Below are 115343 nucleotides of genomic sequence, written 5' to 3' on the forward strand. Positions count from 1 at the left end.
AAAGGACTGAGTCCAGTTCAATACCGAACTCAGTCTTTACCTAACTAATTTAAACTGTCCAATAAATTGGGGTCAGTTCATTATGCTGGGTGTTTTTGTCTCAGCTAAATATCTTTAAGCATAATTACAGCCATTTAGATGAATAAAACTACTGAAGGATCGTAAAACCATTGATTAACTATGCAATCTAATTTTAACTAGAAACTAAAACTTAAATAAAACCAAGTAATTAACGTAAAAATATTTTGGAAAAGCGTTGATTTAAATAATTCGGCATGATAGAAATATCATGTAACATTTAACCATCTTATATGAGGGTTCGGAGTATATCGTGCGGATGGTCTGTGCGATGAAAGAATAAATAATCATGACTAGCGCCAAAAGCGTCAAAGTTAAACGTTCTACCTATAAGTTATTCCTTTCTGCTATTTTATCCAGCGAACACTACTGGTGTGGCGCATTATAGAAACCTCTCATCTTAATTCCTGAGTTATCAGGAAACGACGTTGCCTTAACGTTCGGCTACTATTGCCGCCAGAAAGACTATCTACATATTCTCTATCTTCTGCGCAAGAAACGTTTTGGCGTATTTCGAATGTGTATGAGAGATGAAAAAATGATTTATTGGATATTTTTAGCATTAGCTATTGTTTGTGAAGTTATCGGTACTTTATCGATGAAGTACGCCAGTGTAAGCGGTGGTTACACCGGTATGATAGTGATGTGGTTAATGATTGCCACTTCCTATATCTTTTTAGCTATAGCCGTTAAAAAAGTGGCATTAGGTGTAGCATATGCACTGTGGGAAGGTATTGGAATTGTCATTATTACGACATTCAGCGTTCTGTGGTTTGGTGAATCACTCTCACCATTAAAATTGGGTGGTCTAGCGATGTTAATTGCAGGGATCACACTTATCAAATCAGGTACTAAAAAATCGGCTGTTGCTAAGAAAACAACCGATTCCGTAAAAAGTATTGCCGGTAAAGCCAAGCACGTTGCCAGTGCCGTAAAAGGAGCGAATAAGCCAATTCCTACCAATATCAAGGAGGCTTAATTATGTTAGCTCAATTTGAATGGTGGCATGGTGCGTTTCTAATACTTGCCGTAGTGCTTGAAATAGTCGCGAATATATTCTTAAAAATGTCTAATGGTTTTAGCCGAATGGGATTAGGAATATTATCACTATTTTGCGTATTAGGTGCCTTTAGTGCACTTGCAATGGCCGTCAAAGGGATAGAGCTTTCTGTTGCTTATGCACTTTGGGGAGCATTCGGAATTATTGCAACTATCGCCGCCGGTTGGATTTTATTTAATCAAAGACTTAATTATAAAGGATGGGGTGGAATTATATTATTACTGGTTGGTATGGTAATGATTAAATTTGCCTAAATCTTATTAACTTAATGAGTAATAAATTGATAAAGATAAAAATCTGATTATCACAGCAAAAGTAAGTTATATTAAAAAGCTGAGTTCTTTTGAATTCAGCTTTTTTTGTTTTTATACTATTCTCTTAAAGCTTAAATAAGGAGAGTACATGAAACGGATATTAGTCGCTGGCGCAACAGGTTATTTGGGACGATTTCTTGTACAAGCATTAAAAACACAAGGCTATTGGGTGCGTGTTTTAGTCAGAAACCACCCACAAGCAACACAGTTTACTGATGTTGATGATGTTTTTATTGGTGAAATAACAAAGCCTGAGCAATTAAAAAATAGCACAAAAGATATTGATTGCGTTATTTCTACAGTAGGGATCACTCGCCAAAAAGAGGGATTAACCTATATAGATGTTGATTATCAAGCCAATAAAAATCTTCTTGAAGAAGCAATAAAGTCACAAGTTAAACAGTTTATTTATATCTCTGCTATTGATGGTGATAAATATCGACAATTAAAAATTTTTGAAGCTAAAGAGCGTTTTGTTGATAAATTAAAACAATCTAATTTGTCGTACTGTGTTATTCGACCCAATGGTTACTTTAGTGATATGGGCGATTTTTTACAAATGGCGTCGTCTGGAAAAGTATATTTATTTGGCTCAGGAAAACAGCAAATAAACCCTATTTCTGGTAATGATCTAGCCCATTTTGTGGTGAAAATGATCGGAAATAATACAACAGAGATTTCTATTGGGGGACCTGATATTTTATCATTAAATCAGATAGCTGAACTTGCAGGTATTGCATTAAATAAAAAAATAAAGATTATTCACTTACCTGACGCATTAAGAAAAATAACCATTTTTACATTACGCCATTTTACTTCTCAAAAATTTTATGGACCTTTGGAGTTTTTCTTAACCTTTATGGGTGCGAGCCATATTGGTGAGGTTTATGGTGAGGAGCATTTATCAGACTACTATCTTGATTTAGCCAATAAACGAGATTCCAAAAATAAGCACCCATAAAATTGGGTGCTCAGTCTAGTGTCGTTATAGGGCTGCAATAATTTTAATTTCAACTTTATATTCTGGGTGCATTAATTGTGCTTGCACAGTACAACGCACTGGTGCGCTACCTTTGGCAACCCATGCATCCCATGCTTTATTCATACCTTCAAAATCGGCTTTATCAGCTAAAAAAATTGTTGCATCAAGAATTTTAGTTTTATCAGAACCTACACGTTGTAACAAAACGTCAATTGCCGCTAATGTGTCTGCTGTTTGTTCAATGATATCGCCTGCTAAATTTTCTGGCACTGCAGTGTAATAAATGGTGTCGTTATGAATTACGGCTTCAGACCAGCGATCTTCAGGGTCGATACGTTTAATTGTCATTATGAGTTCTCCTTTGTATTAACGGCATAGGTGGTACTTTGGGTTATCCACTGGCATAATTTACGTCTTATTTTATAAAAAGAGTATGCCTGTGTCAGACGATTTTGCAGAAAACGGGATTTTAACCCGAACGATCCCAGGATTTCATCCCCGTGAAGCTCAACGACAAATGGCGAAATCAATAGCGGAAGTTATTGATAAGCAGGGTGTGCTTATCGCTGAAGCGGGTACAGGTACAGGAAAAACCTATGCTTATCTTGTACCCGCGTTGCGTTCAGGTAAAAAGACTATTATCTCAACAGGCTCTAAAGCCTTGCAAGATCAGTTATATAGTCGAGATTTACCTACGATCATTGAAGCGATTAATTATGATGGTAATACGGCGCTATTAAAAGGGCGTTCTAACTATCTCTGTTTAGAACGACTCGATCAGCAAATGCTCAGTGGGGGTGATCTTGAAGCTGAAGTGTTGTCTGATGTCATGTATGTACGCCAATGGTCAACACAGACTGAAGATGGTGATGTTAGCCGTTGTCATAGTGTTGCGGAAGATAGCCGCGTTTGGCCTTTAGTGACAAGCACTAACGATAACTGTTTAGGAAGTGATTGCCCTCGCTATAAAGAGTGTTATGTCCTAAGTGCACGTAAAAAAGCCATGGATGCGGATATTGTGGTGGTTAATCACCATTTATTTATGGCGGATACTGTCGTTAAAGATACCGGTTTTGGTGAGCTAATTCCGGAAGCTGAAATTATGATCTTTGATGAAGCCCATCAAATTCCAGATATCGCTAGCCACTATTTTGGTCAACAACTTACTAGTAGACAGCTTTTTGATCTCGCTAGAGATATGACCGTGGCTTATCGCACAGAAGTCCGTGATCAAATTCAGTTGCAAAAAAGTGCTGATAGATTAACGCAAATGGTGATGGATTTTCGCTTAGCATTAGGTGAAACGGGGTATCGAGGAAATTTACGGGAGCTATTGCAAGGGGGGGAAACAAAACGGTTTCTGACCTTACTGGATGATGCTCTAGAGCTGAGTTATGACGTAATGAAACTTTCGTTAGGGCGAAGCCAATTACTTGATAGTGCTTTTGAGCGAGCCACCGTTTATCGCAATCGCTTAAAACGCCTGATCGACACCACAATTCCGGGTTATAGCTACTGGTTTGAAAGTTATGGTCGCCATTTCTTATTAGCGATTACGCCACTCTCCGTTGCGGATAAATTTCGCGAATTAATCAAATCACATAAAAGCAGTTGGGTGTTTACCTCGGCAACCCTTTCTGTGAATGAGCAGATGTCTTATTACACAGACCGTTTGGGGTTAGAAAATGCGACCACATTGATTTTAAACAGTCCGTTTGATTATCAACATCAGACGTTACTCTGTGTACCACGTTATTTGCCCCCATTAAATCAACCTTATACGGCAAAACGTTTAGCCACTATGCTCACGCCTGTTATTTTAAAAAACCAAGGTCGCTGTTTTTTCCTCTGTACTTCACATGCCATGATGCGGGGGCTTGCTGAAGAGTTTAAAGCCAGTTTGCCATTACCCGTATTGATGCAAGGTGAAATGAGTAAAACACAATTACTGCAAAAGTTTGTCTCATCAGGCAACGCGCTTTTAGTGGCGACCCAAAGTTTTTGGGAAGGTGTTGATGTACGTGGCGATACACTGTCTTGTGTGATTATTGATAAATTACCTTTTACAGCACCTGATGATCCTCTATTAAGGGCTCGTATTGAAGATTGTGAGTTGCGGGGCGGAGATGCCTTTAGAGATGTTCAAATTCCTGATGCTGTGATTAGCTTAAAACAAGGCGTTGGGCGATTAATTCGTGATGTGCATGATTATGGCGCTATTATAGTTTGTGATGATAGGTTGGTTTCTCGTGCATATGGCGAGGTTTTTTTGAGTAGTTTGCCACCCTCACCACGGACACGTTCACTCGAAAAAACAATGAAATTTTTGAGCCAACGCGCGCAGCAGAATGAAATACAAGAAATATCGGATTCATAATAGCGATCGCACAGAATGTGTGTTTATTCTGTTGAACACTATTATGATATTATTCTTCCTCTTTTAATTATCGAATTTGCCGGAGTTATGGCGTGTCACTGCGAATTTTAGCAATTGATACTGCAACAGAATCTTGTTCAGTTGCAGTTTGGAATGAAGGCGTTGTTGCTTCACGTTTTGAAATCTCACCTCGTGAACATACACAAAAGATTTTACCTATGGTGAAAAGCGCCTTAGAAGAAGCGAACATGACATTGCAATCATTAGATGCACTTGCTTTTGGACGAGGCCCTGGAAGTTTTACAGGCGTTCGCATTGGTGTGGGGGTTGCACAAGGTATTGCGTTAGGTGCCGAGTTACCCATGGTAGGTATTTCCTCACTTGCCACAATGGCTGAAGGTGTTTTTAGAACCACGGGTATTAAACAAGTTCTCGTGGCAATCGATGCGCGGATGGGTGAAATTTATTGCGCTCAATATCAGCGTAATGATGCAGGTGCTTGGGTGGGGGAAGACACTGAAGCGGTGATGAAACCTGAGCAATTTATTGAAGCATTACAGTCAACAACGGGAACATGGGCAATAGCGGGCACAGGCTGGCAAGCTTACCCTGATTTAAAAGAGGCGCTTCCTTTCACGGTTGTTGAAACGGAGATTACGCTTCCTGCTGCACAAGATATGTTACCTCTCGCTGTAACGGCTTGGCATGAAGGCAAAGCAACTCAAGTTGAAGACGCTGAGCCGGTGTATTTACGTAATGAAGTGACGTGGAAAAAACTGCCCGGTCGTGAATAAATTTATGAGTATCTATTAGAAGCCTAAGTGTAAAGCTAAGCTATAATATTATTATAGAGTAACGTTAATATTGACTTGCAATGAGGTGGTTTATGAACAGACAATTAAACTACCGTTTGGTAAGCAAAGCGCTATTTCTATCTGGCGCTTTGTTTCTGGCGGGATGCGTCTCTATACCTGATTCAATAAAAGGTACATCAGCAACGCCGGTGACTGATTTAAATGGCGTTTTTGTTGCTCCTGAGCTTTATATTGGCCAAGAAGGGCGTTTTGGTGGACGTGTGATTGATGTGAAAAATCTTCAATCATCAACACAGCTAGAAATTGCTGTTATGCCGCTTTCTCAATACGATGCCGCACCCGAATTGCGACAGCCTTCTATTGGGCGTCTCTATGCTAATGTTATGCATTTCTTAGATCCTATTGATTACAAAAATCAGTATGTCACCGTTGTTGGTACTATCAAAGGCGTTGAATTTGGCAAAGTGGGAGAAGCCACTTATCCATTTTTACGTATCGATGTGACAGGTATGAAACGTTGGACACTGACACAGCAAGTCATTATGCCAGCACCTGTTATGACATGGGGATATTATGGCGATGGTCCCTATTGGGGTTATCACCATGGATATGGCGGTTATGGTGGGTACCCGTATGGAACTGGTCAGGTTGTGCCCGTTTTAGAGTAAAAAATGGGTATTGGATTGCATGACGATATAATATTTTATCTCCATTCATGTGAAACGGTGTATAATCAATATCTATAATATATTAGGTAACTATCTAATAGAGTTATTAAAGTTGCATAAAAATAAAAGAGAGGGCGGTTTTGACCGCCTTCTTTTTTGTTAATCTAAAAATAAAATATTTAGTGACGCACTTCGCATCTTCACAATAGAAAATTGTTTGTGCTGGTAGGATGAGTTAATACTTTGTTAAAAATGAAACATAATATTAACCCGAGAAGTGCGATTAATCAGGAGTACTACTTTGGAAAAAGTCTGGCTTAAACGTTATCCGGCAGATGTTCCGGCTGAAATTGACCCGGACCGTTTTGCTTCTCTTGCTGAGATGCTTGAAAACGCTGTCGCAAATTACGCAGATCAACCCGCCTTTATCAATATGGGCGAGGTCATGACTTATCGCAAACTTGAAGAGCGTAGCCGTGCTTTTGCAGCATACCTGCAAAATGGCTTAGGGTTAAAAAAAGGTGACCGTGTTGCCTTAATGATGCCTAATTTATTGCAATATCCTATCGCGCTTTTCGGTATTCTTCGTGCAGGCATGGTTGTCGTAAACGTAAACCCACTTTACACACCAAGAGAACTTGAACATCAATTAAATGACAGTGGTGCAAGTGCCATTGTAATCGTCTCTAACTTTGCGCATACGCTCGAAAAAATCGTGTTTAATACCAGCATTAAACACGTTATTTTAACCCGAATGGGTGATCAACTATCTCGTCCTAAAGCAACATTAGTTGACTTTGTTGTTAAATATATCAAACGATTAGTGCCTAAATACAACTTGCCTGATGCAATTTCATTTCGTAGAGCAATGCATTTTGGCTATCGTATGCAATATATTAAGCCTGAAATTACGGGAAAAGATTTAGCCTTCCTACAATACACCGGGGGAACAACGGGAATTGCGAAAGGTGCGATGTTAACGCATCGCAATATGTTGGCAAATCTTGAGCAAGCCAAAGCCGCTTATGTACCGGCACTAAATGTAGGTAAAGAGCTGGTGGTTACCGCGTTACCGCTCTATCACGTTTTTGCTTTAACTGTAAATTGCCTGCTCTTTATTGAAATTGGTGGTAAAAATTTACTTATTACCAATCCGCGTGATGTGAAAGGGACAGTTAAAGAACTAGGACGTTACCCTGTCACTGCAATTACTGGCGTAAATACTTTATTTAATGCTTGGTTACACAATCCAGAATTCCGTCAGCTTGATTTCTCCAAACTAAACCTCTCTGTTGGCGGTGGTATGCCTGTACAAAGTAGTGTAGCTAAAGAGTGGGAAGCGTTAACCGGTAAGCATTTGTTAGAAGGTTATGGCTTAACTGAATGCTCTCCGTTAGTCACGGGTAACCCTTATAATCTGAAAAAATACAGTGGTAGCATTGGATTACCGGTGCCTTCAACCGACGTTAAGTTTATTGATGATGAAGGTAACGAAGTTGACCGCACGGTAGGCGGTGAAATGTGGGTTCGTGGTCCTCAGGTTATGAAAGGTTATTGGAACCGCCCTGATGCAACGGATGAAGTCTTACACGATGGTTGGGTTGCAACCGGTGATATTGCCACAATGGATGATGAAGGCTTTATTCGTATCATTGATCGCAAAAAAGATATGATCTTAGTTTCCGGTTTCAATGTATACCCTAATGAAGTGGAAGAGGTTGTCTCGGCGCATCCTAAGGTTTTAGAATCAGCGGCCATTGGTGTACCTAGCAAAAATTCGGGCGAAACGGTTAAAGTTTTCATTGTGAAGAAAGATCCATCATTAACAGAAGATGAGATAAAAACACACTGTCGTCGTTACCTAACAGGTTACAAGGTACCTAAAATTATTGAGTTTCGTGATGAATTACCAAAATCAAATGTTGGTAAAATTTTACGCAGAGAGTTAAGAAATGAAGAAAAAGAGTTGAAAACCTCAACTGAATCTTGATACAACACTCAATAACCTTTTTCAATTTCGCCGGTTTATACCGGCGTTTTTGTGATTACATAAAAAGTCATTAGACATAAAAACAAGAGAAACCTGTTTTGAATTATCATTTGATTACGACAGACACTGCACTAGATATCGCCTGTAAAGCCGCCTCAGAGGCTTCACAAATTGCTTTAGATACAGAGTTTGTCCGCATACGTACCTATTACCCACATCTTGGTTTGATCCAGATGTATGACGGTAAACAGATCTCTCTTATTGATCCGTTAGCAATTAAGGATTGGGCTCCTTTCGTTGAGCTATTAACAAACCCAGGCATTATGAAGTTTCTCCATGCTGGAAGTGAAGATCTCGAAGTCTTTTCTCACCAGTTTGGTTGTGTTCCAACACCGATGATTGACACTCAAGTGGTGGCTGCATTCCTAGGTCATCCCATCTCTTGTGGCTTTGCAACATTAGTTGAAAAATATGAAAATGTTGTGCTAGATAAAAGTGAATCTCGAACAGATTGGTTAGCGCGTCCTTTAACTGAAAAACAGTGCCAATATGCCAGCGGTGATGTTTTCTATTTGTTGCCTTTAGCTGAGAAATTAATTAAAGAAGCTGAAGAAGCCGGTTATATGGATGCTATTGCCGATGAATGTCAAATGATTGCAGAGCGTCGACAAGAAACGGTTGTACCAGCGCTTGCCTATCGTGATATTAGCAATGCATGGCAATTAAAAGGTCAACAGTTAGCATGTTTACAAATGCTTGCTCAGTGGCGTTTAAATCAAGCTAAATCTCGTGATATGGCATTAAACTTTGTTGTAAGAGAAGAACATTTATGGTCTGTTGCGCGTTATCTTCCTTCATCATTAGCAGAGCTCGATGCATTGTCGCTTTCAGGTCAAGAGATCCGTTGCCATGGTCGTCGTTTATTAGATTTTGTTGTTAAAGCTAAAGAAATTAAAGATGAAGATTGTCCAGAGCCTATTGGCAATTTAATCGAACAACCAAACTACAAAAAAGCATTTAAAGCGATTAAAGCGGTTATTCAAGATATTAGTGAAGATAAACGCTACAACCCTGAGCTGTTAGCGTCGAGAAGACAAATTAACCAATTATTGAGCATTCACTGGAAAATAAAAGAAGGGCAACCTGAATTGATTTCACGCTGGCGTAAAGCATTATTAGAAGAGAAAGTGACAGAAATTCTGGCGCAATATCCATAGCATTACTTATTGTTTATTTTCTCATCGCTAATACCCAAAATAAAATCGGATTTTTAGTTCGATAAATAAACAAAATAAAGAATGATGAATAGGAGTCTCTTTTGAGGCTCTTATTTTTTGCACACAAAAAACACCTAGAAAAGGTGAGGGCAATAAATAGGTGAAAATGTTATTAGTAAATATATCGATGTTATTACGAAATAACATACCCCCTTTGACTTATCACCAATGATTAAAATAGCAACGAGATATAGCGCTATTTGCGCATTCAGGTGTTTTCAATATGTATATAATTAAACACAGAGCCAATCAAATTAATTATAGTTCATGGCTGGCTCTGTGAATAATGGCTTATATAAAGCGTAAAATATGATTTACTTTGTCGGTTCTTCACTCTCAGGTAAAGTCACATTTAGCTCTAATACAGAGATATCATCGCCTTTTTGTTCAAATTGAACAGAAAGCATCTCTGGATCTATCTGCACATATTTACAGATGACACCTAATAAATCTCTTTTCATATCAGGTAAATAAGCTGGCTCGCTATCACCACGGCGACGTTCTGCTACGATAATTTGTAGACGCTCCTTGGCAATATTAGCTGTCGACTTTTTACGCGACAGGAAAAAATCTAGTAAAGCCATCTTTTACCCCCCAAAAAGGCGTTTCAGAAAGCCTTTTTTCTCTTCTTCAATAAAACGGAATGGATGTTCTTCACCTAACAAACGATTTACGGTATCTGAATAGGCCTTACCTGCATCAGATTCGCCATCTAAAATAACAGGTTCACCTTGGTTAGATGAACGTAAAACAGATTGATCTTCTGGAATAACACCCAATAGTGGAATGCATAGAATTTCAAGAACATCTTCCATACTTAACATGTCACCACGGTTAACACGACCAGGATTATAACGAGTTAATAACAGATGTTCTTTAATTGGATCTTCACCACGTTCAGCACGACGTGATTTGGAGGCAAGAATGCCTAAAATACGGTCGGAGTCACGTACAGATGATACTTCAGGGTTTGTTGTGATAATGGCTTCATCTGCGAAGTAAAGGGCCATTAATGCACCACTTTCAATGCCCGCAGGAGAATCACAAATGATAAAATCAAAACCCATCTCATCAAGTTCATCTAATACTTGTTCGACACCATCACGGGTGAGAGCGTCTTTATCTCTTGTTTGTGAAGCAGGGAGAATAAACAGATTTTCTGTACGCTTATCTTTAATCAACGCTTGATTTAAAGATGCATCGCCCTGAATAACATTAACAAAATCATAAACAACTCTACGTTCACAACCCATGATAAGGTCTAAATTACGTAACCCAATATCAAAGTCGATAACAACCGTCTTATGACCTTTTTGAGCGAGGCCGGTAGAAATGGCCGCGCTGGAAGTTGTTTTACCAACCCCACCTTTACCTGACGTAACAACAATAATGCGTGCCATGGAGTGATTCCTTGTCGATGCTCTAAATTAAGTTCTCGATTGTTAATTCATTCTCTTGCAGACTCAGTTGTACTGACTTACCAACAAAGTCTGTAGGAATTTGATCGCTTAGCCAATATTGACCAGCAATAGAAACAAGTTCAGCAGACAGATGTGTACAAAAAATATGGCTCTCTTTATCACCCGATGCGCCTGCCAGCACACGTCCACGTAACACACCGTAGACATGAACATTACCATCAGCAATTAATTCAGCGCCTGCACTCACATTACTAATAACGACTAAATCGCTATTTTGAGCATAAATGCGCTGACCTGAACGAACAGGAGTGTGGATGATTTTTGTTTTTTGACGAACAACTGCCGGTGCTTCATTCGTTTTATCGTTATTTGCCTGAGTGCTTGGCTTAACTATTTTACCTTCATTTAAGATAGGTAACTGTGCGGCAATTATCGCTTCTTTCTGTTGAGCGTTTGAACTACCACTAATTCCCACGACGCGTAAGCCAGCATCTTCTACAATTCGCCTCAGTTTTTTAAAATCAATATTTTCATCTGCTAAAGCAGAAACATTGATAACCACAGGTGCGTTTTTCAGAAATTGAGGCGCTTGTGCAATTTTTTCTGAAATAGCCTGACGAATAACTTTCGGTGTTCCATCGTTTAAATGGAGTACTGAAAGGGTAAAATTACTGCCTTTTAACTCAATGGGCGTGTTTGACATCTATCTGACTCAGTAAATTTTTTATAATCTGGCACAAAAAACCAGAGACGATATTACGAAAGTATATAAGCATGTTATATTTACTAAAATATTCAGGCAAGTCGCTTATTTTAATAATTAGAGTTTAATGAAAATGATTTGTGCAATTTACCGTAGTACCAAACGTGATCAAACTTATTTATACATCGAAAAAAAGGATGATTTCTCTCGAATTCCGGACGAATTATTACAAAGTTTTGGCGAACCGCAGTTTTCAATGTTGCTTAATCTCGCGGATAGACAGCGTTTAGCGCATGCTGACATTGAAAAAGTCAAAAAAGCCTTAGTTGAGCAGGGTTTTTACTTACAAGTTCCACCACCTGTCGAAAGTATGTTAAATACTTATTTAGATGAATTAAAAAAATCAGAAAAAACTGAATAAATCATCGAGATAAAAGGAGCATAAATGTTCAAATATTCATTCATCGCAGTGATTGTTTCCGGTTTAATGTTATCTGCATGTACTAATAGCCAACAAAAATTGGCTGAAAGACAAATTACGTCACCTGAGGTAACGACAGTTGAAGAACCCCAAACACCTCGATGGAAACAAGTGAATGTTGCATCGTTAGAACAAGCGTTTCCTAAAGAAACTCGTACTTCTGCACAATTTCCTGCTTATGTTGAAGCGTTAAAATTGAAAGCGGCTCAATTGGGGTATAAACAAGAAACAATAGATTTTGCTTTTTCAGAAGCACATTTTATTGAACGAGTGATTAAATCAGACCGTAATCAACCGGAAAAGAAAATCACACTCGATGTTTATTTACCACGTATTGTCACCAATGGTCGTTTAAACCAAGGGGCTAAGCTTTACCAAGAAAATCAAGAGACCCTAGAAAAAATCAGCACAAAATATGGTGTGCCTGCAAACTATATTGTTGCGTTATGGGGACTTGAGAGTGGATTTGGGAAGGTGCAAGGTAAAGAAGATGTTGTCTCCGCACTGGCAACGCTCGCGTTTGAAGGGCGTCGAGAGGAGCTCTTTGCTCGTCAATTGATGGCTGCATTAGAGATTATTGAAGCGGGGCATATCCCTCAAGGTCAGCGTCTCAAAGGCTCTTGGGCGGGAGCGATGGGACAAACTCAATTTATGCCATCTTCCTTCCTAACTTATGCTGCCGATGGCAATGGTGATGGAAAAATCGATATTTGGAATACTCAAGAAGACGCATTTGCTTCGGCTGCTAACTATTTAGCCACTGAAGGTTGGAAAAGTGGACTTCCTTGGGGAGAACAGGTTACTTTATCGGTAGATTTTAACCAACAGCTTGAAGGCATTAAGAGTGAACAGAAAAAAACAGTCGCGCAATGGAAAGCATTGGGTGTTCAATTACCCGCAAATAGCCAATTGAACGATGCTATGCCTGTATGGTTAATCATTCCAGATGATGATTTACACAGAAGCTATTTAGTGACACAAAACTTCCGTACGATTATGCATTGGAATAGCTCTTACTTTTTTGCCCTTAGCATTGTCACAATGGCTGATGGCGTTGCTAATAAAATAAACTCACTGCCTAACGCGAGCTAATCGTATTTTTACAGTGAAATAAAACACAGCAATTTACCTAAAAGGAACACATTATGTATCAACATCGTGATTGGGAAGGTGCGTTACTGGATTTTCCTGTCAATAAAGTGATTTGCGTTGGCAGTAACTATGCCAATCACATTAAAGAGATGGGATCTGTTCGCTCAGAAGAGCCTGTGATTTTTATCAAACCAGAAACTGCTATGTGTGATATTCGCCAACCTATTGCTATCCCAAAAGATATGGGTGCGGTTCATCACGAAATCGAATTAGCAGTACTCATCGGTCAGCCACTTAAGCAAGCGAATGAAGATAGAGTTGATCGTGCAATTGCGGGGTTTGGTATTGGTCTTGATCTCACATTACGTGATTTACAAGGTAAATTGAAAAAAGCAGGGCAACCATGGGAAAAAAGTAAAGCGTTCGATGGCTCTGCACCATTATCTGGTTTTATTCCTGTTAATTCATTTGGTGACCCGCAAAATGCGGATTTAGTGTTACGTGTTAATGACGAAATTCGTCAGCAAGGTAACAGTCGTGATATGCTAACGCCTGTTTTACCCCTTATCAGTTATATGTCTCGCTTTTTTACCTTACGTCCTGGTGATGTGATTTTAACGGGGACACCTGAAGGTGTTGGTCCTCTAGAATCCGGTGATATGTTGGTATTAAGCGTTAATGAACATCAGCTGACAACGCGGGTTATTTAATTTGTATTAGATGAGCAATAAGGTAATAACGTAGAGATGACACAGGCTTTTTGGCAGACTAAAACATTAGATGAAATGAGTGATGATGAGTGGGAATCGCTCTGTGACGGGTGTGGACAGTGTTGTTTACACAAGTTAATGGATGATGATACTGACGAGATATACTTTACCAATGTCGCTTGTAATCAGCTAAATATTAAAACCTGCCAATGCAGTAATTACGAAGATCGTTTCCGTTATGAGCCAGATTGTATCAAGCTTACACGGTATAATTTACCCACATTTGAATGGTTGCCGATGACTTGTGCTTACCGCCTTTTAGCTGAAGGCAAAACGTTACAAAGTTGGCATCCTTTAATTGCTGGTAATAAAGCAAGAATGCACCAAGACAATATTTCAGTCAGATATATTGCGGTGCCAGAAACGGAAGTTGAAGATTGGGAAGAGCATATTCTTAATCGACCGAAAGGGCGTGGTTAATTTCTTATTTTCATTAAAAAGCGCCTTTATAGGCGCTTTTTGTTAAGGAACGTAAGTAATGACAATAGATATTGCTGGGCTTATTTCTCAATTAGGGAAGAAATATCAAGATGTTTATGATCAAAATTTAATTCCTTATAAATCCAAACCTAAAAATGGAAGTTTGGCGATGAGAAAAGAAGCTCTTCATTTATATTTTGAGCCGTATGGTGTTGGTTTAAGTGAAATTACACTGACGCTATTTGATGAAAAAACGAATCAATTTCATTTCCCGCATGCACTTCCTTTCGGATTACAGCCACTCATGACACAAGAGTGGTTATATGCTCATTATGGGAAACCCATCCGCTTCACTAAAAAGCACATTGTTATGTCACTTCATTTGGGTGAAACGGAAGTTTTTGAATTACCCAACAATAATCAGGTTGTTTTTATCGTCAGATATCCTTACGTTGGTGAGAATGTGGTCATTTCGCTTACTTTTGAATTACGCGAAAATTTAGAAAAACGATGGGATATCAACTATACAGGTTGACCTGATAGCAATAATAAAAAATTCCTTATTTAACGCTAATAAGAGAATGAATTATTCGTAAAATAATTTTTTTAAGAAAAACTATTGACGAAGTAGGAAATACAGTCCATGATTATTCTCATGGTGGGTAATTTGAATTACACCAACCAAATGAATAAATGCCTCGCTTATGCGGGGCTTTTTGCATTCTGGTGTTGTGAAAACTCCCGCCATATTTCGTAGCAAAATTCTGAGTCATATTCAGTTATTAAAAAGCACATCAATATTAAAATGATGCGTTTTCTTTATCGTTTATTACCAGAATTTACTAACAAAAGAGAATGGATTTTCTCCTATCTAAAACATCAAAACTCGCTTCGGCGAGTTTTTTTGTTTCTTCATTTTATAAAAAGGAATTTTATATGAAACGTATGATCCCAATTGTGTTATCACTTCTTATGATTTCAACTAGCTATGCCAATTCAGAGATGAGGGTAGAGTCTGATCTTGAAACCCAACCATCTGCTGTTGCGCGTGATACTTCAATACGTGCAATGAATGATGAAAACTGTGGAATTGGTTGTCCCTTAGGAGGTAGTGAAACCACTATTCAACGCGATGTTTATACATTAAATAATAATAGCGAAACCAAATTTGCAGATTGGGTTGCTTACTTAGTGACTAAAGACAGTATTGGCAGTGGTAAAGCACGTAACTGGAAAAAAGATCCGGCTTTAGGTAATGATGAAACCTTATCACCAACGGATTACAAAAATGCCAATGCCACATTAAAAGTTGATCGTGGTCACCAAGCGCCTTTAGCTTCATTAGCTGCGTTACCTGGTTGGAATGCACTTAACTATCTTTCTAATATCACACCACAAAAAGCAGATTTAAACCAAGGTGCGTGGGTACGATTAGAAGATCAAGAGCGTAATTTGGCAAAAGCAGGTCATAAAGTCTTTACAGTGACAGGCCCTATCTACGAAAGAGATATGGGTAAACTACCAAGTACAGATAAAGAACACACAATTCCAAGTGCTTATTTTAAAGTGGTTTTTTTAAATGATTCACCAGAAAATTCCTCTTATGCCGCGTTTATTATGGATCAACAAACACCGAAAAAAGCAAATTTCTGTGAATTCCAAGTAACGGCAGCAGAAGTGGAAGCTCGTACAGGTTTAACACTCTGGAGTCAGTTACCTGAAAGTGCTCAAGATGTGAAATCTCAAGCAGGCGAATTAGTCACAAAAATGGGATGTACGGTATTAAAATAAGAATTTAAACCGACGTCTTAGTCAGTAATAAAAAGGTCACTCAATTGGGTGACCTTTTTTAAGCGAGTTACATAGTTATATTGAACGGTTATCAAAATGAATAAGCTGGTGGCGTTGATTAAAAAATTTCTTGTAGGTTAAATAGCAAGCAATAATAGTTGAAATACTGGCTGTTGCCATCAACATAAAAGTGACCATAATTTGATATTTAACGGCTTGTAATGGATCAACACCAGCAAATATAAGCCCTGACATCATGCCCGGTAGACTGACAATACCTACAGTTTTTGCTGCATCAATGGTCGGGATCAATGAAGATTTAATGCTATCTCGAATAATACTCATTGAAGCTAGTTTAGGTGTCGCACCCAAGCTTAGCATTTCTTGCAATTGCTGTTGTTGATTTTGAAAACGTTGACCCAAATTATTATAACAAAGCCCGGTTGCGATCATCGCATTACCGGCAATCATCCCTGTAATAGGAATAATTTGAATTGGTGTAAACGCAATTGAACTGGTGAGTAATAAAATAGCTAAAGTTAATAATGCCCCAGTTGTAATAGCAGTAAAAGAAATTAGAAAAATATCTTTAACGTATTTACTCCGTTTTTTGGCATTATGAGCTGCGTTATAGCAGATAAATAACACCATTAAGAAGGTGAGAATAAAATGGTCAACATGGAAAATATAGGTCAAGACATAACCAACAATTAATAGTTGGATGATGGCTCTCGCTGTACTCCAAATAATATCTTTTTCTAAAGCGAGTTTTTCTTTACGACTAATAAAAATAGCCACAAGAACTAATAAAAGCGAGAAAATCAAAGATTCATTGCTTATCGTATGTTCGTTCATAATATTATGTTCGCTCATAACAAAAGGGTGACTGATAAAAAATCAGGCATCATTGTGAGAAGGTAATAAGATCACATCATCAGCATGCTTTATTTCATTTTGATCGTGAGTTACCCATAACACGGCGAGATTTTGATCTTTAACATAGTGGTGAATAACCTCATTCACTTTTGTTTTGTTATCTTCATCTAATGCACTTGTAATCTCATCAAGTAATAAGATTTTTGGCATAAACTGTAGATTTCTTATCAGTGAAATACGCTGCTTTTCACCGCCAGAAAGTTCATTAATGCCTTTTTTCATAATTGATTCAGGTAAACAAAAATAATCCAAATCATGTGTCAGTTTTTTATCATCAACTGAGCATTTTCGTAAGAAATAAGGAAATTTAAGATTATCGTAAACAGTTTCACCAAATAACATAGGCGTTTGAGTGCAATAAGAAACTTGTTGACGATATTCTTCGGGGGACAACGTTAAATAGTCTTTATTTTCAAAGAAAATGGAACCCTTGGTGGGTGATAGTAGAGATGCGACAATCTTGAGTAAGGTGCTTTTACCACAACCTGAAGGACCTGTGATAAGTTTAAATTCAGAAGGTTGAAGTTCAAAGCTGATGTTATCAAGGATAGTTTTGTCATTGACTCGATAATTTATTTTATCAAGGCGTAAAAGTGCAGTCGTGCTTTCCATTCTTATCCCAAACTTAAAAGAGAGAATAATTATCATTATATAGAATTAACGATATCAAGATCCTGCTTTAAATCAGTTAGTAAGCAAAATTATTACTATTTTAGTATAGGATAATAAGAATGTGACCCAATAAAAAAGAAAATTATTTTTCTCGATTGATTAAAAATACCAAGTAAGAACAATAAACTTAAAATAATAGATAAGCCGTTAAATCACGTTTTGGACTGTTGTTCATATTGAGAGTACCAATGCTGTATATCATTGATTATTTCATTTATTAAACGCTCACCTTGTTCATTATAAAACCCATGATCTAACTTATCGTATTTAATAAATTTCACATTAGGCTGGTTGATATCTTGGCTTAGTTGATAAAATGCATCGACATTGACATTGGTGTCATTAAGTGTCTGAATAATTAATACTGGGGTGTGTTGATTGCTTTTAATGACTTTAAGTAAATCGATAGCAAAAAATTGTTGCCACCATATTTTACTGTGTTCGCTTATAAATTGTTCATCATCTATTTGATTATTTTTTATTGCGTCAGCAAATTGCTGAAAGCCATTCAGCGCGTCTTCAACATGTTCCTTTGGCGTGGTATGACGGATATTATAAAGAACGTCATCAAGAAAAAAACGCCCCCCGCCATTCAGAGCAATAGCCGCTTTAATATCATTGCGCTTAGTTACGACTAAATGCACCATTGTAGCGCCTTCACTTCCACCAATTAAAATAATATTCGGATATCGTGAGGATAGTATATTTAACACAGCCTCATAATCTTCGGTACGTTGTTTGGGATTATCATGACGCTTATAGCTTTTAGGGCAATCAACACGTTCATCATCATATTGTGAATAAGGTAATTGGGCGGTAATACCGTATTTTTCCACCATTAAAACATCACTATTTGGTAACCATTGACCAAAGGTTTCTTGGATAAACATGTTGTTTTTAATGCTGTTACAGTCAGAGCCTTGCATTAATACTAATAGAGTTTGATTTTTTTTAGCTCGTTCATCTAAGTAATAGCTAATTTCACTCCCATCTTTTCGTGGAAGTAGATGTGTCGATATTGCTGCATAACTTGCAAAAGAGGGAAGCAAAAAAGTAGAGAGTAAAAATAGAAGTGAAATACGCATGATTACCTTATTTGTTTTTGTAGGGAGGAAATACGAAATTTTATTTTAATAATAAGTAAACAGCTAATTTAGTGAATAATGGTACAAAAAAAGTGATGAAAAACTTATCGTATAGATAGCCACTATGAAATTAATCTACTCTTAATAAAATAGCCTGAAAATTCAAGCTATTTGAGGATCATTAATGAATAGGAACGAAATAATCAATCTCTAAGGTTTTTGGCAATTCCATTAAATCAGCATCAGTTTCTATACTGACATATCTTTCAATATCAGCCCCTAAACGACGACATAAACCTAATGCGGGTAGGGTATAAAAATAAATTTTCATCGCAAATTGTTTATATTCTTCCAGGGTTCCTTTAAATTGGAATCTGACATAACGTCCTGCCTCAATCACTCTTTTTCTAAAACCGCTGGTTTTTGTAAAATGATCTAAGCTATTTAACCCAATTTCATAATCAATCTGGATTTTATTTTTACGTAATGTGTTTGGTTGATATGAGATAAGCACGGTACTTTCTGTAAAGTTTTTATCTGTATACAGTAAAAAATCATTCCAAAATTGGTGGCGAATATCTTCGTGCAATTTGCCGATATCTTCGATAGAGCAAAAATATTGATATTGCATGCCGTAAACATAACTTTCAGGTAATTCCATAATTTTAGGGATCGGCAAATCAACAACATCAAAATTGATTGGCGGTTGAAAATTATTACCACAAAGATTATCAAGTTTACGGTATTCCGTAGGTGTTACACCAAACGTGGCTTTAAAACGACGTGTAAATGATTGCTGAGAATCAAACTGATAACGCAATGCTACCGTCAGAATAGGCAATTTAGTTAAACGTAATTCTGTCGCTGCTTTTGTTAAGCGTCTTCCTCGAATATACGAAGCAAGTGTTAACCCTGTTGCTTGTTTAAATACACGTTGTAAGTGCCATTTGGTATAACCAGAACGGATCGCAACATCATCAAGTAGCAACGGTTTTTCCAGATTCACCTCAATCCAGAGAAGAAGTTCTTTGATAATTTCTATATTGAAGGTGGATAAGGTATTTGAGGGGGTAAGCCCATTGTACTGAGATGACATGATAATTTCCTGAAAATATTTTGTTCAGTTTACACGAAACTGATACCCATATATTATTACATACTTATGGTATGTTTTAAGGGTTTTATCATGAAAATAAAATCACGGCAACAAGAGAATTCAGAGCAAACGCGCACTGCATTACGTGAAGCGGCGCAAGAACTATTTATAAATCAGAACTATTGTGATGTTTCTGTTGATGAAATATCACGCCACGCAAGAGTAACCAAAGGCGCTTTTTATCACCACTTTAGTAATAAGAAAGCGTTATTAAAAGAGTGCTATCTTTTTCAGGTAGATAAAGTTGTCGAAAAATTAGTTCAAATTCCTACCTATGATGATCAATGGCAAGAGTTAGAGGCTATTTTTAGTTTCTGTGTTGATCATATTTATCAGCACAAAGATAAGCTTATTCCCTTACAAGAAATCATTTCCGTTTTAGGTTGGAAAGAGTGGGACGAAATTGATTCACAAATTCTTATTCCTCGAATTAAAAAATGTGTAGTTACTCTTTATAATAAACAAGAAATTTGTACTTGTTCTCCTGATATTGTCGTGAATTTAATTTATGGATTTGTCACGCATATCGCGATTAATTTAAAGAATGAAACTACATTACCTGAAAATGCCTGTAAGGACTTTAAAACGATATTTTCTGATTTCTTGCTGGGAATAAAACAATCTTCAATAAATGCGAAAGACCCTAAATAGCACAAAATAATGATAGATGTGATGTACACTGGATAAAAGTAAATAGAGTAAAGGATCGGAATATCATGACAATAGAAGTGCCTAAGAGTCATTTCACAGCAACAGGCATTGTATTCAATGAGCAGGGGCAATTCCTTCTCCATTTACATTCTAAAATAGGGTGTTGGTTACCACCGGGCGGTCACATAGAAGAAAATGAAGAGCCACAAGATGCAGTATTAAGAGAAATTGAAGAAGAAACCGGTTTATTGTGTGAGTGTCTTTGCTATCAACCTGAATTTAGTCTTAACCTAAATAACAACGATGTTATTGAGCTTGTAAAACCTCTCGCCATTTTAAAAGAACCCATTCACGATAAAAAACAAGGGTTTCATTATCACATCGATATGATTTATCTTTGCAAGCCATTAAAAAATAGCCAATTAACAAATAAATCTTTCCAATGGCTTTCTTTGGAAGAGATTAAAAAAATAGAAACCCCATTAAATGTGATAAGACTTATTGAACTAACTAAAAAACTATTAATAGAAAAAATTATTTAAATTTCTTAATAAAGCTAAATTACTCATAATAAATAAACAATAAAAGCGGTTTTTAGAAACCGCTTTATTTTTATTGGAAACTAAATGCGTTTAAAATTTACTATAAATTAATCTTACAATTAAATAAATTAATGTTAATAGGTACATATACCTATCAAAACCCAAGGTAAAAATACACAAATAAAATTACAAAAACTAAAAAATAATTAATAAATTATCTTTTTCTGAGTAAAATCACCCTCATTACGGGATATTGTATAGTTAATTTTTATTTGCATGGATAAAACAATCGTTTATTTCATAAATGAAAAATGGTTTTCACTGAACTCTAAAGTTTTTCCTCATTATTACCGACATTATAAACAAAGGCAGATCCTACGCGCCTTTATATTCTAATGAATACATTTTAGCCTTATTTTATTTACACTAGGGAATATGCTCTTTGTCAGTGAAAGAGTGCATTCTGATATCTTACAAATGTACAGATAAAAAATTCTGTATATTTTGATGGAATATATGACCATGTTTAAAAATATCAGTATAGAAAAGACCGTTAAGGTCATGCTGGCCATTTTATTTGTGTTGATTATGAGCATTATTTATTTTAGTTATGATGCTTCCACTCGATCTTATAATAATTTCGTTTCATCAAATAGCCTAAGCCAGCAAATGTTACTAATGGGCAAAGCGCGATATCAAATGGCTGTGATCAGGGCAAATATTAATGGATTAGATGGACAATTACGCGTTAATGAAAAACCTTCAGCCAAATATTTTCACCAAACTGCAGAATATATTGAAATAACCCGTGAAGAGATCCACCGTTGGTCAGACACAGAAAAATTGACCTTAGAAGGGCGGGAATTAGCGGATGATATGACAAAACGTTTTGATGAACTGCTTGATATCTTCACTGGCGCGCTAGATAGACTGCGTAAAGGTGAGCTAACAACACACTCGGCAAGTGTTAAAATGGATGAGCTAAATGATATCACTATGCAATATTATGCTGTTGCTAATGGTATTGAGAATAGCTACATCGATATTGCAAAAACATCTCAAGAACGTTTAATGCTGGTGTCAATTACGACGGGCATTATTGTTATTCTTTTATTTATTATTATATTGCGTTGGTTCTCCCATACTTTTATTGGCAACATCAGAATATTAATCAATATCTTTAGTAAAATGAGCCAAGGCGATTTAAGTATGCGTGTCGAGAATCACGGTACTAATGAATTTGGTAAGTTATTCAATGAAATGAATAATATGAAGAATTCATTAAGTCATATGATATCTTCCGTGAAAAATGCCGTTAATACTATCAGTGTGAGTGCAAGCGAAATTGCGACAGGAAATACCGATTTATCTTCTCGTACTGAAGAGCAGGCGAGTGCATTACAAGAAACTGTTGCGAGTATGGAGCAAATTAAAACAACCGTGGAGAAAAATGCGGATAACTCACGTGAAGCAAGCAAATTAGCACTAACAGCAACGGCATCTGCTCAAAATGGCGAAAATGTGATGGATAGCGTGGTAGAAACCATGTCTTCAATCTCTGAAAGTGCGAAGAAAATCGCAGATATCAATGACATTATTAACAGTATTGCCAATCAAACAAATATTTTGTCATTAAATGCAGCCGTGGAAGCCGCAAGAGCAGGAGAGCAAGGTAGAGGGTTTACTGTCGTTGCATCTGAAGTGCGCAGTTTAGCCAGTCGTAGTGCGGAAGCCGCAAAAGAGATTAATGATTTGATTACGCACTCTGTTAATAAAGTGCATGTTGGTTCTCAGCAAGTTGCTCAAGCTGGACGTTCAATGTCAGAGATCGTTACAACCATTAATCAGGTAAATGACTTTATGCAGCAGATTGCTCTTGCCTCTAATGAACAAAGCATGGGTATTAACCAAATCGCATTGGCTGTCAGTGAAATGGATACCGTTACTCAGCAAAATGCGGCATTGGTTGAAGAATCAGCGGCTATCACAGCGAATATGGATGATGAAGCTCATCAATTAGCTAAATTGGTTTCACAATTTAAAGTCGATGAAGAGAAAGAAACTTTTTCACGCTTTGCTCCAACGCAGTCAACAGAAGCTATTGATACTCAAGAAAAATAAGTATCTGATCAATAATACATAAAATAAGTCCCCTTGGTTCAGTTCATTTATGACGAAGGGGACTTTTTATTTACCTTTATTCTTAACGCACAGAATTAAGCTTTTATCTGATTAGCACACTCGTTACCGGAGGCAACATCTTTAATATTATGCAATGTTGTTTCACTAATACTAATTAATGCTTCCTCTGTTAAGAAAGCTTGGTGTCCTGTGAACAACACGTTATGACAAGAAGAAAGACGACGGAAAATATCATCTTGAATAACGTCATTTGATTTATCTTCAAAGAAAAGATCGCGCTCATTTTCATAAACGTCCATGCCCAGAGCACCAATTTTGCCTTGTTTTAGTGCATTAATGGCAGCCGCAGAATCCACTAAAGCACCGCGACTGGTATTAATAATCATCACACCATCTTTCATTTGTGCAAAAGCCGCTTCATTTAATAGATGATGATTATCTGCAGTTAATGGGCAGTGTAATGAAATGACGTTAGAATTTGCATAGAGTGTCGCCAGATCGACATATTCGGCACCCAAATCAAGTACGGCTTGATTTGGATAAGGATCATAAGCAAGTAATTTCATGCCAAAGCCTTTTAATATGCGTAATGTCGCTAATCCTATTTTACCTGTACCAATGATACCCGCAGTACGATTATGCATATTAAAGCCAGTTAAGCCTTCTAATGAGAAGTTAGCATCACGAGTACGTTGATAGGCTCTGTGTATACGACGATTAAGTGACAGCATCATACCAACAGCATGTTCTGCAATCGCTTCTGGCGAGTAAGCTGGCACACGGACAACAGTTATGCCTAATTCAGCGGCGGCTTCTAAATCGACGTTATTGAATCCTGCACAGCGTAATGCGAGGATACGTATATTCAGGCTAGCAAGCTCTTGTAAAACCGCACGATTTGCATCGTCATTGACGAAAATACAGACAGCATCAGCGCCAACGGCATTTTTTGCTGTTTGTTCTGTCAAATTAAAATCGAAATATTCAATATCATAATGATAACCATTATGTTGATTAACCCATTCCATGTGTTTACGATCATAATGTTTAGTACTATAGGAAACGATTTTCATCCAGTCTTCTCTACTCTCGATTAAATTTTTATTCAGAGGCTGGAAAAACAAGAATTATCCAGCCCCAATATGAAAGAAATTAATACTATCATTATAAACAATTTAACGAGGTAAGTGGATGATTCAGGTTTGTTTAAAAGGAATATGATGTGTTGTTAAGAAAAACAATCAAATGGACAGGGACGATACTACTAGGTACAGGCCTAATAGGCACTGCTTTATGGGTGTCTATTCCTCGGTGGTTGCCTGTTGTTGCTCATTATTACTTACCTGAAGGTGTAACGCTCTCTTTATCACAGCCTAAGTTACAGCGCATGGGCGTTTCAATTGAAAATATCGCATTAAAGACAGGGAACTGCACTTTAGCTAATCTTGATAACTTCGTTTTCTCTTATAAAAAAGAGCAAATTGATAAACTTCAATTTAATAGTCAGCAACTTGCCATTGATGAACAATGTTTTTCAATGATGCCTACAAATAAGCAAGCGGAAACGGCAACTGTTCCGCTTGAGATAAATTCACTACTAACCTCAATACCTCATTTATCTGTCAATATCGACAATGTGCTCTTAAAAGACAATGCCCGCTACCAAGGTGCATTACAACTAAGAACAGAAAACAATGGGCGATTAATCACTTATCAAGGAAAAAATGCTCAGCTAGGTCTTTTGATTAAAGATAATCAGTGGCTTGAGATTAAACAATTTAAAGTGAATTTACCTGATGACAATAATATTGAACTTGCCGCTGAAATAGCGCTTCCTCTGGATATTGCATCATTACCTGAAAAAGGCACCATCGATGCCACATTATTAACTTCTCATTATGCTCATCCTTTAGTTTTTATTCTTGAATGGGTAGGAAAATCTGGCACTATTTCAATTGCTGAACAAGGTGGTGGTCACGCATTAGCTTTATTACCCTGGACAGTTACATCTGAAACTATTGTCATTGAGCAAGGTCGTTGGGAATGGTTTGGATTAGATCAACCTTTGCGAGGCGGTGTAAATATTAATATTGCACAATGGCAAAAAGGATTGACGGATTTAAGATTAACTGCACGATTAAACGTGATGACAGAAGGGAAAGCGGGGAAAGGAAATTTAGTAATATCGATCCCTGAAACGGCAGTAAATTGGTTAGATGCTCAAATACCGATTCAAATCACCGGTGTTGTGAATAAAGAATTAATGCAAGCTAATGCGCAACTACCTGTGAAAGTCACGGGCATGTTGACAGATCCTACTGTTGAATTTCAATCCGGTTCTTTGTTTCGTTTTAAAGGACCTGTCACTGAAACGCTTACTGTCACAGATGCGCGTTTACCTTTAGCCGGAACCACACTTTCATCAAAAGGTTTTAATGGGCGTTTAAATGCAATCGTTGTTGCTCAAGATAGTATCTGGGGAGATTACCGCGTTCATTTTCAAGGTAAAGCGATTGATTTTTTACCTGATAATGGGACTTGGCAATGGCGCTATTGGGGAAATGGGAATTTACTGCCATTAAAAGCGCGTTGGGATATTGCAGGAACAGGTTATTGGGTTGATCACTTAGTGAGTTTTGAAAAACTCAATACAGGTTTTGATGTTTTAAAATATCAACATACTACGATGACGGCACCTCGATTATCGTTAGAAAGTCCTTTTCGTTGGATAAGAGATGAGAAAAATCCAGTTTTTACTGGAAAATTAAAATTAACCAGTCAACGTATTGATTTTCCTGCGGGGGGGTTTTTAGATAAGACCGATTTTATTGCTACTATCCGAGGTGAATCACCGTTTAATTTTAATGTAAAAGGCGAATTAAGTGCTAAACCGAATATCGGGCCTATTGCAATAAATACGCGTTGGGATGGTGCTAGATTAAGAGGGCAAATGCGTTGGCCTTCACAACCTATTAATGTTTTTCAATCGCTCTTGCCAGAAGATTTAGGGATCACTCTTGATAAAGGTGAACTCTACACTCAAGCAGACTTTTCTATTGCACCAGAACAAGGATTAATTGCTGGTGGGCACTTAGTTGTCAAACAAGGTGGAATGTGGCTTAAAGATGGTGTTTTAGAAGGATTAGATTTTATCTTACCTTGGCGTTTAAATGGGGATGAGTGGCAATTAGGGGTTAAACAGCCCGTACAGTTACGGATAAAACGAGTTAATAATCTTTTTGAAATGACCGATATTACTGCAGATCTGCAAGGTTTTTATCCAGCCACTGAAAGTAAGCCATTAGTCTTATCTAACGTTAATGTCGCCATGCTGGATGGAACACTATCGTTAGCAAAATTAGCAATACCACAACATGATGCAGCAATTATTTCTATTGATAACATTCAATTAAGTCATCTATTTACTTTATTAAAAGTGACGCAATTTGCAGCATCAGGTAAGGTTAGTGGTGAATTTCCATTTTTTATTAACAATAATCAATGGATTATTAAAGATGGTTGGTTGGCTAATTCATCTTATTTAACCTTAAGGCTTGATAAAGATTTTGTTGATTCGATTGATGATAATAATATGTCCGCAGGTATTGCTATGGCATGGCTGCGTTATCTAGAGATCAGTCGCTCTTGGACTCGCGTTAATTTAAGTAACTTAGGTGAATTAGTATTAGAGGCCGAAATTCATGGAACGAATCCACTAGAAGATAAACATCGACAAGTTAAATTCAATTATCGACATGAAGAAAATGTCTTCCAATTATGGCGAAGTTTACGATTTGGTTCACAATTGGAAGAGTGGTTAGAAAAAAGCTTATCAGATTTAGGGAGTGAGTCAGAGTGAAACCATTATTTTTTAAAAAACTGTTTTTATTAGCGGCGATGGTAATGGGAATATCAACTTTAACAGGATGTATTCGACTAGAAGTTGCGACACCGGATAAACCGATAAATATTAATATGAATGTAAAAATCGAACATGAGATTAATGTAAAAATAGACAGACAAGTTGAGGATCTCTTAAAAAATAACAGCGCCATTTTTTAAAGGATAAATGATGAATTATAAGAAATATCTCTTAAGTTTTGGGCTAATAATGGCTTTAACCAGCATCAATGCCATGGCATTAACGCTTGATGAAGCGCGATCTCAAGGGCTGGTAGGGGAAACCTTTAGTGGCTACATTGAGCTTGTACAGACTAATAACAAACAGGCACAACAACTTGTTGATGAAATAAATCAAGCTAGAAAAGCAAAATATGCAGAAATTGCTAAAACGAATCAAGTTACACCTGATTCAGTTGCTCGACTGGCAGGTGAAAAATTAGTCGCTAGAGCTAATGAAGGTGAGTTTGTTAAAGGCATTAATGGTAAATGGGTTAAGAAATAACTAATAATAAAAAATAAATAGAGCACATATTTACTTGATTAAATAGATTATGTGCTCTTTTTATTTTAGTTATAACTCAACAATTTCATCATCTATCATTAAGTTAAAGATAATACTAGATTGAATTCGACCTGATTGAGGTGGATTGCTGTCTTTTTTGACATAATTTATATTGAAATAAAACTCAGCTTCACCCTCAATGACTTCTTCAAAAAAATCATTCTCATTATTTAAATTAATAGCTCTCTCATCATCACCTGTAATTAATTGAAAAGCGACATTTTTACTTGCTAAACTCGCATCAATAGTGTTTTTTAAATAGCCATTATTAATATCAATACTACTTTTATCTATAGCTAATTTTATTTTACCATCTGTAATAGAGCATTCTTTTACTGAAATAATGAGTGTTATTGCTACATGATTATCTGCTAATGTGCCAATATTTTGAGAGGGAAAGTCATTAGATGTTATCCTATTAGTATTATTATCTATATATATTGGTTCAATCATGCAACTATGTTTTATATTATGATCACCTCGTTGGGAATACGTGTAGGGTGAAAATAAAAGTATGCTAAACATTGTTAATAGGGCTTTCTTTTTCATTTTTTATTTCTATTTATTTACAGTCAATTTGTTTTTTCACAACTTTATCTCGATTGATTTCACGATTAAGTGAATAATTAAATTGGCATTGTTGATCTTTGTTATTTCCCCATTTTACTTTTACCACTCCTTTTTCAGATAAACCAGATAAATAAATACGATTATTTTCTGCAACAAATCCATGACTAATAATATTTTCATCATTATCTAATACTGTTACATTAGAAAAAGAAGGAATATCAGTGTTGGATTGAAATAGGACTTTATAACCCATTCGTATTGGAAACTTTAATTTTACTATAGCATCTAAGGTAGGTACTGCTGTTTGCATATAAAAAGGTGTTTCAGCATAAGAGGGGAGAGAAGATGCATTTAATATAATATTATTTATACTATACGGGATCATGTTAGGAAGTATTAAATTGCCTTGACTATCAGTAGAGTATAGAGAGTTATTAGTTGTTTTTATTCCAGAAATATTATTAGTATTAATGACGGCAAAGTTTCTACCTAAATATTGAGATAATGTAATACCATCCTGATGAAATACAATAGCACCACTTACACCAACGCGTAGATGATAATCATTGTTTGGTAATGCAACACCATTAATAACATAAGATTGATAATGATTTTTATATTGTGTATTAATAGCAACGCGCTGTTCTTTATTTGAACTTTCTTGATAATTTATCGAGTAATTCAAGCTGTTGTTTTCTAATGAACTTCCGCCATAGGTTACATTATTAGTATAAGATTTTAAATTCTGCTGGTAACTGAAAGAATTATTTATCCAATGGCGTTTTTTATTATAATTACCTAAAGGTATATAAAAAAACAGTGAAAAATGATTATCATTATAAAGCTTACCTTTCTTCAAGCTGTATTTAACGGTATAGTTGATTTTTTTTAATGATGAAGAAAAAGAAGAACTAAAATTAAAATAACTTGGATTATTAACAAATGAAAAATTTTGATAGTTTAAATTTAACGAACCTAAGTTGTAAATGGGTTTAAAAATATCTATTGTGTGTTTTTTTGAAAGGATGTTTTTTGAATGGATATTTTTATTATTTTCTATATGTTGATAATGTGAGGAACTTAAAATCAAACGGGTGTTTGTTGAAAAAAAATGTTTGCTATAGCGAAATTGGTATTTTAAATATGAATTGTTATTATTTAAATAACTAATGTCTGTTGCTACCCCGCCTAAAGAACCTAAATTAAAAGTAACACCAGACAGATATTTTTTTGAGTCTTGTTTTGTCTTAATCGCATTATATGTAGTGATGTTATTATGAATGCCAAATGCAAACTCACCTAAGAAAAACGTTTCTCTATCTTTGTTTTCGCCAAGAATTAAATTATATTGGAAATTATTTTTGTTTAATTGGTTCGGCATGGATGTAAAATAGTGCTTTGTCTTTTTTATTCGACCATCCGCTTCTTTTATTTCTAAAGTTAGTTCACTATTTCCTATTGAAGGAATGGAATCTAAAATAAATGGACCTGAAGGAACTGTTGTTTCATATATGATTTTATTATATTGCTTCACTTTGATCTCAGCTAGTGTTTCAGCAACACCTTCTATTATTGATTTATTAGCATAAAGAGTATTACCTAAAAATAAGTCGCTTGAAATAAGCTGTATGCCCTGTATTTTTTCAGTGGCTAAAATACGAGAGTGTGGAATGAACCTCCCTCCATATAGCGTGGAAGATAGACTATTTAATTGCCGATAAGCATAAAGTGAATTAAGTTGAAAGTTATGGTTATCTTTTCTGTATAAGTAGTGGCTTTGGCTACGTATCCTCCATAAACCAAAATTAATCCCTGAATTTAAATTAACTTTTTGCGCTATAGATGATTTTTTATCATAGCGTGCTGAAAAATCATAATGGCTAAATAACGCAGTAATACCATCATCCCAAAGAGAGCTATCAGCGACACTGTTTTTGGGAATATTTAGTGCTTTTTGTGGAATAGATAAATAAAGTGTTTGAGTTGAAAAAATATACTTAAAATTAATTTTATATTTATCTAATGGAAACGGAATTGTTGATTTTAAATTTATATTATAAAATAAAGGATCAATGCCTAATGATATTAAATCATTAACACTTAACAGTGGTGTTAATTTTCCATTAATATTTTCAAATGTGACTTTTTGTTGTTTTTTTTTCTTATTGTTGAGAAAAATATTAGTTTGATAGTTTCCAGATAATTGTTGCCCACTTGAAAGTAATTGAATTAATTCTGGTTTGATGTCGGGTATAAGATAAGCATAAGATAAATTATCTGCATATATTGAAGAGCAATAGAAAGTTGATATAAATGAAACCATAGTAATGTGAAATAGGGGTAAGTTATTTCTCATGGACGATCTCTTTAGATGGGTAATTAATAATGACATCATGCTCATTTTTAACACTGTAATTTATTAGATCGTTATTATTTACTTCAATTCCTGTGTCATAATGACTAAAAGGTGATAGTGCTTTTTTTTTGTTAATAAATGCAGTGTTATTGCTTTCAACTTGTGTAAGTGTTATATAATAAGGTGTTGGGTTTGATATTCTTAGTTTTCCTTTTTTATCTTTTATAAAAACTATATCTTTATACATCTCATGATGTTTTTTATCTAAAGTGTCAGGTCTGTAAATTAAATTATAAATAAGATTTAATGAAACATGTAAAATGTTATTGTCTCTAATTTCATTGTTGACAATGGGTATGCTTTTTATATTTATCTTATAAAGAGATTCTTTGTCTTTCACTTCAATATCATCAATTTTTATCACATCTAAAAAAAATGTCTCGTTAGCATTAAGTTTAAAAAGTGGGGGTGAAATAATAAATGGAGATTCTTCCTTATTATCATTATTTATTTGTTTGACAGAACTTTTTATAATATATTCTTGATTTGAAGTATTTTTTATTTCTATTTTTCTATTGTTAGCGTTCTCAACATAAATAAACTTATTATTATCAATTTGAATGCCAGCAATAGAAAGAGAGGGGAAGTTTGCTAATAAAATGATAGAAATAGATAATAGATTTTTTTTCATAATAGTTTTCTTCAAATAATAAAGCCGAATGTCGGCTTTATTATTAATTAAATTTTAATCTTCATTGCTTACATTAATATCTAATGTTACAGATGCAGCCACTTTCCCTGGTGTTACAGGCGTTCCAGGGATTGGGTTATAGTAATTCACAGGGATTGTGATGATTGCATTATGGCTATCTTTATTGATAGTTTTAGTTCTATGATCACCATCAGATAAATTACGCATTATATTATTTTCTGAATTAACAACTGCAATAGCGATATTACTTCTATCTTTTTCTGGATATGTATTTTTAAAATAACCATTATCTTGTGGTGGTATTATTACATTTGCTTTATCTATATTTGATGAGCAATCACTAAATTGAATATTAATGTTCTTGGCTGCTATTGTTGGAAGTCCAGTCATATCATTAAATTGTTTAGTAGTTACATTATCTAATGTGATTACACGATCAAGAACAGAGATAGTACAGCTATTATTTGAATCTACCTGACCATTAATTTCAATTTGTTGTGGTGCTAAATCATATTCAGCAGCAATAGTTGAATTTGATAGGGCTATACTTGATAAAGCGAATATTGAAAGTAACGTCTTTTTCATCTTAAGTTCCATTTATAAAAAGAATTAAATAATATTTAAATAACGCTCCTTTCTGAGCGCTAAAAAATGATATTTATTTAATCTTTTTTTATCAATGTCATTTTTTTAATGATTAGCTATTTTTATTATCAATATAAAATATTTTATGTTATTAAATGATTGTTTTAAATTTATATAACATTTAAACCTAAGATTTAAAATCAAAAAGAATAATTCACTGTTTTTGTTTTTTTTATAGGAGGTGAAAAGGTTTGTTTTATATAATTCTTATGGCTGATAATTAGAAATAAAATAATATTTATAATATAAAAAAAGCACCTATATAAGGTGCTTTAACATTTATATGTAGGTTCTATTTCACTGAAATATTTATAGTATTAATAATAGCATCCATTTCTTTTTGTGCTTGCAGGTGGGATTGTTGTGCGTATTCTTCACCCAATGCAGTGCCCTCAGCCATAATAAATTGTACGTCATTTATGCCAATAAAGGCTAAAAACTGAGTTAAAAAAGGAACAACTAAATCAGAAGGTTGATCTTTATGAACACCACCACGGCTGGTAAGTACAATGGCTTGCTTATTTTCAAGTAAACCGACTGCACCTGCTTCGGTATATTTAAATGTTTTACCAGCACGAGCAATAAAATCAATATAGTGTTTTAATTGTGCAGATATTGAAAAATTATACATTGGCGCAGTAATCACAATCACATCATGCGCTTTTAGCTCAGTAATGAGTTCGTCAGATAATGCTCTTGCTGCATTTTGTTCTTCAGAAAGCATTGCTGTCTCTTCGCCAAAAGCAAATAACGTCGCTTGATCTAGAGCAGGTACGGGATCTTTAGCGAGATCGCGCACTGTAATCAAGTCATCTTTATGATTATTTTGCCAATGTTCAATTAAGTAATCGACCATTTTATTACTGTGTGAATAGCTATCTAAAATGCTGGATTTTAATACAAGGATCTTTTTCATTATTTATAACATGCTCTATTTATTTACATTTATTAGTTGATAGTAGTTTACCCTATCTTTAAAAGATCACATCACAATCCTTTGAATATGCTATTCAAAATTATTGATTATATAAAATCATATACTAAGAAATTTAATCAAGCCTTTATGTGCCAATAGTCTGTTGTGATATCATACAACTATTAGTTTTGATTAGAATAACCTCAAAAAGGATAATAAAAGGTGACATTATCATCTGCCACGCTCTATCAAGAAATAGAGCAATTATCGTTGCGGGAGCAGCAGCGATTAAGAAAACGTCTACGTGGCGTCGCTAAAATTAATAATGAAGAGTCTAAACAAGCGGTATTAAGTGCAATTAAAAACGATATTACAACAGCACAACAGATGATAATTCGCCGTCGTGCCAATTGTCCTGAAATTACTTACCCAGAAAACCTTCCTGTTAGTCAAAAGAAAGAGGCAATTTATAACGCAATAAGAGATAACCAAGTGGTTATTATTGCGGGAGAAACGGGTTCTGGTAAAACAACACAGATCCCTAAAATTTGTCTTGAATTAGGACGTGGGATCAAAGGTTTTATCGGTCATACCCAGCCTCGCCGTTTAGCGGCACGTTCAGTGGCTGAACGTATCGCTCATGAATTAAAAAGTACATTAGGCGAATCTGTAGGTTATAAGGTGCGCTTTAGCGATCATGTTGGCGACAATACTCTCGTTAAATTGATGACTGATGGTATTTTATTAGCTGAATTACAGCAAGATAAGCTGTTACTACAATATGACACTATCATTATTGATGAAGCCCATGAACGTAGTTTAAATATCGATTTTATTCTTGGCTATCTAAAGCAGCTATTACCTAAGCGCCCTGATTTAAAAGTCATTATTACTTCTGCAACCATCGATCCTGAACGTTTTTCCAAACATTTCAATCAAGCACCGATTATTGAAGTGTCTGGTCGGACTTATCCTGTTGAAGTGAGATATCGTCCTATTGGGGGTGACGAGCTTGATAGTGATAAGGATATGACCGATGGCATAGTTGATGCTATTGATGAATTAAGCAGAGAAAGTGCAGGTGATATTCTTATTTTTATGAGCGGTGAGCGAGAAATTCGCGATACGGCTGATGCACTGAATAAACGACAACTTCGTCATACTGAAGTATTGCCTTTATTTGCTCGTTTATCTAACAGTGAACAAAATCGAATTTTTCATCCTCATAATGGCAGACGCATTATTTTAGCCACTAACGTTGCTGAAACTTCATTAACTGTACCGGGTATTAAGTACGTTATTGATACTGGTTTTGCACGTGTTAGTCGCTATAGTTATCGTACTAAAGTACAACGACTTCCAATAGAACCTATTTCTCAAGCTTCAGCAAATCAAAGAAAAGGGCGTTGTGGGCGTGTTTCTGATGGTATTTGTATTCGTCTTTATTCAGAAGATGATTTTATTTCTCGTTCTGAATTTACTGATCCTGAAATATTAAGAACGAATCTTGCCTCTGTTATTTTACAAATGACGTCGATAGGGTTAGGTGATATTAGTGCTTTCCCATTTGTACAACCACCTGACAAACGTAATATTCAAGATGGTGTTCGTTTATTAGAAGAGCTAGGCGCGTTACAAGACGAAACCGACCACAATGGTGCTTATCGTTTAACCCCAATGGGAAAACAACTTGCACAACTTCCTATTGATCCTCGTTTGGCGAGAATGGTACTTGAAGCGCGTAAATATGGTGCAGTAAAAGAATTGATGGTTATTACGTCTGCACTTTCAATTCAAGATCCGCGCGAAAGACCGATGGATAAACAGCAAGCATCGGATGAAAAGCATCGACGCTTCCAAGATAAAGACTCTGACTTTTTATCTTTTTTAAATATGTGGGATTATTTAAAAACCCAGCAAAAAGAGTTGAGTCATTCTCAATTTAGAAAATTGTGTCGCCAAGAATTTTTAAACTTTATGCGTGTTCGAGAATGGCAAGATGTTTATACACAGTTGAGACAGGTTGTCAAAGAGCTAGGGTTCCCTATTAACAGTGAGCCAGCTGATTTTAGAAGTGTTCATGTTGCATTATTAAGTGGATTGTTGTCGCATATTGGGCAAAAAGATGCCGACAAACAAGAATTTACTGGTGCAAGAAATGCGCGTTTTTCTATTTACCCTGGTTCAGGTTTATTTAAAAAACCACCAAAATGGACAATGGTGGCGGAGTTAGTCGAGACGTCTCGTTTATGGGGACGAATTGCGGCGCGCGTTGAACCTGAATGGATTGAACCTATTGCGGAACATTTAGTGAAACATCAGTATAGCGAACCTCATTGGTCAAAAGCACAAGGTGCGGTAATGGCTAATGAAAAAGTGACCCTGTATGGTTTACCGATTGTTGTTTCTCGATCTATTAATTACAGTCAAATTGATCCGCTTTTATGTCGTGAACTCTTTATTCGCCATGCATTAGTGGAAGGAGATTGGCAAACTCGTCATGCATTTTTCCGTGACAATTTAAAACTGCGGACAGAAGTTGAAGAGTTAGAGCATAAATCTCGTCGTCGAGATATTCTTGTTGATGATGAAACAATGTTTACTTTTTACGATCAACGAATACCTCAAGATGTCGTTTCGTCTCGTCATTTTGATAAATGGTGGAAAGAGGCACAGAAGGCATCACCTGATCTGCTTAACTTTGAAAAAAGTATGCTTATCAAAGATGACGCAAAGCGTGTTAGTGCACTAGATTATCCAAATTACTGGCATCAAGATAATCTAAAATTACGTTTAACCTATCAATTTGAACCAGGTACTGCAGCTGATGGTGTCACGGTTCATATTCCATTACCTATTTTAAATCAGGTAAAAGACGAAGGTTTTGATTGGCAAATTCCGGGTATCCGTCATGAATTAATAGTGGCATTAATTAAGTCGTTACCAAAACCTATTCGCCGTAATTTTGTACCTGCACCTAACTATGCTTCTGCTTTTTTAGAGCGTGTACCTCAAGTTGAGGGTGATTTACTCGATAGACTTGAAAAAGAGTTGCGCCGTATGACGGGGGTGACCGTTGAGAGAGAGAGTTGGCAACTCGACCAAGTTGCCGATCACTTAAAAATGACATTCCGTGTTGTTGGCGATAAAAATAAAACGCTAGCAGAAAGTAAAAATCTCAATAAATTAAAAGAGAACTTAAAAGAAAAAGTGCAAGAAACATTATCAGCAGTTGCTGATGATGGTATTGAGCAACAAGATTTACATATTTGGAGCTTCGGTGATTTACCTCAGCGTTATGAACAAAAACGAGGTGGTTATTCAGTGAAAGCTTATCCAGCACTCGTTGATGAAAAAAACAGTGTGGGTATAAAGCTTTTTGAAACAGAATCTGAACAGCAAGCCTCAATGTGGGAAGGGGTCAGACGATTATTATTATTAAATATTCCGTCACCGATAAAATACCTACATGAGAAATTACCGAATAAAGCAAAACTTGGTCTTTACTTTAACCCTTATGGCAAAGTGTTAGAGTTGATTGATGATTGTATTGCTTGTGGTGTTGACAAGTTGATGGCGTCTTATGGTGGTTTAATTTGGCAAGAAGATGAGTATAAAAAACTGCAAGAATATGTCAGAGCTGAATTAAATGATGCTGTGGTTGAAATAGCAAAACAAGTTGAAGCGATCCTAACTCAAGTATTTGCTATCAATAAGCGTTTAAAAGGGCGTGTCGATATTAGCGTAGCCTTTGCATTATCTGATATTAAAGCCCAACTGGGGCAGTTAGTTTTTCCTGGTTTTGTTACCTCTCATGGATGGAAACGTCTTGCGGATATTCCTCGCTATTTGAGTGCAATTGAAAAACGAATGGAAAAACTGGCAATTGATCCTAATCGTGATCGCGCTCAAATGAGCCGAGTTGAAAATGTTATTCAACAGTGGCAACAGTGGTTAGGTAAGCTAACAGAGAAACAAAAACAGCAAGAAGAAGTGCAAAATATTCGTTGGATGATAGAGGAGCTTAGAGTAAGTCTATTTGCTCAGCAGATAGGTACACCTTATCCAATATCAGATAAACGTATCTTGCAGGCGATGGAACAAGTCAGTTTTAACTAATTTAAACGTGATATGTTAGACCCACAGGAACTTATGCTTCTTGTGGGTTTTTTATTGCTTTGCTAATGAATAGCCACCTATAAATTAGTTACAACATACTATATGTTTATTGATTTATAAATACCTAACCATTGATGATAAAAATAACAGCTTAGCAGGAAAATTTTTTGACTTAAGTGAAATTGTTTTTGAAGAGAAGCGAGGAAGAGAGTAAAAGAGGTACTGTTTTTCTAGTACCTCTCAGAGTGTCTTTAGTAAATAGTTAAATAGCCTAATGCAGGAATAGCGCCAAATAAGACAAGAGCTAACAGAATTTTTTCACTTAATAATAGGGGCTTTTTGTCCGTATATTGTTTTCGTGTGTATAAAAATATTAGGACACCGGGTGCATACAGCACGACTGAAAGTAATAAGTTAATAACACCTGATGCATAAAGTAGCCATAGACCGTATAGACTTGCAGGTATGGCTATTAATAATAAAGCACGGCTACTGCGTGCAATTGCCACTTTAAATAAAAATGCACCTACAAGAAAGTAAGGAACAAGGATCATCTCTGATGCAATGGTCAGTAATGTATTGTAGTTACTTCCCGTCAACCAAATTAAAACTAAAGAGAATTGGACTGCATAATTGGTAAACCATAATGAAGATGAAGGAGCATCATTTTTATTCTGTTTCCCTAATTGTTTAGGAAAAGAGCGATGCAGTGCGGCAATATATGGCACTTCTGCTGCCATAATTGTCCAACTTAAATAAGCGCCACATACAGAGAGAATAAGACCCGCAGCAATAATTATCTCACCTATATTACCAATAAGCTGAACAAGTAACGGCGCCATTGACGGGTTTTTCATTGCCGCCAATTCTGCTTGGCTCACTAAACCTTGTGATAATAAAGTGACAAGAATATAGATAACTAATGCAATGACAACGGCAAGCACTGTGGCTAGACCCACATCACGGCGATTTTTAGCTCTTGCAGAAACTACAACTGCACCTTCAATACCGATAAATACCCACAGTGTAATCAGCATGGTATTTTTGACTTGATCCCAAACAGGAACCCCCATATTTACACCTTTAAAATCAAGGGTAAATATATCCATATTGAATGCTAATAGGGCGACAATAACAAATAATCCTAAAGGAAGGAGTTTTGCCATTGTTGCCATTAAATTAATGCTGGCTGCCGTTTGAACACCTCGTAAAACAAGAAAATGAACAACCCAAAGTAAGATTGATTCTCCAATTAATGCCTGCCATGTATTTCCATCACCAAAAATAACGTTCTCTGGTGTATCTGTAAAAAAGCTAAAGGCAGCAAAAACGATAACAAGATAAGAAACATTAGCAACAACAGCACAGACCCAATAGCCCCATGCTGAACAAAAACCAATGAACTCACCAAATCCTTCTTTTGCATAGGTAAAAATGCCGCCATCAAGATCAGGTCGAAGGCGAGAGAGAAGTAATAAGGATGTAGCAAGAAAGAGGATACCAATACCTGTTATCACCCAGCCAATAATCAATGCAGCAGGACTGGCTACTTCGGCCATATTTTGAGGCAAACTGAATACACCTGCACCAACCATTGAGCTTAATACTAATGCGGTGAGTGATATTAAGCCAAGTTTCTTATTCAAGGGATAATTACCTACATGATTAAAATTGTAAATAAACAGCGTATTTTCTTGTTTTTTGGTTGGTAAATAGAATAAATATAAATATCTCAAATTTAAATAAAGTTAAAACCACTAAAAAACAGCGAGATTTTACGGAGAGTTGACTTGGTTGTCTATGCATTAAATCATAAAAATTATTCACTTTTATAAAATAATGATTAATTGATTAAATTTTGCATAAAAAAAACCTTGCCAGAGCAAGGTTTTTTTCAGTAAGCGATTTTTTATTACTTGAACAGGTCCGCAGTAATAGTGACTGTGCCACCATCACTTTGCCATTCATTTGTAATATGGTAATACTTAGCACCTTTGGCTGCAGCACGTTTGGCTACTTGATAAGAAATTTCAGGTGAGTTTACAAAGTATCCACTAAATGTAATGGTATCAAATGGCTCCATTAATGCAGCTGCTGCTTTGTTGACTTCTTGAATTTCAGTACCATTTGGTAAAGTGACAGTGTAACGGCCACTAGCACCTGAGCTTTGTGTTTCAGCAAAAGCACCTACACTTCTATCGAAATCAGTGTTTGAAGCAAGACCTGGTTTTTCAACTTTATTGGCAGCGGCTCCGCCTTCTGCAATAAGAGCACGACCTGCATCAGAGTCATAAGGAACGACAGCTTCTGGTGCTTGAATTGCACGTTTAGGTGCATCTTTTTTGTAGATATAAGCTGTAACTTCTTGATTACCACCATCATTCGTTGATACGTTACGAACAATAAAGAATGATGCGGCACCTTTTTTAGCGGCTGCTTTTGCGATTGCATCGTTAATATCAGGAGTTGTAGGGAAGTAACCACGGATAGAAACTGTATCAAATGGCTGTAGCAGAATTGCTTCAGGTTTTGGTAGTTCTTTCACGCCATGAAAAACGCGATAGCTTTCTTGATCTGCTTTGGGTGCATCTTTATGGTATAGATCAGCAGTAACACTCATGTTGCCACTATCACTAATATCATCTAGACCTTGAATATAGAAACTATCAGCACCGACTTTATCCGCACGACGTGAGACCGCATCAGCGGCTTCATAAATAGCGTTAAAACGACCGATAACTGTAATTCTTTCAAATGGTTTTAGTTCTGCAGCTTGTTCGGGTGTTAATTCCTGAGCAGCCTGCGCAACAGTGATATTAGTTAAAGACAACATCGCTGCTGCGATGACTGAGGTTTTCAGCTTCATACAAAATCCTTCCGCCTTGCGCAATTAATATTGGTCATGTGCTGAACGTCGTGGTTTATCACATAGGGATTAATTATTACATGTAATAATAGCATTTGTCGCATTATTTTATTTAGCGAATCACCACAGAGTCAAATGACCAGTATATGTTACCAGATATTTACCTGAATATAGTGAATAATTCATAAATATGCCTTTTCGACTAAAATGATCCAATTAAGTTCAATTTTAGCTTTACACAGATATAGATTATTGGTTTTATTTTCAGTAGGTTATTAGAACTCCGATTAATGACATGTATATTATTATTTTTAACATTTTTTTTGCATGAATGTGAAGTTAGCGGAGAAATTTTAACAGATCTCTATGGATAAGAAGGGAAAATTATGCGAATTGGTATACCCAAAGAGCGACTTTCTAATGAAACAAGAGTTGCAGCTACACCAGCTACAGTGACTCAACTCATAAAATTAGGATTTACAGTCGCAGTTGAAAATGGTGCTGGCATTGCCTCAAGTTTTGAAGATAAAGCTTATCAGGAAGCTGGTGCTGAGATCCTCGCTCTTCAAAATGTTTGGGAATCAGACATTATTTTGAAGGTAAATGCACCTCTGGATAACGAAATTGCGTTGCTACAAGAGGGCGCAACACTAGTCAGTTTTATTTGGCCAGCTCAAAATGCGGCATTGCTCGAAAAGTTATCTGAAAAGAATATTAACGTTATGGCAATGGATAGTGTGCCACGTATTTCTCGTGCACAATCTCTTGATGCGTTAAGTTCCATGGCAAATATTGCGGGTTACCGTGCTGTTGTAGAAGCTGCCCATGAATTCGGACGATTCTTTACTGGACAAATTACTGCTGCAGGTAAAGTACCACCAGCTAAAGTGATGGTTATTGGTGCCGGTGTTGCAGGTCTTGCTGCGATTGGTGCAGCTGGAAGTCTGGGGGCAATTGTTCGTGCATTCGATACTCGCCCTGAAGTGAAAGAGCAAGTTCAAAGCATGGGAGCTGAATTCCTTGAGCTTGATTTTAAAGAAGAAGCTGGCAGTGGCGATGGCTATGCTAAGGTAATGTCAAAAGCATTTATTGATGCTGAAATGGCATTATTTGCAGAACAAGCAAAAGATGTTGATATCATCATTACGACGGCATTAATTCCAGGGAAACCAGCACCTCGTTTAATTACGAAAGCGATGGTTGATTCAATGAAACCGGGAAGTGTTGTCGTTGACCTTGCTGCCCAAAATGGCGGTAACTGTGAATATACCGTGCCTAATGAAGTCTTTACGACAGAACATGGCGTAAAAATCATTGGCTACACTGATTTAGCCGCTCGTTTACCGGCACAGTCATCTCAACTTTATGGTACTAACTTAGTTAATCTATTGAAATTATTGTGTAAAGAAAAAGACGGTAATATCAATATTGATTTTGATGATGTTGTTGTTCGTGGTGTGACGGTCATCCGTGCAGGTGAGGTAACATGGCCCGCGCCACCAATTCAAGTTTCAGCCCAACCTAAAGCTGCTCCCGCTGTAAAACCACAAGAAAAGCCCGTTGCTAAACCGGTTTCACCTTGGAAGAAATACAGTTTATTAGCGATAGCTTTCTTATTGTTTGCATGGCTTGCAAATGTTGCACCGAAAGAGTTTTTATCTCACTTTACGGTATTCGCACTTTCTTGTGTGGTAGGTTATTACGTTGTTTGGAATGTCAGTCATTCATTGCACACACCACTCATGTCAGTAACAAACGCAATTTCAGGCATTATCGTCGTCGGGGCTTTACTCCAAATAGGCAGTGGTGGCTGGGTTAGCTTGTTTTCATTTATCGCAATATTGATTGCGAGTATTAATATTTTTGGTGGATTTACTGTTACTCAACGTATGTTGAAAATGTTCCGTAAAGGATAAGGGAGACTATTATGTCCAGCGGAGTTGTTACAGCGGCATATATTGTCGCCGCGATATTATTTATTTTCAGCCTTGCCGGCTTATCAAAGCATGAAACTTCTAAACAAGGTAACTACTTTGGTATTGCAGGGATGGCAATTGCATTGTTCGCAACTATTTTTGGACCTTATGCGGGTAATGTGGGTTGGATCATTATTGCAATGGTAATCGGTGCCGTTATTGGTATTCGTTTAGCTAAAAAAGTCGAAATGACTCAAATGCCAGAATTGGTCGCAATCTTACACAGTTTTGTCGGTTTAGCCGCAGTTTTAGTGGGTTTTAACAGCTATCTTGACCACAATACAGCAATGGAACCTGTTATGGTGAATATTCACCTAACAGAAGTCTTTTTAGGGATCTTCATTGGTGCTGTTACATTTACTGGGTCAATTGTTGCTTATGGTAAATTAAGCGGAAAAATGTCCTCTAAACCGATGATGTTGCCTAATCGTCATAAGTTAAACCTTGCTGCTTTGATTGTTTCTTTTTTATTGATGGTTTGGTTTGTTAAAACGGACAGTGTTGGCTTACAAGTTTTCTTAATCATCATAATGACTGTAATTGCCTTGGCATTTGGTTGGCATTTAGTTGCATCAATTGGTGGTGCTGATATGCCAGTTGTTGTTTCGATGCTGAACTCTTACTCTGGATGGGCAGCAGCAGCAGCAGGTTTTATGTTGAGCAATGACTTGTTAATTGTAACAGGTGCATTAGTGGGTTCTTCAGGTGCTATCCTTTCTTATATTATGTGTAAGGCGATGAATCGTTCTTTTATTAGCGTAATAGCCGGCGGATTTGGTACTGATGGCTCAGCTTCAACAGAAGAAGGTGAAATGGGTGAGTACCGCGAAACAACTGCTGAAGAAGTGGCTGATATGCTGAAAAACTCAACCTCAGTTATCATCACTCCAGGTTATGGGTTGGCGGTTGCTCAAGCACAATATCCTGTACATGATATTACTGAAAAATTACGTCAGCGAGGTGTAAAAGTACGTTTTGGTATTCACCCAGTAGCAGGGCGTTTACCGGGCCATATGAATGTGTTGTTAGCCGAAGCGAAAGTACCTTATGACGTTGTATTAGAAATGGATGAAATCAATGATGATTTCTCTGACACTGATACGGTCTTGGTGATTGGTGCTAACGATACCGTCAATCCAGCAGCACAAGATGATCCAAATAGCCCAATTGCAGGTATGCCAGTATTAGAAGTGTGGAAAGCACAGAATGTTATTGTGTTTAAACGCTCAATGAATACAGGTTATGCAGGGGTTCAAAATCCACTGTTCTTTAAAGAGAATACACAGATGTTGTTTGGCGATGCTAAAGCCAGTGTGGATGCAATTTTAAAAGCGCTGTAATAGATACAGGTAGTGAATAGCAAAAGCCAGTCAAAACTTTGACTGGCTTTTTAATATACAGAGCAATACGTTTAATCGTGATCACTATCAACAGTAATAGGGCAGGTAAAACCATCGGGTTTAATTGCCAATAAATCACATTTGATATGGTCGATAAGTTGTTCGGCTGTATTTCCTAAGAATGCGGCGGATAGACCCGTTCTTCCTAAAATACCGAGAACGACAATACCCGCATTTAACTCTTCACAAACTTGAGGGATCACTTGCTCTGGTAATCCTTCTTTAACATGTGTTTTCTCTTCTGGGATACAGAATTTCTGGCGTAATTCTTTCATCGCAATAAGATGCTGACCACGAAGTGCATTGTTATAAAGGTTTGGATCAAAATCAGGTAACTCAATCGCAATATTAATCGGCGCAACAGGATAGGCGCTAAGTAAATGGACATCAGGATCTTTTTGTATGCGATGAGATAAATCGGTTGTTAGCTCAATCAGTTTTAGATTAAGCGCATCATGATAAGATTCTTCATTTGATAAATTTGCGGCGACAACGATAGTACCGTATTCGGGCCACTCTTTATCTTTGACCATCCAAACAGGGCAAGGGCATTTTCTAAGTAGTTGCCAGTCAAGAGGGGTAAAAATAAGTGAGCCTAATTTATCATGTTGGTGAGCCATTTTAATTAGCAAGTCATGTTGATGTGCAACAACTTCTTCAATAATGGCTTCATAAGGGCGATTATGCCAAATGACTTTTATATCAATCTCTATGCCAGCTTCAAGGTAATAGCGTGCTTGTTGTTTGATCCAAGCCGCCTTTTGGCTGATAACACCTTTACGCATTGCATTACGTTCATCGGGAGATAAAAGGGTTGTCATGTCATAAGAGAGATCATAAACAGGTAGAAAAGCTTTTATCCGCCCACCATTACGCTGAACGATATAGACAGCACGGCGAAGTGCTGGTTGGTCATCTTGGTTAGGATCAATGACAACGAGAAGGTTTTGATATTTTTCCATTGTAATATCCTCTTTAGGGCTGGATTTATCCATCTACAATTTAAAGATAACCCAAGAAGATAAAATGCAATAGCACAAAATAGAAAACGGGACACAAATTTGTGTGCCCCGTTATAAAATTAGCGTGTGAAATGTAACAGATTAAACTTCAACTGATGAAGGAAGTTTGCCTGCAAGTTCACTTAACAGTGTACTATCTTCGATAGTAATGTATTTGCCTTTAACGCTTAACATGCCACTTTTCTGGAAGCGACCAAGTAAACGACTAATTGTTTCAACGGTTAAACCTAAGTAATTACCGATATCACCACGAGTCATGGTCAAACGGAATTCACGAGGAGAAAAACCACGCTGTGCGAAACGACGAGAAAGGTTATAAATAAAAGCAGCCAAACGTTCTTCTGCATTCTTTTTCGATAGCAGTAAGATCATCTCTTGGTCACCTTTGATTTCACCACTCATTAGGCGCATCATTTGTTGACGTAAGTTAGGCATTTTGCCTGACAGGTCATCCAACGTTTCGAATGGAATTTCACAAACCATAGAGGTTTCTAAAGCTTGTGCGAAACTTGGGTGTTCAGTATTAATAATGGCGTCAAAACCAACCAAATCACCAGCAAGATGAAATCCTGTTATTTGCTCGTCGCCTTCTTCCGTAATGGTATAACTTTTAATTGTACCGGAACGTATGGCATAAAGTGATTTCAGCTCATCACCTGCTTTAAACAAGGTTTGACCTTTTTGGATGGGCTTTTTACGCTCGATAATATTATCGAGTTGATCAAGCTCATGCTCGTTTAAAGTAAACGGGATGCAGAGCTGGCTAATACTGCAATCCTGACAATGGATTGCACAACCGCCAGATTGGATTCGGCGAACGACGCGTTTTTCTGGGATCATAAGCTTGCTCATTACAAATAAAAATATTGATATGCGTCAATTTTAACACATATTGAAGTAATTAGTAAGGGGAATAACGGTACGTGTGGAAATAATTCTGAATGTAACAAAACATGTATCTTGATAAAAACAATGTTTTGCTTAAAGGTCTATTTAGAACAATTTGCGCTAACCCTATACTCACTTGGTATATTATTCGATTTTCTGATGAAGTCATAGTGCTATTACTAAATTATCCGTGTCAAAAGCCAAAAATGAAGAGGCGCTTCAAGATTTTCTATCTTTATATTGACATTTTATTTACGGCTTTATCTTATATTTGTGTTTTTTTATGCATAACTCTTTATTTTTATAACAAAAAATCATGAAAAACCAACTTAATGTATTTTTGATACAACTTAATGCTACCTTGAGTTAGCTTTTCTTTATAAAAAAGGGGAGATCTGCAAAGAAGTGCGGAATATTGAAACATTCTATTACCTCTTTAGTGGTATTGATGTGCATCAATGAGGGTTTACCACTATATCCTATCATTTTTACTGATGAGAGTTGTTATGTGAGAATGATAAATCAATGAAAAAAATAGAAAAAAATCAGAATAACAAAGGGATGATGTCGTTAAGCCGTCGCCACTTTGTTCAAGCAAGTGCTGCATTAGTGACAGTGCCATTTTTCGCACGAAATGCACAAGCGAATGCAGATGAAAGTTTGCCAATTGCAAAAATGAATGGAGAACACTCAACGGTTGTTACAACATGCAGCACTTTTGACTGTGGTGGGAAGTGTGATATACGAGCCCATATTAAAGAAGGGATTGTTACTCAGATCACAACAAGACCTGATAATGAATTAGATGAAGCGATGCCTATTATGAGAGCGTGCGTACGTGGCAGAGGTTATCGTAAATTTTCTTATCACGCTGACAGGTTAAAATACCCGATGAAACGCGTGGGCAAACGCGGTGAAGGTAAATTTGAGCGTATTTCATGGGATGAAGCTACAACACTTATTGCAGATAATATTTTACGTTTAACTGAAAAATATGGTGCGGCAAGTCGTTTTTTAACTGTCAATACCGCTGTAACGGGAGGGATCTTCTCTGGTGATACCATGATGAAGAAACTTTTCAATTTAACGGGGGGCTACTTACCTTATTATCATTCTGTTAGTTTAGGGAATACGGTCAAAGTGACCCCTTATACTTACGGCATATCCAAAACAGGCAGTTCACTCGATACACTTGAAGATACACCACTAGTGATTTTATGGGGTCATAACCCTAATGAAACTATTTTTGGTCATACAAACCATTATTTTCAGAAAATGAAAAATAAGGGTACTAAGTTTATTGTGGTCGATCCTCGCTATTCAGATACGGCGCAGTCGCTTGCCGATCAATGGATACCTCTTTTACCAACAACAGATAATGCTTTAATGGATGCAATGATGTATGTCATTGTTACTGAAAACCTTCATGACAAACCTTTTATTGATAAGTATGTCATTGGTTTTGATGAAGAGCATATGCCTGAAGGTGTTCCTGCTAATGAGTCCTTAGTGGCTTATTTAACAGGTCAAAAAGATGGAATAGAAAAAACGCCAGAATGGGCAGAAAAAATCACTCGAGTCCCTGCAAATACTATTCGCCAACTCGCTCGCGAATATGCCATGACAAAACCAGCTGCTCTCATTCAAGGTTGGGGACCTCAACGTCATATTTGTGGTGAGCGTAGTGCTCGAGGTTCGACATTATTAGCCGCAATCACCGGAAATGTAGGTAAAAAAGGGGCATGGGCTGCTGGTTATGGCGGTATTGGTAATCGTCAATCTATGCGTGGTCCGAATATTGGGAAGAACCCAATTAAAGCCCAGATATCCATCATGAACTGGATGCAAGCGGTTGATGATGCAAGTCAAGTCCGTGTTGAAGATGGTCTTTTAGGTGTTGATAAACTCGATACCAATATCAAAATGATCTTTTCTTTAGCGGGTAACTATTTAGTTAACCAAAACCCAGATGTCAATGCGGCAGCTAAATTATTAGCTGATGATTCAAAAGTTGAATTTATTGTTGCTAGTGATTTATATCTCTCTCCATCTGCAAAATATGCTGATCTTGTTTTACCTGAAACCAGTTTTTTAGAGCGTTGGAACATTGGTAATACATGGGGAACGGGTAACTATTTCCTGCTATCTGAAAAAGTTATTGAACCCGCTTTTGAGCGTCGTTCTGATTATGAGTGGATAACAGACGTAGCAGAAAAAATGGGCGTAAAAGAGGCATTTACTGAAGGTCGAAGTGAAAAAGAGTGGATAGCCCATCTTGTTGATACCAATAAAGCGCGTTTCCAAGATAGACCTGACTTCCCTAATTTTGAAGCGCTACTCAAAACACGTCGTTATCTTTTCAAAGATGAACCTTTTATTGCCTTTGAAGAAAACATCAATGATTTTGAGAATAATCCATTTCCAACACCCTCAGGAAAAATTGAGATTTTCTCTAAACGTCTTTATGACATGAATGATCCGGATATTCCGGCATTATCTCATTATGTTCCAGCGATTGAAGGCCCTGAAGATAAGTTAACAGCAACGTATCCATTACAAATGCTAACGTGGAAAGGGAAAAACCGCGCAAACTCAACGCAATATGCGAATCCTTGGTTACAAGAAGTGCAACGTCAAGAAGTGTGGATAAACCCAATTGATGCTGAAAATAGAGGGATCAAAAATGGTGATATGGTGCGTGTCTATAACGACAGAGGAATAACCCAAATCCCTGCATTAGTAACACAACGCATTATTCCAGGTGTGGTTGGATTGCAAGCTGGTGCATGGTGGATGCCTGATGAAAATGGCATTGATCATGGCGGATGCCCTAATGTTTTAACATCAACACGAATGACACCATTAGCACATGGTAACTCGCATTTAACCGTCTTAGTTGAGGTAACCAAAGCATGAGCGACTTTAAAGAATATGCGCCAGTGAGTGATGAACAGCTCGGTTTCTTTATTGATTCCTCTCGTTGCTCGGGTTGTAAAGCTTGCCAAGTGGCATGCAAAGATAAAAATAATTTAGAAGTAGGACGCCGTTTTCGCCGTATTTATGAAGTCAAAGGTGGCGGTTTTGCACCAACAGGACAAGGTGGTCTGGTTAATAATGTTTTTGCTTATACATTGACGATTTCTTGTAATCACTGTACCGATCCTGTTTGTGTGAAAAACTGCCCGACTACTGCCATGCATAAGCGTGAAGGTGATGGCATTGTCCGTGTCGATACCTCTAAATGTGTAGGTTGTGGTTACTGCGCTTGGTCATGTCCTTATGGTGCACCACAAATGAATGAAGAAACCGGGCAGATGTCAAAATGCGATTTTTGTATCGACCTGTTAGCAGAAGGCAAAAACCCAATTTGTGTTGATACCTGTCCACTCAATGCGATTAAGTTTGGCAAGATTAAAGAGTTAAGGGCGAAATACGGGCATTTAAACCAAGTTCAAGGATTACCCGATTTTACGCTGACAAACCCGAATTTAGTGATCAAACCTCATACAGGGGCGACGAAAAAGGGAGGAGTTCAAGCATGAGTGAATGGCCATTAGTTACCTTTACTTTATTCGTCCAAAGTTCTGTGGGTGTGACTATTTTCACCGCCCTTTATTTTTGCTGGCTAGAAACGGAAATTGGTCATCAAAGAGCAACCGTTGCTATGCGTCCTGTGTTATTAACGGGGGCTATTTTAGGTTGCTTAGGATTATTAGCCTCAACTTTACACATGGGATATCCATGGAATGCTTTTCATGCATTACGCCATATATCTTCATCATGGCTAAGTCGTGAAATCATATTTGCTGCAGTTTATCTTGGTGCGTTGTGTCTATATACCTTAATTGTTTTGATAAAAGGGCATATGAATAAAACCATACTGGCAATTATTGGTTTGCTTGGCATCATCGATATATTCTGTATGGCATCACTGTATTACAACACATCAATGCTGACCTGGCAGCACGCAAATACCTATTTTATGTTTATAGGTGCACTCTTTACAGCGGGGGTTGTTATTGCATTATCAATAACCGCATTTCGTGTTAAAGCATTTGTGAATGATGCGTTAGCAAAAAGGATTGTAATAAGTGCATTAGTGGTTGTTTTCCTTGCTGTAACATTACGTATGGTTATACAGCCTTTCTATTTGGAGTGGATGTCAGAAGTCATTTCAACAAATGATGCAATAACGTTCCCTCATACGCCTATCATTGCGTATAATGAAACATTCGGATTAAGAATATCTGCATGGCTTATGTCAGTTTTTGGTATTTTAATGATGGGGTACAGCGTATGGAAATATCGCCATGCTGTATTTACTTCAGGATTGCGTATGGTGTTAGCAAGTAGCGCAATAATACTGATTGCAGAGATCCTCAATCGTTTTGCATTCTTTATTGTTAAGTAGTGGAGTAGTGATGTATGAGGCGTTTTATTAAGGTGGATCTTCCGCCTGAACCAATTATTAATGATAAATGTGTGAGAAAACGCCTCAAACAAAGCCTATGTGATAGTTGCTCCAAAGTGTGTCCTGTGGGCGCTATCACTTTTGCTCATTTAGATGTAAAAATAGATAATGAACTCTGTTTTCAATGTGGTAATTGTCTATTTACCTGTCCCGTTGACGCGATAGAAAATATTGCCCCTCACGAAAGAACACACCAAGATAATTACCTAGTTGTTAATCACGATGAACCGTTAGCAAGTACAGAAGAATTATTAGTGTGGCACCGGCAATATCAAATTAGAGGAATGAAGATAGCACAGCCTTTAGTGGATAAATGGCTTCCTGTTTTAGCAAACTTAAATCTTCGATTAAAAATATTACAAGAGCCTATTTGGCAATTAATAATCACTGAACCTACTGATATTGATAGTGGGCGCCGTTTTATGCTTTTTCGTCAAAAACTAGATGAAAAACCACTCAATAAAGATCAAGTAAGAACAGGATTAAATGCAAGAAAACAACTTTATCCTGAAGACAGTTGGTTCCACATTCAGTTAGATAAAGACAGTTGTATTCTTTGTTCTGCCTGCGCCAAAGTATGTGATGAAGGTGCGATTGAACTTGAAAATAATATATTCACGATTGATGAAAAACGTTGTACGGGGTGTATGAGTTGTGAGGTGGTTTGTTTTCCTAAATCCATTCATGTTAATGAAAAAGTGGCTAAAAATAATGAGCCAACACACTACCATTATTATGATGCCCACTGTGAAAAATGCCGTTTAGCCTTTTTATCGTGGACTCCAGAAGCAAAATTGTGCCCGATTTGCATACAACATCAGAAGCAAGGTTGGTTATAATCTCTCTTAAATACACTTAAGTTATTTATTGCTAAATAAGGTAATATTCTTATTGTAATTCGCAATAGGATATTGATTTTACTTATTTTTTATTAAATTGCGAAAGTGATCAAATAGAATGGGAGCCTATGATGAAAACAACTGTTTTACCTGCGGATATGTTAGAAATTGCCATTACAGAGCCAGGTGGTATAGATAAATTACAACCCCAACTATCACCGATACCGTCACTTCCTCCACATTATCTTTTGATCAAAGTTGCAGCTTCCGGTGTTAACCGCCCTGATGTTTTCCAACGTCAAGGTAGTTATCCGCCACCAGCAGATGCTTCTCCTATTCCTGGCCTTGAAGTTGCTGGAGAGGTTGTCGCATTAGGTGAAGGCTGCACAAAATGGCAGTTAGGAGATAGAGTCTGTGCTTTAGTTGCTGGTGGTGGTTATGCTCAATATTGTATTGCACATGAAGACATTGCATTACCGTCAATGAATTTAACAGATATTGAAGCAGCGGCATTGCCTGAAAATTTCTTTACTGTCTGGGCTAATTTATTTCAGTTAGGGAAGCTAAAACAAGGTGAATCTGTTCTGATCCATGGTGGAACATCGGGAATTGGATCAACTGCCATCATGCTTGCCCACACAATAGGTGCAACCGTTTATACTACGGTCGGCTCTGAAGAAAAAGCAGTCGTAGCACGCGATCTTGGCGCTGATTATGTCATCAATTACAAACAAATCGATTTTGCTAAAGAAATTCCTATTTTAACTGAAGGGAAAGGTGTTGATGTTATTCTTGATATTATTGGTGGGGATTACATAGAAAAAAATTATCAAGTTGCCAGTAAGTTTGGGCGCGTTATACAAGTAGGTATGATGAAAGGAATGCCTAAAAATTTAAATATGATGCCAATGATGATTAAGCGTTTAATTCATACTGGTTCAACAATGCGCTCTCGTTCAATAGAAGAGAAGGCACAAATAGCACAAGAATTGAAACAGCAAGTGTGGCCACTCATTGCTGAAGGAAAAATCAAACCAATCATTAATGCTATTTTTCCATTAAAAGACGTAGGGAAAGCACATGAGTTAATGGAGTCTGGTGATTTAATTGGTAAAGTGATGCTTGAAACTTTGTCTTATAACGGAAAAGAGTAAAAAAAAGAGTGCTTAAAACTTATTTGATATAAGAGAAAGCACTTATTTTACTTTCTAAAAAGCGAATATTCCGAAAAACACATGTCCATATTTCATGTGTTTTTTTATATATTGAAGAAAAAATGAATAACATTTAAATAAATAAATTCTTATTTCAGATAAGCAATTTAATATCTGTTCTTTTTAATAGACATTAATCAATACAACTATTCATTGATTCTGATTAAGATAGGTTTAAATGTTGACCTTAGCAAAAATAATATCACATTTACAGAAATATAACTTAAATCAAAATTGATAATAATTTAAAGAAACTAACAAATAAAGCTAAATCATTTATCATTAAAGTGTCATTTACCTAAATCAAATTAGAAAAATATTAACTGATATCAATAAAATAAAGAAGATTCTTACTCATCATGTGGTATATCATTTGAATAAGGATTAATTATTGACGATTAATAAACACAATTCTCATTAAAACAGATAATAAAAATTTATATATAGGTGCGATGATGGCAAATTACAAACAAACCTGTCTGAGTGCTACAGAGCGTGTATACCATACCCGAACCATTGATACTCTTATATGTTATCATCGAGAGATGGCAAAAATACTAATGAATAGTGAGTATTCTTTTTCTAAAGCAAATAAAGTGAAAAGAAATAATAGTGAGAGTTTAGAAGCCAAATTAAAAAGTAACACTATTGAAAAAAAAGCAGTAGATAATGCTTATGAAAGTATTTTAGAAACTTTAAAACAGCAAAACAGTTATCATCAATCTGATATTGAACCCTATTTCGCACATCATCATTCGCAAGTGATGCAATTGGCGAAATTCGGTTATCTTTCTGCATTAGCATACAATTCAGATAATGTTTTTAATAATCATTCCCCCTTACTAAAAGAACAAGAAAAAAAAATTACAGGCGATCTCTGTAAATTAATCGGTTTCTCATCAGAAGATGCATTTGGTCATATCACAACAAGTCATACTCTTGCTTGTTATGAAATATTATGGGCGATCAGAAATTTAAAAACATTACCAATGGCAATTGCTCGCCATCCAAAATCACGAGATTTAGTTGCAGATAAAAAAGCCTTTGAGTTATTCAATATGTCTGTCACAGATATTTTAGCAATAAGTGAACAGCTTAATGAGCGTGGGATTTTTGATGATGTTAGTCATTTAACATGCCGAGGAACGGGCATGACAAAAACAATGCATTTAGGAAAATTACTTGTTCCCGTTTCCCGCTTTGAATTTTGGAAAAAAGCAATGGATATACTTGGGTTGGGGTATGACAACCTTATTGCATTGCCTATCGATGAAACATTTAAAACAGATACTGAAAAAACACGTAGTATTGTTTTTCGTCTGATTGAACAAGGTGAGCCTATTCTTGGTGTTATAGGAATATTAGGCGCACCGTCTTATGGTTGTGTTGATAAGTTAAAACCACTTTTTGAACTAAGAAAAGAGTGTGAGGAAAAATACAACAATTCCTTTTATATCCATATTGATGCATCACAATTTGGTTATATGAAAAGCTTATTTCTTGATGATAATTATGACCTCATCCCTTATCAGATTTTATGTAAGAAATTAAAGAAAGAAGCACCATTACTCGAATTGACACCAGAAATATATGAAAGTATCACACAACTTTCTCTCGCTGATTCAGTCTCTTTTGAACCGTTTCAAGCTGGATTTTCTCCTTATCCTACAGGTGTAGTATGTATTAAAGATGCGCGTATTAGTCGTTTTTTAACAAATCCCCCTAGATTATGTCCAGAGCAAGCTGATGATGTTCCTGAAATTGATGGTATACAATCCGCACCAGCAGTAGCGTCGATGTGGAGTGTGCATCAACTCTATCCTTTTACTTCATCTGGATATGGTAAATATGCACAAATTCAATGGGAAACGCGTATCAAACTTGAACTATTCTTTAATCAAGCAAGTGCTTTCGAAAAAGAAGGTGAGTACTATTATATTCGTGTTTTATCAGCATCTGATTTTAATAAATTAAATTTTGCGATTGTAAAGAAAGGAAACACGGACTTAGAAACGCAAAATGATCTGAATAAAAAAATCTATGAAAACTTGGTGATAAAAAGTCATCATAAACAAGATTTAAGTTTATTAACGCTTTGTGCCCGCAATAGTGATGATGCACCCGCGCAGTTTTGTTTTGAGTGCGGTTTTGATAGTAATGAGTGGGAAACTATCAAACACTTAAATTTGTTGCAACTGACTATAAAAAGTACTGAAATTTGTGATAAACAACAAATTAAGAATGGATATCAATATATTAAGAAAGTGGTTTTATCTGCATTAGACAAGTAGCGATATCTCATTTTTGTTATATTTCCTACAATTAAAATAATTTTTGTTAAAAAGCGAAGTAGTGGGTTATTACTCATTATCTTCGCTTTTTTAATTGGGCTAAAGGTGACGCTGTCACTTAAAGTATTCTAAACATGCTTTATTGTTTAGGGTGAATTTCAAGTTAAAAGTGCCTATTTTTTATCCTTCTTTATTAATTATCTTCTTTTTTCTTCACTGATAGCACATAAAAGCAAACTAGAGAATGATAATCATTCATAATTAATCCTCTTATTTGAAAATAATAATCATAGATAAATCATGTTGTTAATAAGGTGAACGATTTAGATATACATTTAGATATATCTAAAACTTGATCATTTAGATATATCGGATTATATTGTGCTATATAAATTCGATATATCTAAAACAATGAGGGAATATTTATGATGATTCGAGCATTAAACTCACTTTATCAACAGCGTGCTGAAAATGGCGAACATGGTAGTCATGGACATGGTCACGGAAAAGGGCGTTGTAGTGGTAAAGGTAAACATAACCGACACCAAGAAAATCATGGTGAGCATTGCTGTCATGGTGAACACGATCATGGACGCGAAAGTCATGGTGAGCATTGCTGCCATGGTGAACACGGTCATGGACACGAAAGTCATGGTGAGCATTGCTGCCATGGTGAACACGGTCATGGACATGAAAGTCGTGGCGAATGCTGTCACGGTGAACATGGTTCTGATGGGCATGGAAAACAACGTGGTCGTGGATGTGGTGGTAGAGGTAAAGGTCAAGGTCGTCAATTAAAACGTATGTTTGATCATGGTGATTTACGGGTTTTGCTACTTAGTATGATCTCGAAAAAACCAAGTCATGGTTATGAAATTATTAGAGAAATAGATGAGGCTTCTTCAGGATTATATGTACCTAGCCCTGGTGTTATTTATCCAACGCTAACACTGCTTGAAGAGCAAGATCTATTAGTTGCTACGATTGCAGAAAAAGGTCGTAAAAACTATAGCATTACCTCTGAAGGCATTGCATTTTTAGCAGAACATAAAGATATAGACGCCAATATCCAACGAAAACTAGCTTATGCGAGAGATTTATCTCAAAACGCAGGGGGAGTTTCTGAGGAAATTGAATCTGCTGTTGGTAAATTAAAAGCCGTTTTACGCCATAAATTAGTATTAAAAGAGCTCTCTGTGGAAAGAGCAGGACGTATTGCTTCTATTCTTAATGAAGCAGTTGAGAAAATTGAAGCTATCAATGAGGCATTGATCTCAGAGGAAAGGGAAGATGAATAAAACAGATACTCAGCGACAAAACTCAAGAAGAAATAATGAAATAGATAAAGATGAATTAGAGAACAATCCAGCAGTAAAAGAACAAATTTGCCCTAAAATGCCTGTTTCTTACTTTCGTAGAGCGTTACGTAAACCTGGCAGAATATGATAATGATGGACGGGGGTTATAATGGCATAACCTCTGTCAGTTCTTCTCTTTTCTATTTCCCCACCGCATTAACTTATCCTTACAGCAAGCTTTCTAACTTATAGAAACTCACAACACGGTTATAAAATTATTCTTTTCAGCTCATAACTATCATTTGCTTAGTTTATATCTTTCTTAATGAATAGCGGTAATTTCCTTTTATCTCTCCTTTTTTGATGGTCATTTGTGTCGTTTTTCTTAGGTTACTGTACGAACCTCAAAAAAATCACAAATGATTGTGGAAATGTTCCACATTAGCGATTATTTTATTTAGGTTAGTGAATCCATTATAAAATTTGAAAACTTAAACCAGAGATATGCTTGAAACAACAATAAATTAAATATCGAATCAAAATAATAAACGTTTGTAAGTACTTAAACGAGAATAAGTGCCTTAGTTCAAACGTAGCCTTACTTATAATGCTGGAAGTGAATCAGCAATAAATAGTGGCAAGGCAATAACGATATCGGTTTATTTATTGTTAAGAATAGAAATAATGACGCGAATAACTGATTGATATTTATAGAGATATCATCAAATAAAAATAACAATACGCTCACCAGATAGAACAATCGAACAACTAAATTGATTGTTATGTATTTGCCGTACCTGTTAAACCAACATTTGCAAATTTAGGAATATTCGAATGAAAGTAAAAGCATTATCTGCTGTGATAAGTTTCATACTCGCTACGCCATTATGTGCAAACGCACAAACCGATATAAGTGCGATTGAAGCAAGGTTAAATGCACTTGAACAACGTGCAACCGCCGCTGAAGCTAGAGCGGCTGCAGCAGAACAAAAAGCGGCTCGCCTTGAGCAATTAATTAATTCCAACAAGCTCTCTCAAGAAAAAAAAGCAACGGATCATGCTACAACCGTCAACATGGAACAACGCGTTGCTATATTAGAAAAGCAATCTGATGAGGCTCAAGCAAAAGTAAGCATTGCACAAACTCAACTTAATGAAATTCAACAAAAACAAGTCGCTCAGCTTGCAAGTACGAAAAATAAAGAAGGTACAGGGTTTTTCTCTACCAATACAGATTGGGGTGATCTCAAATTATATGGTGACGTTGAATATAATATCGATGCTGCTAGTAAAAAAGGGCAATTAACATCGATGAGAATGATGCCCGGCAATCAAAAAGACTTTGATGATAATGAAAAATGGTCACTTAATGGGCGTATTTTAATTGGTGTGGATGGTGAACGAGAATTAAAAAACGGTAACTATGCCGGTTTTCGTGTTCAGCCCATGGCTGATATGACAGGTAAAATGAATTTAGATGATGCTGTTTTTTACTTTGGTCAACGTGATAAATGGCAATATAAAATTGGCCGTTATGAAGCTTATGACATGTTCCCTCTAAACCAAGATACATTTGTTGAGTATTCAGGTAATACAGCAAATGATTTATATGGTGATGGTTTTGGCTATATTTATATGATGAAAGAAGGGCGAGGTCGTAGTAGCGATGGCGGTAGTATGATGGTTAACACACACTATAACGACTGGTATTTTGAGTTAAATGCTTTAGTTGAAGATGGCACTTCTGTTTTTAAAGACAATGAATATCATGGACGTAAACTCGATAATCGCAAAAATGTTATTTATATGCGCCCTGTTATTGCATGGCAGAAAGACAATTTAACTATTGCTGGAGCAATAGATGCGAACGTGGTAAGCAAAGCCTATGGCTATGATGATGAAAATGGAAAGTTCCAAGATCAATCGCGACGTACTGGTTATGGCTTAACTGTAAAATGGGATACTTTAGATGATGATCCTATTAACGGTATTGTTGCAAATTTAAGTGCTGCTTATCTCGATGCTAAAGATGAAAACGATTTTTCTATTGGTAGTAATGTGTTATGGCGTAAATTTCAACTTGGTTATATTTATGCTCATAATGATATTAAAGCTTACTATCAAAGAAACGAAAACAGCAGTGTTCAAAATGACACTTATTTAACGCTCAATCCAGGTAAGTATAATATCAACACTGTATTTGCTTCTTATGAACTGCCTAATATTTTAGATATGGATAATTTTAAAACCTATTTAGGTGCTTACTATTCACGTATAGATGGTAAAGACGATATTAATGTACATAGCAGTGATAAAGATCGTTACGGTGCCCGTATCCGCTTTAAGTATCTATTTTAACTTTATTTTTAGAATTTTTTGTTAGATATTGGTTCTTATATAAAGACTTCAAGATACAGAATATTGCTGATTAATTGAGGTCTTTATATTTTTATTTAGTTTGCTTAGTTATCGGAATATCAGAGACCCGATAAGAGAAAAGCCTTAACCAACTTTTCAACTGACCACTCTTTAATATCTGAAACTTGCCCATCACCAATTTCAACTAAACGTAATTCGCCAACTGCATTTTTGACGACATCAATGGAATAAAAGGGGGTGTTTATATGCTGCGCTACGCTTTTTACGAACTCAGGAACTTCATCATCCGCAGAGAATATTTTCTTATTTAAAACAAAATATCTACGCTCACTATCATTAATAAACGACTCAACATAGCGAAGACTTACACCACCTTCGATATGTCCTCTAAACTGAGCAATAAGTTTTAGTATTTCTTTAATTTCATCCGCATTTTTAGCAATGGAACCTCTTGTCGTTGTTAAAGATTTTACATAGTCTTTTACAAAATAAGCAGGCCATTGAAGTCGGCTAGTTAAACTTTCAAAGTCAGTATCTATGGTTGAGATAACTGTTTTTGGTGTGAACTCTTTACAATTTTCATACCAACCCGTTATATGATGGTTATTGATATAGTCTTCAGGCGTTTCAAGCATTTGACCACCATGCGTATTAACAGCGTGGTATAGTTGTTGATATTCGTCTTTATTTAGCATCCATCCACGCCAAATAACAGGAGAGTCTGATTTAAAAGGATGTAAAAACGTATATTTCCCTAATGCCATATCTTCTGATGAGAGTAACACACAATGAATATTTAGCATCTGAGCGCAACGATATTCTTGTGCAAACGCTTCATCCGGTTTTCCTGTTTTTGAATAGTCATCAGGGTAAATTATTTGCATAAGTAATTCCTTTTAATTAAATAGGCTTGATGAAGAGATATCCTAAGGCTTTATTTAACGATTTACCCCTGTTTTTCTCTTAATTACCTGTTCTCTTTTCTAAGTTGTGAGATCTCTCGATTTTTTGATTTTTTTCGACTAGGTAACTGATTTTACTGGTGCCATTGTTTTATTTCCTGCCATAATCGATTTTATGTTTACAGACGCTTAACTAGCGTATTAGGTGCAGATGATATTTATCAGGAAATAATTCAATGCCTTTCGATATACAAAACAGTCATTCAAATAGCGACAAGACCTATCAGAAAAATAGAATAAAACCACTATTAATAGGTTTAACCTTAATTCCTTCATTTGTATTTGCAAATGATCTTTCTCAATTACCACAAAAAGAGCGCGTCGCTTACTTTACGCAAGCTCAGCAAGCAGGGATCACTGGTGTTGCAATTAAAACCAAGCCTGTGCTAGCCAGACCAGCCAAAGAAGGTGAGATCATCACAACTATTATTAAAGGTGAAGGGGTTGAAACTGTTTCAGAACCTGCAAAAGCAGGTGATTGGGTAGTACAAAATATTTGCCCAGAAACAGGTAATGAGGAGATTTTGGTAAGAAAATCTAAATTTGTTCAACGCTATAGTGCCACAGAGAAAAGTGAAATTAATTTAGCATCTTATCCTCGTGGTTATCAGCCTTTTACTCCAAAGGGTATCGAAATGAATTACTTTATTGTGCCTGAGTCTACACTTCCATTTACAATGAAAGCGCCTTGGGGAGAATTACAACGTTTTCAATCGGGCGATGCTGTTGTTCAATCCACAACAGATAGCCAAGATATTTATCGTATTCAAAAGGCCGCATTTGAATGTACTTATACTATTCTTAAACCTGCCAAATTAGCCAAATAATATTGAATTCATCTATGAGAGAATGAATGTTACTTTTATAATTCATGCTGTTATAAGTATTTCGTTACTGAAGCTAAGGATATTAAATAAAGTGTAGGCTAATAGAAAGTCGGTACAATTTAGTTGTTGTGTGTGTATTTGCTTTAATCGCTACATTTCGTTAACCTACCTCTATCAATTTCTTCAACTCATTAGGTAAAACCTATTGAACTGATAGCAGGAATGTATTAGCTATTCTCAAGTGGAATAGGTACATTAGTTCCCATACCAAACAGGAGGAAATACAATGTCTTTAATTAATACCCCAATCAAACCATTCAAAAACATGGCATTTAAAGACGGTCAATTCGTAGAAGTGACTGAAAAGGACGTCGAAGGCAAATGGAGCGTTTTCTTCTTTTACCCTGCAGACTTCACTTTTGTGTGCCCAACAGAATTAGGTGACTTAGCTGACCATTATGCTGAGTTCCAAAAAATGGGCGTAGAAATCTATTCAGTTTCTACTGACACACATTTTACCCATAAAGCATGGCACAGTAGCTCAGAAACTATCGGTAAAATTAAATATGGCATGATTGGCGACCCAACTGGCGCATTAACTCGTAACTTCGAAAATATGCGTGAGAACGAAGGCCTTGCAGACCGTGGTACTTTCGTTGTTGACCCACAAGGTATCATCCAAGCAATCGAAATCACTGCTGAAGGTATCGGTCGTGATGCATCAGATCTGTTACGTAAAGTTAAAGCGGCTCAATATGTAGCTAGCCATCCAGGTGAAGTTTGCCCAGCAAAATGGAAAGAAGGTGATGCAACTTTAGCTCCATCACTGGATTTAGTTGGCAAAATCTAAATAAGAATTAAGCCACTAAAAAGTTATTTATCGGGTGTTTCGGCACCCGATTTTATTGAGGGTGCAAAAATGTTAGATAATAATTTAAAAGCTCAATTGAAAGCTTATTTAGAACGATTAACCCAGCCAGTTGAGTTAGTAGCAACATTAGACGACAGCAAACATTCTGCTGATATCCAAGCGTTATTAAAAGAAATCGAACCATTATCCGATAAAGTCACTTATCGTGAAGATAATAACGCGGATGTACGTAAACCATCTTTTCTTATTACCAACCCAGGGAAAGAAACCGGTGTTCGTTTTGCAGGTTCGCCATTAGGTCATGAATTTACTTCATTAGTTTTAGCATTACTGCAAACGGGTGGGCATCCTTCAAAAGAAGCACAAGAATTACTTGAACAAATTCGTCAGTTAGACGGTGAGTTTCATTTCGAAACCTATTATTCGCTCTCTTGTCATAACTGCCCTGATGTTGTTCAGGCATTAAACTTAATGGCGATTTTAAATCCGAAAATCACACATACTGCGATTGACGGAGGCATGTTCCAAAATGAAATTCAGGAACGTAATATCATGGGCGTTCCTGCTGTATTCTTAAATGGTAACGAGTTTGGTCAGGGGCGTATGACCTTAGCTGAAATCGTTAACAAAGTAGACAGCAATGCAGAAAAACGTACTGCAGAATTATTAAACCAAAAAAATGCATTTGATGTATTAATTGTGGGAAGTGGTCCCGCAGGTGCATCAGCGGCTGTTTATTCAGCTCGTAAAGGTTTAAATACGGGTCTTATTGGTGAACGTTTTGGTGGTCAAGTTCTTGATACAGTTGATATTGAAAACTACATCTCTGTACCAAAAACAGAAGGCGCAAAACTTGCAGGTGCATTAAAAGCTCACGTTGATGATTACCAAGTGGATGTGATTGATAGCCAAACGGTTAGTCGCTTAATTCCAGGAGCATCAGAAGGAGAGTTGCACCAAATTGAAACCGCATCAGGTGCAATTTTAAAAACGCGCAGTTTAATTATTGCAACAGGTGCTCGCTGGAGAAATATGAATGTTCCTGGCGAAAATGAATACCGCACTCGTGGTGTCACTTATTGCCCACACTGTGATGGTCCATTATTTAAAGGAAAAAGAGTTGCTGTTATTGGTGGTGGTAACTCAGGTGTTGAAGCTGCAATTGACTTAGCAGGCTTAGTGGAACACGTAACAGTATTAGAATTCGCTCCAGAAATGAGAGCTGATGCGGTATTACAGAAAAAATTACGTAGCTTAAGCAATGTAGACGTTATCTTAAATGCACAAACTACAGAAGTATATGGTGATGGCACTAAGTTAACCGGCTTAAAATATAAAGATCGCACTAATGATTCTATGCATGATATTGCATTAGCCGGTATTTTCGTTCAAATCGGTTTATTACCTAATACACAGTGGTTAGAAGGTACTGTTGAACGTAATAATATGGGCGAAATTGTTGTTGATGCCCGTGGCGAAACGAATATCAAAGGTGTGTTTGCTGCAGGTGACTGTACAACCGTGCCTTATAAACAAATCATCATTGCCGCCGGTGAAGGTGCGAAAGCCTCATTAAGCGCCTTTGATTACTTAATTCGCACGAGTGCAAAATAAGCAAATCAAAGATAATCAATAAGTTATAGAGAAAGGCATCTTTTTTAAGATGCCTTTTTTTTGTACATAAAACCATCAAAAAGGGCTGAAAAGTGCCCCTAAGTGTTCAAGTGTGGACAATATGTGGACACTCTAAACCAGTAATTCTGTACTACCTTTCAAGGGGTTATATTGAATGGCATCTTGTAAGAAGTCTGGTGCAAAGTGTGCATAGGTCAACGTTTGTTGCAAATTAGTGTGTCCTAAGATGCGTTGTAACGTAATAATACTTCCGCCGTTCATCATAAAATGGGTGGCGAATGTATGGCGTAATGCGTGGGTTGCCTGACCTAATGCCATACTCGGTTTCACTTTTTTAATTGCTCGACGAAACATGTGATAAGACGTTTCAGTAAAGAGCAATCCTGATTTCTTTGTACAAATCATGTCAGCAACAGCTTGAGAAATTGGCACAATTCTTGGCTTATTGGTTTTGGTGTACGTAAATCTCACCTTATTTTGGATCACATGCTCACGTTTTAGCTTGAGCGCTTCGCCCCAACGGGCACCAGTGCTTAAACAGAGAACGGCAACTTTTAGGTTGTCACCTTCCAATAATGCTAATAATTGCTGAATTTCATTATCTGTTAGATATGACATTTCAGTCGTTTGCTGTTTTAACCGTGATATTCCTTGAACGGGATGTTTACTTAAAAAGAAATCCGTTTTTTTAAGGGCTGTAAACATACCGCTGAGTGCTGAGATATCCCTATTTATCGTTGAGGCTTTTACGCCAGAAGCGAGTCTAAGCTCACGATAGAGTACCAATTGCTTATCGGTTAATTGGCAAACAGGGGGATTATTCAGTGATTCAGCAATACGTCTCTCACCCTTAGGTGTGTCATTTTTCCATAAGGTGTTGCGCTGTGCCCGTGAGAATAAATGTGGTGCTGAATTGATCGTAAAAGAAATTTATCCCGATATATTTGACGATTGGTCAACTCATTACCCAAAGGACACAACAAGCACCCAATGCGGCAGAAGATGCCTATTTACAGCACGCTAGAGGGTAGAATATTGAGTCATTAAAGGGGCTTTATTCAGAGTCTAGTTATCATGCTAATGGTTTAGGTACAATTCACGTTACCAGAGGGCGCATATTGGGAACGTATTATTGATAGACCATCAAAATTTGATCGTAAAGCTAACTTTTTTGGTTCTTATAAAGGCCATGAGGAAGTTTGTTGCGCGTAGTCATGAGGATGGTTGGAAAGCCACTGCCGCCAGACCAGCAGAAGTTGATAATAGGAACGATTGGAATGACTTGCACATGAAAGGCAAGTTAACTAAACGAGATATGGCTCGTTATCGTTATGCTGTTAGCTTCCACGGCGTTTGAAAAAGCACGTTTAATGTTTAATTGGACGGAGCGTTCAGAGTTTGATTTTCAACATGATAACTGTTTGTAACCCGTTTTAACCCGTAAAAAGTTACAGCGAAATTGTTTTTAATCCGTGGGGTAGGGGAGGTTTTGGTAGGGGTAACCAATGTAACCGGTTTCCGAGAGGGGATACAAAACTGAATTTTATATCATGGTAAACGTATTACAAAGTTACCTTGATACTTATGAAATATCCGTTTCTAACGCTCAAGCATACAAGCAATTTGGTAATAGTGTTATTGAAGCTATAGCAAAAGAAATGCGAAAAGCGATGAAGTTATAAATAGTAAATGATAGCCGTAACTACGGCTATCATTTGAAACGAACAATTAGGCAATATGAATTTTTATACGACTTTCTAATGTAGGATCCTCGGAAAAAATCTGTTTAAACTTATCCTTTATAATATCAACAGTTTGTTTAATATCACTTTCAAATTTTTTTAGGCATTCGTTATACCTTAAACTTTCATTCTTTTTTTCTTCTTCTGAAAACTGTGTAAGTTCAATAATATCATTAATGTTGAATTCTTTCGTATATATAAATTTATAAAATGATTTAATTAAATCAGAGTTAATATTTTCTTCAAATATAAATTTGACAATATCGCTAATATTTATTTCTTCTATTAATTCATTAATTTTTTCAAAATAGTTTGAATCAAGTATTCCATTTTCAGAGAGTCTTAAATTGAAAGGACCTTTATTGGGAAAAAAATAAAACTTAGATGACACATAAGGAGATATTATATAAGTTATTGTTTTTTTTAACTTAAATACATTGTCTTTTATCTCATTAGGATTTTGAATTGTATCTTGGGTTTTTAGTTCCAAGTCATTTAAATCATTATAAAGATGCTTTAATAAATTGTAGTTACTTACACTTTCTTTTAAGAATTTGATATGAGTCTGCATGTTTTTTATTCTGTTATTTTCATCAAAGGTGGATTCCAAACACATTTTATATTCTTTATTAATATTAGAAATGATACCTTTTATAGTGCGATTGAAAAAATCAATAAATTTTTCATCCTTACCATAAATAGTAATTAAGTTTAATAAAGTATATATATCAACATTGTAATTTTCTATTTTAATGAGAGAGTTTATTTCTTCCTCAGTTATTTCTTGAAAAGTATTAACTATTTTACCAATTATTTCATCAGCATGAGCATGTTCATTTAGAGTATCGTTTTCTTGAAATAATTTGTATAGTCTTTCTTTTAAAGGGTGCAGTTTAATATCATTTTTTTTTAATATTTCATTCAGTAATTCCAAACAAATAGTTTTTGTTTTTAATGATTTAAGATTTATTCTTGATTGTTTGAATTTACTGATTAATCTATTATCAATAGAGTCTGAGGTTAAACTATTTTCTATTTTAGCTTCGTTTTCAGTTAATGTATATAATGATGTATTTATAACTCCTATACTTTTTAAATATGATAAGAAAACAAAAAAATCATCAAAATAATTAAAATTTTTGTTTGGTTTTAATTCAAAATAATAATAGTAAAAAATGAACATCTTATATAATACTCTAATGTTTTTGATTTTACAGTCTTTAATTATCCCTTTAAATTCATCAAATGCTATTTTAAAATTTTGTTGATTGCAATTTTTATTGTTATTGATGAATAATTCACTGACAGCCATGAGAATTTCATTATTATCAGGATTGAATCTAATAACATCGGAAAATATTTTATCAAATGTAATAAATTCGCTACTGATTTCAGTACTTATTTTATCAATATTTGAAATAATTATAAACTTACAGCTTGAATTTTGAGTTATCCTATGTGCTAAAGCTATTAAATCTATTATTTCTAGATTTTTACCTTTTCGTTCTAAATCATCCAGAATAATAATGGTTTTATTTAATCGATTCGGTACGAAATTTGTTATATCTATTGATGCATTTTTGAACTTTAGCTTTTTATCAATTTTTAAGGTGTCTTTTATTAAGTTAGCTATTCCATCTTTATTGAAGTACCTTATATTATCGTGAATATTTTTTTCAACGTCTTCTATCTTATTCATTCCCAAAAGAGATACATAAGATTGGGATTCGAAGCGATGGTTATGGTTGATAGTCTTTAAAAGATTAAGAGTGTAGAAAGTTTTACCTATTCCCCAATCACCAACTATCATTAATCCAGAATTATATTCTTCTGATAAAAATGATTCTATCTTGTTTCTCATATCACATCCTTCAGTTTGAGATTATTAATTTTGTATTTAATTAAATTTCTAAAAATTGCATTATAATGAACAAATAAAAATTTGTCCTATTTCCCATTTAACCCCATACCCAGCTTAACTTCTAACCCTCCGCATACCTGCATAAAAACCGATGCATTTAGTGCGCGGGCATGGCGGGAGTACGATTTTGTTTTGATGGGATTGAAAACATATTGCTCGCAAATTTCCAGCGCGTAGAGCGATTAAAGCAAGAAAAAAACATCTAAATATCAAATAAATTACGTGCGCTTAAAATGGATTATAGGCGCATTTAATACGGATTTGAAAGGGTGAAAATTAGGTGGATTCGCCTTATCAGGGTGTAAAGGTATAATAGAATTGGGTCACCATTATTAGTCAGACCGATGCTTATACCTTACAGGTAAAAAATACCGCCAGTGTCGGTGGTATTGTTCTTTGTTCGGTGAGGTTACTCATCATCTAATGTATACTTATCAAATTTAATCGCTTTTTCAACATCATCAAAGCCTCCAGTATTTTGTGGAATGATCCCATGATTTGAGGTGGTACGCGGTGCGCCGCTAACATATCGTCAGGGCTAACATTCTTGACATTGAGAAATTGGACGTTGGTTATGGTGAGCCATTCACTGAACAATAGCGGATTTACCACCTCGTTAGAATTAGAAGTTAAAAGCAGTGAGATAGATATGGATAAGGAATAGTGCCTGTGTATAATTACAGGTAATTTCCACATCATAAAGAGGTAACCCGTTTATGATGATTTGTCCTGTTTGTGGTCATGCCGCGCATACTCGTAGTAGTCAGCAAATATCTTCCGATACCAAAGAACGTTATAACCAGTGCCAGAATATCAATTGTGGCGCGACGTTCGTCAGCCATGAAACCGTAACGCGGTTTATCTCAAAGCCTCAATTGATTGAACGGGTAGAGCCACATCTTGATAAGTATTGCCAACAGGCATTAGCGATTTGATGAAAATGCCCGGGGTGTTCCGGGCTTTTTTTCACTATCTTCTTAGCTTTAATATTTTATTTTTTAAATTATTAATTAACAACTTATTATAAGGGTTGATTAGAAGGACAGGAATTTATTTTAGTAATATCTTTATTCTGAGCGTAAATACAATAAAGATTCGTTTTTTTATCTTTATTATTAATTTCCAACTCAATTATTTGTGTTTTGTCTTCCATTTCGCACAGTACAACACTATTATTCCCTCTATATGCTATATAAAACTCCCCATGTATTTTTTTGTTTTGAAAAATCAATGGTTCTTCTGGTTTTTTCCATTTATTTATAGAGAAGCACTGTGTATTTGAATTTGATACGCCAATGAAAACAAAAGCTCTATATGTAATAAGGTTAGCTATATTGGTTGAAGTAAGTAATAGTAAGGCGTAAGCTGTGATAAAAATAAGCTTATTGTTTTTTCTTGAAAATAAAATTATACTATTTGGAATAACATATAATAGTATTAAAAAAATTATTAGTTTTAAATTTGATGCTAGTGAGTTGTCAGTAATATTTGTTAGTTCTATTGTTATTAGCAAGAAACTTAATGATATTTGCAATATAAATAATGATATCAAAAAAAGAGATATTTTATTTGATATCATTGTAATATTGGGTCTATCAAATCTATCTGGAAAAAGATAAGTTACAATAATTAATAATGTAATAATCAGTATTATAGATTGGGTTTGTAACTTGTTGTTTATAAATGTATAATTATAAGAGGTGGCAAGGATTGATGCGATTATAATAAAACAGACTTTCCATTTTGAAAATGTGTGTTTTTTATTTTCATAATTAAGAATTAAAAATGCCACTAAAACAGAAGAAAGTATTAATCCGATCGTTAATGATAATCCATTGAACTCTGATAGAATAACTTGGAATGTAATTAAAGGAATTGCAAATACACATAAAATAAAATTAAATTTATTTATTTCAAAATCTTTTTTCTTGTCGCTTTTTTTTAAAACTCTTATTATTTTTTGTTTTTTTTCAAAATCATAATTACTAGTAGATTTAGTTATGAACCATAAGAAAGAAGGGAGTATATATATAAATAAAAGAGATAAGGCTATTATTATCGATGCAACCCCTAATATTGTAAATATATATGAGTCATTTATTAGGTCTATAAAAAAAGCATGTGAGTTAATGTTTTTTAAATAAAATAAAAGTAAAAAAGGGGATAAAAGAATTATAATTGGAAATACAAATTTGCATATTTTTATGATATTTTTAAATTCATTTTTATAATTCACTATATGACCTCGATAAGTTATGATGATGAAATATTAACGCATACTTATTTATATGGCAAAAAAATAAGGATAGATATATCAATATGTTAAATATTTTTTTAAATAAAAACAATTTCCATTGTTAATAACATAAGATATTAAGTATAGCATTGTAATTAATTTTTCATCCCATTTTACATGAGACAAAAAAGCCTCTCTTTCAAGAGGCTTTCCGAAATGTGGTCGATATGTGGACATTGACACAGATTAAATCCTTTTATATCAATATATTAACTCAGTATAAAAAGCCTCACTTAGCGCCTTTGATTACTTAATTCGCACCAGTGCAAAATAAGCAAACTATCATCAAAGAAATTAATTAATCTTGTACTAATTAAAGCATCTCAATTGAGATGCTTTTTTCTGCATTCATTCCTGCTTGCCTTAAAAACCTTATTCATAAAATCCAAACAACCTATGCTATTATCCTCCACTAAAATAATCTATAGGGAAGTCGATTGAGATGAATATAAATAAAATATGTTTTAAACAAGTTGTTCCGGCATTACTTTTTTCTCTGTTATGTACGAGCTCTTTCTCTGTTAATGCGAATATTGAAATTCGTGATGAAACTTTATATGAAGCACATCAGCGTTTTAAAACCGAAATTATAAACGACAGTTTTGATAATATTGACCCGCCATGGGAAGCGCCAGCAGAAATATTCAATGTGATTAAATATCCAGCAAAGCCAGGGGATATGTACGCTTATTTAACACCACCTCCTGTAAATAAAAAAACGAAATTACCAGCAGTGATCTGGCTAAATGGAGGTTACGGCGGAATTGGTGGGGACGACTATTTTTGGCAACCTAAACCCGTTGATAATGACCAAACGGGTGCTACTTTTCGTGATCCTAATATGGTATTGATGATACCTTCTTTTCGTGGTGAAAATACTAACCCGGGTCGCTATGAAATGTTTTATGGCGAATTAGAAGATTTAGAATCAGCGAGAGAATATTTAGCCTCATTACCTTATATTGACGCCAAACGTATCTATGTCGTTGGACATAGTACAGGGGGAACGAGAGCATTATTAGCGAGTGAATATAGTGATAAATTTAGGGCTGTTTTCTCTTTGGGAGGAATACCCGATCTTAAATTACGAGCAGAAGGAAATATGATAGTTGAATTACCTTTTGATAGAAATAAAGAAGAAGAATTTAATGTTCGCTCTGTATACCGTTATATTAAATCGATAAAAACACCAACTTTCTATTTTGAAGGTCGTGATTATTTTTGGAGTGAATTTAATGAATTACGTGGTGTTGCAACGATATATGATATTCCATTAAAAATATACAGCATTAAAAATGGTGATCATTTTAATATTATCGTGCCTGTCAGTAAATTAATTAAAGATAAAATTTTGTTAGATACTGATACCACGAGAGAAAGTAATATTCGATTTACTAATGAAGAAATTAAATGGATCAATAAACAGGTAAGATAAGTTTAAAAATAATCCGCTCTTTTACTTAATCGATAAAAGAGCGGTATTTTTTTATTTAAAAATCAATATGGTTAGCCAGAAAAATCATTGCATAGCTCTTGGAGCTTATTGATCATTCTAGCTATATGGAAACCATCACACGTAGCATGATGTACTTGAATAGATATTGGTAATAAAAACTTGTCACTTTGTTGAGTGTATTTTCCCATAGTAAAAATAGGAGGAAAATAATCTCTTACATTAGCTACATTTAAATTAAATCCATCAAAACTTACCCATGGGATCATCGAAATACAGAAATGATTTTCAGGGAAATTTGGCTTTGCAGATAGGCTAAGATCATCCTTATATTTTTGATGATCTTGATTATATTCTTGTAAAAAAGAACACCAATCTTCACAATATTCACTCCATAACTCTGAGAAAGTTTCCGTCTCTGGATGAAAAATAGTGTATGCAGGATTGATTTTATCCCAAATAACTAACTCATCATTTTTTATTGCCATTTTAGACTCAGGATAGCTATTAACCATTTTTGCAATCAAATAGATCATAGCAGGATAAAGCTTAAGATTATTTTTAGTTAATACAACCTTTAAGGCAGTAATATCTATTTTAGTTGTTAAGCTAAAACCACATTGTAAGTTATGTCGATAGTGTAAAAAGTGTTCTTTTCTATTCCATTGTTCTAAATTGATTTTTTTATAGTTCATTTTAAAGCCCTTCTTGTTAAATTATATTACGATTTTTTAAAAAAGAAGGGCTGAACGGGTTGTTTGAATTGGTTGCATGATAGCGCCTTATGAATTTAATTTTTGCTCTTAATACAAGAAGGATTATCGCAATACCGACTAGATTATAAAGGTATTTTTGTGCTTTACCAATTTGCAATAGTATCGGTTTGGATAAAAACATTAAGTGTAATATTATAACCAATACCAAGGTCAGATATAAAAATGAAAGGATTTATGATGCAAGCTAAACTTGCTTATCAATGGAAACAACAAAGACGTGGAAGGCTCTCTTTTTTCGGTTTAGAAATTGCTTGGTCAATTTTCTTTTTGATTGCAGAGAATTTAGCAGATCGCTGGTATATAACACTCTATCCCGAACAAGTGGAGTTAATTACTGAACGTGATCTTTACTATCAATTCTCTTTTACACCATATAGTCTAATAGAAATGGCGTTTCTAATAACACAAGTCTACATATTTACACTCATTTTATCTCAACGAATAAGAGATATAGGTATAAGGTATCCTGTTATTATTTCAATGATTTTAACGGTTAGTCCTATTCTATTAACTCCATACTTATTATTTAATGCACCATCTATGTTAATGGTATTGTATTCCATCTTATTAATAACTGGGCTTATCGCTTTACTTGCACCATCAGCCTATAAAGTCGATATCAATAAAGACTCAAAAGAGAAAGAAAATAAGAGTAAAATAATCAGTTAAAAAGTGAGTAGGTCAAGAAGAAAAAGCATCTTTTAGATGCTTTTTCTGATTTAGGCGGTTAGTTACCCGATAATTAGGATAAAATCTCAATTATGCCTTTTTGCCCATCAACTTTCACTTTTTGCCCATTTTTTAACATATTTAAGATATTGCGAACTCCCATGACTGCGGGTAATCCCAATTCTCTAGCAGTAACCGCACCATGAGATAATGGTCCACCACTTTCTGTAATAATGCCAGATGCACGATAAAAGAGCGCAGTCCAAGCAGGATTAGTTGTTCTTGCAACTAAAATGGCATTCTGTGGAAATTCGGCAAAATTCTCTGGGCCATAAACAAGATAAACTTCACCTTCAACAATGCCGGCACTACCTGCCAGTCCTTTTAATTGATGCTCATTTGTATTTGGTTCATTACAACTATCTTCACCATAGATCCATTGTGGTGTGACTGATTTTGCTTTTAAATATCCCGCTTTGTTTTGGTAGATATGATGACGTAGTTGATTCCACGTAGTGGGATTATCTGCAAGAATTGCATCGGCTAAAGGTTTTTCATTAGCAAAATAAATATCCATTGGACAATCTAAGACACTACGAATAACTAATCGCTCACCTAATGCTTTTAATCCGCGACGCATAGGTAAGGCTAATCGAGTGGTTTGATAATGTTCTAGATCATCCAATGCAGTATAAACACGAGCTAATCGAATAATTTCTTGTAAAAAGAAACGTAATTCTTCAGGAGCATCAGAAATAATTGAAAATTCGGTTTCTGACTGTAGAATTTTTTTACTTAATGGGTCATCCGTTTGTTTATCATCGGCTAAATCAGCCATCGCCTTAATTTGAGTTAATACAATATGTGGAGCATCTAACCAAGTGGGATGATATGCATCAAAATCTAATTCTCGATGTCCATGGTTGGTCAAAAATAATGTGAATTGTTGGTAGAAATGGGGATCACATTCTTCAATCTCTTGCATAATGCTTTCTGGAACAACAGATGCGACAAGATTGAGAAGTTTGGGTTGCTGACGAACATAGCGAGAAAGTGCCCAAAGTTCTGCATTCACTTGCCCTGTTTTAGTTTCAGACATAGCAATTAAATTATCGAATGCGGTATGTGCATATTTTTCTTCTTTAAAGAAAAGTTTTAGTAATGCCATCAATGCGGAATAGAGTGAGCGCTGAGTTAAGGATATAGCAATATTAGGTAAAAAGTAATCAGCACCTAACTTATTAATTCTTTGCACATAATCCCATAATTGAGGCAAGGTTTTATCCTGCAATGGTTCATTCATTAATGCACCAATAGAGATTAAATATTTATCTAAATCACGCATCCAAGTAATTGGTAATTCCTGTACCCAACTGAATTTTTGTGCAATGTCAGGTAAAGATTTTAACAGGGTAGGTAAATCATTCATCATCGATGTCGGAAGGCGATTGCTATATAAGGAAACGGCATTTTGGTTGCCATAAATATAATAATCTTGCATTCCAAACCATTTACCATTAAAGGAAGGAAGCCCCATAAGATTAAGGCTGAAGTTTAATGATGAATGAAAACCAGCTTCACACATATCCCATGTTAATGGCGTGATAGGATTAGGAAACCTTTCTGCCGATTCTTCTCTTGTCCAAATAGGGGCAATTTGTGTCACATTACGCGATTGTAAAAGCCATAATTTACTGTCATGAAATGCCCACTCTATATCCTGCGGAAAATCAAAATATTTTTCGGCTGAAATAGCGAGTTCTGCGACTTGTTTACACTGTTCTGGTGTTAAAGAAGGGATAGATTGATTTTGAGGTTCAAGAGGTAAAATTTCAGTACCATTGTCAACCATTACAATAGCATTTATTTTTTGAGCAATAGTTGTTTGTTTTATTTCTAAACTTTCTCTATCAATAAGAAACTCATCGACAGGATCTTCACCTGCAACAACCGTTTCACCTAAACCAAAGGCTGCATTAATTAATACAGTAGAAAGAGAGCCTTGAACCGGATCAACAGAAAAAGCGACGCCTGCCGCTTCTTCTGTTTGCACATTTATCATTCTTTGTAATACAACAGCCATTGATGCTTGAGTATGCGACAAATTTAAATGTTGGCGATACAGCATAACGTGTGTGTGCCATAAAGATGCATAACATTGGCGAATAGCATCCAGCAAATGAGGTAACGTTTTAATACCTAAGAATGTGTCATGTTGACCAGCAAAAGCAGCGCCAGGCATATCTTCTAATGTTCCAGAAGATCTTACAGCTAACGCTGTATTATTTAATTGGAGCTCATTTAATCTTAAACTTAATGAATGAGTTAACTCCTCTGGCATCGATGCTTGTAAAATCAAATGGCGAATATTTTTACTAACGACTTCAATTTCTTGCTTTTTTTCTGATAACAAGCGATTAATTTCAGGGAGTAAAGGCGTGATAAATAATTGATAAGCTTGACAAGAAAGAATCAAACCATCAGGAACGGGCAGTGACTGAATGGTTTTTACTAAACTTGCGCCTTTACCTCCGCTAATAGAGACTTCAGAAGCGATTGGTTCGTTAATTTTATAAATGAGTTCCATATTCGACCTTATTATTTTTACAAGTGATGTAAAGCACGCATAATGCAAGTAAAGTACCGAAAATAACATCTATACCATAGTGGTAATGCAAATAGACCGTTGCCAAAATCAATCCTATTAGAATAGGAAATAAACAATACGCTATTTTTCGGTAACCTGAAAAATAGAAAAAGCCCACAATATAAAGAGTGATCCCTGTATGCAATGAAGGAAAGACATCCATTCCCGTAATGCCTTTATCAACGAGATCAGTCAGAAACAGTGTCATTGAACCAAAGTGAACGGGATAGTTAAAATCAGAAGGAAAGGCAGCGTAAGGGCCGGCAGCTGGAATAGAAAAGTAGCCTAGAAAACCCACAAAATACATTAGCATTAAGCCAAAAAAATAGTTTTTAGTTAGTATGCTATTTCGGTTAAAAAAGAAGAAAAGGGCACTACCAATAATTAAAAAGTAAAAACTAAAATAGCAAAAAGAAAGAAATTCACTTAACCAACCCGACTGTAAAGAAATTGCCCATTCAGGCAAGCTTTTACCAAACCATAGATATTTATCTAAATGATATAAAATATCATCAAAACTCCATTGGTATAAACCATAGCGAATCGATTTAAACAGAGGGAAAATAGTCCAACAAACAATTAGTTGTAATAAGCCAAACCAATAGAATCGAGAATGAGAGGTTGCTTTTTGTGTCTTGCATCCAACAAAAATGAGCAATATCCACAAAAAGAAGCCTAACCATATGGGGAGCAGCATTTCTTCTGCATTCGTTAACCAACTTCCATAAGTTCCCAAAGCCCAAATAATAAACAGTTGTAGAGAAAATAAATGGTTAAAAAGCATCCTGGCTTTCGTGGTTAACATATTTGAGCGCCTTTCTTCCTTATTAAGATAAAACCGAATAGTGCACTGGCTAAACTTATACCAATAAATAGGGGGAAAAAGAATAGGAGCATGACTAAGATGGGGACCCAAATTGCCGTTGCTATTGCGCCACCTAAAATTTTAAAAAAGCTAATGGTATTACGGGCATCAGCAAAATGAGACGCAATAAATGATGATAATAATATTGGGAATAAAATATACATAAATAAAAATGAAATATAACGCCAAATTAATATGGGTAATTGAGAATTATTTTCTATATTTTGATTATCGTTATTTGATTGGAATGGGTTGTTTTGGTACTCAATAAAGGATTTAGCATAAGATTCACCATCCTTATTTTTATTAAAAGCATAGGCAGATGCTTTCTCAAAAATATCAATATTGGGACAATTAACAGAAATTTCATTTAGTGATGTAGAAACTTCCATATGAATATTTTGTTCCCATTCTCTGATTGATAAATTATCTTTTTGTGAATTTATACAAATGTTTTCACCAATATAAACTTCAACTTTTGAACTGAATTTATCAGGGGCTATATAAAACAATCCCATAGGAATAATATCAAAAACTACTCCCTCACTGATTAATGTTCTAATGATCCTTGCAGCTCCTCGTTGATAAGGTAATGGCTGGAAACCCCACTCACTACTGCCTTCTGGGAATAAGAGTAAATTACCACCTGCCTTTATATGTGCAACGGCGGCATCGGAAGGGCTCGAAAATATATTTGCATTTACACCTAAACGTTGTCTATCCTTTTTCCTAACTACGGGAATACCCGTAAAAAAACTTCTCATTAAAGGACTATTTAATAATTGAATCGAAGCCAAAGCTTGAGCGTTAGAAAATGCTTTTAATGCAATGTAACCATCAAAAGCACTGTTCCGATGACTGCATAGAATTAATTTTGGATGTGTATTTTCAGCTTGAGATCTATTATGGTAAATAAGTGAAATTTTGGAAAAGTAGATTTCTCTAATTGCACTAGAGATGAATTGATAATAAAAAGGAAGTGGAGATCCAGCCACAAAAGAGGAGGATTTTTTTATTGGTGAAGGCAATATTGAATTAGGCATGAGATTTCCTTACATTATTCCTTCTTCAAAAACATATCACGCTCTTAAAAAAAGTAACACTAAAAAGTTAAAATTTAAAAAGTATTATTAGAATAAATTATTTCACTAATTTGAGGCGCTTAATTCTAATGAATAAGATGGAAATGAGTATGATTCAACTTAGACTCGCTGAACCACAAGAAGCCAAAAGGTTGTGGTATTTACGAAATCAAGCACTGCGGTTTGGGTGTGAGAACGTTTATCCATCAGAGATTTTAGACGCTTGGACTCCTGATGAAATGCCTGCGGGATATCGGCAAGCTATTATTGATAATCCATTTTATGTGATTGATTCTCAAGAATACAATATTCCGGTTGCTTCGGGTTTTTTAGATGTTAAAACGGGGTTTGCAGAAGCCATTTTTACATTACCTGAATACATGGGGAAAGGCTTTGCAGGACTCATTTTAAAACAACTGAAACATGAGGCAATTAAGAGGGGGCAATCTAAATTATTTTTAGATGCAACACCTAATGCGGTATTATTTTATTTAAAGCAGGGTTTTAAAGCATTAGAAGAACGTGAGTATTATTCTGATTTAGCGAAAGCAAATTTACATTGTTACCGTATGTACATTGATTTAGATTAGTTGTTTGTATTTTAATCATCTTAAAAGGATGATCTTTATAATCGACTAATACTAAAAAAGCTATTCTTAAAATGCGATATAAACTTATTTTCATCATTTTTTGAATTAGCTTTTATACTAATAACATAAAATAGCAATCCGCATGATGTTGCGATATTGTAAAGTATCACGATATCTCTAGGATAAATATTATGCAAAATGTGTTGTTAACGTTATGGCCTTTATTTGCGTTAATTGCGCTAGGTGCAATTTTAAGAAGAAATAAAACGTTCGAGCCTGCTTTTTGGGTTGGGGCTGAAAAATTAAATTATTTTTTACTTTTTCCTGCTTTACTGATTAATAGCCTAGCAAATGCACCTTTATCTGATCCTCAATTACCCCACTTAGCTGGGGCTATTTTTTCTGTAGTGATTATTGTTACACTATTATGCGTTGTATTGAAAAAAATCACAGGTTGGGCTGCTGGACGTTTTGGTGCAATTGTTCAAGGCAATATTCGATTTAATACTTATTTAGGTTTAGCAATTGTCGCTGATCTATTTGGTGTTGAAGGATTAGGAATAGCCGCATTAATATTGGCAACGCTAGTTCCATTATCCAATGTCACTTCAGTGCTTTGTTTAACCGCGGGACAAAATGTGACTTTGCGTCAACTAATAGTACCTATCATAAAAAACCCTTTAATCATCTCTTGTGTTATTGGGATCATAATAAATCTATCAGGGATTGGGCTTCCTTTCGGTAGCGATCAGTTTCTCAAACTGTTAGCTGCAACCAGCTTGCCATTAGGGCTTATTTGTATTGGTGCGGCATTACATTTATCGACACTAAAAGCAGAAAGTAAAATGATTGGTATTAATACTGTTACTCGTTTACTTATTGTGCCAATCATTGCGTATAGTGTTGCTTATTTTTTAGATTTATCTTCATTAGTTATGGTGCTTCTGGTTATTTTCTTTTCTATTCCAACAGCCCCAACTTCTTATATTTTAACCCGACAGTTAGGGGGGGATTCTGAGTTAATGGCGGGAATTATTACTTCTCAAACAATGTTTGCAGCAATTACACTGCCTATTGTATTAAGCTTGTTATCAGGATGATTTTTTAAAAGTGAAATATTATTTATATTTAATTACTCATGATTTTGTGACGTTTTTTTATATTAAAATATTTTATTTTTTATTATCTTTATTTTTCATTTGTTTAAAATGGAAATAAAGTCAAGTATGAAAATTTTAAATGCGAATATTAGTCAGAAAAAAATAAATAAATTAGTAGATAACTCACCATCTGATGTAATGACTATTTGGGGAAAAATAAAAGACTGGTTTGGATTTAGTCAGGAAAAAAAAGTATTAACCTTAATTCATAATGTTTATTTTAGCCAAGAAACAACAGCGCTAGAAAAAAATAGAGATTTCTTTTACTTAAAGAAACTTGCGGGAGAACAGTATAGAAATAATTTTCAATATAAATCAAATAATAATAGCATTTCTTATGTTATTGATTTTAATGGTGAAACTATTGAATCAAGTAGTGATATCACTCCATTTGTTGACGCTATAAATAAGGAACTCAATTTAAATTTAAAAAACTATAGTAGTGAAGAACTAGATGCATTTATTAATAATTATTATAAATTGTCTGCATTAAGTAATGATATCAATGATTATGAGGAAAAGTTTATTGCATTTAGAGCAATTCTTATGGAATGTATTGATGATAAAAAAAATCCTCTTGACAAAAGAGGGTTTAATCTTAATGACTTTAAAGCAAAAGAAACATTCAATGATCAATACGATTATTTGAAAATAAATAGTGAAAAATATTTAGTTAACATTGATACTGAAAAATTAATCAATCATATATATAATTCTACAGAACAGCATAATTACGAAGAGCTTAGGGGACAGGTAGAAAAAGATATTTTAAGATATGATTTAAAATTCAACAATGAACGTATATCTGGCATTACTTCATTAGAGGAAAAATTAAAACTATTAAATAATAAAGATACTATGGTTATTTTTGAATTGCTCAATCAAGGTATTTTCCCAATGATAAAAGATTCTTTTGAAAAATATGATCCTATTGCTTCAATGTATTCGCCCTTTACAGGAAAGACATCTGTTAATATAGAACAAAAAGGTAATTCATACATTATAACGGTCAACAATAAAAAGGAAATTACCGAGCCTGATATTAAAAAAGTGAGTGATATATCAGATCAGATTTTAAACGACTTTGATTATAATTCTATGAATTTATATATGAAAAATTTTGTCGATGCTCCTGTATCAAAGGAAAAGTTAGAGGTTGCATTAAATCAGTATCAAAATGAAACAGAGAAAAGAATGACAGACAGTATTGATACTAAATTTAATTACAATCAAAGTAGGTTTGTTTTGCTGGAAGAAAGTATAAATATCAAATTTGAATTCAATCCTGACCTAATGAAAAAACTCACCATTTCAACTAATGAAAGTAAAGTTGAATATAGTTTATTAAAATCTTGATTTGGGATAAAAGGGGCTTCTTGCTATTATGGTTATAAACCAATAATAAATAAGAGGCTCTTTTATGTCACAACCTCATAATACAGAAATTCAAAAAATTATTAATGAGTTAAAACAGCAATATCAAAAAGCTGTTGACGCTTTACGTAATGCAATTGTTGATTATGTACAAGACGGAAAATTGCCTGATGTAAAACAGAGAGCGGAAGGATTATTTTCCTATCCTCAATTAACAGTACATTGGTCAGGGGAAATCAAAACAGAAGATAAGACGAGAGCTTATGGCCGTCTATCTCGATCAGGGACTTATTCAACAACAATCACTAATCCGGCTTTATTTGAAAATTATCTGTCAGAACAACTACAACTTATTGCTGATGCTTATCATGCTACTTTTGAAGTAAACGCTTCAAAACAAGAAATTCCTTATCCTTTCGTGATTGATGGAACAGGCATTGGATTTGATAGAAAGATGAGTGCCTCTTTAGCAAAATATTTTCCAACCACTGATTTATCTAAAATTGGTGATGAAATTACCGACGGTTTAATTAGCGATAGGGATATTTTACCTCTTTCTCATTTTGATGCATTGCGTACGGATTTTTCATTAGCGCGTTTAAAGCATTACACAGGAACATTACCTGAAGATGTTCAACCTTATATTTTATATACCAATTATAATCGTTATGTTGATGAGTTCGTTCGTTGGGCTTGTGAACAAGTCGCAGATAAGAATAGCGCATATTGCGCACTCTCTTGTGCGGGATTTCAGCAAATTACGGCAGAAACGGTTGATCCTGAAAAGTTAATTTCTGATTTAACTTGGAAGAAATATCAAATGCCTGCCTATCATTTAATTGCCAAAGAAGGTCCCGGAATCACATTAGTGAATATTGGTGTTGGCCCTTCAAATGCGAAAACAATTTGCGATCACTTAGCGGTTTTACGTCCTCATGTTTGGTTAATGATTGGTCATTGTGGCGGATTACGTGAGAGTCAACAACTTGGTGATTATGTTTTGGCTCATGCTTATTTACGTGATGATCATATTTTAGATGACGTTTTACCTCCTGATATTCCTATTCCAAATATTGCTGAAGTACAACGTGCACTTTATGATGCGACGAAAATGATCAGCGGTAAACCAGGACATGAAATAAAACAGCGATTAAGAACAGGGACTGTTGTTACAACGGATGATCGCAACTGGGAATTACGTTTTTCCGTTTCAGCTAGAAGATTCAATTTAAGTCGGGCTGTCGCTGTTGATATGGAAAGTGCCACAATTGCTGCACAAGGTTATCGTTTTCGCGTTCCTTATGGCACTTTATTGTGTGTGTCAGATAAACCCTTACATGGTGAAATTAAATTACCCGGTCAGGCTAATCATTTTTATGAAGGTGCGGTATCCGAACATCTGCAAATTGGTATTCAAGCGATTGAGTTATTAAAAGAAGAAGAGGATAAACTGCATTCTCGCAAGTTAAGAACGTTTAATGAACCACCATTCAGATAAACTGTAAAAATAAGCTTACTTTAAAAACCCAATTTAATTTATTAAATTGGGTTTTTTTCAGAGTAAAAACTAAAAACGTAAATGTCTAGCTGCTTTTCTGAGTCGATCATCTCCGCGCCTATCATAACGCTGAGTTGTCATAATACTGGCATGTCCCATGGCATCTTTTACGGTGACGATATCTTCACCATTATCAAGCATTGCAGAAGCAAACGTTCTTCTCAAATCATGGGGAGCAAATTTATCAATACCACTTTCTTGTTGGCGTATTTCTAAAATATAGTAAATAGCTTGGTCTGTTATTCGCTCATCAGTAACATCATCAAACCGGCGAATTCGAGTGAAAAGGGCCCCATTTTGAGTGCCTCTTATTTCATCGATCCATAATTGAACGCGATCCCAAGTATCATCAGGCATATAAGACATGCGTTCTTTATTGCCTTTACCTCTCACAATAAAGGCTTGATCACGAAACTGAATATGTTCGTAATTTAGAGCCACAATTTCTGATCGGCGTAATCCACAGCCTAATAGCACGCCTAATATTGCGGCATCTCTTAAACCTTTTGATGAATTGTCTTTTTCACAACTTCGAAATAAAGCACGGATTTCACTGCTAGTTAGCGCACGACCTTTGGGTAACCGACTTCCTCTTACTGATTTAACTTGGCGGATATGCTGATAACTTTCAGTATCCATTTGTTTCATTGCCCAAGCTTCTAAAGCGACACCTTTTAATGCAGCGAGATAAGTATTGATCGTGGCGGGGGCTTTATTGGCATCGGACAACATATCAATAATGGCTTGAATATGATGACGACGAAGTGCTCCCCATTGGCAATTTTTAAGAGAAGAAAAACCGATCATCTTAGCAACAATAGTGAGAAACGATCCCATTGTTTGACGACTACGTTTTGAACCTAAACTCATTAAATATGCCATTGCAGGATTGGTATGAGCAGGTGAGGTGAATGTTGCATTTAGATCCAATAATGCTTGTTTTTCAGGCAAGACTAGCGAGGTTTCAGGTGTTAAGTCCTGATCGTCGTGGTGAAATTCCACTGTGATTTCCTTATTAAATCAACATAACCATGATGAATATTCTAACAGATCCAAAAAAGAAAAAAGCTACTTTTTCAAAGGATCATTTTAATAAGTAGAGATGATCTTGTTTGTTTTATCGTCAATAAGGTTGTTATGTAAGCTTTTTTAGGGTGAATAACAGTCAAGTTGAATTAAGGAAAAAATAGGGTAAATGGCATTAAGAAAAAGAGTAAGAGAATAAGAAGAGGAAAAGGGAGTTTTATCTCGTTTTCGCACCCAAGATTTTCACCTTTTATCGACTTAAAAATAATGAAGATAACCGTAAAATCGGGTGCGAAATAATCAATAGTTAGTTAAATTACTCTTTATAAATTGCGACAACAGGTTTTCCATCATTACCAATTGTGCCACGATACATACCTTCAGAATTAAAACTCATGGTGTAGTTACCTGTTTTATCTAATACGATAACACCGCCACTACCATTAATTGCTTTAACTTCATCAAGTGCATTTTGAGCGGCTTCTTCTAAAGGTAAATTTTTATATTTAACTTGGGCTGCAATATTAAATGCCGTTAGTGTTCTGATAAACATTTCACCCGATCCAGTTGCAGATACAGCAACGGTTTCGTTATCAGCATAATTACCCGCACCAATAATAGGGGAATCACCAACTCGACCGTAACGCTTGTTTGTCATTCCTCCGGTAGAGGTTCCTGCTGCCAAGTTGCCATGTTGGTCAAGAGCAACAGCACCAACCGTGCCGTATTTATAATCGTACATCATAGGATCAACAAAAAGAGCGGCTGTTTTACCATCATGATCTAAAACGACTTGTTCTTTTTCTATTGCTTTTTGAAGTTGTTGCCAACGATGTTCAGTTCTAAAATAGGACGGATCAACAATAGTAAGCCCTTGTTCTTTAGCAAAAAGATCAGCACCATTAGAAGCCATCATAACATGTGGACTTTTTTCCATCACGGCAATGGCGGCATTAATTGGATTCTTAACGGTAGTGACACCTGCAACAGCGCCAGCTTTACGAGTTTTACCATCCATAATAGAAGCATCAAGTTCATTACGACCATCATGAGTAAAAACGGCACCTTTTCCTGCATTAAATAAGGGCGAATCTTCCATAACATTAATCGATTTTTGAACCGCTTCTATGCTGGTGCCGCCACTATTTAAAACAGCATATCCCGCGTTTAATGCTTCAGTTAGTTTTTCTTTATATTCTTTTTCTTGTTCTGGTGTGATGGTATCTTTAGTGATTGTTCCGGCACCACCATGAATAACAAGGCGAATAGGGGCGTCGGTATTTGCGAAAACAGAGGTAGCAAACAGAGTACAAAGTGTCATTGTGGCGAGTTTATACTTAATATTATTCATATAACCCTTCTTGTTTTTAATTAAAATTGACGTGGTATCATCATATGGATTTTACGATCTTGATCTTAAATTCTAATTAATTACATCGACGTACTTTAATAACTAACTGCAATAATCACTATATAAAAAGTTTAAGACATAAGTGGTCTGAACACTCAACTTTCTTTTTAATTTGTCGATCTTCATCATGTAATAATCTGTTTTTATTTTTAAATAGAAAAATCAATGCATTGTGTATTTTTAATGTTTTGAGGTTTAATAAAGGGATAAATATAAAAATTATCTAATCGTGTTTTTTTAAAAACAAAAATAATAATGCTATTTTTACTTTTTGTTTTTATTTTATATGATAAATTTTAAAATATGAAATTCACTAAATTATATAATAGAGGCAACTTTCAATGATGTTAAATAAGAGACTGAATGAGTTGTGAGTATTGAGTTTTTATCAAAAAATCAAGTTATCCTTTAATATTAATTATCTATTGATAACGCATTGTTATTATTTCATTTGTATTTTAATGTCACAAAATGGGTTTTCTATATACAATTTGTGTGTTTCTTCGAATAATCAAAAATAGATGATGGATTATGTGATAAAAGTACTACATTAATTTGAGTTAAGGCTCTATTATAATAACATAACATTTATAATTCATAAGGTTAGCATTTAATATTTCATTTTTTTATAGTGAGTGCGTTCGCTTTATCAATACAAATGAACTATTTTTAAATAGATATAAAATAAAAAACTAATACGTCTCATTATTTAACTATTTTCTTACATACAGCGGATAAACATATTTTTGGTATTCTTTTATGGCTAAAGGAAGGTTAAATAATTTATATGAAAACTCAAAAAAAGAGTCGTTTTTTTGTTTATAGCCTCATTCTCGTCGCAGTTATTGCCGCGGGAATTTTTTGGTGGAAATCTCAAGCATCAACACTTCCTTCAGGATTTGCTCAAAGTAATGGGAGAATAGAAGCAACAGAAATTGATATTTCAACGAAGAGTCCAGGAAGAATAGATTCTATTTTAGTTCAAGAAGGTGATTTTGTTAAAGCGGGTGAAGTGTTAGCAAACATGGATACTCGAACACTTAAAGAACAACTTCATGAAGTTCAAGCTCAATTAAATCAAGCAAAAAGCAGTGTGGTCACCGCAGAATCAGCATTATCACAACGTAAAAGTGAACAACTTGCAGCTCAAGCTGTTGTTCGCCAACGTATTGCTGAGCTTGATGCCGCCCAAAAAAGACTTAATCGTTCTCGTGCATTAGTAAAAACGAATGCGATCTCTATTCAACAATTAGATGATGATATTGCTAGAACAGAAGGTGCAAGAGCTGCGGTTGAAGCCGCTAAAGCGCAAGAAACTGCAACTATTGCAGCAATAGAATCAGCAAAAGCAGGGATCATTCAAGCTAATACAAAAGTGGATGCAGCAACAGCAACTGAAAGACGCATTTTGGCAGAATTAGATGACAGCATTTTAAAAGCGCCTCGTAATGGTCGTGTTCAATATCGTGTCGCAGAGCCGGGAGAAGTTTTAGGTGCGGGCGGTAGAGTCTTAAATATGGTCGATCTAAGTGATGTTTATATGACGTTTTTTTTACCAACAGAAGCTGCTGGTAAAGCGGCATTAGGAAGTGAAGTTCATATTATTTTAGATGCAGCGCCTCATATTGTTATTCCGGCAAAAACAACCTACGTTGCGAGCGTCGCGCAATTTACACCAAAAACCGTTGAAACTGATAATGAGCGATTAAAACTCATGTTTCGTGTAAGAGCGCGTATTGCACCTGAATTACTTGAAAAACACCTTGAATATGTAAAAACAGGTTTACCGGGTCGTGCTTATATTCGCTTAGATAACAGCCAATCTTGGCCAACGGATTTAGAGGTGAAATTACCACAATGAGTCAAACAATGAGAACGCAAAACCATTCTCATATCATTGAATTGACTCATGTATCCCAACATTATGGCGATACCAAAGCGCTTGATGATGTGACATTGGCTATTCCTGCGGGAAAAATGGTCGGGTTAATTGGTCCAGATGGTGTAGGGAAGTCGAGCTTGATCTCGCTTATTTCTGGTGCGAGAGAAATTCAAACTGGGCAAGTCATTGTGTTAAACGGTGATATGAATGATGTTGAACATCGAAGAGCCGTCTGTCCTCGTATTGCTTATATGCCTCAAGGATTAGGTAAAAACCTTTATCACACGCTTTCTGTTTTTGAAAATGTTGATTTCTTTGGCCGTTTATTTGGTCAATCAAAACAAGAGCGGGCAGAACGCATCAATGACTTACTTGAAAGTACGGGATTGGCGCCATTCCGTGATAGACCTGCGGGTAAACTCTCAGGGGGAATGAAACAAAAACTGGGGTTATGTTGTGCACTTATTCATGATCCAGAATTACTGATCCTTGATGAACCCACTACTGGTGTTGATCCATTATCGCGAGCACAATTTTGGGAATTAATTAATCGTATACGTAAGCGTCAAAAAAATATGAGCGTATTAGTTGCAACCGCTTATATGGAAGAAGCTGAGCGTTTTGATTGGTTGGTTGCGATGGATGCAGGAAAAATATTAGCAACAGGTCATGCAGATGAATTAAAAGCCCAAACTCATACTAATGAACTAGAAGCTGCCTTTATCGAATTATTACCAGACGAGAAAAAGAAAGATCACCAAAAAGTGGTTATTCCACCAAGGGATAAAAGTGACGATGATACCATCGCCATTGAAGCGCAAGATTTAACTATGCGTTTTGGGCAATTTGTTGCCGTAGATCATGTCAGCTTTCGTATTCCTAAAGGAGAAATTTTTGGATTCTTAGGGTCGAATGGTTGTGGTAAATCAACCACCATGAAAATGCTGACAGGTTTACTCGAAGCGAGTGAAGGGCGAGCTTGGTTATTTGGTCAAGAGGTTGATCCTAAAGATATTGAGACGCGTCGTCGTGTTGGCTATATGTCTCAAGCATTTTCACTTTATAGTGAATTGACGGTACGACAAAACCTTGAATTACACGCCAAACTTTTTCATATTCCAGAAGAAGAAATCCCTCAACGTGTTAAGGAAATGAGTGAGCGTTTTAATTTAACCGATGTTGAAGAAATGATGCCCGATGGTTTGCCATTAGGTATTCGTCAGCGTTTATCGCTCGCAGTTGCAGTTATTCATAAACCTGAAATGTTGATATTGGATGAACCCACTTCAGGGGTTGACCCCATTGCGCGAGATATGTTCTGGAACTTGATGGTTGACCTATCAAGACGTGACGGTGTCACTATTTTTATCTCAACTCACTTTATGAATGAAGCGGCACGTTGTGACCGAATGTCACTGATGCATGCTGGTAAAGTATTAGTCACAGATACACCTGAAAATTTAGTTAAAAATAGTCAATTTGATACGCTTGAAGAAGTCTTTATTGATTACCTTAAAAAAGCATCGGGTGAGCAAGAAGCACCTGAACTTGATGAAAAAAGCCTACAACTTCCCGCATCTAGTGATGAAAGTGCGGAAAAAGCGTTAAAACAAAGATTCAGCTTACGGCGTTTATTTAGTTATAGTATTCGTGAAGGTATGGAGTTACGCCGAGATCCGGTACGTCTTACTTTAGCGTTATTAGGTACAGTGATCCTGATGTTTATTATGGGTTACGGTATTAGTTTGGATGTTGAAAATTTACGCTTCGGTATTATGGATCGAGATCAAACAGGGTTAAGTCAGGCATATAGCCAAAATCTTTCAGGCTCTCGGTATTTTATTGAAAAGGCGCCGATCACCGATTATGACCAACTGGAAAAGCGGTTGCGTAGTGGTGATATTACAGTTGCGATTGAAATTCCACCTAACTTTGCGCGGGATGTTGCCAAAGGTCACACTGTAAAAATAGGTGTTTGGATTGATGGTGCAATGCCTAATCGCGCTGAAACTGTCCGTGGTTATATTCAGGCAATGCATTTAACATGGATGCTTGATATGGCTATGCGTCAACCCACTAATGTGGTTGATAAATTGTCACCTATTAATATAGAAACCCGCTATCGTTATAACCCTGATGTAAAAAGTTTACCTGCAATTGTACCTGCAGTTATTCCTCTTTTATTAATGATGATCCCCGCAATGTTAAGTGCGTTGAGTGTGGTACGTGAAAAAGAGCTGGGTTCTATTATCAATCTTTATGTTACCCCTGTCACTAAAGCAGAGTTTTTGTTAGGTAAGCAATTTCCTTATATCTTACTGGGGATGTTTAACTTTTTTATGCTCTGTGCACTTTCGATCTTTGTGTTTGGGGTGAGTTTTAAAGGAAGTATGTTAACGCTTTCTTTAGGGGCATTACTCTATATTACGATTGCCACGGGAATGGGATTACTCATTTCTTGCTTTATGAAAAGTCAGATCGCAGCCATCTTTGGTACTTCAATTATTACGTTAATTCCAGCAACGCAATTTTCAGGAATGATTGATCCTGTTTCGTCACTGGAAGGCATCGGTAAATGGATAGGGCATATTTATCCAACATCTCACTTTTTAACCATCTCAAGAGGGACATTCTCTAAGGGATTAAACCTTTTTGATTTACCTTGGTCTTTTATTCCTTTGCTTATCACTATCCCAATAGTTATTGGGTTGAGTGTCTTTTTTTTGAAAAAGCAGGAGGCTTAAATGTGGCGCACAATCCAAAATGTGTTTAATTTAGGCGTAAAAGAGTTGCGCAGTCTCTCTCGTGATAAAGCGATGCTGGCGTTAATTGTGTTTGCTTTTACGGTGTCTATTTATTCATCAGCGACGGTGACACCCGGTTCATTACATCATGCGCCGATTGCCGTTGCTGATCAGGACAAATCGCAGCTATCTGCACGTATTGTCAATAGTTTTTATATGCCTTATTTCTTACCTCCCGCTGATATTACGCCTGAGCAAATTGATGGTTTGTTAGATAGGGGCGCTTATACCTTTGCACTGGATATTCCGCCTAATTTTCAGCGTGATCTCTTAGCGGGTCGAAAACCGGAAATACAAGTTAATATTGATGCTACGAGAATGAGCCAAGCTTTCTTAGGTAATAGCTATATTCAAAATATTGTAATGGGTGAAGCAAAAACCTTTTTAGCGAAAAATAGAACCAATGATCCGCTACCTGTTGATTTGGAAGTTAGAATGAGTTTCAATCCGAATCTGACGCAATCATGGTTTGGTTCTGTTATGGCAATTATCAATAATATCACTATGTTATCGATAGTATTAACAGGCGCTGCATTAATCAGAGAGCGAGAGCACGGCACTATTGAGCACTTACTGGTTATGCCTGTCACGCCCTTTGAAATCATGCTTTCTAAAATATGGTCAATGGGATTAGTTGTATTATTAGCATCAGCTATGTCGCTGGTATTAGTTGTGAAGTCTTTACTGCATGTGCCTATCGAAGGCTCTGTACTACTGTTTATGTGTGGTGTTACTTTAAGTTTATTTGCGACAACCTCAATAGGCATTTTTTTAGGCACGATGGCTCGTTCAATGCCTCAATTTGGTTTATTGATGATAATGGTATTGTTGCCATTAAATATGTTATCAGGAGGGATGACATCGCGAGAAAGTATGCCTCAGTTCGTACAGGATGTAATGCAAACAATGCCAACTACACACTTTGTTAGCTTAGCTCAGGCTATTTTATATCGTGGTGCTGACTTCTCGATTGTATGGCCACAATTCATTATCTTAATTGTGATTGGCTCCGTCTTTTTCGCCTTGGCTTTATTACGTTTTAGAAAAACGATTTCGGCGATGGCTTAATAATATAACCTAATGAAAAAGATTAAGGCATAAACCGATAGCCGATCCCTGTTTCTGTCATGAGATGCACCGGACAGGCGGGATCGGTTTCTAGTTTTTGGCGTAAATGCCCCATATAAATGCGCAAATAGTGACTATGTTCAACGAAATTAGGTCCCCAAACATGCTGCATTAAATGCCGTTGAGTAAGCACTTTACCGCTGTTATTAACCAATTCACTGAGTAAACGAAATTCTGTCGGCGTCAAATGGACTGTTTCATTTTGACGAGTAACAATACGATTAACCCAATCAATCGTAATATCGCCAAACGTAAATTGTGTGCTCTGCGTGTCTTGTTTAACAAAACGGCGTAGTGATGCTCTGACTCTGGCGAGCAGTTCACTAATACCAAAGGGTTTAGTCAGATAGTCGTCCGCACCGGCATCAAGAGCCTTCACTTTATCTTGTTCTGAATCTCGCGCTGAAAGGACGATAATGGGTGTGCTACTCCATTGGCGAAAATCTTGAATAAAATAGAGACCATCTTTATCAGGTAAACCAAGATCAAGGATCACTAAATCAGGTTTTCTTGATGCGGCTTCAATTAATCCGCGTTGGCATTCATTGGCTTCATAAACACGAAATCCTTCGTTCTCTAAAGCAAGCCGAACAAAGCGTAAGATCTCTTTTTCATCTTCAATAATTAAAATGTTATATGGAGTCACTGTTTTATTTCAATCTCATCAATATCAGGGAGTGATTTTAAAGGTAAAACAAAGTGGAAACTTGCTCCACCTTTTTTATTGTTTTCAGCCCAAATTTCACCTTCATGTAAGCGAATAATTGCGCTACATATCGCTAAACCTAATCCAACACCAGGAATTGCGGATTCTTTTACTGCACGTGAAAATTTATTAAAAATAAGGTGTAGTTGGTCAGTTGGAATACCATTGCCTTCATCCCACACTTCAACATGAATGTTAGGGGCTTCAATATAGGCTTTTACTCCGAGTTTTGTGTTCGATGTTGTATATTTCACTGCATTTTCAAGTAAGTTCGTGATAACTCGTTCAATTAAATTACCATCGCAATAAAGCAATAAATCAGCAGAAATATCAATTTGTAATGGATGCTTATCAAGTAAATAAGAGAGAGAACGAATGGCACTTCCCGTTATTTCTTGCAATGAATTCCATTGTAAATTTACTTGAATACCACCGGATTGAATACGCGCCATATCAAGTAAATTATTGACTAACCGTGAGGTTGTAAGGATCTGCTGTCGAATTTGGTTAACTTGTTCTGTATGGGATGAACCTTCAGCGCTTAAATCGAGAAGCAAAATCTCTGATTGTCCAAAAAGCACCGTAAGCGGTGTTTTTAAATCATGAGAAAGTGCGGCTAATAATGCATTTCTTAATTGTTCTCGTTCGATGTTAATTCGAGATTGTTCTGCAATTTCAGCTTGTTGTAATCGCTCGAGGGCATTAGCAATCAAACCGTTAAATGTTTGCAATAGTTGCTGCTGTTCAGGAATAAGCAGTTGGCGAAGATTATTCGGTTCAATCGCTAAAATCGCTAAAACTTGTTGAGAAGCGGTAATCGGATGTAATTGGTAAGGCACACTTGGCAGAGTATCTGTGCCTGCACCTGCAATTTGGTCTTTATCACAACACCAGCGTGCAATGGCATTATCAATAGGTAAATTCCCCATGCCTTGTGCATGAAAAGGCGTCAGTTCACCTTGTTTGTTGGTGAGTAATAAGCAAACTTTGGCATCAAACGCGCTTGATAAAAAATGGTAACTGGTACGAACAACATCTTGTAACGTTACCGCTCGACCCAGTTCTCTCGTCATTTCAAATAAGTGGCGAGTGCGTTGTTCTCGATAACGTGCGACGCGAGTTTGATAACGCATACCTGCCGTTAAATTACCGACCACTAATCCGACAATCAGCATGACGGTAAACGTGATCAAATATTGCATGTCGAGTACAGCAAGTGAAAAGTGGGGCTGTACAAAAAATAAGTCAAAACTAATAACGTTGATTAATGCCGCAAAAATAGAAGGGCGTCGACCAAAAAAGAGCGCAATTAATACAACCCCCAATAAATAGAGTGTCACCAAATTGGCTTTATCAAGTGCTAATAGAAATGTGCGAGAAAATAAGGTAATCGCTAGACATAATCCAATCGCTGTAAAATAGCCTTTTATCTCTTGTCGCCATTTTTCAGTTTGTAATGGTGCTGTTTTGGTTTTATAACGTATATCCTCATCATTGAGAGCAACACTGATAACATGAAGATCGGGCGCATAGCGTGCTAGTTTTTCTGCAAAACGCATCCGTATCCAGCGTTTTAACCATTGCCATTTTTGGTAAGCACGTTGACCAATAATCACTTTTCCAAGATTATGCTCTCTGGCATAACGGATCACGGCCTTTTCAGCTTGGTTATCAGAAAGGATTGCGGTTCTTGCACCTAGATGTTGTGCTAACTTTAAAGAGTGCAAAATCGCTCGGCGTTTATGTTCTCCAATTTGATGAAGCTTAGGCGTTTCAACATAAATCGCATGCCATTGGCAACCAAAGGCGGCAGCATAACGCGCTGCCGTGCGAACTAATTTGTCGTTACCGCCATGAGCGCCAAGACAGACCATCAAACTATCTGTGGTGTGCCAAACAGGCGCGGTTCCTTGGCTATCTCGAAACTCTTTAACTTGTGTATCAACTCTATCTGCCATACGGCGTAAAGCTAACTCACGTAGTGCGATTAAATTACCTTTACGAAAAAAGTGTTCAATCGCACGTTCTGCTTGTCCGGTTAGATAGACTTTGCCTTCATGTAAACGTTGTTGTAGATCGTCAGGCGGTAAATCCACCATAACCACTTCATCTGCACTATCGAAAATATAGTCAGGGATCGTTTCTTGGACACGAATTCCTGTAATACTTCCCACGATATCATTAAGGCTTTCAATGTGTTGTACATTTATTGTGGCAAGCACATCAATACCAGCATCCAACAGTTCTTCTACATCTTGCCAACGCTTAGGATGCCGGCATTTATGAGGATTACTAAATGCCAGTTCATCCATTAAGATCACCGCGGGATGTCTGGCTAACGCAGCATCTAAATCAAACGCGACAAGCTTTCTACCATGATGATGAATACGTTGTGGTGGCAATAAAGGTAAGCCATGAAGTAACGCAGCCGTTTCTTGCCTTTGATGCGTTTCAACAACACCCGCAAGCACATCAATACCTTGCTGGTGGAGACGTTGCGCTTCTTGCAACATGGCGTAAGTTTTTCCTACTCCCGCACAGGCCCCAAAAAATATTTTTAATCGTCCACGAGTTGTTGTTCGCGTTGAAGCAAGTAAATCATCGGGTGAAGGACGTTGCCATTGCTGATCGAGTTCCATTTTATTGAGTACTCACTTTTTGCGGCTTTTCAGCACTTAATTTATCAAGTGCCTGATTTAGCATAAACACATTCACAACAGGTTCACCCATAAATGACATGAGTGGCGATGTTGTATTGTCTTTTATTAATTGCTCAATTTCATTTTTAGTGAGTTTGCGAGAATATGCAATATTTTCAATTTGATAATAAGCGGCTTGTAAGGAAATATGAGGATCAAGTCCACTTCCTGATGCCGTGACTAAATCAACAGGAATAACGTGTTGATTATGGGTTGTTTTTTTCCATATTTGGATACGTTTAGTTATCTCATTAAGAAGTAATGGATTTGATGTGGCTAATTGGCTAGCACCTGATGCCATGCTGTTATAGGGCATCTCTGATGTCATTGATGGACGACTTTTAAAATAATCATCCCGTGTAAATTGTTGACCGATCAGTTCAGAGCCAATAAGTTTATTATTTTGATAAATCAGTGAACCGTTCGCTTGCCATGGGAAAATAAGGTTGGCTAATCCTGTAACAAGCAAAGGATAGGCGAGTCCGGTGATTAGTGTGAGTAATAATAACATCACTAATGATGAACGAAATAGATGCATATAGAACTCCTTAAAACCCAATAAACGCTAAAACCATATCGATGATTTTAATGCCAATAAAAGGAACTAATAATCCGCTGATCCCGTATAAAGAGAGGTTACGGCGCAATAATGCGTGCGCTGAAACCGGACGATAATGCACACCTTTTAGAGCTAGTGGGATCAAAAAGACAATAATTAAGGCATTAAAAATAACCGCAGATAACATCGCAGAGGCGGGTGAATGTAAGTTCATCACATTAAGCATGTTGAGCTGTGGATAGGTAACAGCGAAAGCCGCAGGAATAATGGCAAAGTATTTGGCGATATCGTTGGAAATACTAAATGTTGTTAACGCACCTCGTGTCATTAGCATTTGTTTACCAATGTGCACAACTTCGATCAATTTTGTTGGATTAGAGTCTAAATCGACCATATTTCCCGCTTCTTTGGCAGCTTGAGTACCTGAATTCATCGCAACAGCAACATCAGCTTGTGCCAAGGCTGGCGCATCATTAGTACCGTCACCTGTCATCGCGACTAATCGACCTTCTGACTGATATTGACGAATTAATGCTAATTTGGCTTCAGGTGTCGCTTCAGCTAGAAAGTCATCAACACCAGATTCTGCCGCGATAGCCGCTGCGGTAAGATGATTATCACCCGTGATCATCACGGTTTTTATACCCATTTGGCGAAGTTGAGCAAAGCGCTCTTTAATTCCACCTTTCACAATATCTTTTAGTTCAACAACACCTAAGATTTTCTGATTTTCAACCACCACCAGCGGTGTTCCTCCCGTTCTAGCGACTTGTTCGACGATCGCGGTGACCTCATCAGGAAAATGGCCGTGACTGACTTCAATATGACGACGAATAGCATCAACAGAACCTTTGCGGATCAAGCGTTCTCCTAAATTAACGCCACTCATTCTTGTCATCGCAGAGAAGGGAATAAAAGAAGCACCAAGTGATGCTAGATCACGTTCACGTAAGTTAAAACGCTGTTTAGCGAGGATCACGATACTCCTACCTTCAGGTGTTTCATCGGCAAGCGAGCTTAGCTGTGCTGCATCAGCCAGCTGTTTTTCGCTAATACCTGAAAGAGGGATAAAACGAGAAGCTTGACGATTACCCAGTGTAATCGTTCCTGTTTTATCAAGCAGTAAGACATCAACATCCCCCGCGGCTTCAACAGCTCGTCCACTGGTTGCTATCACATTGGCATCCAGCATACGGCTCATGCCCGCCACACCAATTGATGAAAGTAAACCGCCAATCGTGGTAGGAATAAGACACACTAATAAAGCAATCAAAGTTACAACAGAAATAACATCGCCATGCCCTTGAAATTCAACAGCGAAAACACTGAATGGGTAGAGGGTAATACAAGCCAATAAAAAAATAAGTGTCAGTGCGGTTAATAAGATAGTTAAAGCAACTTCATTCGGCGTCTTTCTACGCTTCGCACCTTCTACCATTCCAATCATGCGGTCGAGAAATGAATTACCTGCCTCAGCTGTACAACGAATAATCAGCCAATCTGACAATACGCGAGTTCCTCCCGTTACAGAAGAAAAGTCACCACCTGACTCACGGATCACTGGCGCTGATTCGCCCGTAATTGCACTTTCATCAACAGAGGCGCCACCTTCTATTACTTCACCATCACAAGGAATGACTTCGCCAGCATTGACTAAAACGATATCACCTTTATGCAATGAGAAAGAGTCAACGATTTCTTTCGGAGCATTAATGTCTGCGTGATGTAAACGCATCGCTTTGGATTGTTGTTTCGCGCCACGTAAGCTAGCTGCTTGTGCTTTGCTTCGACTTTCTGCTAATGATTCAGCAAAATTGGCAAATAGTAATGTCACCCATAACCAAAACATCACTTGTAAAGTAAAGTGATTATCATCAGGAAGATAACCTAATAGCGAAGCAATCCAAATTCCGGTCGTTAAAAGCGCACCAACATAAACAATAAACATCACAGGGTTACGCCATTGTGCTTGAGGTGTGCATTTTTTTATTGCATCAAAGAAAGCCGATATCACGGTTTTTCTGTCAAATAGTTGAGTTGTTTTCATGATACGTTTCCTTATTTAGCCCAAAATAGCTGTAAGTGTTCTGCAATAGGGCCAAGTGCTAATGCCGGAACAAAAGTCAACGCGCCGATCATTAATACAGTGAGGATCAATAACAAAATAAATAGTGGTGAAGTGGTTGAGAGTGTTGCCAAACTTTCTGGCTGACGTTTTTTTACAGCTAGACTCCCTGCGATAGCTAAAACAGGTAACATGACACCAAAGCGGCCAATCAACATGGAAAGTCCTAATAATAAGTTGTAAAAAGGTGAGTTGGCGTTAAGCCCCGCAAAAGCACTACCGTTATTATTAGCAGCAGAAGTAAAGGCATATAGCACTTCACTAAAGCCATGAGGACCTGGATTTAAGATGGCTTCACGACCAACATCAGTAAATAAGGCAAGGGTTGTACCTAATAAAATAACGGCGGGAGAAATTAAAATAGCAACGGCTACCCATTTCATTTCGGCAACACCAATCTTTTTACCAAGATATTCAGGTGCTCGACCAACCATGAGTCCAGCGATAAACACAGCTAATAATACATAAAGGATCATGCCGTAAAATCCTGAACCTACACCGCCAAAGACGACTTCTCCTGTTTGCATTAACCACATTGGCACCATGCCACCTAAAGCCGTTAATGAGTCATGCATAGCATTAACTGCACCACAAGATGCCGCTGTTGTGACAGCAACAAAAATAGCGCTACCGATTATGCCAAAACGTGTTTCTTTGCCTTCCATATTCAGCGAGCTATCCGTACCCGCAAAGATAAACTCAGGGTTTCCTTGCCATTCAGCCCAAGTGATCACAGCAACCGCAACAATGAAAATTAATGTCATAGTCCAAAGCAAGGTATGCCCTTGACGTTGTGTGCCACTTAAACGACCAAAGGCAAAACATAAGGCGGTAGGAATAAGAAATATGGCAAGTATCTGCAAAAAATTACTTAATGATGTTGGATTTTCGTAAGGGTGGGCAGAATTTGCTGCAAAATAGCCTCCACCATTTGTGCCTAATAATTTAATGGCTTCTTGAGAAGCAACGGGCCCCATCGGTAACCATTGTTGTTGACCATCAAGACCTTGGCTTAAAACAGCAGGATGAAAGTTTTGTATGACGCCTTGGCTGACAAATAACAGCGCCCAGACAATGGATAAAGGGAGTAAAACATATAATGTAATGCGTCCAATATCGATCCATGCATTGCCTAATGAGGTACAAGAGGATTGTGTTAGCGCTCTAATTAAGACGAAAGCGACAGCAATACCCGTTGTTGCAGATAAGAAGTTTTGTACAGCAAGCCCCGTCATTTGGCTTAAATAACTTACTGCGGTTTCACCGCTATAAGCTTGCCAGTTCGTATTAGTGATAAAACTAATGGTGGTATTTAACGCTAAATCCCAATTCATATTAGGTGCAAATTGAGGATTTAAAGGTAAATAGCCTTGGTTAAGTAGTATGACAAATAATAAGATTGCCCCCATTAAATTAAAAATAAGTAGGGCAAGCATATAGTGATACCCGCTCATCGGTTGGATTGCTTTTCCTGCGGGTTTAAAACCACAACAACGCCAAATAACATGTTCGGTTTGAGTAACCCAATGAGGTAAATCACCTTCGATAAGGCGAGCTAAATAATACCCAAGCATTTTTCCCATCACTAATAGTGTGATCAGAAAAACAGCAAGGTATATCAACATCGTTGTTGCCATTTTTAAAATGCCTCTGCATTAAATAACACGTAGATAAGATAAGCAGTGAGCAAAACAACTAACGTCACAGCACCGAATATCAACATTGGAACGATCCTTCTGCTATTTAGATTTAGTCAGCGTACTTAAAGGTCTGTAAAGATGTTGATAAAAGAGATAGGGGAAGTGTAAAAAAAGTATAAAAATGACTTAATAGACCGTTAATTACCTATTGATTTGTTGAAATAATGTCATGGCTTTGTTAGATATAATTATAAGTTCAAATAGTATGCTAATTAAGTGAATCAAAATTAGCACTTTCTTGGAGGTATTGAATGAATACTCTCTATCTAAAGGCTAAATGGTTTTTATACTTTTCAAGCCTGTTAATGATTTCATTTATCTTTATGGTTAAAGTGATGGCTAATTCTGATAAAGCATATCTCGTTACATTGGCACAAGAGGGAAATTTATCTGAATTAAAGCGTCAGGTAGAACAAGGTGCAAATATAGAACAACGCGATCTAAAGTTGCGCACTCCTTTAATGGCTGCTACACATGCTAACCAAATTGATGTTGCAAAATATCTTATTGAACAAGGCGCTGATGTTAATGCTCGTGATGCTATTCAAGATTCACCTTATCTTTATTCGGGAGCAAGAGGGCTACAGGAAATCTTAGAATTAACCTTATCACATGGTGCTTCTCTTAAAAGTGTTAATCGTTATGGTGGAACTGCATTAATTCCGGCTTCTGAGCGAGGGCATGTCAAAACGGTAAAAACATTGATTGATGCTGGAGTCGATGTTGATCATATTAATCGTTTAGGTTGGACGGCTTTAATTGAAGCCATTATCTTAGGTGATGGTAGTCAAAAATATGAAGAGATTGTGACTTTACTTATTAATGGTGGGGCTAATGTCAATCTTGCTGATGCTTCCGGTCAAACACCATTAACCTTAGCAAAAGATAAAGGCTATACAAACATCGTTAATATTCTTAAACAAGCGGGGGCAAAATAGTGTTAGATAAGCAATTTATACAACAAGCCATTTCGCTTGCTCTGGATAATGTGAAAGTTGGGGGACGACCATTTGGTGCTGTCATTGTGAACAATGGTCAAGTGATTGCAAGTGCGGTTAATCAGATCATAGAGACCAATGATCCCACTGCGCATGCTGAATTATTAGCATTACGGGAAGCAGGCAAGGTATTAGGACGGCCAAAGTTGGATGATTGTGTTGTTTATGCCAGTGGACAACCATGTCCAATGTATCTGGCTGCAATGCGTATGGCTGGGATTTCTAAGATTTTTTATGCTTATTCGGATGCTGATGCCAAGCCTTATGGATTATCGACTTCCATTATTGCCCAAGAATTAAGAAAGGTGCCGGAACAACAAAATGGTCTGCAATTTATACAGATAAAAACCGAGGATGAAGCACACCCTACACTTTATCAAGTTTGGTCCAAGCAATCTTAACTCTCTATTTTTATAAGTAAAACCCTAAAAGTGAATGTTAAAATGACTTTGTCACATTCAATCCTTTTAGGGTTTGTTATTTTTACTATCTACTTATTAATCAACAAAATAGTTGCTTTTCAGCAGGAGTGACATTTAACTGCGATTGCCAGTTTTTTAGTGTTAATGTCGCCAGCATGGCTAAACCTTCATAATATGGGAATGCGCCTTGCAGAGATAACTTCTCTAAATAACGATAAGCCCACGGCAGAAGATGTTCTGCTAATAGCTCATTTAATTTTTCAGGGCGAGTTTCTGCAATCCATGCGACCATCATGACCATTAAACCAAAATGGTCTTCCGGCTCATTTTGAGTTAACGCAATATCAATGCCATTCTCTAGCATCCATTCGCGTAAATCTAATGTTGAGTTACCAAACAATACGTTTTCATGATCAAGGTAAACGGAGCCCCAAGGTGGCGCAGGCAGTGCATAAGGACCGATAAATAAACGTTGATATGCCTGTGCTAACGTTTCTTCCGCTAATGTGGTTTGTGAAAGAAGGCTAGCAATGCGTTGTTTTTCTTCACCATTGCCATAAGGCCATTCTTCAACCCACTTTTGACTAGACAGCAGCTCGACAATGTCACTTTTCTCAGTAGGTGCGTAATAAAATGCAGCGCCTAAAATACGGGCAGTAAGAGAAATATCAGTAATAAGTTGTTGTTCCATAATATTTTTATAATCCGCTTAGATTTATTGTCTTTACTATATGCGATTTTCTATCTAAACATAATGACGAAGATTAAAAAAGATCGATACCGTAATATAAAAGGAAAACCGCCATAACAGATAAAAAGAGTGGGCTTTTTAACTATTACGGCGGTTTATCAGGGTGAGAAATTAATTAACCAACGACTGCCATACCGACAGTCATATGTAAACCATAGAACACACCGCGTCCTATAAACTCACCTGCAAACACGAAAATAAAGCCCAATGCTAACAAAGCAACAGAAGGATTATTTTTACGTAGCAGTGGGGCAATCCAGCAACTCAAGCCTAAGACTAAAGCCACTAATTTAATGCCCATAAGCGCACCATAGTTAGGGACTAAATCTACCGCTTTTTGCACAGAGGTTTGAATAGAACCTAATTCAAAACCTTGTGATGTTGCTACTATCGCACTCACAACAATGGCGATAACACTGATTAATGGCAATGCACTGACACAGTTTAGGTTAAATCCTGCTATACGCATTAAGAGTGCGGCTAAAATAGGACCCGCGATAAAGGCTGTCAGCACAAAATTAAAGGTGGTATAGCTGTTATACCAAGTTGGAACAGTCTCAATTTGGTATACACGAGAGATCGCCGTAATAAATAATGCGGCTAATACCATAACCAGTGCAACCCATAGTTTGCCTAATGCCGCCGGCATTTTATTCAGTACAGCCAGTAACCAGTAAATTCCCCCCAGTGCAAAGAAAATTGAACCGCTGGCGATTTCATTACTTAATGATGAGTGACCAAGACGAAGTAATGAGTTAAATGCACGTAATGGAGTTCCCATATGCATCATGGATAATAAGAAGCCTATTCCCATTAATGCCCAGAGTCCAAACATGCTGTAATGCACTTTCCGATTCATTTCGGCAGAGAGCTTACCCGAAAGAATAGCGCATCCCATAATAATAAAGGCGCCAGCAACACTTTGACCGATAACGGTAAAAAACATGAGTGGCCATTCATGCAATCCCACCATCTTACACCTCCTCTGGGTTTGCCAGATGACCAGTGGTATCACCCACAGGACGGCTATTGGCATTTAATTTAAGGACAATATTTGGCTTGGTATATTTTGCTGAAGGAAGTGGGGCAATTTCAGCTAAATCACCGTATTTAGCACGTAATTCTTCAATCGGTGCCATATCTAATGCACGCAGTGGGCAAGATTCAACACAAATCGGTTTTTTGCCTTCTGCTACACGTTCATAGCAACCATCACATTTGGTCATATGACCTTTGACTTCATCAAATTGTGGTGCACCGTAAGGGCAAGCCATATGGCAATAACGACAACCGATACAAATATCTTCATTTACCACGACAAAGCCGTCTTCGCGCTTATGCATTGCACCACTTGGGCAAACTTTGGCACAAGCTGGATCGTCACAGTGGTTACATGAAATTGATAAGTAATAAGCAAAAACGTTCTGTGTATAAACACCATCTTGCTCTGTCCAATCACCACCAGCATATTCATAGATACGGCGGAAATTGACTTCAGGGGATAAATTTTTAAAATCCTTGCACGCCAGTTCACAGGTTTTGCAGCCGGTGCAACGACTTGAATCAATATAAAAACCATATTGCGTTGACATAACCAGACTCCTTACGCCTTGACGACTTCAACAAGATTACTGTGAGAAGGATTACCCTTAGCGAGCGGTGAAGGGCGTTGTGTCGTTAACACGTTAATGCTACCAGCATGATCGATGCGGTTACTATCTGGGTTATACCAAGCCCCTTCACTTAAGCCAACAACACCCGGTAAAATACGAGGTGTGACTTTCGCATTGATCCGAACTTCACCACGATCGTTATAAATACGCACTAAATCACCGTGTTTAATACCACGTTTGGATGCATCCACAGGGTTGATCCATATTTCTTGAGGGCAAGCCGCTTTTAAGACATCAACGTTGCCATAAGTTGAGTGGGTGCGTGATTTATAGTGGAATCCTGTCATTTGTAATGGGTATTTTTCCATTGCCGGATCGCCATAGCTTTCAAAGCCAGCGGAGTAGATAGGCAGTGGATCGATCACATCGTCAGACGCCAGTTCCCATGTCGCCTTAATGTCAGCAAGTTGAGAAGAATAAATCTCAATTTTACCTGATGGTGTTGTTAATGGGTTGTTTGCGGGATCTTCACGGAATTTGCGATACGCGACGTGATGACCTTCTGGATCGCGTTTTTTGAAGATACCTTGAGCTCGGAACTCTTCAAACGTCGGTAGTTCAGGTAAGTTTTGACGCGATTGTTCGTAAAGATGGCGTAGCCACTCTTCTTGCGTGCGGTTTTCAGTGAATTTTTCACCCACACCCATACGTTTTGCAATTTCACTGGTCATTTCATAGATATTACGGCTTTCAAAGCGAGGTTTGATTGCCTGATCAGCGAAAATAACATAAGACATATTACCTGCAGATGCATCCATACAGAAGTCCATCTGTTCTGATGCGGTGCAATCAGGAAGTAGGATGTCAGCATATTTAGCTGATGCTGTCATATGATTATCGATCACCACAATCATTTCGCATTTTTTATCGTCTTGTAAAATGTCATGGGTACGATTGATTTCAGAATGTTGGTTTACTAAGCAGTTGCCCGCGTAGTTCCATACCATTTTAATTGGTACATCAAGCTTGTCTTTACCACGAACACCATCTCGAGTGGCTGTCATTTCTGGACCACGCAAAATGGCATCTGTCCACATAAACATAGAAATGCTGGTGGTTACTGGGTTAGTGAGAGTTGGCATCCGAACAAAAGGAATACTGTAAGATCCTTCACGGGCGCCAGTATTACCGCCGTTAATTCCCACATTCCCCGTTAAAATAGAGAGCATTGCGATAGCACGAGAAGTCAGCTCGCCGTTAGAACGACGTTGAGGTCCCCAGCCTTGTGTAATATAAGCGGGTTTCGCTGTTGCGATTTCACGGGCTAATTTAACAATGCGTGAAGCCGGAATACCGGTGATCTGCGCTGCCCATTCAGGTGTTTTTGGCTGACCATCTGCACCATTACCTAAAATATAGGCTTTATAGTGTCCATTTTTTGGCGCACCTTCTGGCATCGTCGTTTCATCGTAACCAACACAATATTTATCTAAGAAAGGCTTATCCACTAAGTCTTCTTTGATCATGACATAAGCTAATGCATTCACTAATGCAGCATCTGTTCCTGGACGAATAGGTATCCATTCATCTTCACGACCCGCACCGGTATCTGTATAGCGTGGATCGATGATAATCATTCGAGCATCAGATTTTTCACGCGCTTGCTCAACGTAATAGGTAACACCGCCACCACTCATACGTGTTTCACCCGGATTATTACCGAACATCACGACAAGTTTGGTGTTTTCAATATCAGAGGGGCTATTACCATCAGCCCAACCACCATAGGTATAATTTAAACCTGCTGCGATTTGTGCCGTACTGTAATCACCATAGTGATTAAGATAACCGCCACAGCAATTCATTAAACGAGCAATTAACGTTGCACCTGGTGGCCAAGATTTTGTCATGGTGCCACCTAAGGTGCCTGTGCCGTAGTTTAGATAAATAGATTCATTACCATAATCTTTGATTAAACGTTTCATGGTATCTGAAATAGTATCAAAGGCTTCATCCCATGAAATACGTTCAAATTTACCTTCACCACGTTTACCTACACGCTTCATTGGGTAACGTAAACGATCTGGATTGTAAACACGGCGGCGCATAGAACGCCCACGTAAACAAGCACGAACTTGGTGTAATTCTTCGTAGACATCATTGCCTGTGTTGTCGGTTTCAACATATTTAATTTCACCATCAACCACATGCATACGTAATGGGCAACGGCTACCACAGTTTACCGTACAGGCGCTCCATACCACTTTTTCGCTGTTTGTTGTTGAGGGAGTTTCTGAGGCAACGGCTTGATGAAAAGGGAGTGATAATCCACCTGCGGTTATTGCTAAACCACCCGCTGCACCTGTTTTTACAAAACGACGGCGAGATAAGGGAGTGGAAAGTAACGCCATCTCTTTGATGTTTTTCATACATTACTCACTTGATTATTTATATTTAAAGAAAAAGCAGAAGCTAATAAGCTTATAAAGAAATAATTATTGTTATTGTTGTTAAAAAATAAGCATTTTAACGTAGGCAATAAAACCCAACTGTTAATGTGGATACTACGTATTTCCTAAAAGTTGTAGTTGCTTTACATCAAAGAAAAGTGATTTATTACAAGCGTTAGCAGTTTTTAAGCCTATCTTAAGTTTTTGTATTAGCTGTATTTAATCATTTGATTAACATCTTTATATAAATAAATATATATCGATTAATTAAGTATTTTGATGTTATCAGTAACATTTTTTAAGTCTGATTATTTGTTTCTATCTATATGATTTTGCTCGTTCAATAGTCACTTTTATTGATGCTTACTTATCCTTTCTAGAAGCTATAATTATCTAACACCCCATTAACCCAGTTTGCTAAACAAAAAATTAAAATATGTTTAGCTTTTCGTTATTTTTAATTTTTTAAAAAAGTCAAAATATGATTAATAAATGTGCTTTTTTGTAACTTAGATCACAATTAAATGCCCTTTGATGGCGTTTCTATTGCTATCTTGAATTGATTTTTATTTAATCTAACCATTAGCTAAACCGGTTTAGTTTTTTGCAATTAAACTAAATACTCGCTACGTAAATAAAAAAGAATGACAGAGGCTATGATGAATATTGAAAAAGTTGCTCACCAGCTAGTGCCTTTATTAGGTGGTGCTGAAAACATCGCCAGTGCAGCACATTGCGCTACGCGCTTAAGACTTGTTCTTGTTGATGACGCCAAAGCAGACAAAGAAGCAATAAACAAATTAGAGGGGGTAAAAGGGTGTTTTAGTAATGCAGGGCAAATTCAGGTTATCTTTGGTACTGGGTTAGTCAATAAAGTGCATGCGGCATTTATTGCGGCGGCGGGCATTGGTGAATCAAGTAAATCTGAAGCAGCCAATATTGCAGCTAAAAAACTCAATCCATTTCAACGCATAGCAAGACTCCTTTCTAATATTTTCGTGCCTATTATTCCTGCCATTGTGGCTTCCGGTCTATTAATGGGATTATTGGGATTAATGAAAACTAACCAGTGGGTCAGTCCTGATAATGCACTCTATATCATGCTTGATATGTGTAGTTCTGCGGCATTTATTATTTTGCCCATTCTTATTGGTTTTACTGCGGCAAAAGAATTTGGTGGAAATCCTTATCTTGGCGCGACATTAGGCGGAATTTTAACGCATCCCGCATTAACTAATGCGTGGGGCGTTGCGGCTGGCTTTAATACCATGAATTTTTTTGGGTTAGAAGTCGCTATGATCGGTTATCAAGGAACCGTGTTCCCAGTATTACTGGCGGTTTGGTTTATGAGTGTACTGGAAAAACAATTACGTAAAGTTGTTCCTAATGCTCTTGATTTAATTATCACACCATTTTTAACGGTAATTATTTCAGGTTTTGTTGCGTTATTAGTGATTGGACCTGTCGGTCGTCTTTTGGGTGATGGTATTTCATTAATACTAAGTACGTTAATTACGCAGGCAGGCTGGATTGCAGGACTTATTTTTGGTGGGCTCTATTCTGTTATTGTTATTACGGGAATTCATCATAGTTTTCATGCGGTTGAAGCGGGTCTATTAGGTAATCCTAATATTGGGGTTAATTTCTTATTACCTATATGGGCAATGGCTAATATTGCGCAAGGAGGTGCCTGTATTGCCGTTTGGTTTAAAACCAATGATGCGAAAATTAAAGCGATTACCATCCCATCGGGTTTCTCCGCGATGTTAGGAATTACAGAAGCGGCAATTTTCGGGATTAATTTACGTTATGGAAAACCCTTTATTGCTGCATTGATTGGCGGTGCCGCGGGAGGCGCTTGGGTTGTGGGCTCCCATGTTTATATGACAGCCGTAGGTCTTACTGCTATTCCAGGTATTGCAATTGTACAAGCAGGTTCAATAATTAATTATGTTATTGGTTTAGCGATTGCATTCTTAACGGCTTTTGTTCTTTCTCTTTTATTGAAATATAAAGTGGAGTCCGCATAAATGACAAAAAGCGAAGGGTTATCTGCAATTTTACAAGCTGTTATGCGTAATAGTGCTAATGCCACTAAAGATAAATATTATCCACATTGGCATTTAGCGCCAGTAACCGGATTATTAAATGATCCCAACGGGTTTTGTTTTGATGGTGAATATTATCATCTATTTTATCAGTGGAACCCTTTGTCTTGTGAGCATAAAAATAAATGTTGGGGGCACTGGCGCTCAAAGGATCTTATTACGTGGCAACATCAACCTATTGCGTTATTGCCTGATGAATTTTATGACAAAGATGGCTGTTATTCTGGTAGTGCAGTGATCCATCAAGGACAATTAACGCTCTGTTATACTGGCAATGTAAAATTTAAAGATGGATCTCGTACGGCTTGGCAATGTTTAGCCGTAGAAAATAAGCAGGGAGGTTTTGATAAGTTAGGGCCTGTTTTAGGGCTTCCAGATGGTTACAGTGGTCATGTTCGTGATCCGAAAATCTGGCAATATAACGATTTATGGTACATGGTGTTAGGGGCTCAAACGCAAGATAAACAGGGGAAGGTTTTACTCTATCGCGCTTCTCACTTATACCAATGGCAATTAGTCGGCGAGTTAGCCGGAAGCCATTTAGGGGGCTTACATGATGCGGGTTATATGTGGGAATGCCCAGACTTCTTCGAGCTCGATGGACATTTTATTTTATTAACGTGCCCTCAAGGAATCAAAAAACAGCAACAGCGATTTTTAAATTCACATCCTAGTGCTTATTTAATAGGAAGCTTTGATTATTCAACCTTACCATTCCAACATGGCGATTTAATTGAGCTTGATGCCGGTTTTGAATTTTATGCGCCTCAAACAACAGTAGCCAATGGCAGGCGTCTATTATTTGGTTGGATGGGGGTTCCTGATGGCGAGGAAATGTATCAACCAACCATTGCAAATGGTTGGATACATCAAATGACATGCCCTCGTGAATTGCACATAAAAGAAAATAAGCTTTATCAACAACCCGTAAAAGAATTACAACAACTCAGACAAAAGCCCGTATATTGGCAAGGTTTGGCCGATGATGCACCAGACATTCACGGATTTTCGTTTGAATTTGAAGTCGAGTTATTTGGCTCTCTGGCTATTCATTTTTCTGATAATCTTGCTTTACTCATTGAAAATAACCAAGCTGTGTTAAAACGCCGTAGTGTTAAAAACGGGGAATGGCAATCACGTTTCTGGTCTGGCGATATAAAACATCTTCAAATATTATGTGATCATTCTAGTGTGGAAATTTTCTTTAATCACGGTGCAGGTGTGATGAGTAGTCGCTTTTTCCCTTCAGAAAAACAGACAATCTGTTTCTTGGGGAAAGACACGATAAACCTCACGAGTTGGCAATTAAAGTATGCATCACTTAGTTAAAGACGACTCTATAAACGATAAAACAGTTTACGTTCAGCTAACGTGACATTAAGTAGAATAACAGTGAAAAAACAAAAACGTATCACGATCACCGATATTGCAAAATTAGCCGGCGTTTCAAAAACAACCGCAAGTTTGGTGCTAAATGGTCGAGGTAAAGAGATGCGCGTTGCGGATGATACTATTGCGCGTATTACCTCTATTGCTCAACAATATCAGTATCAACCTAATATTCATGCGCGCTCTTTACGTGATAACCGTAGTTATGCATTGGGATTAGTGATCCCTGATATTACTAACTATGGTTTTGCTTCCGTAGCTTATGAGCTAGAAATATTATGTAGAGAAGCGGGTATTCAGTTACTTATTTCCTGTACGGATGAAAATGCCGCTCAAGAAGCGCTGGTGATAGAGCATCTATTATCACGACAAATAGAGGGTTTGATTGTCGCGTCATGTTTACAAAGTGATGTTGAGTATCAGCGTTTAAGTCAACAAATTCCCGTCGTGTTGTTCGACCGTTATTTTGAAGGAACAACTCTGCCTTTTGTTGTCACAGATTCAACAACCGCGACACAGCAACTTATTGCTGAGATAGCTTCAACAAAAGGTATTGATGAGTTTTACTTTTTAGGTGGACAATCAACGCTTTCACCGACTAGCGATCGCCTTTTGGGTTTCACGCAAGGGCTATCACAAGCAAATATCAATTTGAAATCAGAGTGGATCATTCATGGGCATTACCACCCAAGTTCCGGCTATGAAATGTTTGGCTCTTTGTGTGCTTCTTTAGGGCGCGCGCCTAAGTTCTTTTTTACTTCTGCCTGTGGTTTATTAGAGGGGGTATTACGCTATTTAAGCCAAAATAAACATCTGCAAAATGAGGTCTATTTAGCGGGTTTTGATGATCACTATCTTTATGATTCATTATCAATACCAATAGATACTATTGCTCAAAATAACCCAGAGTTAGCCTCACACTGTTTTCGACTGATTATGGGATTAATTAACCAGACAAATTTAGGATCACATCAACTATTTGTTCCAGCAAAGATTCATCAACGGCATGAGTAAGGTTAAGTAATTTCAGGAAATCATCAGTATCGTGTTGATGATACAAGCGGAATATTTACATCAACCTTTTTCACGTTATACCGATGAAGGTTTTTAATAGCAATTTTATACAATCCCATTTATCTTTACTGACTGATAATCATTCTCCATAGAATTAATGAATTAGAAGTGAAGACAGGTAAATGGAAAAAATTAAAAATAATAATGAAGATAGGCAAGTCATGCGTGCTTTTTGCCTTGGTGCTTTGCATGTTTTGCCTTTATGCCTTGCAGTTATCCCTTGGGGAATATTAGCAGGATCAATGGCCGTTGATGCAGGGTTAACCTTTGCACAAAGTGTCGGAATGTCTGCAATTATATTTGCAGGAGCTGCACAACTCGTCACGCTGGGATTAGTGGTTTCTGGCGCAGGAATGCTGACCATTATTGTTTCTGTTTTTTTTATTACAGCACAACATCTTTTATATGGATTGACCTTACGTCCTCATGTAGCCCACTTAAAATGGTATCAACGTATTACGATAGGGTTTTTATTAACAGATGAGCTTTTTGCCGTATCAGCCCAACCTAAAGTAAAACTAACACCCGCTTATATGATAGGTGCGGGATTATGTTTTTATTTAGCTTGGGTGGCGGTCAGTATTGTTGGCATTATTATGGCAAGCCAAGTTTCTGATCTATCCCGTTATCATCTTGATTTTTCTATTGTCGCCACATTATTGGCAATTGTTATTCCGTTAATAAAAACATTTAGCACATTAGTGGGTGTTATTGTCTCTTTTTGTCTTTCAATTATTTTCAGTTGGTTGAATATAGAAGGTGGCGTCGTAATTGGTGGGTTAACCGGCATGTTTATTGCTGTTTGTGTTGCTAGAGTAAGAGGGGAACAGAAATGACATGGTCGTTATTATTCATTTTGGCACTCGTCATCTTCCTGTTGCGTTATTTCTTTCTTGAACCGGCGATCCCCGTCAAATTACCGTCAGTGATCAGGCAAGCATTAGGATATTCTGCGCCTTGTTTATTAACCGCTATTTGTGCGCCAATTGTACTGTTAGAAAAAGGCGACTTTAAAGGTATTTTAGATAATCCCTACTTATGGGGAACCTTATTATGTATAGGATTAGCGCTTAAAATACGTAATACTTTAGTGGTGGTTTTACTGACATTAGTGGGCTTTTATCTGCTTAATGCTTTGTTAAACTAAATACCAAAGTGATTTTATTTAACATGATATTTACATTTTAAAACTATCATCACTGTAATGATCTAAGTTATTATTTTATCAGCCGTCTTTGAACGGCTGATTCTACCTCTCTTTTCTTGATCCCCATTCTTTATTCGACTCGTTTCACCTCTCATTTTTAGCGTATGCCAATTGATGTTGTGTTAAAAAAATGTGATCTAAATTGCTTCGATTTGGTTTTGCTTTTGCTTTTGGTTTTTTGTTTTGAATGCCATCGCAGAATCACTGACCTAATCTCCTTATTCTCGTTATCAATGATACGGAGGCACTTTGTATGTTTTCAGAAGAACGGCGACAGGAAATTTACACCATCATCAGGGAACAAAAGAAAGTTAAAGTGGCTCAGCTTGCGGAAAAATTCAGTGTCACATTGGAAACTATTCGCAGTGATTTGAAATACCTTGAAGGAGAAGGGCTGATCAAACGTTGTCATGGTGGCGCCATACTAGGGAAACAAGAAATTAAAAAAATAAGTAAATTTAGTGATAGCTTTGATATTTCATGTTTATTGCACGATTTATTAATCGTAAGAGAACGTAAAGATAGAAAACCAGAAGGCAAAGTCTGCGTACTTGGGTCATTTGTGGTAGATATTATTGCCAATGTCGATTCTTTTCCAAAAGTCGGTGAGCTAATTAACGCTAAAAGCAATTCGATAGGTCCCGGTGGTAAAGGAACAAATCAGGCAATGGCTGCCAGTTTTTCGGATGCGAAAGTGCATTTAATAACGAAAGTCGGTGAAGATCATTTTAGTAAATATGCTTATAAATATTTACAAGAAAGTGGCATTGATTCTTTCACTATTTTTCAAACAGAAATAGAGCCGACAGGCAGTTCAATCAGTTATTTAGCAGATAAAACACAAAACAATATTACAGCAACTTATTTAGGGGCAAACAATACATTTTCAGATCAAGAGATTGATATTTCTCTGCCTTATATAAGTGAAGCAGATGTGCTGTTGCTCCAAGGTGAAATTAATATAGAAGCCAATATTAAAGCGACACTGTTTGCAAAATCGGTTAATAAAACAGTAGTGCTTAATGTTGCGCCTTATAACGAAAACCTAAAGCAGCTTTATTCAAATCTTGATTTTATTACCTTAAATGCGAATCAAGCATCACATTGGGCTGATATTGAAATAAATAATATTAATGACGCTAAACAGGCTATTGGCGTTATCTCAGGTGATGAAAACAAGAAAGTCATTATTTATATGGATAAGCTAGGTGTGGTCTATTTTGATGGCCGAGCCACTTTTCATATTCCGCCTATGCCCTCGTTACGAGTGGATACGATGGCAGCCACGGATGCTTTTAATGGCGCATTTGCTTCAAAAATAGCGGCAGGAGGCACGATGCATGAGAGTGTATTATTTGCCAGTGCTTTCCTTTCTGCATTTATAGAACAAAAAGGCGTAACAGCAATGCCTGTACTTTCTCAAGTTCAGGCTCGCCTTAAATCAAGACTCGAAGATATTCGACCACAAATAATCTGCAATGAGAAAAGGTGCATATAATGAAAAAAACACTTCTGGCATTTACCCTATGCAGTTCCATTTTTACACTTCCGGCTTTTGCTCAATACCCTGAAAAGCCGATCACTATTGTTGTTCCTTGGGCTGCTGGCGGTAATACTGATACCGTTGCACGTCTAGCGGCTAAAGGGCTACAAGAAGAATTAGGCGTGACCGTGAACGTGGTAAATAAAACCGGCGGCAGTGGTGTTGTTGGTCATGATGCCATTAAAAATGCAAAACCCGATGGTTACACACTGGGTATTGCAACGGTTGAAATTACCATGATGCATCATCAAGGAATGACAAATTTAACCTATCAAGATTATACCCCGATCACACGCCTTGCTGTTATTTATGGTGGATTACAAGTTGGAAAATCTTCACCATTTAAAAATGCCCAGGAAATTATTGATTACGCAAAAGCAAATCCGGGTAAATTAAAAGCGTCCGGTAGTGGGTTAAATTCAATCTGGCATCTCAATACTATTGGGATGTTGCGTGCTGCGGGATTGCCTGATAACGCCATTCGCTTTATTCCTTCTCAAGGTGCAAGTGCTGCATTACAGGAGCTTGCTTCTGGTGGGGTTGATATTGTGACCTCTTCATTAGGCGAGGCGGACAGTATGGTAAAAGCGGGATTAGTAAAGCATATGGCAATTATGTCCAATGAGAAATCGGCTTTTTATCCGGATGTCCCATTATTTAAAGAAGCCACACCTTATAACTGGGATTTGCAAGCATGGAATATGTTAGTTGCGCCCAAAGGGTTAGATAAAGAAGTCCAAGATAAACTCACTGCCGCAATGAAAAAAGTCTACGCCTCTGGTGAATTAGCCGAGTTTGCCAATAAACAAGGATTTGAAGTTATCGAACTATATGGCGATGATGCCACCCAATTTATGGCCAATGAAGATAAAAAGTTTGGCGACATTATAAAGAAATAACTGAGGAAACGGCTGAACCACAGCCGTTTTTATGCCTATGCTAAATCGTCATATTCTATCGATAATATTTTGTTGCTTTGGTTTATTCCTTATTGTTTATAGTGCGTATTCATTAGGTGATTTTAGTGAATATGGTGCCGCATTTATGCCTTCTATTATTGGCGGTGGCATGATTATATTTTCACTAATAGATATATTTTCCCGCAATCAAGAAAGTGATATTCCATTAGTTTCATGGCATGAAATAAAATTTGTTTTATTAATCATTGGCATTATTCTTTTTTATGTTTTCGCATCAGATTATCTAGGTTTTATTTTAACGGGCTTAATTATTACAGCACCATTAATGATGAAATATGCGACAACAAAACCTATATATAGTTTTATTATTTCAGCCAGTGTGGTGTTAGGAGTGTATTACTTATTTACCGCTGTACTGTTAGTACCGCTACCTCAGCTATTTTCATAAATAGAGAACAACAGTATGGATATATTAATTAGCGCACTTGCTTATATTGATTACACAACAATACTTGTCGTGATTGGTGCTTGTTTATTTGGTCTATTTGTTGGGGCAATTCCCGGATTAACATCAACAATGGCTATCGCATTAATGGTGCCATTTACTTTTTTCCTTGATCCCATTCCTGCATTAGCCTTAATGATTTCTGTTGGTGCATCTTCTATATTTGCGGGTGATATTCCTGGTGCTTTACTAAATATTCCAGGTACGCCAGCATCGGCGGCTTATACTAATGATGCACACAGCTTGGTTAAAGAGGGTAAAACAAACCGTGTATTAGGTATGTCGTTAACAAGCTCTGTGATTGGTGGTGTTATTGGTACGATTATATTAGCGTCAACCGCGCCAATTTTAGCTGAGTTTGCTTTAAAATTTAGCTCTTATGAATATATGTGGCTCTCTTTGATTGGGCTTAGTTGTGCAACTATAGTCTCAGGTTCACATATTCGAAAAAGCTTATTAGCACTGTTCTTTGGTATTGCATTAGCGACCATTGGTTATGATGAATTTACAGGGCAAGCACGTTTTACTTTCGGTGAAGTTTCTCTAATGCAAGGAGTAAGCTTTATTCCTGCAATGATCGGATTATTTGCAATTTCGGGGGCAATTAAATATTACGTTGAGCGCTGGAAAGAAAAACAAATCACGCTAAGTGAAGTGAATGCGGAAAATAATTCGTACAATATTTTTAAAGGGATTGGCGGTGTTGTTCGACAACGTAAAGGTGGTATTTTTCGTAGTGGAATAATCGGAACATTAATTGGGGCTTTACCCGGTGCGGGTGCCGATATTGCAGCATGGATCTCTTATGCGGTTTCAAAGAAGCTTTCTAAAAAACCAGAAAAATATGGTCATGGCTCTGAAGAAGGTATTGTTGATGCTTCAGCGAGTAATAATGCAAGCTTAGCCGGAAGTTGGATACCATCTTTAGTATTTGGTATTCCGGGCGATTCTGCGGCTGCAATTATTATCGGTGTATTGTATATGAAAGATATGCAACCAGGACCAACGTTGTTTTTATTCAATCCTGATAAATTGTATGCTGTCTTTATTATTTTCTTTATCGCTAATCTAATTTTATTACCGATTGCTTTTATCGTGGTTAATTTATTGAAAAAGATCGTTGCTATTGATAATGCGATTATTTATCCAGCAATTATCTTATTTAGTCTCGTAGGCTCTTATGCAATCACAAATACGATGTCTTCTATTATTGTTATGTTAGTTATGGGAGTTATCGGCTATTTCCTTCAAGAACGAAAATTCCCAATATCACCTATTATTTTGGGGATGATCTTAGGGCCAATGTTAGAAAAGAATTTACTCTCATCATTAATGAAAGCGGATGGTCATTTGATTAACTTTGTTAATAGACCTATTTCAATGGTATTAGCGAGTGTATTTTTATTTATTGTGGTTATGCAAATTAGAGGTGCGTTAAAAGCTAAATAAATAACTTATTTAATACTAAATATTTATAACTAAGCATTTATTAATAGAGAGATACTTTTTAAGTATCAGGGAAAATGCGTCTTAAATAAAATGAGTTTATTTAAAACGTCGAAATCAGCAGATAAATAAAAATATCGGGTGATCACATGAAAAAAATATTAAATAAGCCAGAAAATTATGTCGATGAAACATTAGCAGGTTTATGCCTTGCTCATGGTGATATTTATCGTCAACCACAGCCAAGATTGATTACTCGTTCGAAAAAAGCAAACAAACCCAAAGTGGGGATTGTAACGGGAGGCGGATCGGGTCACTTACCGGTATTTACAGGATATGTCGGTGAGGGCTTATTAGATGCGGCGGCTGTAGGCGATGTTTTTGCTTCACCTTCCGCAGATTTAATGGCAGATGCCATTCGTGAAGCAAACAGTGGCTTAGGTGTATTGCTACTTTATGGTAATTACGGTGGCGATATCATGAATTTTGATATGGCGACTGAAACGGTTGATTTTGAAGATGATATTCGTTGTACAACGGTTTTAGCCGCTGACGATGTCGCGTCAGCAAAACCAGAAGAAGCGCACAAACGCCGTGGTGTTGCTGGGATGATCTATGGTTTTAAAATGGCAGGTGCTAAAGCCGAAGAAGGGGCAACGCTCGATGAAGTCACACGTATTGCTCAAAAAACCATGGAAAATACCCGAACTATTGGTTGTGCGTTGACATCTTGCACCTTACCCGCAGTAGGACATCCTACTTTTGAAATTGGTGAAGATGAAATGGAAATGGGAATGGGTATCCACGGTGAACCCGGAATTTGGCGTGATAAATTACGTAGTGCAGATGAGATTGCACAAGAGATGTTTGAGCGCTTACAAACAGAATTATCATTAAAAACAGGTGATAAAGTCTCTGTATTAGTTAACTCTTTAGGCGCAACGCCATTAGAAGAGCTTTATATTCTGTACAACAAAATCGTACAGTTGATTGATAAAACGGGCGCGACAATTGTGCATCCATTAATCGGTCGTTATGCCACCTCCATGGAAATGACGGGGGCAAGTTTAACATTGTGCAAATTGGATGATGAGCTAGAAGCTTTGATGAATGCACCGGCTCATTGCGCATTCTGGAGGGTATAGCGATGAATATTACGCTTGAAATACTCAAACAAGCGGTGAGCCGTGTTGCTATCGCTTGCGAGCAATCTCAACCTATGTTGTGTGAAGCAGATAGTCGTCTAGGTGATGGAGATTTAGGGATCACCATGCAAAAAGGCTGGCGACAAATTGCAGACGATTCACAAGATTGGCCTGATGATCTCAGCAAAGCACTTTTTCAATGCAGTAAATCATTACAAAAAGCCTGTGCGTCTTCTTTTGGTACATTGCAAGCAACCGCTTTTATGGCAATGGCAAAATACTGCAAAGAAAACCAACTTCAAGAAATATCCTCTTCCGATATTTCACCGCTATTAACTGTTGCATACCAAAGCATGATGGCGAGGGGAAAAGGGGAATTAGGGCAAAAATCTGTACTCGATATTCTTTACCATTTATCTGAAGCACTAAAACCAACGTTAGCTATCGATAATCTAAAGGCAGTCGCCTTACAGAGTATCGATAGTACGCTTAATGAATTTCGCCAAAAACCTAATTTATTAGGTCGAGCTCGTATGTTCCCAGAGAAATCTATTGGTTTAGATGATCCGGGTATGTTGGCAATTAAAGTTATTGTAGAAGCAATCTGATTTAATAAAGGTCTTTATATGAAAAAATTATTTGGCGTTACAGTGGCAATGGTTACCCCGTTTGACGCAAAGGATCAAGTCGATATTAAAGCGTTATCGGCATTAACTGAGATGTTAGTAACCCAAGGCGTTGATTGCCTTTACCCTTGTGGGACAACGGGTGAGATGTTGCGTTTATCTGCATTAGAACGTAAAAATGTTGCAAAAACCGTTGTTGAAACAGCGAATAAACGTTTACCTGTTTTTATTCATGTTGGCGCCATGACATTACATGAAACCATTGAATTAGCTAAACATGCAGTTGAAATTGGTGCTGATGGTATTGGTGTCGTGACGCCACAATTTTTTGGTGCGACAGACAGAGAATTAGAAAACTATTTTGTGACAGTGGCAAAAAGTGTGCCGGATAATTTCCCTGTTTATCTGTATAACATTCCACAATGTGCAGCAAATAATATCAAACCTGCATTAGCGGCAAAAATACAACAACAGTGTAAAAATGTCATTGGTATTAAATACAGTTTTGCTGATAACAATACAACATTAAGTTATCTTGCCGTTGCAGAGGGTTTTTCTGTCCTTCATGGCTACGATAAATTATTCCTTGGTTTATTAGATGCAGGTTGTGACGGTACGGTTTCTGGTTGTGCTTGCGTATTTCCTGAGCCATTCGTGAATATGTATAAAGCCTATATTGCAGGTAATTACCAAGAAGCAAAACAGTGGCAACAATTTTGTGTGAAATTTAGTGATGCACTGAAATCTGGTGCGAATATGGCAATATTTAAATCGGCATTAACCATGCGTGGTTTAGACGGCGGTCATATGCGTTTGCCACAACTCGAT

General features: G+C 36.6%; 99 protein-coding genes and 1 pseudogene (1 of these 100 running past the window's edge). 61 read left to right on the top strand and 39 right to left on the bottom strand.

The features are described 5' to 3' along the window. Positions 1–616: 616 nt before the first annotated feature. The 3 genes from mdtJ to DK865_RS09040 all read left to right on the top strand — a co-directional run bounded on the left by mdtJ (position 617) and on the right by DK865_RS09040 (position 2413). Entirely contained in the window at positions 617–1057 is a 441-nt protein-coding gene (gene mdtJ, locus DK865_RS09030) for a multidrug/spermidine efflux SMR transporter subunit MdtJ (protein ID WP_036913477.1), read from the top strand. A 2-nt stretch (positions 1058–1059) separates the two neighbouring features. Beyond that, complete coding sequence (gene mdtI / locus DK865_RS09035; protein ID WP_023582084.1) at positions 1060–1392, top strand: multidrug/spermidine efflux SMR transporter subunit MdtI; 333 nt, start codon at positions 1060–1062, stop codon at positions 1390–1392. 148 nt (positions 1393–1540) lie between these two features. Further along, a complete protein-coding gene (locus DK865_RS09040; RefSeq protein ID WP_109391711.1) occupies positions 1541–2413 on the top strand; it encodes an SDR family oxidoreductase in 873 nt (290 codons plus the stop codon). A 24-nt stretch (positions 2414–2437) separates the two neighbouring features. Here DK865_RS09040 and DK865_RS09045 read toward each other — a convergent pair whose 3' ends face one another. Beyond that, entirely contained in the window at positions 2438–2782 is a 345-nt protein-coding gene (locus tag DK865_RS09045) for a RidA family protein (protein ID WP_109391712.1), read from the bottom strand. Between the two features lie 85 nt (positions 2783–2867). Here DK865_RS09045 and DK865_RS09050 point away from each other — a divergent pair, with 85 nt between their 5' ends. The 5 genes from DK865_RS09050 (at position 2868) to rnd (ending at position 9501) form a co-directional block, all read left to right on the top strand. Beyond that, positions 2868–4811 (top strand): ATP-dependent DNA helicase, encoded by a 1944-nt coding sequence (locus DK865_RS09050; protein WP_023582087.1) that lies wholly within the window; start codon positions 2868–2870, stop codon positions 4809–4811. 92 nt (positions 4812–4903) lie between these two features. Then, on the top strand, positions 4904–5605 hold the full coding sequence (gene tsaB, locus DK865_RS09055) for a tRNA (adenosine(37)-N6)-threonylcarbamoyltransferase complex dimerization subunit type 1 TsaB (RefSeq protein ID WP_109391713.1): 702 nt from the start codon (positions 4904–4906) through the stop codon (positions 5603–5605). A 92-nt stretch (positions 5606–5697) separates the two neighbouring features. Beyond that, complete coding sequence (locus tag DK865_RS09060; protein ID WP_023582088.1) at positions 5698–6294, top strand: Slp family lipoprotein; 597 nt, start codon at positions 5698–5700, stop codon at positions 6292–6294. Between the two features lie 301 nt (positions 6295–6595). After that, positions 6596–8284 (top strand): long-chain-fatty-acid--CoA ligase FadD, encoded by a 1689-nt coding sequence (fadD, locus tag DK865_RS09065; RefSeq protein WP_036912957.1) that lies wholly within the window; start codon positions 6596–6598, stop codon positions 8282–8284. Between the two features lie 98 nt (positions 8285–8382). Beyond that, a complete protein-coding gene (gene rnd, locus DK865_RS09070) occupies positions 8383–9501 on the top strand; it encodes a ribonuclease D (protein WP_036912960.1) in 1119 nt (372 codons plus the stop codon). A 374-nt stretch (positions 9502–9875) separates the two neighbouring features. Here the strand turns inward: rnd and minE are convergent, their stop codons facing one another. The 3 genes from minE to minC are packed head-to-tail and all read right to left on the bottom strand — an operon-like array spanning position 9876 to position 11685. Continuing rightward, a complete protein-coding gene (minE, locus tag DK865_RS09075) occupies positions 9876–10145 on the bottom strand; it encodes a cell division topological specificity factor MinE (RefSeq protein ID WP_023582089.1) in 270 nt (89 codons plus the stop codon). A gap of 3 nt (positions 10146–10148) precedes the next feature. Then, positions 10149–10961 carry a septum site-determining protein MinD gene (gene minD, locus DK865_RS09080; protein ID WP_023582090.1) on the bottom strand — a complete coding sequence of 271 codons (813 nt, stop codon included), beginning with the start codon at positions 10959–10961 and terminating at the stop codon, positions 10149–10151. Positions 10962–10983: 22 nt separating this feature from the next. Then, positions 10984–11685 carry a septum site-determining protein MinC gene (minC, locus tag DK865_RS09085; RefSeq protein ID WP_023582091.1) on the bottom strand — a complete coding sequence of 234 codons (702 nt, stop codon included), beginning with the start codon at positions 11683–11685 and terminating at the stop codon, positions 10984–10986. A 133-nt stretch (positions 11686–11818) separates the two neighbouring features. On the opposite strand from minC, the gene DK865_RS09090 reads away from it, so the two are divergent. The 6 genes from DK865_RS09090 to DK865_RS09115 all read left to right on the top strand — a co-directional run bounded on the left by DK865_RS09090 (position 11819) and on the right by DK865_RS09115 (position 16239). Beyond that, entirely contained in the window at positions 11819–12106 is a 288-nt protein-coding gene (locus tag DK865_RS09090) for a YcgL domain-containing protein (RefSeq protein ID WP_036913482.1), read from the top strand. Between the two features lie 24 nt (positions 12107–12130). Further along, complete coding sequence (locus DK865_RS09095) at positions 12131–13258, top strand: lytic murein transglycosylase (protein WP_109391714.1); 1128 nt, start codon at positions 12131–12133, stop codon at positions 13256–13258. A 53-nt stretch (positions 13259–13311) separates the two neighbouring features. Beyond that, positions 13312–13968 carry a fumarylacetoacetate hydrolase family protein gene (locus tag DK865_RS09100; RefSeq protein ID WP_023582094.1) on the top strand — a complete coding sequence of 219 codons (657 nt, stop codon included), beginning with the start codon at positions 13312–13314 and terminating at the stop codon, positions 13966–13968. Positions 13969–14004: 36 nt separating this feature from the next. Next, on the top strand, positions 14005–14448 hold the full coding sequence (locus DK865_RS09105; RefSeq protein WP_023582095.1) for a YcgN family cysteine cluster protein: 444 nt from the start codon (positions 14005–14007) through the stop codon (positions 14446–14448). Positions 14449–14506: 58 nt separating this feature from the next. Beyond that, on the top strand, positions 14507–14983 hold the full coding sequence (locus DK865_RS09110; protein WP_023582096.1) for a DUF6392 family protein: 477 nt from the start codon (positions 14507–14509) through the stop codon (positions 14981–14983). 401 nt (positions 14984–15384) lie between these two features. Further along, positions 15385–16239, top strand: a complete 855-nt coding sequence (locus DK865_RS09115) for a DNA/RNA non-specific endonuclease (RefSeq protein WP_109391715.1) — start codon at positions 15385–15387, stop codon at positions 16237–16239. Between the two features lie 75 nt (positions 16240–16314). On the opposite strand, the gene fetB is transcribed toward DK865_RS09115, so the two are convergent. The 4 genes from fetB to DK865_RS19010 all read right to left on the bottom strand — a co-directional run bounded on the left by fetB (position 16315) and on the right by DK865_RS19010 (position 20028). After that, positions 16315–17094 carry an iron efflux ABC transporter permease subunit FetB gene (gene fetB, locus DK865_RS09120; protein WP_036913488.1) on the bottom strand — a complete coding sequence of 260 codons (780 nt, stop codon included), beginning with the start codon at positions 17092–17094 and terminating at the stop codon, positions 16315–16317. A 42-nt stretch (positions 17095–17136) separates the two neighbouring features. Beyond that, complete coding sequence (fetA, locus tag DK865_RS09125) at positions 17137–17787, bottom strand: iron efflux ABC transporter ATP-binding subunit FetA (RefSeq protein WP_109391716.1); 651 nt, start codon at positions 17785–17787, stop codon at positions 17137–17139. Between the two features lie 212 nt (positions 17788–17999). Beyond that, positions 18000–18932, bottom strand: coding sequence for an acyl-CoA thioester hydrolase/BAAT C-terminal domain-containing protein (locus DK865_RS09130; RefSeq protein ID WP_109391717.1), 933 nt, complete (start codon positions 18930–18932; stop codon positions 18000–18002). 181 nt (positions 18933–19113) lie between these two features. Then, positions 19114–20028, bottom strand: a complete 915-nt coding sequence (locus tag DK865_RS19010; RefSeq protein WP_023582101.1) for a helix-turn-helix domain-containing protein — start codon at positions 20026–20028, stop codon at positions 19114–19116. Between the two features lie 90 nt (positions 20029–20118). On the opposite strand from DK865_RS19010, the gene DK865_RS09140 reads away from it, so the two are divergent. The 3 genes from DK865_RS09140 to DK865_RS09150 all read left to right on the top strand — a co-directional run bounded on the left by DK865_RS09140 (position 20119) and on the right by DK865_RS09150 (position 23402). Next, a complete protein-coding gene (locus tag DK865_RS09140) occupies positions 20119–20739 on the top strand; it encodes a TetR family transcriptional regulator (protein WP_109391718.1) in 621 nt (206 codons plus the stop codon). Between the two features lie 65 nt (positions 20740–20804). Then, a complete protein-coding gene (locus tag DK865_RS09145; protein WP_109391719.1) occupies positions 20805–21281 on the top strand; it encodes an NUDIX hydrolase in 477 nt (158 codons plus the stop codon). 522 nt (positions 21282–21803) lie between these two features. After that, positions 21804–23402: a methyl-accepting chemotaxis protein gene (locus tag DK865_RS09150; protein WP_109391720.1), complete on the top strand. Its 1599-nt coding sequence runs from the start codon at positions 21804–21806 to the stop codon at positions 23400–23402. A gap of 95 nt (positions 23403–23497) precedes the next feature. Here DK865_RS09150 and DK865_RS09155 read toward each other — a convergent pair whose 3' ends face one another. After that, complete coding sequence (locus DK865_RS09155; RefSeq protein WP_109391721.1) at positions 23498–24496, bottom strand: 2-hydroxyacid dehydrogenase; 999 nt, start codon at positions 24494–24496, stop codon at positions 23498–23500. A gap of 149 nt (positions 24497–24645) precedes the next feature. On the opposite strand from DK865_RS09155, the gene DK865_RS09160 reads away from it, so the two are divergent. From DK865_RS09160 to DK865_RS09170, 3 genes are read left to right on the top strand one after another with little or no spacing between them, the layout of a single operon-like run. Next, complete coding sequence (locus DK865_RS09160; RefSeq protein WP_109391722.1) at positions 24646–27282, top strand: YdbH family protein; 2637 nt, start codon at positions 24646–24648, stop codon at positions 27280–27282. Next, positions 27279–27485, top strand: coding sequence for a YnbE family lipoprotein (locus DK865_RS09165; RefSeq protein ID WP_036912979.1), 207 nt, complete (start codon positions 27279–27281; stop codon positions 27483–27485). The genes DK865_RS09160 and DK865_RS09165 overlap by 4 nt, the downstream gene beginning before the upstream one ends. A gap of 10 nt (positions 27486–27495) precedes the next feature. Continuing rightward, positions 27496–27828: a YdbL family protein gene (locus DK865_RS09170; protein ID WP_109391723.1), complete on the top strand. Its 333-nt coding sequence runs from the start codon at positions 27496–27498 to the stop codon at positions 27826–27828. Positions 27829–27897: 69 nt separating this feature from the next. Here the strand turns inward: DK865_RS09170 and DK865_RS09175 are convergent, their stop codons facing one another. The 5 genes from DK865_RS09175 to DK865_RS09195 all read right to left on the bottom strand — a co-directional run bounded on the left by DK865_RS09175 (position 27898) and on the right by DK865_RS09195 (position 33087). Beyond that, entirely contained in the window at positions 27898–28437 is a 540-nt protein-coding gene (locus DK865_RS09175) for a fimbrial protein (protein ID WP_109391724.1), read from the bottom strand. A 13-nt stretch (positions 28438–28450) separates the two neighbouring features. After that, positions 28451–30814 (bottom strand): fimbria/pilus outer membrane usher protein, encoded by a 2364-nt coding sequence (locus tag DK865_RS09180; protein ID WP_162556618.1) that lies wholly within the window; start codon positions 30812–30814, stop codon positions 28451–28453. Further along, complete coding sequence (locus tag DK865_RS09185) at positions 30804–31505, bottom strand: fimbrial biogenesis chaperone (RefSeq protein WP_109391726.1); 702 nt, start codon at positions 31503–31505, stop codon at positions 30804–30806. Before DK865_RS09185 ends, DK865_RS09180 begins: the two co-directional genes overlap by 11 nt. Positions 31506–31559: 54 nt before the next feature. Beyond that, entirely contained in the window at positions 31560–32111 is a 552-nt protein-coding gene (locus tag DK865_RS09190; RefSeq protein WP_162556619.1) for a fimbrial protein, read from the bottom strand. A gap of 352 nt (positions 32112–32463) precedes the next feature. Then, the gene (locus DK865_RS09195) at positions 32464–33087 is read right to left on the bottom strand and encodes an FMN-dependent NADH-azoreductase (RefSeq protein ID WP_023582110.1); all 624 of its coding nucleotides are present in this window, start codon (positions 33085–33087) and stop codon (positions 32464–32466) included. 222 nt (positions 33088–33309) lie between these two features. Between DK865_RS09195 and hrpA the strand changes: the two genes are divergently transcribed. Continuing rightward, complete coding sequence (gene hrpA / locus DK865_RS09200) at positions 33310–37206, top strand: ATP-dependent RNA helicase HrpA (RefSeq protein ID WP_109391728.1); 3897 nt, start codon at positions 33310–33312, stop codon at positions 37204–37206. A 251-nt stretch (positions 37207–37457) separates the two neighbouring features. Here the strand turns inward: hrpA and DK865_RS09205 are convergent, their stop codons facing one another. Continuing rightward, entirely contained in the window at positions 37458–38852 is a 1395-nt protein-coding gene (locus DK865_RS09205; RefSeq protein ID WP_109391729.1) for a basic amino acid/polyamine antiporter, read from the bottom strand. 266 nt (positions 38853–39118) lie between these two features. Beyond that, positions 39119–40072 (bottom strand): DUF1471 family protein YdgH, encoded by a 954-nt coding sequence (ydgH, locus tag DK865_RS09210; protein WP_023582112.1) that lies wholly within the window; start codon positions 40070–40072, stop codon positions 39119–39121. 386 nt (positions 40073–40458) lie between these two features. Between ydgH and pntA the strand changes: the two genes are divergently transcribed. Both pntA and pntB read left to right on the top strand, forming a co-directional pair. Beyond that, positions 40459–41988, top strand: coding sequence for a Re/Si-specific NAD(P)(+) transhydrogenase subunit alpha (gene pntA, locus DK865_RS09215; protein ID WP_109391730.1), 1530 nt, complete (start codon positions 40459–40461; stop codon positions 41986–41988). Positions 41989–41999: 11 nt separating this feature from the next. Beyond that, entirely contained in the window at positions 42000–43388 is a 1389-nt protein-coding gene (gene pntB / locus DK865_RS09220) for a Re/Si-specific NAD(P)(+) transhydrogenase subunit beta (RefSeq protein WP_023582114.1), read from the top strand. Positions 43389–43459: 71 nt separating this feature from the next. Here the strand turns inward: pntB and uspE are convergent, their stop codons facing one another. Together uspE and DK865_RS09230 are read right to left on the bottom strand one after the other, a co-directional pair. Further along, the gene (gene uspE / locus DK865_RS09225) at positions 43460–44410 is read right to left on the bottom strand and encodes a universal stress protein UspE (RefSeq protein WP_036912992.1); all 951 of its coding nucleotides are present in this window, start codon (positions 44408–44410) and stop codon (positions 43460–43462) included. A gap of 141 nt (positions 44411–44551) precedes the next feature. After that, the gene (locus DK865_RS09230; RefSeq protein ID WP_036912995.1) at positions 44552–45310 is read right to left on the bottom strand and encodes an FNR family transcription factor; all 759 of its coding nucleotides are present in this window, start codon (positions 45308–45310) and stop codon (positions 44552–44554) included. Positions 45311–45883: 573 nt separating this feature from the next. On the opposite strand from DK865_RS09230, the gene DK865_RS09235 reads away from it, so the two are divergent. The 9 genes from DK865_RS09235 (at position 45884) to DK865_RS09270 (ending at position 57829) form a co-directional block, all read left to right on the top strand. Next, on the top strand, positions 45884–48274 hold the full coding sequence (locus tag DK865_RS09235) for a DMSO/selenate family reductase complex A subunit (RefSeq protein WP_023582117.1): 2391 nt from the start codon (positions 45884–45886) through the stop codon (positions 48272–48274). Beyond that, positions 48271–48900: a DMSO/selenate family reductase complex B subunit gene (locus DK865_RS09240; RefSeq protein WP_023582118.1), complete on the top strand. Its 630-nt coding sequence runs from the start codon at positions 48271–48273 to the stop codon at positions 48898–48900. Before DK865_RS09235 ends, DK865_RS09240 begins: the two co-directional genes overlap by 4 nt. Next, positions 48897–49769 (top strand): dimethyl sulfoxide reductase anchor subunit family protein, encoded by an 873-nt coding sequence (locus DK865_RS09245; protein WP_109391731.1) that lies wholly within the window; start codon positions 48897–48899, stop codon positions 49767–49769. The genes DK865_RS09240 and DK865_RS09245 overlap by 4 nt, the downstream gene beginning before the upstream one ends. 14 nt (positions 49770–49783) lie before the next feature. Then, positions 49784–50668 (top strand): DUF362 domain-containing protein, encoded by an 885-nt coding sequence (locus DK865_RS09250; RefSeq protein ID WP_109391732.1) that lies wholly within the window; start codon positions 49784–49786, stop codon positions 50666–50668. Between the two features lie 128 nt (positions 50669–50796). Next, positions 50797–51822: an NAD(P)H-quinone oxidoreductase gene (locus tag DK865_RS09255; RefSeq protein WP_109391733.1), complete on the top strand. Its 1026-nt coding sequence runs from the start codon at positions 50797–50799 to the stop codon at positions 51820–51822. A gap of 515 nt (positions 51823–52337) precedes the next feature. Continuing rightward, on the top strand, positions 52338–54173 hold the full coding sequence (locus DK865_RS09260) for a tyrosine decarboxylase (RefSeq protein WP_109391734.1): 1836 nt from the start codon (positions 52338–52340) through the stop codon (positions 54171–54173). A 425-nt stretch (positions 54174–54598) separates the two neighbouring features. Further along, positions 54599–55471 carry a PadR family transcriptional regulator gene (locus tag DK865_RS09265; RefSeq protein WP_109391735.1) on the top strand — a complete coding sequence of 291 codons (873 nt, stop codon included), beginning with the start codon at positions 54599–54601 and terminating at the stop codon, positions 55469–55471. Further along, positions 55464–55619 (top strand): hypothetical protein, encoded by a 156-nt coding sequence (locus DK865_RS18740; protein WP_023582124.1) that lies wholly within the window; start codon positions 55464–55466, stop codon positions 55617–55619. The genes DK865_RS09265 and DK865_RS18740 overlap by 8 nt, the downstream gene beginning before the upstream one ends. A gap of 686 nt (positions 55620–56305) precedes the next feature. Continuing rightward, positions 56306–57829: a carbohydrate porin gene (locus tag DK865_RS09270; protein WP_109391736.1), complete on the top strand. Its 1524-nt coding sequence runs from the start codon at positions 56306–56308 to the stop codon at positions 57827–57829. 119 nt (positions 57830–57948) lie between these two features. Here the strand turns inward: DK865_RS09270 and DK865_RS09275 are convergent, their stop codons facing one another. Then, a complete protein-coding gene (locus DK865_RS09275) occupies positions 57949–58734 on the bottom strand; it encodes an ATP-grasp domain-containing protein (protein ID WP_109391737.1) in 786 nt (261 codons plus the stop codon). A 254-nt stretch (positions 58735–58988) separates the two neighbouring features. Between DK865_RS09275 and DK865_RS09280 the strand changes: the two genes are divergently transcribed. The 3 genes from DK865_RS09280 (at position 58989) to ahpF (ending at position 62124) form a co-directional block, all read left to right on the top strand. Beyond that, complete coding sequence (locus DK865_RS09280) at positions 58989–59639, top strand: hypothetical protein (protein WP_228407747.1); 651 nt, start codon at positions 58989–58991, stop codon at positions 59637–59639. A gap of 286 nt (positions 59640–59925) precedes the next feature. Further along, complete coding sequence (gene ahpC / locus DK865_RS09285) at positions 59926–60489, top strand: alkyl hydroperoxide reductase subunit C (RefSeq protein ID WP_006536680.1); 564 nt, start codon at positions 59926–59928, stop codon at positions 60487–60489. Between the two features lie 69 nt (positions 60490–60558). Continuing rightward, positions 60559–62124: an alkyl hydroperoxide reductase subunit F gene (ahpF, locus tag DK865_RS09290; protein ID WP_109391738.1), complete on the top strand. Its 1566-nt coding sequence runs from the start codon at positions 60559–60561 to the stop codon at positions 62122–62124. A gap of 132 nt (positions 62125–62256) precedes the next feature. Here ahpF and DK865_RS09295 read toward each other — a convergent pair whose 3' ends face one another. Next, positions 62257–63075: a phage integrase gene (locus DK865_RS09295; RefSeq protein WP_456107120.1), complete on the bottom strand. Its 819-nt coding sequence runs from the start codon at positions 63073–63075 to the stop codon at positions 62257–62259. A 259-nt stretch (positions 63076–63334) separates the two neighbouring features. Between DK865_RS09295 and DK865_RS18840 the strand changes: the two genes are divergently transcribed. Then, positions 63335–63502 carry a hypothetical protein gene (locus DK865_RS18840; RefSeq protein WP_228407748.1) on the top strand — a complete coding sequence of 56 codons (168 nt, stop codon included), beginning with the start codon at positions 63335–63337 and terminating at the stop codon, positions 63500–63502. 193 nt (positions 63503–63695) lie between these two features. Continuing rightward, positions 63696–63827 carry a DNA cytosine methyltransferase gene (locus DK865_RS19060; RefSeq protein ID WP_109391740.1) on the top strand — a complete coding sequence of 44 codons (132 nt, stop codon included), beginning with the start codon at positions 63696–63698 and terminating at the stop codon, positions 63825–63827. Positions 63828–63873: 46 nt separating this feature from the next. On the opposite strand, the gene DK865_RS09310 is transcribed toward DK865_RS19060, so the two are convergent. Both DK865_RS09310 and DK865_RS18845 read right to left on the bottom strand, forming a co-directional pair. Further along, positions 63874–65748: a hypothetical protein gene (locus DK865_RS09310; RefSeq protein ID WP_109391741.1), complete on the bottom strand. Its 1875-nt coding sequence runs from the start codon at positions 65746–65748 to the stop codon at positions 63874–63876. Positions 65749–66217: 469 nt separating this feature from the next. Then, positions 66218–66372, bottom strand: a pseudogene (locus DK865_RS18845) (phage portal protein); the annotation flags it as partial. 152 nt (positions 66373–66524) lie between these two features. Between DK865_RS18845 and DK865_RS09325 the strand changes: the two are divergent. After that, a complete protein-coding gene (locus tag DK865_RS09325) occupies positions 66525–66743 on the top strand; it encodes an ogr/Delta-like zinc finger family protein (protein WP_071233994.1) in 219 nt (72 codons plus the stop codon). An 86-nt stretch (positions 66744–66829) separates the two neighbouring features. Here DK865_RS09325 and DK865_RS09330 read toward each other — a convergent pair whose 3' ends face one another. Then, the gene (locus DK865_RS09330) at positions 66830–68044 is read right to left on the bottom strand and encodes a hypothetical protein (protein ID WP_109391742.1); all 1215 of its coding nucleotides are present in this window, start codon (positions 68042–68044) and stop codon (positions 66830–66832) included. Between the two features lie 502 nt (positions 68045–68546). Here DK865_RS09330 and DK865_RS09335 point away from each other — a divergent pair. Continuing rightward, complete coding sequence (locus DK865_RS09335; protein WP_023582132.1) at positions 68547–69539, top strand: alpha/beta hydrolase family protein; 993 nt, start codon at positions 68547–68549, stop codon at positions 69537–69539. Positions 69540–69610: 71 nt separating this feature from the next. On the opposite strand, the gene catA is transcribed toward DK865_RS09335, so the two are convergent. Next, positions 69611–70252 (bottom strand): type A chloramphenicol O-acetyltransferase, encoded by a 642-nt coding sequence (gene catA, locus DK865_RS09340; protein ID WP_109391743.1) that lies wholly within the window; start codon positions 70250–70252, stop codon positions 69611–69613. 258 nt (positions 70253–70510) lie between these two features. Between catA and DK865_RS09345 the strand changes: the two genes are divergently transcribed. Then, positions 70511–71002, top strand: coding sequence for a hypothetical protein (locus DK865_RS09345; RefSeq protein ID WP_228407749.1), 492 nt, complete (start codon positions 70511–70513; stop codon positions 71000–71002). A gap of 73 nt (positions 71003–71075) precedes the next feature. Here DK865_RS09345 and DK865_RS09350 read toward each other — a convergent pair whose 3' ends face one another. From DK865_RS09350 to DK865_RS09360, 3 genes are read right to left on the bottom strand one after another with little or no spacing between them, the layout of a single operon-like run. After that, positions 71076–73589 (bottom strand): PEP/pyruvate-binding domain-containing protein, encoded by a 2514-nt coding sequence (locus DK865_RS09350; protein WP_109391745.1) that lies wholly within the window; start codon positions 73587–73589, stop codon positions 71076–71078. Further along, positions 73573–74454 carry a phosphatase PAP2 family protein gene (locus DK865_RS09355; RefSeq protein WP_109391746.1) on the bottom strand — a complete coding sequence of 294 codons (882 nt, stop codon included), beginning with the start codon at positions 74452–74454 and terminating at the stop codon, positions 73573–73575. Before DK865_RS09355 ends, DK865_RS09350 begins: the two co-directional genes overlap by 17 nt. Continuing rightward, the gene (locus DK865_RS09360; protein WP_023582137.1) at positions 74448–75557 is read right to left on the bottom strand and encodes a 1-acyl-sn-glycerol-3-phosphate acyltransferase; all 1110 of its coding nucleotides are present in this window, start codon (positions 75555–75557) and stop codon (positions 74448–74450) included. The genes DK865_RS09355 and DK865_RS09360 overlap by 7 nt, the downstream gene beginning before the upstream one ends. A 143-nt stretch (positions 75558–75700) precedes the next feature. Between DK865_RS09360 and DK865_RS09365 the strand changes: the two genes are divergently transcribed. The 4 genes from DK865_RS09365 (at position 75701) to DK865_RS09380 (ending at position 80218) form a co-directional block, all read left to right on the top strand. After that, positions 75701–76186, top strand: coding sequence for a GNAT family N-acetyltransferase (locus DK865_RS09365; RefSeq protein WP_109391815.1), 486 nt, complete (start codon positions 75701–75703; stop codon positions 76184–76186). A gap of 191 nt (positions 76187–76377) precedes the next feature. Then, complete coding sequence (locus DK865_RS09370) at positions 76378–77286, top strand: AEC family transporter (protein WP_109391747.1); 909 nt, start codon at positions 76378–76380, stop codon at positions 77284–77286. A gap of 126 nt (positions 77287–77412) precedes the next feature. After that, positions 77413–78702 (top strand): hypothetical protein, encoded by a 1290-nt coding sequence (locus DK865_RS09375; protein ID WP_109391748.1) that lies wholly within the window; start codon positions 77413–77415, stop codon positions 78700–78702. A gap of 64 nt (positions 78703–78766) precedes the next feature. Further along, positions 78767–80218: an AMP nucleosidase gene (locus tag DK865_RS09380; RefSeq protein WP_023582142.1), complete on the top strand. Its 1452-nt coding sequence runs from the start codon at positions 78767–78769 to the stop codon at positions 80216–80218. Positions 80219–80287: 69 nt separating this feature from the next. On the opposite strand, the gene DK865_RS09385 is transcribed toward DK865_RS09380, so the two are convergent. Together DK865_RS09385 and DK865_RS09390 are read right to left on the bottom strand one after the other, a co-directional pair. Then, a complete protein-coding gene (locus DK865_RS09385) occupies positions 80288–81280 on the bottom strand; it encodes a tyrosine-type recombinase/integrase (protein WP_036913017.1) in 993 nt (330 codons plus the stop codon). A gap of 340 nt (positions 81281–81620) precedes the next feature. Beyond that, on the bottom strand, positions 81621–82655 hold the full coding sequence (locus tag DK865_RS09390; protein WP_109391749.1) for an isoaspartyl peptidase/L-asparaginase family protein: 1035 nt from the start codon (positions 82653–82655) through the stop codon (positions 81621–81623). Between the two features lie 847 nt (positions 82656–83502). On the opposite strand from DK865_RS09390, the gene DK865_RS09395 reads away from it, so the two are divergent. Genes DK865_RS09395 through DK865_RS09405 form a run of 3 tightly spaced genes read left to right on the top strand, consistent with a single transcriptional unit; the run spans position 83503 to position 88469 of the window. Beyond that, positions 83503–84576, top strand: a complete 1074-nt coding sequence (locus DK865_RS09395) for an HlyD family secretion protein (RefSeq protein WP_109391750.1) — start codon at positions 83503–83505, stop codon at positions 84574–84576. Between the two features lie 8 nt (positions 84577–84584). Next, complete coding sequence (rbbA, locus tag DK865_RS09400) at positions 84585–87341, top strand: ribosome-associated ATPase/putative transporter RbbA (RefSeq protein ID WP_194295198.1); 2757 nt, start codon at positions 84585–84587, stop codon at positions 87339–87341. Further along, the gene (locus tag DK865_RS09405; RefSeq protein WP_109391752.1) at positions 87342–88469 is read left to right on the top strand and encodes an ABC transporter permease; all 1128 of its coding nucleotides are present in this window, start codon (positions 87342–87344) and stop codon (positions 88467–88469) included. A gap of 22 nt (positions 88470–88491) precedes the next feature. On the opposite strand, the gene kdpE is transcribed toward DK865_RS09405, so the two are convergent. Genes kdpE through DK865_RS19065 form a run of 6 tightly spaced genes read right to left on the bottom strand, consistent with a single transcriptional unit; the run spans position 88492 to position 96341 of the window. Then, the gene (gene kdpE, locus DK865_RS09410; protein ID WP_036913022.1) at positions 88492–89175 is read right to left on the bottom strand and encodes a two-component system response regulator KdpE; all 684 of its coding nucleotides are present in this window, start codon (positions 89173–89175) and stop codon (positions 88492–88494) included. After that, the gene (gene kdpD / locus DK865_RS09415; protein ID WP_109391753.1) at positions 89172–91874 is read right to left on the bottom strand and encodes a two-component system sensor histidine kinase KdpD; all 2703 of its coding nucleotides are present in this window, start codon (positions 91872–91874) and stop codon (positions 89172–89174) included. The genes kdpE and kdpD overlap by 4 nt, the downstream gene beginning before the upstream one ends. A 1-nt stretch (position 91875) precedes the next feature. Continuing rightward, positions 91876–92472: a potassium-transporting ATPase subunit KdpC gene (gene kdpC / locus DK865_RS09420; protein WP_036913025.1), complete on the bottom strand. Its 597-nt coding sequence runs from the start codon at positions 92470–92472 to the stop codon at positions 91876–91878. 10 nt (positions 92473–92482) lie between these two features. After that, positions 92483–94540 carry a potassium-transporting ATPase subunit KdpB gene (gene kdpB, locus DK865_RS09425; protein ID WP_109391754.1) on the bottom strand — a complete coding sequence of 686 codons (2058 nt, stop codon included), beginning with the start codon at positions 94538–94540 and terminating at the stop codon, positions 92483–92485. An 11-nt stretch (positions 94541–94551) separates the two neighbouring features. Continuing rightward, the gene (gene kdpA, locus DK865_RS09430) at positions 94552–96255 is read right to left on the bottom strand and encodes a potassium-transporting ATPase subunit KdpA (protein WP_023582150.1); all 1704 of its coding nucleotides are present in this window, start codon (positions 96253–96255) and stop codon (positions 94552–94554) included. A 2-nt stretch (positions 96256–96257) separates the two neighbouring features. Further along, the gene (locus DK865_RS19065; protein WP_100158289.1) at positions 96258–96341 is read right to left on the bottom strand and encodes a potassium-transporting ATPase subunit F; all 84 of its coding nucleotides are present in this window, start codon (positions 96339–96341) and stop codon (positions 96258–96260) included. A gap of 228 nt (positions 96342–96569) precedes the next feature. Between DK865_RS19065 and DK865_RS09440 the strand changes: the two genes are divergently transcribed. Together DK865_RS09440 and DK865_RS09445 are read left to right on the top strand one after the other, a co-directional pair. Next, the gene (locus tag DK865_RS09440; RefSeq protein ID WP_109391755.1) at positions 96570–97256 is read left to right on the top strand and encodes an ankyrin repeat domain-containing protein; all 687 of its coding nucleotides are present in this window, start codon (positions 96570–96572) and stop codon (positions 97254–97256) included. Beyond that, the gene (locus DK865_RS09445; protein ID WP_109391756.1) at positions 97256–97717 is read left to right on the top strand and encodes a nucleoside deaminase; all 462 of its coding nucleotides are present in this window, start codon (positions 97256–97258) and stop codon (positions 97715–97717) included. The genes DK865_RS09440 and DK865_RS09445 overlap by 1 nt, the downstream gene beginning before the upstream one ends. Before the next feature lie 100 nt (positions 97718–97817). On the opposite strand, the gene dmsD is transcribed toward DK865_RS09445, so the two are convergent. The 4 genes from dmsD to dmsA all read right to left on the bottom strand — a co-directional run bounded on the left by dmsD (position 97818) and on the right by dmsA (position 102531). Next, positions 97818–98429 (bottom strand): Tat proofreading chaperone DmsD, encoded by a 612-nt coding sequence (gene dmsD / locus DK865_RS09450; RefSeq protein ID WP_109391757.1) that lies wholly within the window; start codon positions 98427–98429, stop codon positions 97818–97820. Positions 98430–98604: 175 nt separating this feature from the next. Then, positions 98605–99462, bottom strand: a complete 858-nt coding sequence (locus DK865_RS09455; protein WP_023582153.1) for a DmsC/YnfH family molybdoenzyme membrane anchor subunit — start codon at positions 99460–99462, stop codon at positions 98605–98607. Between the two features lies 1 nt (position 99463). Next, a complete protein-coding gene (locus DK865_RS09460) occupies positions 99464–100081 on the bottom strand; it encodes a DMSO/selenate family reductase complex B subunit (protein ID WP_023582154.1) in 618 nt (205 codons plus the stop codon). A gap of 11 nt (positions 100082–100092) precedes the next feature. Further along, positions 100093–102531, bottom strand: a complete 2439-nt coding sequence (gene dmsA / locus DK865_RS09465; RefSeq protein ID WP_023582155.1) for a dimethylsulfoxide reductase subunit A — start codon at positions 102529–102531, stop codon at positions 100093–100095. 680 nt (positions 102532–103211) lie between these two features. Here dmsA and DK865_RS09470 point away from each other — a divergent pair. The 12 genes from DK865_RS09470 to DK865_RS09525 all read left to right on the top strand — a co-directional run. Next, entirely contained in the window at positions 103212–104582 is a 1371-nt protein-coding gene (locus DK865_RS09470; protein ID WP_036913040.1) for a sucrose-specific PTS transporter subunit IIBC, read from the top strand. Continuing rightward, positions 104583–105989, top strand: coding sequence for a glycoside hydrolase family 32 protein (locus tag DK865_RS09475; RefSeq protein WP_109391758.1), 1407 nt, complete (start codon positions 104583–104585; stop codon positions 105987–105989). A gap of 63 nt (positions 105990–106052) precedes the next feature. Beyond that, on the top strand, positions 106053–107063 hold the full coding sequence (locus DK865_RS09480) for a LacI family DNA-binding transcriptional regulator (protein ID WP_036913043.1): 1011 nt from the start codon (positions 106053–106055) through the stop codon (positions 107061–107063). Between the two features lie 182 nt (positions 107064–107245). Further along, complete coding sequence (locus DK865_RS09485) at positions 107246–107959, top strand: AzlC family ABC transporter permease (RefSeq protein ID WP_023582158.1); 714 nt, start codon at positions 107246–107248, stop codon at positions 107957–107959. Next, positions 107956–108270 (top strand): AzlD domain-containing protein, encoded by a 315-nt coding sequence (locus DK865_RS09490; protein WP_109391759.1) that lies wholly within the window; start codon positions 107956–107958, stop codon positions 108268–108270. Before DK865_RS09485 ends, DK865_RS09490 begins: the two co-directional genes overlap by 4 nt. A 313-nt stretch (positions 108271–108583) precedes the next feature. After that, positions 108584–109828 (top strand): PfkB family carbohydrate kinase, encoded by a 1245-nt coding sequence (locus DK865_RS09495; protein WP_023582160.1) that lies wholly within the window; start codon positions 108584–108586, stop codon positions 109826–109828. Next, positions 109828–110772 carry a tripartite tricarboxylate transporter substrate binding protein gene (locus DK865_RS09500; protein WP_023582161.1) on the top strand — a complete coding sequence of 315 codons (945 nt, stop codon included), beginning with the start codon at positions 109828–109830 and terminating at the stop codon, positions 110770–110772. The genes DK865_RS09495 and DK865_RS09500 overlap by 1 nt, the downstream gene beginning before the upstream one ends. Positions 110773–110803: 31 nt before the next feature. Further along, the gene (locus tag DK865_RS09505) at positions 110804–111241 is read left to right on the top strand and encodes a tripartite tricarboxylate transporter TctB family protein (protein WP_023582162.1); all 438 of its coding nucleotides are present in this window, start codon (positions 110804–110806) and stop codon (positions 111239–111241) included. Between the two features lie 15 nt (positions 111242–111256). Continuing rightward, positions 111257–112747, top strand: a complete 1491-nt coding sequence (locus DK865_RS09510) for a tripartite tricarboxylate transporter permease (RefSeq protein ID WP_109391760.1) — start codon at positions 111257–111259, stop codon at positions 112745–112747. Between the two features lie 146 nt (positions 112748–112893). After that, complete coding sequence (locus tag DK865_RS09515; RefSeq protein ID WP_023582164.1) at positions 112894–113889, top strand: dihydroxyacetone kinase subunit DhaK; 996 nt, start codon at positions 112894–112896, stop codon at positions 113887–113889. Positions 113890–113891: 2 nt separating this feature from the next. Next, on the top strand, positions 113892–114497 hold the full coding sequence (locus tag DK865_RS09520; RefSeq protein WP_228407750.1) for a dihydroxyacetone kinase subunit L: 606 nt from the start codon (positions 113892–113894) through the stop codon (positions 114495–114497). Positions 114498–114515: 18 nt separating this feature from the next. Next, positions 114516–115343 carry the 5' portion of a dihydrodipicolinate synthase family protein gene (locus DK865_RS09525; protein ID WP_109391761.1) on the top strand. 84 nt of this gene lie beyond the right edge of the window, so 828 of the gene's 912 nt are visible here — the first part of the coding sequence; it begins with the start codon at positions 114516–114518; the stop codon falls past the right edge of the window.

Source organism: Proteus cibi (genome assembly GCF_003144405.1).
Lineage (GTDB): Bacteria > Pseudomonadota > Gammaproteobacteria > Enterobacterales > Enterobacteriaceae > Proteus > Proteus cibi.

What these genes read in the sequence shown, in the direction of transcription:
- mdtJ (WP_036913477.1), top strand. Translation starts at nt 617, where the DNA reads ATGATTTATTGGATATTTTTAGCATTAGCTATTGTTTGTGAAGTTATC.
- mdtI (WP_023582084.1), top strand. Translation starts at nt 1,060, where the DNA reads ATGTTAGCTCAATTTGAATGGTGGCATGGTGCGTTTCTAATACTTGCC.
- DK865_RS09040 (WP_109391711.1), top strand. Translation starts at nt 1,541, where the DNA reads ATGAAACGGATATTAGTCGCTGGCGCAACAGGTTATTTGGGACGATTT.
- DK865_RS09045 (WP_109391712.1), bottom strand. Translation starts at nt 2,782, where the DNA reads ATGACAATTAAACGTATCGACCCTGAAGATCGCTGGTCTGAAGCCGTA.
- DK865_RS09050 (WP_023582087.1), top strand. Translation starts at nt 2,868, where the DNA reads ATGCCTGTGTCAGACGATTTTGCAGAAAACGGGATTTTAACCCGAACG.
- DK865_RS09060 (WP_023582088.1), top strand. Translation starts at nt 5,698, where the DNA reads ATGAACAGACAATTAAACTACCGTTTGGTAAGCAAAGCGCTATTTCTA.
- minE (WP_023582089.1), bottom strand. Translation starts at nt 10,145, where the DNA reads ATGGCTTTACTAGATTTTTTCCTGTCGCGTAAAAAGTCGACAGCTAAT.
- minD (WP_023582090.1), bottom strand. Translation starts at nt 10,961, where the DNA reads ATGGCACGCATTATTGTTGTTACGTCAGGTAAAGGTGGGGTTGGTAAA.
- minC (WP_023582091.1), bottom strand. Translation starts at nt 11,685, where the DNA reads ATGTCAAACACGCCCATTGAGTTAAAAGGCAGTAATTTTACCCTTTCA.
- DK865_RS09090 (WP_036913482.1), top strand. Translation starts at nt 11,819, where the DNA reads ATGATTTGTGCAATTTACCGTAGTACCAAACGTGATCAAACTTATTTA.
- DK865_RS09095 (WP_109391714.1), top strand. Translation starts at nt 12,131, where the DNA reads ATGTTCAAATATTCATTCATCGCAGTGATTGTTTCCGGTTTAATGTTA.
- DK865_RS09100 (WP_023582094.1), top strand. Translation starts at nt 13,312, where the DNA reads ATGTATCAACATCGTGATTGGGAAGGTGCGTTACTGGATTTTCCTGTC.
- DK865_RS09105 (WP_023582095.1), top strand. Translation starts at nt 14,005, where the DNA reads ATGACACAGGCTTTTTGGCAGACTAAAACATTAGATGAAATGAGTGAT.
- DK865_RS09110 (WP_023582096.1), top strand. Translation starts at nt 14,507, where the DNA reads ATGACAATAGATATTGCTGGGCTTATTTCTCAATTAGGGAAGAAATAT.
- DK865_RS09115 (WP_109391715.1), top strand. Translation starts at nt 15,385, where the DNA reads ATGAAACGTATGATCCCAATTGTGTTATCACTTCTTATGATTTCAACT.
- fetB (WP_036913488.1), bottom strand. Translation starts at nt 17,094, where the DNA reads ATGAACGAACATACGATAAGCAATGAATCTTTGATTTTCTCGCTTTTA.
- fetA (WP_109391716.1), bottom strand. Translation starts at nt 17,787, where the DNA reads ATGGAAAGCACGACTGCACTTTTACGCCTTGATAAAATAAATTATCGA.
- DK865_RS09130 (WP_109391717.1), bottom strand. Translation starts at nt 18,932, where the DNA reads ATGCGTATTTCACTTCTATTTTTACTCTCTACTTTTTTGCTTCCCTCT.
- DK865_RS19010 (WP_023582101.1), bottom strand. Translation starts at nt 20,028, where the DNA reads ATGTCATCTCAGTACAATGGGCTTACCCCCTCAAATACCTTATCCACC.
- DK865_RS09140 (WP_109391718.1), top strand. Translation starts at nt 20,119, where the DNA reads ATGAAAATAAAATCACGGCAACAAGAGAATTCAGAGCAAACGCGCACT.
- DK865_RS09145 (WP_109391719.1), top strand. Translation starts at nt 20,805, where the DNA reads ATGACAATAGAAGTGCCTAAGAGTCATTTCACAGCAACAGGCATTGTA.
- DK865_RS09150 (WP_109391720.1), top strand. Translation starts at nt 21,804, where the DNA reads ATGTTTAAAAATATCAGTATAGAAAAGACCGTTAAGGTCATGCTGGCC.
- DK865_RS09155 (WP_109391721.1), bottom strand. Translation starts at nt 24,496, where the DNA reads ATGAAAATCGTTTCCTATAGTACTAAACATTATGATCGTAAACACATG.
- DK865_RS09170 (WP_109391723.1), top strand. Translation starts at nt 27,496, where the DNA reads ATGAATTATAAGAAATATCTCTTAAGTTTTGGGCTAATAATGGCTTTA.
- DK865_RS09175 (WP_109391724.1), bottom strand. Translation starts at nt 28,437, where the DNA reads ATGAAAAAGAAAGCCCTATTAACAATGTTTAGCATACTTTTATTTTCA.
- DK865_RS09180 (WP_162556618.1), bottom strand. Translation starts at nt 30,814, where the DNA reads ATGAGAAATAACTTACCCCTATTTCACATTACTATGGTTTCATTTATA.
- DK865_RS09185 (WP_109391726.1), bottom strand. Translation starts at nt 31,505, where the DNA reads ATGAAAAAAAATCTATTATCTATTTCTATCATTTTATTAGCAAACTTC.
- DK865_RS09190 (WP_162556619.1), bottom strand. Translation starts at nt 32,111, where the DNA reads ATGAAAAAGACGTTACTTTCAATATTCGCTTTATCAAGTATAGCCCTA.
- DK865_RS09195 (WP_023582110.1), bottom strand. Translation starts at nt 33,087, where the DNA reads ATGAAAAAGATCCTTGTATTAAAATCCAGCATTTTAGATAGCTATTCA.
- ydgH (WP_023582112.1), bottom strand. Translation starts at nt 40,072, where the DNA reads ATGAAGCTGAAAACCTCAGTCATCGCAGCAGCGATGTTGTCTTTAACT.
- pntA (WP_109391730.1), top strand. Translation starts at nt 40,459, where the DNA reads ATGCGAATTGGTATACCCAAAGAGCGACTTTCTAATGAAACAAGAGTT.
- pntB (WP_023582114.1), top strand. Translation starts at nt 42,000, where the DNA reads ATGTCCAGCGGAGTTGTTACAGCGGCATATATTGTCGCCGCGATATTA.
- uspE (WP_036912992.1), bottom strand. Translation starts at nt 44,410, where the DNA reads ATGGAAAAATATCAAAACCTTCTCGTTGTCATTGATCCTAACCAAGAT.
- DK865_RS09230 (WP_036912995.1), bottom strand. Translation starts at nt 45,310, where the DNA reads ATGATCCCAGAAAAACGCGTCGTTCGCCGAATCCAATCTGGCGGTTGT.
- DK865_RS09235 (WP_023582117.1), top strand. Translation starts at nt 45,884, where the DNA reads ATGAAAAAAATAGAAAAAAATCAGAATAACAAAGGGATGATGTCGTTA.
- DK865_RS09240 (WP_023582118.1), top strand. Translation starts at nt 48,271, where the DNA reads ATGAGCGACTTTAAAGAATATGCGCCAGTGAGTGATGAACAGCTCGGT.
- DK865_RS09245 (WP_109391731.1), top strand. Translation starts at nt 48,897, where the DNA reads ATGAGTGAATGGCCATTAGTTACCTTTACTTTATTCGTCCAAAGTTCT.
- DK865_RS09250 (WP_109391732.1), top strand. Translation starts at nt 49,784, where the DNA reads ATGAGGCGTTTTATTAAGGTGGATCTTCCGCCTGAACCAATTATTAAT.
- DK865_RS09255 (WP_109391733.1), top strand. Translation starts at nt 50,797, where the DNA reads ATGATGAAAACAACTGTTTTACCTGCGGATATGTTAGAAATTGCCATT.
- DK865_RS09260 (WP_109391734.1), top strand. Translation starts at nt 52,338, where the DNA reads ATGGCAAATTACAAACAAACCTGTCTGAGTGCTACAGAGCGTGTATAC.
- DK865_RS09265 (WP_109391735.1), top strand. Translation starts at nt 54,599, where the DNA reads ATGATGATTCGAGCATTAAACTCACTTTATCAACAGCGTGCTGAAAAT.
- DK865_RS18740 (WP_023582124.1), top strand. Translation starts at nt 55,464, where the DNA reads ATGAATAAAACAGATACTCAGCGACAAAACTCAAGAAGAAATAATGAA.
- DK865_RS09270 (WP_109391736.1), top strand. Translation starts at nt 56,306, where the DNA reads ATGAAAGTAAAAGCATTATCTGCTGTGATAAGTTTCATACTCGCTACG.
- DK865_RS09275 (WP_109391737.1), bottom strand. Translation starts at nt 58,734, where the DNA reads ATGCAAATAATTTACCCTGATGACTATTCAAAAACAGGAAAACCGGAT.
- DK865_RS09280 (WP_228407747.1), top strand. Translation starts at nt 58,989, where the DNA reads ATGCCTTTCGATATACAAAACAGTCATTCAAATAGCGACAAGACCTAT.
- ahpC (WP_006536680.1), top strand. Translation starts at nt 59,926, where the DNA reads ATGTCTTTAATTAATACCCCAATCAAACCATTCAAAAACATGGCATTT.
- ahpF (WP_109391738.1), top strand. Translation starts at nt 60,559, where the DNA reads ATGTTAGATAATAATTTAAAAGCTCAATTGAAAGCTTATTTAGAACGA.
- DK865_RS18840 (WP_228407748.1), top strand. Translation starts at nt 63,335, where the DNA reads ATGAGGAAGTTTGTTGCGCGTAGTCATGAGGATGGTTGGAAAGCCACT.
- DK865_RS19060 (WP_109391740.1), top strand. Translation starts at nt 63,696, where the DNA reads ATGGTAAACGTATTACAAAGTTACCTTGATACTTATGAAATATCCGTT.
- DK865_RS09310 (WP_109391741.1), bottom strand. Translation starts at nt 65,748, where the DNA reads ATGAGAAACAAGATAGAATCATTTTTATCAGAAGAATATAATTCTGGA.
- DK865_RS09325 (WP_071233994.1), top strand. Translation starts at nt 66,525, where the DNA reads ATGATGATTTGTCCTGTTTGTGGTCATGCCGCGCATACTCGTAGTAGT.
- DK865_RS09335 (WP_023582132.1), top strand. Translation starts at nt 68,547, where the DNA reads ATGAATATAAATAAAATATGTTTTAAACAAGTTGTTCCGGCATTACTT.
- catA (WP_109391743.1), bottom strand. Translation starts at nt 70,252, where the DNA reads ATGAACTATAAAAAAATCAATTTAGAACAATGGAATAGAAAAGAACAC.
- DK865_RS09345 (WP_228407749.1), top strand. Translation starts at nt 70,511, where the DNA reads ATGCAAGCTAAACTTGCTTATCAATGGAAACAACAAAGACGTGGAAGG.
- DK865_RS09350 (WP_109391745.1), bottom strand. Translation starts at nt 73,589, where the DNA reads ATGGAACTCATTTATAAAATTAACGAACCAATCGCTTCTGAAGTCTCT.
- DK865_RS09355 (WP_109391746.1), bottom strand. Translation starts at nt 74,454, where the DNA reads ATGTTAACCACGAAAGCCAGGATGCTTTTTAACCATTTATTTTCTCTA.
- DK865_RS09360 (WP_023582137.1), bottom strand. Translation starts at nt 75,557, where the DNA reads ATGCCTAATTCAATATTGCCTTCACCAATAAAAAAATCCTCCTCTTTT.
- DK865_RS09365 (WP_109391815.1), top strand. Translation starts at nt 75,701, where the DNA reads ATGAGTATGATTCAACTTAGACTCGCTGAACCACAAGAAGCCAAAAGG.
- DK865_RS09370 (WP_109391747.1), top strand. Translation starts at nt 76,378, where the DNA reads ATGCAAAATGTGTTGTTAACGTTATGGCCTTTATTTGCGTTAATTGCG.
- DK865_RS09375 (WP_109391748.1), top strand. Translation starts at nt 77,413, where the DNA reads ATGAAAATTTTAAATGCGAATATTAGTCAGAAAAAAATAAATAAATTA.
- DK865_RS09380 (WP_023582142.1), top strand. Translation starts at nt 78,767, where the DNA reads ATGTCACAACCTCATAATACAGAAATTCAAAAAATTATTAATGAGTTA.
- DK865_RS09390 (WP_109391749.1), bottom strand. Translation starts at nt 82,655, where the DNA reads ATGAATAATATTAAGTATAAACTCGCCACAATGACACTTTGTACTCTG.
- DK865_RS09395 (WP_109391750.1), top strand. Translation starts at nt 83,503, where the DNA reads ATGAAAACTCAAAAAAAGAGTCGTTTTTTTGTTTATAGCCTCATTCTC.
- rbbA (WP_194295198.1), top strand. Translation starts at nt 84,585, where the DNA reads ATGAGAACGCAAAACCATTCTCATATCATTGAATTGACTCATGTATCC.
- DK865_RS09405 (WP_109391752.1), top strand. Translation starts at nt 87,342, where the DNA reads ATGTGGCGCACAATCCAAAATGTGTTTAATTTAGGCGTAAAAGAGTTG.
- kdpD (WP_109391753.1), bottom strand. Translation starts at nt 91,874, where the DNA reads ATGGAACTCGATCAGCAATGGCAACGTCCTTCACCCGATGATTTACTT.
- kdpC (WP_036913025.1), bottom strand. Translation starts at nt 92,472, where the DNA reads ATGCATCTATTTCGTTCATCATTAGTGATGTTATTATTACTCACACTA.
- kdpB (WP_109391754.1), bottom strand. Translation starts at nt 94,540, where the DNA reads ATGAAAACAACTCAACTATTTGACAGAAAAACCGTGATATCGGCTTTC.
- kdpA (WP_023582150.1), bottom strand. Translation starts at nt 96,255, where the DNA reads ATGGCAACAACGATGTTGATATACCTTGCTGTTTTTCTGATCACACTA.
- DK865_RS19065 (WP_100158289.1), bottom strand. Translation starts at nt 96,341, where the DNA reads ATGTTGATATTCGGTGCTGTGACGTTAGTTGTTTTGCTCACTGCTTAT.
- DK865_RS09440 (WP_109391755.1), top strand. Translation starts at nt 96,570, where the DNA reads ATGAATACTCTCTATCTAAAGGCTAAATGGTTTTTATACTTTTCAAGC.
- dmsD (WP_109391757.1), bottom strand. Translation starts at nt 98,429, where the DNA reads ATGGAACAACAACTTATTACTGATATTTCTCTTACTGCCCGTATTTTA.
- DK865_RS09455 (WP_023582153.1), bottom strand. Translation starts at nt 99,462, where the DNA reads ATGGTGGGATTGCATGAATGGCCACTCATGTTTTTTACCGTTATCGGT.
- DK865_RS09460 (WP_023582154.1), bottom strand. Translation starts at nt 100,081, where the DNA reads ATGTCAACGCAATATGGTTTTTATATTGATTCAAGTCGTTGCACCGGC.
- dmsA (WP_023582155.1), bottom strand. Translation starts at nt 102,531, where the DNA reads ATGAAAAACATCAAAGAGATGGCGTTACTTTCCACTCCCTTATCTCGC.
- DK865_RS09470 (WP_036913040.1), top strand. Translation starts at nt 103,212, where the DNA reads ATGAATATTGAAAAAGTTGCTCACCAGCTAGTGCCTTTATTAGGTGGT.
- DK865_RS09475 (WP_109391758.1), top strand. Translation starts at nt 104,583, where the DNA reads ATGACAAAAAGCGAAGGGTTATCTGCAATTTTACAAGCTGTTATGCGT.
- DK865_RS09485 (WP_023582158.1), top strand. Translation starts at nt 107,246, where the DNA reads ATGGAAAAAATTAAAAATAATAATGAAGATAGGCAAGTCATGCGTGCT.
- DK865_RS09490 (WP_109391759.1), top strand. Translation starts at nt 107,956, where the DNA reads ATGACATGGTCGTTATTATTCATTTTGGCACTCGTCATCTTCCTGTTG.
- DK865_RS09495 (WP_023582160.1), top strand. Translation starts at nt 108,584, where the DNA reads ATGTTTTCAGAAGAACGGCGACAGGAAATTTACACCATCATCAGGGAA.
- DK865_RS09500 (WP_023582161.1), top strand. Translation starts at nt 109,828, where the DNA reads ATGAAAAAAACACTTCTGGCATTTACCCTATGCAGTTCCATTTTTACA.
- DK865_RS09505 (WP_023582162.1), top strand. Translation starts at nt 110,804, where the DNA reads ATGCCTATGCTAAATCGTCATATTCTATCGATAATATTTTGTTGCTTT.
- DK865_RS09510 (WP_109391760.1), top strand. Translation starts at nt 111,257, where the DNA reads ATGGATATATTAATTAGCGCACTTGCTTATATTGATTACACAACAATA.
- DK865_RS09515 (WP_023582164.1), top strand. Translation starts at nt 112,894, where the DNA reads ATGAAAAAAATATTAAATAAGCCAGAAAATTATGTCGATGAAACATTA.
- DK865_RS09520 (WP_228407750.1), top strand. Translation starts at nt 113,892, where the DNA reads ATGAATATTACGCTTGAAATACTCAAACAAGCGGTGAGCCGTGTTGCT.